Genomic DNA, 115,343 nt, shown 5'->3' with positions numbered 1-115,343 from the left:
TTGCCCAGGCCCACGATGAGCCAGGGGTCGGTGGCGTCGGACATCAGCGCTCGGTCTCCTCGGTGACGACTACGGCTTACGGCTTACGGCACAGGCAAACGGGGCGGCGGCTCCCGGAAGGGAACCACCACCCCGTCAGTCAAGCAGGTGGAACGCTGAGCGGTGAGGCTCAGGCCTCGGCGGACTCGCCCTCGGCGGCCTCGTCGGCGGACGGCTCCTCGGCCTGCGCGGCGACGACCTGGATCACGATGGCGTCCTCGTCACCGGCCAGCGTCGAACCCTTGGGCAGCGCGATGTCCTTGGCGACGATCGAGTCACCGGCGTCCAGGCCCGCGACGGAGACCGTCACGGACTCGGGGATGTGGGTGGCCTCGGCCTCGACCAGCAGGGTGTTCTGGACGAACTCCAGCAGGTTGGCGCCCGGCGCCAGGTCGCCCTCGGCGTGCACCGCGATCTCGACCTGGACCTTCTCGCCGCGCTTCACGGTCAGCAGGTCGACGTGCTCGATGGTGCCCTTGAGGGGGTGACGCTGCACGGCCTTCGGGATGACCAGCGCGTCCTTGCCGTCGATCTCCAGACCGATCAGCACGTTGGCCGTACGCAGCGCCAGCAGCAGCTCGTGGCCCGGCAGGGTGACGTGGACCGGCTCGGCGCCGTGGCCGTAGACGACCGCGGGAACGCGGTTGTCACGACGGACGCGGCGGGCGGCGCCCTTGCCGAACTCGGTACGGACCTCGGTGGCGAGCTTGATCTCGGCCATGGTGCACTCCTCGTCAGGTACGGAGAGCCGTCGGGGGTGACGGAACTCGAACGGTCACCCGGCCCACGACAGACCTGCTACGAAGAGCGCGTCGATAACGGACCGCCGTACACACGGGTACGGCCTCCCTCGCCGAGCAACTCGCTGAGTCTACCCGGCGGGGAGGCCGCACCCCAAAGTGGATCACCCGAGGATGATCGTCACTGCTGTCAGCCCTGCTCCTCGAAGAGGCTCGTCACCGAACCGTCCTCGAACACCTCACGCACCGCACGCGCGATCGTCGGCGCGATCGACAGCACCGTGATCTTGTCCAGCTCCAGCTCACCCGGGGTCGGCAGGGTGTCCGTGAAGACGAACTCGCTCACCTTCGAGTTCTTCAGCCGGTCCGCCGCCGGACCCGACAGCACCCCGTGCGTCGCCGTCACGATGACGTCCTCCGCGCCGTGCGCGAACAGGGCGTCGGCGGCGGCGCAGATCGTGCCACCGGTGTCGATCATGTCGTCGACCAGCACACAGACGCGGCCCTCGACGTTGCCGACGACCTCGTGGACGGAGACCTGGTTCGGCACGTCCTTGTCGCGGCGCTTGTGCACGATCGCCAGCGGCGCGTCCAGTCGGTCGCACCAGCGGTCGGCGACGCGCACGCGACCCGCGTCCGGCGACACGATCGTCAGCTTGGAACGGTCGACCTTCGCGCCCACGTAGTCCGCCAGGATCGGCAGCGCGAACAGGTGGTCCACCGGGCCGTCGAAGAAGCCCTGGATCTGGTCCGTGTGCAGATCGACGGTGAGGATCCGGTCCGCACCCGCCGTCTTCATCAGGTCCGCCACCAGACGGGCCGAGATCGGCTCACGGCCCTTGTGCTTCTTGTCCTGGCGGGCGTACCCGTAGAACGGCACGATCACCGTGATGGAGCGGGCCGAGGCGCGCTTCAGCGCGTCCAGCATGATCAGCTGCTCCATGATCCACTTGTTGATCGGAGCCGTGTGGCTCTGGATCAGGAAGCAGTCCGCGCCACGTGCCGACTCCTGGAACCGCACATAGATCTCACCGTTGGCGAAATCGAAAGCCTTCGTCGGCACGAGTCCGACTCCCAGCTGATGGGCGACCTCCTCGGCCAGCTCGGGGTGGGCGCGGCCGGAGAAGAGCATCAGTTTCTTCTCGCCGGTCGTCTTGATCCCGGTCACAGCACAGTCTCCTCAGACGTGTATCTGGCGCTGCACGCATAGGTCCCGATGTGCAACGAGCCAGCCGAAATGGGGTGAGCATCTATCACGGTACGCCGTCACCGGCGCACCTGTTTCCGGTCAGCTTTGGCCGTCGGTCTCCTGCCCGGACGCCTGAGCGGCCTGAGCGGCCGCGCTGCCCGGACGCTTCCGGGCCACCCAACCCTCGATATTCCGCTGCTGGCCCCGCGCCACGGCCAGCGAACCGGCGGGCACGTCCTTCGTGATGACCGACCCGGCGGCGGTGTAAACGCCGTCCCCCACCGTGACCGGTGCCACAAACATATTGTCGGAGCCGGTGCGGCAGTGGGAGCCGATCGTCGTGTGGTGCTTGGCGACGCCGTCGTAGTTCACGAAGACGCTCGCCGCACCGATGTTGGTGTGATCGCCGATCGTCGCGTCACCGACGTAACTCAGGTGCGGGACCTTCGTCCCTTCCCCGATCGTGGCGTTCTTCATCTCCACGTACGTACCGGCCTTGGCCTTCGTGCCCAGCCGGGTGCCCGGCCGCAGATAGGCGTACGGCCCCACGGACGCCCCGGGCCCGACCTCGGCCGAGAGCGTCACGGTGTTGTCGATCCGGGCCCCGGCGCCGACGAGGGTGTCCTCGATCCGCGAGTTCGGCCCCACCTCGGAGTCCTCCGCGAGATGCGTGGTCCCCAGCAGCTGCGTCCCCGGGTGCACGACCGCGTCCCGCTCGTACGTCACGGTCGCGTCGATCAACGTGGACGCCGGGTCGACGATCGTCACCCCGGCGAGCATCGCCCGCTCCAGCAGCCGCTCGTTCAGCAGCCGGCGCGCCTCGGCCAGCTGGAGCCGGTTGTTGATGCCGAGGATCTCGCGGTGGTCGCCCGCCACGGACGCCCCGACCCGGTGCCCGGCCTCGCGCAGGATGGAGAGCACGTCGGTGAGGTACTCCTCGCCCTGGCTGTTGTCGGTACGCACCTTGGCCAGCGCGTCGCCCAACAGCCGCCCGTCGAACGCGAACACCCCGGAGTTGATCTCCGAGATCGCCCGCTGCTCGTCGGTGGCGTCCTTGTGCTCGACGATCTCGGTGACCGCACCGGTGGCGGGGTCGCGCACGATGCGCCCGTAACCGGTGGAGTCCGGAACCTCGGCGGTGAGCACGGTGACCGCGTTGGCGTCGCCGGCGTGGGTGGCGGCGAGCGCGCCGAGCGTCGCGCCGGACAGCAGCGGGGTGTCGCCGCAGACGACGATCACGGTGCCCTCGACGGAGCCGCCGAGCTCTTCGAGCCCCATACGGACGGCGTGCCCGGTGCCGTTCTGCTCGGCCTGGAAGGCGGTGCGCACGGGGGCGTCGCCGGCGTTGAGATGCGCGGTGACCTGCTCACTGGCATGTCCGACGACCACGACGAGGTGCTGGGGGGCCAGCTCACGGGCGGCGGCGACGACATGTCCGACGAGCGAGCGCCCGGAGATCTCGTGCAGAACCTTGGGGGTCTTCGACTTCATGCGGGTGCCCTCACCCGCTGCGAGGACGACGACGGCTGCCGGGCTGGTTGCGCTCACGGATGTGCCCTTCGGCTTCGGGTGGTGGTCATCCGCAGGATACCGGGGGTGTTTCCGGTGGAAACGGGGGCGGGCCCCGACCGGTGTGGTCGGGGCCCGATGCGTGAGCTCCGCCGGCTGGATTCGAACCAGCGTCTCAAGGCTCCAAAGGCCTGCGGGATGCCGCTACCCCACGGCGGATCACGCCTCAACCCTACCGGGTCGATCACCGCTCATGAGCCGAGAGGTGGCACCTGCCGCGATCCCCGACCACCACCCTTCGACGCGGCGGTAGAGGGTCGCACCCTTGGCGACGCGGATGACCAAGCACCCTCGGTACGAATCGCCCACGTTCTTCCGGACCGTCTTCGGGTTGTGCTTCTTGAGCGTCGTCTTGTGGAGAGCGGAAACGTCGATGCCGACGAGGTCGGCCCAGTAGCTCTCGGCGGCCGGGACGTCGGCAGTTTCGTGGATCATCACCCGGTAGGAGAGACGGTCGCGGGATACGTCCAGCAGATCCAGCCAGGCCAGATAGACGGCTATGACATCCGGATCGCTGTTGATGAAAGTGACGTTCTCTCGCCGGTCGTAGGTCTTGTCCTTACTGCCCTCCGCCCAGTACAGGGCGATACCGGCAAAGAAGAGCTCACGGTCCGACATGGTCGCGGTCTCCTTCCGCGCGGCAGATTTCGTCCGCTGCCGTTCGGCGTCTCGGACCGCCAGTTCATGGTCCCAGCGCATGCGCCCCGCGAGGCGCGCCTGTTCGATGGCGCTACGGCTGCGCTCCGGCTTCGGCAGGTCCCGTACCCACAGGGAGATCGAACTCTTCGAGCACCCCAGCTCCACCTGGATCTGGTCGTAGGTCATGCCCCGGAGCCGAAGCTCGCGAGCCTTCTCCCGTACGTCGTCCTTGGCGTTCGGGCGCTTCGTCCACTCCGGTGCGGGCTCGCCTTGCAGGAGGCGGTTGAGGATGTCGTTGTTGTCGACGTGGAGCCGGTCGCGGATCTGGCGGCGGCTCAGCCCCTCCCTCCGCAGCGCCACCGCCCGCTCGCGTAAGCCCTCGAAGTCGGCGTACTTGCCTGTGGTCTCCGTCATACGCGGATCGTTGTCCGGAATCCGAACGTCCGGGTCGAAAGCGTGGTCGATTCGCTATTTCAGGCGATCGGCATGCGTTTCGTGCCTGTTCGAATGCGGAACGTGCTGTTGCCGGTCACCCGAAAATGAGATGCGTCCGCCCGTAGGCTGGATGCCATGACCGCAACGGGGGCAGACCGGGAAGCGGCGGGATCGACCACCCGCGGCTACTGGTGGTGGGAGCGGCGACGCAGTGTCGCCCTGGACGTGGGACTGGCGCTGGTTTCGGCGCTGGAGTGTGGCCTGGAGGGGGTGGAGTTCGCCCGGAACACCGGGATTCCGGTGCCGGTGGGCGTGGTGTTCGGGCTTCTTGCCGGTTCGGTGCTGCTGGTACGCCGGCGGTGGCCGATCGCCGTGGTGCTCGTGACGATCGCCATGACGCCCGCCGAGATGGGCTTCCTGATGGCCCTCGTGGGCCTCTACACCCTGGCCGCGTCCGAGGTGCCGCGCCGGATCACCGTCGTCCTGGCCGGGATGGCGCTGGTGGGGACGTTCATCGTCACCTACGTACGGCTGCGCCAGAGCGTCGCCGAGCAGGCCGACTTCGGGCCGGGGGACTGGTACGTCCCGCTGATGTCCGTCTTCATGGCGGTGGGGCTGACGGCCCCGTCCGTGCTGTTCGGCCTCTACATAGGGGCCAGGCGCCGCCTGATGGAGAGCCTGCGGGAGCGGGCCGATTCGCTGGAGCGGGAGCTGTCGCTGCTCGCGGACCGGGCCGAGGAGCGGGCCGAGTGGGCGCGTACGGAGGAGCGGACCCGGATCGCCCGGGAGATGCACGACGTGGTCGCCCACCGGGTGAGCCTGATGGTGGTCCACGCCGCCGCCCTCCAGGCGGTCGCGCCGAAGGACCCGGCGAAGGCGGTGCGCAACGCGGCGCTGGTCGGCGACATGGGCCGGCAGGCGCTCACGGAGCTGCGCGAGATGCTCGGGGTGCTGCGGACCGGGGACGCGCTGACGGCGCCGGCCGCGGCGGGTGCGGTTCCGCTGGCGTCGGTGAAGCAGGTGGCCGCGGCCGCAGCTGCCGCCGCCTCGGAGGACGGGCCCCGGCTGGACGAGCTGGAGGCGCTGGTCGCGCAGTCGCGGCAGGCGGGGATGACCGTCGAGATGTCGGTGGACGGTGCGGTGCGGCCGTATCCGCCGGAGGTCGAGCAGACGGCGTTCCGGGTGGTGCAGGAGGCGCTGACGAACGTGCACAAGCATGCGGCGGGCGCGAAGACGTGGGTGCGGCTGGCGCACCGGGACGCCGAGGTCGCGATGCAGGTGGAGAACGGGCCCTCGGACTCGGCGGCGGCGGATGCGGGGCTGCCGAGTGGGGGGAACGGGTTGGTGGGGATGCGGGAGCGGGTGCAGGGGCTGGGGGGCGTGTTCGTGTCCGGTCCTACGGACGCGGGGGGCTTCCGGGTCTCCGCGGTGCTCCCGGACGGCTCGGGCGGGGCCTGACCCCTTTCAGCCCGTCTCAGCCCGTCCGGCGTTTGAGGGCCAGCCCGTTTCAGCCCGTCCGGCGTTTGAGGACGGAACCCTGGTGGTGGGGTGGCAGCACCTTTTCCTGGCCGGGAAGCGATGGTGCCCGTTCGTCCCGAGCAACGGTTCCGTCCTCAAGCGCCGCACGGGCTGGAGGCACCCGGGGCTAGGGCGACGTCAGGCGGGACGGCTGGGTGCCCGTTACCAGCGTGGCCAGGGCCTCGTCGATGTCCTGGCCCAGGAACCAGTCCCCCGTGTGATCGATGCTGTACACCCGGCCCTCCGTATCGATCGCCAGCACCGCCTGCTCCTCCCCCTCCGCCCCCAGCGGACTGACCTCCGTCTCCAGGGCGCGGCCGAGGTCGCCCAGCGTCCGGGCCAGGTGCAGCCCGCTCAGCGGGTCGATCCGTACCGACGCGGGCGCGATCTGCCGGCCCGGCGCGGACGCCGTGATGTGGAGGCCGCCGAACTCCGCCCAGGCCTCCACCGCCGCCGGAAAGACCGCGTGCCGGTGGCCGGCCGGAGAGGCGTGGGAGCGCAGCGCGTCGGCCCATTCCTCCGCCTGGCGGATGTCCCAGCGCCCGGGCTGCCAGCCCGCCTCGCGCAGGGCGGCGTCGACGGCGACGGGGAAGCGGGTGGTGGAGGTGTTGTGCTGCTGACGGTCGTGCATCGGTGGGCGGTCAGCCCTTCTCGGCGGTGGTCGCGGCGCCGGTGGAGGTCAGGTCGACGGGGCGTACGCCGAAGTGGGACAGGAGTGCCGAGCAGGAGCGGCAGGGCGGTGCGTAGCTGCCGTGGAGCGGATCGCCGTCCTCGCGGATACGGCGGGCGGTGAGCCGTGAGTGCTTGAGCGCACGGCGCGCTTCCCCGTTGGTCAGGGGTTTTCGCTGGGCGCGTTTGGAGCGCCCGCTCTCGGCGGCGGTGAGCTGACGGGAGAGGAGTATCGCTTCGGGGCAGCGCCCGGTGAAGCGTTCGCGCTGGCCGCTGGTGAGGGTGTCGAGGAAGTCCTGGACGAGCGGGTGCAGCACCGGCGGCTGGTCCCCCTTGCCCGCGGTGCAGGTCAGCGTCTCGCCGCGTACGGACAGGGCGGCGGCCACCGCGGGAAGGATCCCGTCGCGGCGGTGGATCAGTCGTGGCGTACGGCTGGTCTCGGTGCTGCTCCAGGTGAGTCGCGGATCCCCTGATGTGACGGTTTGTGTCGAATGCATCGTGCTGACGTCCCTCCCTGCAATCCCCCGAGTTGCGGGGACAGCCTGCCAAATGTGCCAGGTGGTGGGGAAGCTGGGGCGGGGAAACGTGTCTGCGTGTCGCCCGAAGGTGCGAGACCGTCGCCTCACCGTCACGCGAATGTGACCGTTCGTGACGGAACCGGCGGGGCGGGACCCCCTGTTGCCCCACCGCTTAGGCTGTGCGGAACACCGGACGCAGCAGGGGGCATCAGCCATGACGACAGGTCGGCTCGGGCAGCAAGCCGCGCCACCGAACGCCGCCTATGCCGGGCAGGTCGTGAACTTCCCGGACCCGGTCCGGGCGGCCCGCCACCCCGCAGGGGTGCGGATGGACGGAAGCGGCCACCCGGTTCTTTCGCCGTACGCGCGCGCCGCCGCGGAGATCGCCGATCCGCCTCCGGGCTTCGGCATCGACGAGCTGCGCCTGACCGACTACGTGTCGGCGAACGCGGCGATGGCGGCGAGCGGTCACGACCTGTGGGACACGATTCCCGCGGTGGCGACCCCGCACGGCTGGACCTGGCACCACGTGCCGGGCGGCCGGCGGATGGAGCTGGTGCCGGTCGAGGTGAAGGCGCTGCTGCGTCATCACGGCGGTCTGGCGGGTACGGACGTGGACCAGAACCGGCGGGGCACCCGCCCGTTGCAGGAGACCCGTCCGGCGCACTTCCGGCTGCCCAAGGGCGCGGTCGCGGTGAGCGAGCAGCAGGTGCAGGGCGTCGAGGAGGACCTCGGCTACCGGCTGCCCGGCGCGTACCGCTCCTTCCTCAAGGCGGCCGGCGGTTCGGCCCCGGTGGGCGCCGCGCTCGACGCGGAGCTGGGGCTGCTGGTGGACCAGCCGTTCTTCACGGTGCGTGACGAGGCCGCGATGAACGACCTGGTGTACGTGAACAAGTGCCTGCGGGACCACTTCACCAAGGACTACCTGGGCGTCGCGTTCGTCCAGGGCGGGATTCTGGCGGTGAAGGTGCGCGGCCAGGACGTCGGTTCGGTGTGGTTCTGCCCGTACGACGATGCCCGGGACCAGGACGGCTGGAGTGTCCAGGAGCGTGTGGAGCGGCTGCTGCTGCCCTGCGGTACGGACTTCGACGCCTTCCTGCAGCGGCTGGCGGGCAATCCGCCGGAGCTGGAGACCGTGGCGAACCTGATGGTGGACGGCGGCTTCGCGCGCGCCGTCCCGGTGGAGGGGTGAGCGCGGTGGTGACTTTCGCGCAGGCGCAGGAGCGGGCGGACGAGTGGGTCAACGGTGACGTGCCCGCGTATCAGCACCGTGAGGTGCGGGTCCGTGAGTTCGAGCTGGGTTTCGTGGTCTGGGCCGAGGACCGGGCCGAGGGTCCCGTCTCGGACGGCGGCCGTCAGCGGCTGGTGATCGCCCGGGACAGCGGCGAGGCCACGTTGTGGCCGGGGCTGCCGGTGGGCGAGGTGATCCGGCGGTACGAGGAGGAGTACGGCGCTCCGGCCGGTGCGCCGGTCCCCGCCGCGGAGCCGCCGCAGCGGGTGGATCTGAACCAGACGTCGTTCCTGCTGACTCCGCCGGAGTGGCTCCAGGAGGCGGCGGACAAGCTGGGGATTCCGGATCACCGTGCGGAGCGGCGGGATGCGGGGCCGGAGTCGGAGTCGGCCCCGGCGTCGCATGCGGACTCGGGCGCGAACCCGGGCGTGGTCCCGGGGGCGAACCCGGGTGCGCGGGCCGCCGAGCCGTCTCCGGCCGTGGCCCCGGCCCCGTCGGCTTCGGGCGGGACTCCTGTTCCCGGTCCGGCCGCCGTGTCCCCGACGCCTCCGCCCCCCTCTCCTCCTTCCTCTCCCTCCGTTCCTTCCTCTCCTTCCGTCGGGGGCTCCGCCGCCTCGTGGCCCGCCGCCGGTGGTGGCGACGCCTACGAGCCCACGGCCTCCGACGGCGTGCCCGCCGGGGCGACCCCCTGGGCGGGTACGGACACCAACTCCGACTCCGACGACGCGGCCGTCCCGCTGCCCGCGACGGTGTTCGCGCCGCCGCTGTCGGGGACGGACGACGAGGAGGCCCCGCCGCCGGTCGTCCCGGCGGAGGCCCCCACCGCGCTGATGTCCGGGGGCAGCCAGCTGCCGCGTACGCAGGTGGCGCCCGCGCTCCGGCCGGAGCAGGGCGCCTCGGACGGGGCCGGTGACATCGCCGACGCGGCCACCAGCAAGGCCGTGGTGCCGCCGCGCGGAGCGCGTGGTGGCGGTCCGTCGACCCCGCCGCCGCCCGGTGCGCCCGGGATCCCCGGTATGCCGCCGGGGGCCACGCCGCCGCCTTCGGGTCCGGGTGCGCCCGGGGCCCCGGCGGGCGGGTACGTCCCGACTCAGCTCGTCTCCCAGCTCGGCCCGCCCGGGCCTCCCGCGCCTCCGGGTCCGCCCGGTGCTCCCGGCGCGACGCCGCCCCCGGGTTCCACTCCGCCTCCCGGACCGCCCGGTCCGCCGCCGGGCTCCACGCCGCCTCCGGGCGGTGGCGTGCACCACGCCGCGACGATGCTCGCCGACGGAAGCAGCATCGGCGCGGGTCTGCCGGGCCCGGGTGCGCCCAGGCCGCCGGGCCCGCCCGGCGCCCCCGGCGCCCCGCAGCCTCCCGGTCCGCCCGGTGCTCCGGGTGCTCCCGGTGCGCCGCAGCCGCCCGGCCCGCCGGGTCCGCCGCCCGGTGCCACGCCGCCTCCGGGTGGCGGGGTGCACCACGCGGAGACGATGTTCGCGAGTCCGGGTCAGGTCGGTCCTCCCGGCCCGCCCGGTCCGCCCGGTGCCCCGGGCGCTTCGCCGGTCGGCGCCCCCGGTCCCGTACCGCAGCCGCCGGGCCCGCCCGGTCCGCCGCCGGGTCCGCACACCCCGCCGCCCCCGGCGTACGGCTATCCGCAGCAGCCCACCGGTCAGCCGACCGTGGGCCCCGGCTACCAGGCCGTGCTGCGGTACCGGGCGCCGGACGGCAGCGAGCAGCAGCTGATCCGCCGCTCGGCGCCGGGCACCCCGCACCCCGAGTGGCAGATGCTGCACGAGCTGCGGGCGATGAACGTGCCGCCGCAGCAGGTCATCGAGCTCCACACCGAGCTGGAGTCCTGCGAGCTGCCGGGCGGCTACTGCGCCCGGATGATCCGGGAGACCTGGCCGCAGGTGCGGATCACCAGCGTCGCCCCGTACGGCACGGATCACGCCAGCCGGCAGCAGGGCATGCAGCATCTGCTGACGCACCAGGGCGAGCTGCACCAGGTCGCGGACGGCCCGGCGCGGCCCGCACCGGTGCGCGCGCCGCTGCCGCAGCTGCCGCCCGCGCCCGCGCTGCCGCCGGAGGCGGTGGCCGAGGAGTTGGCGCAGGCCTTCGGGCCGCAGGGCATCCTGCGGTTCGACCAGCGGGCGGTGTCCCGTCAGGGTGTGCCCGAGATCGTCGCGCAGACGCTGGTCTGGGCGGGGCTGCCCGCCGATTTCGGGCCGTTCTTCTGGGCGCAGCCGGGGCAGCCGGTGGTGCCGACGCTGGGTGAGCTGGCGGCGCAGCGTCAGGTGCAGGCCGCGCCGGACGCGGGGTCGTACCTGGTGATGGGCACGGACTTCGGCAAGGCGCTCTGCGTCCAGTACGGGACGGCGAACATCGTGGCCGTTCCGGTGGAGGCGGGGCCCGGCGGGCAGTCGGTGCCGCCGCAGTTCGTGAACACCGGGCTGCCGGAGTTCGTGCGGTCGATGGCGCTGCTGGGCCGGATGTGGCGGCTGAGGTTCGGGCTGAACCCGGAGCAGGCGGGCCGCTGGACCGTCGACTTCCAGGCACAGCTGGTGGCGCTGGACCCGGCGGCGCTGGCGTCGCCGGAGAGCTGGTGGTCGGTGCTGCTGGAGCAGATGTGGGACGGCCTGATCTGAGCCGTACGCGGTACTGAACGGCGCGGGTGTACGAGGCGCCCGGACCCGGAGAGGGTCCGGGCGCCTCGTCGTGCGCCGGGCCGCCCGGCCGATGGGCGCGGGCCGATGACCACCGGTTCGCCCGGGTCTGTGATGCCGGTCGCTTCCGGCCTGAATGCCGCTGATCGATTCCGACTTCCGGCACCAATTGCCGCATCCTTGACGTATCGCGGGGTGGCCCGCGGGTATCCGTGCGTCCGTGTGTCCGTAGGTCGTAGAGGGGCTTCAGGCTATGAGTGCTGGACCGGTGTCCGCGTCGTTCGACGTCGTCGGCGTGCGGGGGCGTGGTTACCGTCCGGAGCAGGTGGACCGTGCGGTGGCCGCCCGGACCGCCGAGCGGGACAGCGCGCTCGCGGAGGTCTCGCGGCTGACCGCGCTGGCGGAGGAGCTGGCGGGCGAGGCGGCCCGGCTGGCGGAGACCGCGGCGGCGCTGCCCGAGCCGGACTACGCGGAGCTGGGGGAGCGGGCCCAGCGGATTCTCGGGCTGGCGCGGGAGCAGGCCGCCGCGCTGCGGGCGGACGCGGAGACGGCGGGCCAGGAGCTGGCGGACACGGCCGACGCCGAGGGCCGGGCGGCCGGGGAGGCGGCCCGGGAGGCGGCGGACGCGGTGCGCGCGGCCGCCGTGGCGGCGGCGGAGGAGCGGGTCGCCGGGGCGGTCCGGGAGGCGGAGGGCATCCTCGCCGCGGCCCGCGAGGAGGCCGAGCAGGTGCGCGGGGCGGCCGAGGCGGCGATGGCGCAGACCCGGAGCCGTACGGCGAGCGTGCTGGCCCACCAGGACCAGGAGCACACGGAGCGGCAGCAGGCGGCGGAGGCCGACATCGCGGCGGCCGAGGCGGAGTCGGAAGCCCGGCACACGGCGCTGACCGAACGGGCGGAGGCCCTGCTCGCGGAGGCGGGCCGCGACCTCGCCGCCGTGCAGGAGGCGGCCCGGCACGGCCAGGAGGACGCGGAGGCGCGGGCGGCGGAGATCCTGTCGGAGGCCCGGGTCCGCGAGGAGCGGGTGGTCCGGGAGACGGAGCGGATCCTGCGCGAGCACGAGGAGGGCCGCGAGGAGGTCCAGGCGCACATGGCGCACGTACGCAGCTCGCTGGCGGCGCTGACCGGACGGGTGGCGGCGGGGCCGGACGGGCCGGACGACGAGAGCTGAGCGCTCCTGGGCCGGCCCGACCGAACCCGCGTCGGGCCGGTGTGCAACGGACGGCAACCCTTGACGAATACCTGTTCGCGAGAGCTGATTGGTCTGGCCAGTTATCCGTTCTCGTTTGCAGCCCAAGGGAGTGTTCATGTCGGTCCCAGCGCCGGACATTCTGTCACCCGAGTTCGAGAGAGACCCGTACGAGGCATATCGCCTCATGCGTCATGACACGCCGCTCCTGTGGCACGAAGCCACCCGGAGCTACGTCATATCGCGTTACGAGGACGTCGAGCGCGTCTTCAAGGACAAGGCGGGTGAGTTCACCACCGAGAACTACGACTGGCAGATCGAGCCCGTGCACGGGCGGACGATACTCCAGCTCAGCGGGCGTGAACACGCCGTGCGCCGGGCGCTGGTCGCGCCCGCCTTCCGGGGCAGCGAACTGCGCGACAAGTTCTTACCGGTCATCGAGCGCAATTCGCGCGAATTGATCGACGGGTTCCGCGCCTCCGGCTCCGTCGACCTGGTCGCCGACTACGCCACCCGCTTTCCCGTGAACGTCATTGCGGACATGCTCGGTCTCGACAAATCCGACCATGAGCGATTTCACGGCTGGTATACGGCCGTCATCGCTTTTCTCGGTAATCTCTCCGGCGACCAGGACGTGACGCGGGCGGGCGAACGTACCCGCGTCGAGTTCGCCGAGTACATGCTGCCGATCATCCGGAAGCGGCGTGAGGCGCCGGGCGACGACCTGTTGTCGGCGCTGTGCACGGCAGAGGTCGACGGGGTCCGGATGAGCGACGAGGACGTCAAGGCGTTCTGCAGTCTGCTGCTGGCGGCCGGCGGCGAGACCACCGACAAGGCCATCGCCGGTATCTTCGCCAACCTCCTCGCCCACCCGGAACAGTTGGCGGCGGTCCGCGCCGACCGGAGCCTGATAGCCCGCGCCTTCGCCGAGACGCTGCGCTACACACCGCCGGTGCACATGATCATGCGCCAGTCGGCGACGGACGTGGAGGTGAGCGGCGGCACGATACCGGCGGGCGCCACCGTGACCTGTCTGATCGGCTCCGCCAACCGGGACGAGGACCGCTACGGCAACCCGGACGTCTTCGACATCTTCCGTGAGGACCTGACCGCCACGAACGCCTTCTCGGCGGCGGCCGACCATCTGGCCTTCGCGCTCGGGCGGCACTTCTGCGTCGGCGCTCTGCTGGCCAAGGCCGAAGTCGAGGTCGGTGTCGACCAGTTGCTGGACGCCATGCCGGATCTGCGGCCCGCCGACGGCTTCGACCCGGTCGAGCACGGTGTCTTCACCCGCGGCCCGCAGAGCCTGCCGGTCCGCTTCACGCCGGTGTCCGGCTGACCGGAACCGTCGACCGTGGGCGGCCGGAGCCGTGAACTCCGGCCGCCCGCACCACGGTTGCCGCTGCCGGTAAAGCCGCCGCTTCCGCTACTGCGCCATCGGGCTGAACTGCACCGGCAGCGCCGACAGTCCGCGCATCCAGATCGACGGACGCCAGGAGAGCTCCGCCGACTCCACCGCCAGCATCAGGTCCGGCAGCTGTTCCAGCAGCGTCTCCACCGCCGTACGGGCCATCACATCGGCCAGCAGCGGTGCGGGGTAGGGGCAGCGGTGTTCGCCGCTGCTGAACGACAGATGGGCGGAGTTCTCGGCGCCGACGTACGACTCCGGCCAGATCTCCGGGTCGGTGTTGGCCGCGGCGATCCCCAGGACCAGGCAGTCGCCCGCCCGGATGTGCCGCCCGCCGAGCTGGGTGTCCCGTACGGCCCAGCGGCCGATGAAGTTCTGCGTCGGAGTGTCCAGCCACAGCACCTCGTTGAGCGCCTCGCCGACGCTGAGCCGGCCGCCGGAGACGTTCACCGCGAAGCGTTCGTCGGTCAGCAGCAGCCGCAGCGCGTTGCAGATCCAGTTCGCGGTGGGCTGCTGGGCCGCGGCGATCACCGAGATCAGGTCCTGGACGATCTCCTCGTCCGCGAGGCCCGCCGGGTGCGTCACCATCCGCGAGGTGACGTCGGGCCCGGGGTCCGCCCGCTTGTCCTTGACCAGTTGGCGCAGTCGCTCGCCGACCCGGCCGTACGCCGCGACCGGGTCGTCGCCCTCGTCCGCGTCGAGCGAGATCCGCAGGTCGTCCACCAACTGCTGGGTGTCCGCGCCCGAGACCGGCATGCCGCACATCTGGACCACGGCCCGCATCGGCAGCGCGTGGACGTAGTCGCTCATCAGCTCGGCACGGCCGCTGCCGGCGAACTCCGCGATGAGCTGGTCGGCGATGCGCCGGCAGTCGCGGGCCAGCTCGAACTGGTCGATGCCTTCCAGCGCTTCGGTGATGACCCCGGCTCTGCGCCGGTGCTCGTCGCCCTCGGTGAACAGTACCGACGGCTGGTAGCCGACGTACGGCAGCAGCGGCCAGTCCGGCGGAATGCTGTCCCACTGGTTCCAGCGGCGGGAGTCCCGGGCGAACAGCTCGTCGTGGGTGGTGACGTAGGACAGTTCGGCGTAGCCGAGCACCAGCCAGGCCGGAACGTCACCGTCGAGCAGGACCGGCGCCACCGCGCCGTGCTCCCGCCGCAGCGAGCGGTAGAGCTCGGTGGGCGTCTGCTGGTAGGAGGCGCCGGCGAGCCGCACCGCACCGGGGGCGACCGGGCAGCCGGTGCCGGCACCGGTGTCGAAGGAAGGGCTGGAGGTGCTCATGGTGTCGTCTCCCGGGCGATGGCCATCGTGCGCAGATGGTCGACGAGCGTGATCAGTACGTTCTTGCTGGACCGCCGGACCCGGGCGTCGCAGTCGATCATCGGGATGTGCTCGGGCAGCGCCAGGGCCTTGCGGATCTCGTCGAGCGAGTGGACGTGGTCGTCGTCGAAGCGGTTGACCGCCACCACGAACGGGGTGCCGTGGTGTTCCAGCCGGTCGATCGCGTACCACGAGTCGTCCATCCGCCGCGTGTCCACGAGGACCACCGCGCCGAGCGTGCCGGAGAACAGCCGGTCCCACAGGAACCAGAAGCGCTCCTGGCCCGGAGCGCCGAACAGGTACAGCACGATGCGCTCGTTGAGGCTGATGCGGCCGAAGTCGAAGGCGACCGTGGTGGTCGTCTTGGCGTCCACGCCGTCCGTCTCGTCGACGCCGACGCCCGCCTGCGTCATGACCTCTTCGGTGTTCAGCGGCCGGATCTCGCTCACCGAGCGGACGAGTGTGGTCTTGCCGACGCCGAACCCTCCGACGACGACTATCTTCAGGCCGGTTTCCGCGGCGTCGGCCAGCGGTGTGCGCTCGCCCGGCAGCTCAGAGCTTACGGAGGCCATGGAGCACCTCCTTCAGCAGTTCGGAGTCGGGCAGCGCGGTGCGCGAGGCGGCCGTACGCGGATGGCGGGCGGTGATACGGCCCATGGCGTGCAGATCGTCGAGCAGGATGCGCACCACGGTGACAGGCAGCGAGAGTTCGGCGGCGATCTCGACGACGGCGGTCGGGTGGCGGCACAGTTCGAGGATCCGCGCGTGCTCCGACTGCATTCCGGCGGTCGGCCGGGACTCGCTGACCACGAGGGTCACCAGGTCGAAGGAGTCCGCGGAGCGACTGCGCCCACCGGTGACGGTGTAGAGCCGGTCGGGGTCGCCGGTGTCGACGGGACGGCGGGTCATGACCCGCTCCCTCGCGCCTCGCCGCGTGGTGCGGCGCGCAGGTGTTCGCCGATCTGCTCGACCATCTGCGTCATCTGGTGGCCCACCACGGTGGGGTCGGCGTCCTCGGTGGCGACGACGGCGAGGTGCGCGCCCTCACCGGCCTCGACGATGAAGAGCAGGCCGCCGTGGAACTCCGTCATCGAGTGCCGTACGCCGCCGGATCCGTCACCGAACTCGATGGAGGCGCCCTGCGCGAGCGCCTGCATGCCCGAGCAGATCGCGGCCAGTTGGTCGGCCTGGTCGAGGGTGAGGTGCTCGGTCCAGCAGAGCTTGAGCCCGTCGCGGGACAGGGCCAGGGCGTGCCGCGTTCCGGGGGTCTGCTCCAGCAGCCTCTGCAGGAGCCAGGTGAGGCTGGTGTCTGTGGTCTGCATGATGAGTGACGGGTCCGTGGCGCCGGGGGAACCGGCCGGGGGCCCGTACCTCCAATCTCGGATGTTCGAGCGAGCTGGCGAGCGGATCGCGTCCGGGGGGCCGGACACCGTACGGAGGTGCGTTCCGGAACCCGGGTGACGGGTTCCGGGGCCCGGGTTACGGAGCGGAGGGCGGCGGTGAGGTCGGGCTGTCCGGTCCTCCTGATGCGCCCGGGGACTTCCGGCCGCGGTGGAACGCGCCGAACTGGTCGCCCGCGCTGCGGGGCGGCGAGGTCCGAGGGGTGTCGCCGCGCGGCACCGCCGGAGAGGAGGGCGCGGGCGCGCCGCGATGCCGGCCGCGTTCCCGGTCCGCCTCGGCCATGGTGCGGCCGGGCGTGCGTACGGGCAGGCCGCCGGGGGTGGAGCCGGTCGCCGCCGGCCGGGCGGCCCCGCGCTCGGACTCGGGCTCGCGCCGCGGCCGGACCACGAGGTGCTCGTCCGCCGGGGGGAGCGCGGGCGATGGCGCGGGAGGCGGGGCCGGTGACGGCGGTACGGCGGTGGGTGCGGCGTGCGCGGCGGGCGCGAAGGGTTCCGTGCCGGTCTCGGGCACGGCTCCCGGTACGGACCCGGGCACGGATCCCGGCACGGCGTCGGGCAGGGACGGCGTCACGGGCGCGGGAGCCGGTGCCGGGGCGGTGGCGGTTCCGGTGGCGGCGGGGGCAGGAGCCGGTGTCGCCGTCGCGGGCGTGGCGGCCGCGTGATGGCCCAGCGCCTGCTGGTTCTCGCGGGGTTCCTGCGCGATCAGATGCCTCGGCAGCAGGACGACGACACCGGTGCCGCCGCGCGAGGACGGCCGGTAGTTGACGCTGATCCGGTGCTTGAGCGCGAGCCGCCCCACGACCGCGAGGCCCAGGCGGGTGCCCTGGAGGGTCGCCAGGTCGGTCATCCGCCCGGCGACGGAGTCCGCCGCCCGCCGCATCGCCGCGTCGGCCATCTTCAGGCCGCTGTCCTCGATGGTGACAACGATGCCGGTGCCGCGTTCCTCGACGTAGACGTGCACCTCGTCGATGGGCGGTGAGAAGTTGGCGGCGTTGTCCATCAGTTCGGCGAGCAGGTGCATGACGCCTTCGGCGGCGAAGCCGGAGATGGAGACGCCGGAGGAGCAGTGCAGCCGTACGCGCTGATAGGCGGCGATCCGGCCGACCGCGCCGCGCAGGATGCTCTCCATGACGATCGGCTTGTTCCAGGCGCGGCTGGGCCGCCCGCCCATGAGCAGCGCCAGCCGGTCCGTCATCAGGCCGAGCTGCGAGGTGCTGTGGTCCAGCTTCAGCAGATCGCCGAACACCTCTTCGCCGTGACGTTCCTGCATGCCGCGCAGGTCAGCCAGCATGCTGACGGATTTCGCCTGGACGCGACTGAGCGCCTTGGCCGACGCGGTCGTGGCCGCGAGAGCACGGCGCTCGCCGAGCGCGAGCTCCCGGATCACGTCCTCGAACGGGCCGCGCAGGACCGGCTGTTCGGGCAGCTGGACCTCGGCCCGCACACCGGCGCCGGACTCGCCCTCACGGAGCCTGGCGGTGACGGTCGGCAGCGTCTCGCGGCCGAAGCGCTCGACCTCGGAGGTCAGGGCGTGCAGCTCCTCGCGGAGCTGCGCGGTCAACGCCTCGGCCTCCGCGCGGAATCGCGTGCTCTCGGTCCGCAGCGCGGTGGTCTGCCGCTCCTGCTCCTCGACCGTGGTCGCGAGGACGTGCAGCAGCTTCCGCTGGCGCGGGCTGCGCGGCAGCGGAACCTGGCCGAGGGCGTCGGCCGCCTTCCAGCCGCCGCGTACCAGTCTGATCAGCGCGGGCAGCGCGACGTCGGCGGTGTGCGCCGTGTCCGTTTCGAGGGCGGTCAGCGAGGCCTTGAGCCGCTCGGCCTCGGCCGTCTGCGTGGCGGCCGTGCGCAGCGTCCGCCGTGTGACCTGGTGGGCGACGGCGAGCGCGAGGGCCAGGACCACCCAGGCGGTGGTCACCACCACTGCCGCCCAGCCGCGCGCTTGCGAAGGAGCCAGCGGCACCGCCACGGCTCCGGCGACGGCGCTCACCGACAACACGGTCACAAGCGGTGCTATCGCCGCCTTCGGTGCGTTCGACTGCCGCCGCTGACTGGCTGGTACGGGTTTTGCCATGGATGCGGTCCCTCAGATCTACCGAGCAGAAGGTGTGCGGCCGCTCCGAGAAGGTGCAGATCACCTTGGTGATTCGGGGGAAAGCGGAACCAACCGTTTCCCGGCAAGGAGCGACCTCATCGTAGACATCCTGATGCACCGGATGATCCGGTGAGCGGCATAGTCCGTAGGCAGAGTGATTTTGTCGAGAAGCGACCGGTGGGCCAGTGATGTTGTGGTAATCGGGAAGCGGAATCCCGCGCTGGCAGGCGCCTTCACACTGCTCGCCGTCGGTCGGCGGTGCCGACTGTGGAGCGGAATGACCCGTGTGGAGGAATCTTTTTCAGTCAATCCGAAAAACCTCGTCACGCCATTCGCGTGCGCCGGGTGCCGCCTATTGATCCGGAATGGGGCCGGTAAAGGGGTGATGACACCAGTAAACAGGAAGACCTTGAAGCGGAACCGACACAGGGCGGTGCTTCAGTGAATCCGGCGCTGGAGAGGCGCTTCAGCGGACGACGGCTCCGGTGACGAACGCGGTCCAGGCGGCGGTGGTCAGGACCAGGGCCGGGCCGGTGGGGTTCTTGCTGTCACGGACGGGGACGAGGCCCGGGAATCCGTCGGCCACCTGCACGCAGTTGCCGCCCTCCTGGTTGCTGTAGCTGCTGCTGCGCCAGGCGGCGGCGGTCAGATCGGGACGGGACACTCGCTGCACGGTAATCGGCCTCCAGTACGGATCGAATCAAGGCGAGTGACATCAGCGGCGGCAGCGCCATCGCCCTGAGTTGATCGTAAGTCAGAACGAACCGTTCGACCTCGTCCGGTTCCTCGGTCAACCGGCCCTGGTGCGCACCTTCCGTGTAGGCGACCTCGGTGCCGTCCGGCATCACCAGCACGGTGAGCGAACCGCCCAACGAGCCGTGCGCGCCTTGACTGAACGGCAGCACCTGAATCGTGACGCCGGGCTCCTCGGCCATCCTCAGCAGCTTCTCCAACTGGCCGCGCATCACGGCGGATCCGCCGATCGGCCGGCGCAGCACGGCCTCGTCGAGGATGATCCACAGCTGCGGCCGGTCCGGGCCGGTGAGCCGCACCTGGCGGTCGAGCCGGGCCGCGACGCGTTCTTCCAGATGATCGGCGTCGCGCAGCGAGTGGCCCACGCTCAGCAGCGCACGCGCGTACTCCGGGGTCTGCAGCAGACCGGGCACGGCGTGCGAGGCGTACTCGCGAATCACCGCCGCACGGGCCGAGTACGCGATGAACGCCTGCGACCAGTCCGGGAACGCCTCCCGGTGCACATACGGCCACAGGTCGATCAGCAGGTCGTCCGCGACCAGCGCCCTGTCGATGGCACGGGCCAGCTCCAGGGTCGGTTTCGCGCCGGTCGCGCGCTCGATCTGGGCGATGCGGCTGCCGACCACATGCGTCAGCGAGCCCACTTCGGTCTGGGTGAGTCCGGCCGCCACGCGTAACTTGCGTACGCGCGATCCGAAGAGGGCGGCCATGGAGGACTGCGGGTCAATTGCTTTGGCCACGGCGATACTTCCGTTCCTTACGGACTGCAAGGTAAGGCGCTGTCACCTTCCGAGGCTAGGCCGCACTGCCGACTCTTGAGTACAGAACGTCACGGAACCCGCACGCGTGGGTGACGCGAGAGGAGTCGAGCGAACGGATGATCACCATGACCGGCAAGAGGGCGACCGAGGCGAAGAAGGCCGGTCGCAAGGACAAGGACGCGGCCCCGCCCCGTCCGCGCGGCTTCGGGCTGACCCCGAACGGATACGGGTGCCTGTCGCGGCAGTTCCCGTCGACGCCGCGAGGGGCCAGGCTCGCCCGCCGTACCGTGGTGCGGCAGTTGGGGGAGTGGGGGTTCGGGCCGATGAGCGACGCCTCGTGCTCGGTGGCGCTGGTGGTGGCGGAACTGGCCGCCAACGCGGTGTGCCACGGGCGGCTGCGCGGGCGGAACTTCCTTGTGTGGGTGGACTACGAACTGCCCGCGGCCCGCTTCCGTATCGAGGTCTCGGACGCCTTGCTCGGCCGTACGCCGGAGGCTCCGGCCCTGCCACCGGACGACCAGGAGTCAGGGCGCGGCCTGTTCCTGGTGGAGTGCCTGGCGACCCGGTGGGGATGGGAGCCCCGGAACCCGATCGGGAAGACGGTGTGGGCGGAGGTGGCGGCCGATCCGCCCGCCGATGCGGTCCGGGAACAGGTCTGATCACGGACAGCCGGCGGGCCGGGGCCGGGGCCGGCCGGTGACGGCGGTGACGGGCCGGGCTCAGGCGCTGTGCATGATCTGGATCAGGTTGCCGCAGGTGTCGTCCAGGACGGCGGTGGCGACGGGGCCCATGTCCAGCGGCTCCTGGGTGAAGCGGACGCCGAGCTTGCCGAGCCGGTCGAACTCCGCGTGGACGTCGTCCACGCGGAAGGAGGCGGCCGGGATGCCGTCGGCGAACAGGGCCGTCGTGTACGGCTTCACGGCGGGGTGCTTGTCGGGCTCCAGCAGAAGCTCGGTGCCGTCGGGGTCCTCCGGGGAGACAACGGTCAGCCAGCGGTTCTCGCCGCCGAGCGGTACGTCGTGCTTCTTCTCGAAGCCCAGCACATCCGTGTAGAAGCGCAGAGCCTCGTCCTGGTCGTGGACGAAGACGCTGGTCACGTGGATTCTCATGGGGTGTTCTCCGGTGCTTTCGGCCCGAGCCATCTGCTGACGATGTGCCCAGGCTATGCCCAGTTCCCGAGTTCGGCGTCGATACGGGGGTCCGTACGGACCCACACCTCGCCGGCCGCGGCGCCCGGCGGGTTGTCGACGTGCTCCAGCCCGAGGGTGCGGACCAGCGTCAGCAGTTCGGCGCGGGCCTCGGGGTCCTCGTCGAGGGTGTAGCCGTCGAAGAGAACGTAGTGCTCATCGGCCGGGTCGTTGAAGCCGGTGTCGGCCCAGATCTTGCAGAAGCGGTCCACCGTCTCCTGGTCGAGCTGGTCGAGCTGGTCGGTCTCGGTGGGCTTGTCGGGCCGGTCGTCGCCGGAAGACAGCGGTGTCATCGTCATCCTTGGTCCGTCGGGGTCGCGTGGCGGTCCATGATGTCCGCCCCCGCGGTGTCGGCGGCGGCCGGGGTCTCCGTGATGACCGGGAAGCGGCGCGGGGCGAGGGTGATCAGGGCGAGCAGGGCCAGGGCCGCGGCACCGGCGGCCCCGATGTAGACGTGGTCCACCGCCGCGTCGACCGCCCGGCGCAGATAGTCCGTCGCCGCCGCCGAGAGGCCGCCCGGGTCCTCCAGGGTGCGGGCCACCGCGTCCAGGTCGTCGGGCAGGCCGCTCACCGGGGCGTCCAGGAGGCGGGCGGCCAGGACGCCGTTGGCGACGGCCCCGAAGACCGCCGCGCCGATGCTCTGGCCGACCTGGCGGCAGAAGAGGACCGAGGCCGTCGTCGTACCGCGCTCCGCCCAGCCGACCGTCGACTGGACGCCCACGATCAGCGGCAGCTGGAACAGACCGAGGGCCGCGCCGAGCAGCAGCATCAGCAGGGCGGGGTGCCAGGGCGCGCCGGGGTAGGGGAGGAGCGGGAAGGCCAGCAGGATCAGCAGGGCACAGCTCATGCCGACGATCGCGGTGAGCCGGAAGCCGATGCGGTTGTAGACCCGGTCGGACAGGGCCGCCGACACGGGCCAGCTCAGCGTCATCACCGAGAGCACGAACCCGGCGGCTATCGGGCCGAGGCCCAGCACCGACTGGGCGTACGTGGGCAGGAAGACGGTCGGCGCGACCATCAGCAGCCCCATCGCGCCGAGCGCCAGGTTGACCGAGGCGATGGTGCGCCGCCGCCACACCCAGCCCGGGATGATCGGCTCCGCGGCCCGCCGCTCGATCACCACGGTCAGGGCCGCCAGCACCGCGCTGATCCCGAACAGGCCGAGCGAGGGCGCCGAGAGCCAGGGCCAGGCGACGCCGCCCTGCACGAGCGCCGTGAGCAGCAGGGCGCCGGTCGCGAAGACGGCGAGCGCGCCCGCCCAGTCGACCCGGGGCCGGGCGGCGGGGCGGGGTCGGGCCGGTTCGTGGAGGTGGCGGACGACCAGCCAGAGGGCGACCGCGCCGACCGGGAGGTTGATCAGGAAGATCCACCGCCAGTCCGCGTACCCGGCGAGCAGCCCGCCCACCACCGGCCCGGCCACCGCCGAGGTCGCCCACACCGTGGACAGCTTCGCCTGGATGCGCGGCCGTTCCTTGAGCGGATAGAGGTCGGCAGCGATCGTCTGGACCGTGCCCTGGAGTGCGCCGCCGCCGAGGCCCTGGACGATCCGGAAGGCGATGAGCGCGGCCATGTTCCAGGCGGCCGCGCAGAGGACCGAGCCGGCCAGGAACAGGATGATCCCGGCGATCAGGACCGGCTTGCGGCCGAAGGTGTCGGAGAGCTTCCCGTACAGGGGGAGGGTGACGGTGACGGCCAGCAGATAGCCGGAGAAGAGCCAGGAGAAGACGGTGAAGCCGCCGAGGTCGCCGACGATCTGCGGGACGGCGGTGGAGACGATGGTGCCGTCGATGGCGGCCAGCGCCATGCCGAGCATGAGCGCCGCCACGACGGGGCGACGGCCGCGGGGCGTGGTGAGGGCGGGCGCCGCGCCGCCCTCGCCGCCCGGGGCGGGGCCCGCGCTGTCACCCGCCTGCGACCCCGTATCGCCTGTGCCGCTCTTTCCGCCGCCGTCCGTGCCGCTCACCGGGTTTCCTTCCCTATGCACGTATCTCCCGGGGCACTGTCTCATCCGGGAGCCCCGGAGGGGGAGGGTCCACCGGAATGGCGCGGGGCGGGGGCGCGGGAAGGGCAGGGTGGGTAAGGGGTCGTCGGCGGACCCCTTCGCTCCGGTTCACCGGCCGGTCCGCCCGCGTCGCCGCCCGCCGCCCCGCCGGGCCGAACCGTGCCCCTGACCTCGCCTCCGCCTGGCGGACGAGACCCCTAGGGGGCGCCCCCTCAAAGGGGCCAGGGCCCGTTCCTCCCGCCGGAGGACGTGGCGGCAGGGGGCATTTCCTTAACCTCTTCTTACGTCGCCGCTACGGCCCACCGCAGGGGGGCGGGTGGGGAAAACCCCACCCGAAGACTGCGCTGAGCACCATCGCGCCGGACACCGTCCGGAACCCAGACTCGGAACGTAGCCGACGACGTCCAGTCATCGACCGACATAGGAGAAATACCGTGACAACGGCTGTGACCATTCCCAGGCACGGGGGCACTGGAGGGCGTACGGCCGTCGCGGCGCGAGCGCGGCAGGTCGTGAAGGCGTACGGCACCGGAGAGACCCGGGTCGTCGCGCTCGACCACGTCGACGTGGACATCGCCCGCGGGCAGTTCACGGCGATCATGGGCCCGTCCGGCTCCGGCAAGTCGACCCTGATGCACTGCCTGGCCGGGCTCGACACGGTGACGTCGGGCGAGATCTTCCTCGACGAGACCGAGATCACCAAGCTCAAGGACAAGAAGCTCACCCAGCTCCGGCGCGACCGGATCGGGTTCATCTTCCAGGCGTTCAACCTGCTCCCGACGCTCAACGCGATCGAGAACATCACGCTGCCGATGGACATCGCGGGCCGGAAGCCCGACGCCGGCTGGCTCCAGCAGGTCGTGGAGACCGTCGGCCTCGCCGAGCGCCTCAAGCACCGCCCGACCCAGCTCTCCGGCGGCCAGCAGCAGCGCGTCGCCGTCGCCCGGGCGCTCGCCGCCCGGCCGGAGATCATCTTCGGCGACGAGCCCACCGGAAACCTGGACTCCCGCGCCGGGGCCGAAGTCCTGTCGTTCCTCCGCAGGTCGGTCGACGAGCTGGGCCAGACCATCGTCATGGTCACCCACGACCCCGTCGCCGCCTCCTACGCGGACCGGGTGCTGTATCTCGCCGACGGTTCCATCGTCGACGAGATGCAGAACCCGACCGCGGAGCAGGTCCTCGACCGCATGAAGCACTTCGACGCACGTGGGCGGACGTCATGACCATCTGGAAGACCTCGCTGCGCAACTTCCTCGCGCACAAGGGCCGGATGGCTCTCTCCGCCGTGGCGGTGCTGCTGTCCGTGGCGTTCGTCTGCGGCACGCTCGTGTTCACCGACACGATGAACACCACGTTCGACAAGCTCTTCACCATCTCCTCGCCCGACGTCACCGTCAGCCCGAAGAGCGCGGCCGACGACGGCGAGCAGCCCGACAACGGCAAGCCCGCCTCGCTGCCCGCCTCCGCGATCCAGCAGGTCCAGAAGGCCGACGGGGTGGAGCGGGCCGAGGGGTCCGCCTTCTCCATGGCGGTCACCGTCGTCGACCGCGACAACAAGAACATGGGCTCCGACACCGGCGCCCCCACCATCGCGAGCAACTGGACCGAGAACGACCTGCGTTCGATGGAGATCACCTCCGGGCACGCACCCCGCGGTCCCACCGAGGTGATGGTCGACGCCGACACCGCGAAGAAGCACAAGCTCGCGATCGGCGACGAACTGCGCACCATCGCCGCCACCGGCGACCTCCGGGCGAAGATCAGCGGCATCGCGTCCTTCACCGTCACCAACCCGGGCGCGGCGGTCGTCTACCTCGACACCGCCACCGCGCAGAAGCACCTGCTGGGCGCACCCGACGTCTTCAACCAGATCCTGGTGACGGCCGGGAGCGGCGTCAGCGACGCCCAGCTCAAGAAGAACGTGGCCGCCGCCCTCGGCGACACCACCGCGTACAAGCTCCAGACCCAGCAGGAGGCCGCCGACGCCAACAAGAACGAGATGGGAGCCTTCCTGGACGTCATGAAGTACGCGATGCTCGGCTTCGCCGGAATCGCCCTCCTCGTCGGCATCTTCCTCATCGTCAACACCTTCTCGATGCTGGTCGCCCAGCGCACCCGCGAGATCGGCCTGATGCGGGCCATCGGCTCCAGCCGCAAGCAGGTCAACCGGTCCGTGCTGGTGGAGGCGGTCCTCCTCGGCATCGTCGGCTCCGTCCTCGGCGTCGCGGCCGGCGTCGGCCTCGCCGTCGGGCTGATGAAGCTGATGGGCGCCGTGGGCATGGAGCTGTCCACCCGGGACCTCACCGTCGCCTGGACGACCCCGGCGATCGGCCTGACGCTCGGCGTCATCGTCACCGTCCTCGCCGCGTACATCCCGGCCCGCCGGGCCGGCAAGGTCTCCCCGATGGCCGCCCTGCGCGATGCCGGAACCCCCGCCGACGGCCGGTCCGGCCGGGTCAGGGCCGGTATCGGCCTCGTCCTGACCGCGGCGGGCGGCGCGGCCCTGTGGACGACCACCCAGGCCGACAAGGCCACCGAGGGCTCGATGTTCCTCGCCCTCGGCGTGCTGCTGACCCTCATCGGCTTCATCGTGATCGGCCCGCTGCTGGCCGGTGTGGTGGTGCGCGGGCTGAGCGTCGTCGTCCTGCGGCTCTTCGGCCCGGTCGGCCGGCTGGCCGAGCGCAACGCCCTGCGCAACCCCCGGCGTACGGGAGCGACCGGCGCCGCCCTGATGATCGGGCTCGCCCTGGTGGCCTGCCTGTCCGTCGTCGGGTCCTCCATGGTCGCCTCGGCCACCGAGGAGCTCGACAAGTCGGTCGGCGCGGACTTCATCGTCCAGGACAGCGGCGCCGGACGGCCGATCGTGCCGCAGGCCGCCGAGGCCCTGAAGGCGGTGCCGGGCCTGGAGCACCTGACGTCCTACACCTTCGTCAAGGCGAAGATCACCACCCCGGACGGCACGACGGAGGACGACGGCATCACCGCCGCCGACCCGACCTATCAGCAGGACGTCCGCCGCACCGCGCTCTCCGGCGACCTCTCCAAGGCGTACGGCGAGAACGCCATGTCCGTCGGCGAGGACTACGCCGAGAAGCACGGGGTCAAGGTCGGCGACACCCTCACCGTCGCGTTCACGGCCGGCGAGACGGCGAAGCTGAAGGTCGCCGCCATCACCTCCGACGACACCAACATCGACCGCGGCGCGATGTACACCAACCTCACCACCGCCGCCTCCTACGTCCCCGCCGACAAGATGCCGCAGAACGTGGCGATGTTCGGCAAGGCGGAGGAGGGCAAGGAGAAGGAGGCGTACGCGGCCCTCAAGAGCGCCGTCGCCGAATACCCGGTCTACAAGGTGCAGAACCAGGCCGACTTCAAGGAAGACCTGAAGAACCAGATCGGCCAGCTGCTGAACATCGTCTACGGTCTGCTCGCCCTGGCGATCATCGTCGCGGTGCTCGGTGTGGTGAACACCCTCGCCCTCTCCGTGGTCGAGCGGACCCGCGAGATCGGCCTGATGCGCGCCATCGGGCTCTCCCGCCGCCAGCTGCGCCGCATGATCCGGCTGGAGTCCGTGGTCATCGCCCTCTTCGGGGCGCTGCTCGGACTCGGACTCGGGATGGGCTGGGGCACGGCGGCCCAGAAGCTGCTGGCGCTGGAGGGCCTGGAGGTCCTGGAGATCCCGTGGCCGACGATCCTCACGGTCTTCGCCTGCTCCGCCCTCGTCGGACTGTTCGCCGCTCTCGTCCCGGCCTTCCGGGCGGGCCGGATGAACGTCCTCAACGCCATCGCGACGGACGGGTGAGCACCCTCCCGCCCCATGACGGTGACCCGGCGGCGCCCCCGAGGGCGTCAACGTGGCCCGACGGCCGTGACCCTTCCGGTGTCACCGTAGGATGACCGGCAGGCCCCGGGACGTTCCTCCAAACGTCCCGGGGCCGACCTGTTCCCCGGCCTCGTCCCGGGCGCCGACGGCCCTTTCCTCGCCCCCCGTTCCCCGTCCCGGCCGGACGGTCATGGCGAACCGTGTCAACTTGCTGCACACGGCTTCCGGACCCCGTGCAGCAAGCTGACACCGCCGCCTCTCTCGTGGCGCGTTCCGCGCTGGCATCGTCGTCCGTGCCGGGAGGAACCCCGGCTCCGACGCCACCGTCGAAGGGGAAAACGTGTCCAGGTCCTCGCTCGCGCAGAAGCAGCGCCGTCCGGCCAGAGCAGCCGCCCTCGTCACCGGGATCGCCCTCGCCGCCCTCACCCTCTCCACCGGCACCGCATCGGCCACCACGCCCCCGGGCCACCCGCCCGTCGCCGACGGCCTCACCCGGCTGGTCTGTACGGAGTTGGCCGATGTCATCGGCCAACTGCCCCCTGATTCCGCGCCGGTTCGGGTGTGCAAGCTGGTCAACGGCTGGGACTAGAGGTGCCGAGCGTGATGCGGTTCCAGCTGCTGGGGCCGCTGGCCCTCGCGGACGGACCCGACACCGTCGTCCTCCAGCCCTCCAAGCCCGCGAACCTGCTCGCCGCACTCCTCCTGAACGCCAACTCCACGGTGTCCGCCGAGTACTTGCAGCGCGCGGTGTGGGGTGAGGAGCAGCCCGCCACCGCCCGCGCCGCCCTCCAGACCTGTGTCCTGCGGCTCCGTCGGCTGTTCGCCAAGCACGGCGTCACCGGCACCGCCATCGAAGCGGTGCCCGGCGGCTACCGGATCACCGCCGAACCGCCCACCCTGGACCTCCTCGGCTTCCGCGACCAGGTGCGCCGGGCCGCCGGGCTGGACCGCGACCCGGAGGCGGAGCTCCACGCGCTCAGGGACGCCCTCGCGCTCTGGCAGGGCGCGCTGCTCGCCAACGTACGGTCCGAGGTGCTGCACCGCGACGAGGTGCCCCGGCTCGCGGAGGAGCGGCTGCGCGCGGTCGAGCGGGTCTGCGATCTGCTGCTGGGGCTCGGGCGCTGCGGTGAGGCGCTCGTCGACCTGTGGACCGCTACGCGCGTATATCCGGGGCACGAACGCTTCCACGAACAGCTCATCGAGGCGCTCTACCGCACCGGACGCCAGTCCCAGGCCCTCGCCGAGTACCGCAGGGTCAAGGGCTTCCTGCTGGAGGAGCTGGGCGTGGACCCCTCGCCCTCGCTGCGCCGCCTCGAACTGTCCATCCTGCGAGGGGAGGACCTGGGCTCCGCCGGTCCCGACGCCTCCCGCGTGATCCGGGGCGAGACGGTTCCCCTCCCGGCCGCCGCCGCTGCGGCCCCGGCCTCGTCCGAGGCTGTTCCGGTCACGACCCCGGCCGCCGCCGTTCCGGCCGGTGGCGGGGCGCTCGCCCCGGCCGCCGTGTCCGGTGTCGGGCCCGTCCCGGCCGTGCCGCACTTCACCGGGCGGACCGCCGAGGCCGCCGCCCTGGCCGCCCGGCTCACCGAACCCGCCGCCGGCGGCCCCGATGACCACCGGCCGCTCACCGTCCTGGTGTCCGGCGCGCCCGGCATCGGCAAGTCGGCGCTCGCCCAGCACGTCGCCCGGCTCGTCCGGGACGCCTTCCCCGCCGGGCAGTTGCTCGTCCGCATGACCCGCGCGGACGGCGAACCCCGCACGGCCGACGAGGTGGCCGCCGAAGTGGCCCTCGCGCTGCGGGAGCCGGGCGAAGGGCGGGCCCTGCTGATCCTGGACGACGTGGTCGACGCCGACCAGGTGCGCCCGCTGCTCCCGCCGGTCTCCGCCGACGGGCCCGAGCCCGCCGTCGTGGTCACCAGCCGGATGGGGCTCGGCGGGCTCATCGCCACCCACGGCGGCTGGGTGCAGCGGCTGACCGCCTTCACCGCCGCCGAGTCGTACGCCCTGCTGCTCGCCACCCTGGGCGCCGAGCGGGTGGAGGCCGAACCCCGCGCGGCCCGTCAACTCGCTGTTCTGTGCGGGCACTTCCCGGCCGCCCTGCGCATCCTCACCGCCCGGCTGCTGACCCGGCCGGGGCTGCGGCTCGCCGACGCCGTCGACTGGCTGGGCGACGACCCGCTCGCCCGGCTCACCCTGACCGACTCCCCGGACCACTCGGTCACCGGCCTCTTCGACCGGGCGCTCGACCGCCTCGACCCCCGGCTGTCGGAGGCCTTCACCCACCTCGCCCAGGGCCCGCCGGAGCTGCTCGCCGACCGGGGCCCCGAGGACGAGGGCCCCGTACCCGAAGCCGTACGGGAGCAACTCGCCGACGCCGGACTGCTGGAGGACGGCCCGCCGGGCCCGTACCGCATCCACGACCTGCTCCGCGCCCACGTACGAAGAACCGCACGGATCCGCGACCGCCGCACAGAGAAGGTGTGACCCCCATGGCCGAGAGCGCCGCTCCCACAGCCCCTGCCACGCCCGCCGCACCCGCCGCGCCCCCATCGGCGGCCGCGGCGCCCGCGGCGGCCGCGTTCGACGCGCTCGCCGGCACCCGGCCGCGCATCCGCCGCGACGTGCTGTTCACCGAGACCCCCGGCGGGGTGCTGTTCCACAACGCCGACGGCGGCTTCCACCTCACCGGCCGCACCGCCTACCGCTTCGCCTCGCTCGTCGTCCCGCACCTCACCGGGCACCACCGGCTGGCCGACCTGTGCGCCGGATTCGGGCCCGCACAGCGGGCGATGGCCGCCGAACTGGTCAAGACGCTGTACGCGCGCGGCTTCGCCCGCGACATCCCCGAGGCCGAGGCGGCGGCGGAGGACGCCCTCGACCAGGAGACCGCCGAGCGGTTCGCCGCGCAGATCGCCTACGTCGACCACTACACCGACGACGCCCCCGCCCGCTTCGCCCGCTACCGCGCCACCCGCGTCGCCGTCCTCGGCGACGACGAGACGGCCCGCTGGTGCGCGCTGAGCCTGGTGCGCAACGGCTGCGCGAGCATCGCCGCCGACGGCACCGTGGCGGCCTCCGACGAGGTCACCGCCGAGGCCGCCGCCAACGGTGCGCGCGTCGGCACGCTCACCGCCGGTGCGGACGCGGGCTGGGCCGCCCTCGACGGCCACGACGTCGTCGTGGTCACCGGCGCGGGAGCCGGGGCGCGCACCCACCGGCTGCTGGCCGCCGGGGTGCCCGAGGGCGTGACCCTCATCCCCGTCTGGCTGTTCGGCCGCCGCCTGATCGTCGGCCCGCTCTCCACCGCGGGCTCCACCGGCTGCTGGTCCTGCGCCCTGCTGCGGCTGGGCGGCAACGTCGACGCGGGCGCGGCGGCGGAGTTGTGGAGCGAGGCGGCCGGGGCCGTACCGCACGACGGGGCCGCCCTGTCCGGGCCGGTCGCCGCCATGGCCGGCAACCTCGTCGGCTACGAGATCTTCCGCCTGACCACCGGCGCGCTGCCCGCCGAGACGGCCGGCCAGGTCCTCGTCCAGGACCTGGATTCGCTGGACGTGATGGCCGAACCCGTCCAGCCCCACCCCCGGTGCACCCGCTGCGACGGAGGCGTGGAGCACGCGGCCCTGCCCGGCCCGCTCGCGCTGCCCGTCACCGCGACCGTGGAGACCGCCCGCGACGCGGAGGGCCTGGTCGAGGAGCTCAACCGGATCAGCACGGCGCTGGTCCGCCCGTACACCGGGATCTTCCGCCGGTACGACGACGAGGAGCTGACCCAGACCCCGCTGAAGCTCAGCCGGGTCGAGGTGGCGCTCGGAGGCGGTGAGCGCCGCCGGATCGCCGCGTTCGACGTGCACCATCTGGCCGGGGCGCGGACCCGGGCGCTGCACGCGGCGGCCGAGGCGTACGTGGAGCACGTCGTGCCCCCGGCCTCTGCCCCGGCCCCGTCGCCGGAGGACGGTGCGCAGGAGCTGCGGACGCTCGGGCCCGACGCCCTGACGACCGGCGGCGGGGCCGGGGCCGTGCCCGCCGCCTGGGCGGTCGCCACCTCGCTGATCGGCAAGGACCCGGTGCGCGTACCGGCCGCCGCCCTGCGCCCGTTCGGGCCGCACAACGCCGACCGGGTCCACCTGGCGACCACGGCGGGCGCGGGGGCGGGCGGCAGCGCGGCGGAGGCGGCGGGCCGGGGGCTGCTGTCCGCGCTCGCCCACGACGCGCTGCTCCGCGCGGTACGGGGCGCCACCCGGGTGAGCCCGCTCGCGGTCGGCGGCGACGATCCGGAGCTGGTGTTCCTGCTGAAGTCCGCCGCCAACCTGGACATCGCCGTGGACCTCCTGGACCTGGGCGAGGCCGACCGCACCTCGGCGCACGTGGTGCTCGCCCGCGAGGCGAACGGCCCGTCCGCCGGAGCCCGTTGGGCGGTCGGGGCCGGGCTGTCGCGGCGTACGGCGGCCGCGTCCGCCCTGCGCGACCTGCTCGGCCAGGTGCAGCTCGCCGCCGAGGACCCGGCGGCGAGCGTCGACCTGGGCGACCCGCTGGTGGCCGACCTGGCCCCCGGGACGATCGCGGTGGGCGGGGAGTCGGTGGCGGCGGACGCGGCGGAGACCACGTTCGACGCGGTGCTGGAGGCGCTGCGGTCGGCGGGACGCGATGCGCTGTACGCGCCGACGACCCCGGCGGACCTGGACTCCGGCCCGATCGCCACGGCCCGGGTGCTGCTCACGGTGGACGGCGAGGGTGGCCCCGATGGCCGTTGAGACCCTGTCGGCCGCGCCGACCGCGCCGGTCGCCTCGACCGTCCCCGCCACGCGCTCCGCATCCGTGCTGGCCGAGTCCACCCGGCTGCTCGCGGCGCTCCTGCGCGACGGGCTCGCCCGGCACGGCGGAGAGGCGGCGGGTGCCGCCCCGGTGGACGTCCAACCCCTGGGCGTACGCGATGCGTTCGGGGTCGACGAGGCGACGGACCCCGCCGGTGCCGTCGCGGGCGACGAGGACGTGGCGGACCCCGCCCGCGCCGTCCCCGTGCGCTACTACGGGCGGCACGCCGTCGTCGGCCCGTTCCCCGTGCCGCCCGGCGCCGAGCAACGCCCGTGCGCCCGCTGCCTGGAGCGGCGCTGGCAGGGCGTGCGGTCCGTCGCGCTGCGCGAGGCGCTGGAGCTCGGTGCCGGGACCCGGGCCGCGGGCCCGAACCCGTACATCACCCCCTTCGCGGCCGAGGCCCTCGCCGGTGTCATCGCCGCCCGCGCGGCCGGCGGCGGACCGGACACCGGGGCCTTCCCCGCCGTCCATCTCGTCGACCTCCAGACCCTGGCCGTCCGCCACTACCCGCTCGTCCCCGACCCGGAGTGCCCCGGCTGCGGGCGGCCCGAGCCCGACAGCGACGCCTCGGCGGCCCTCACCCTGCGGCCCGCGCCCAAACTGCGGCCCGACGGCTTCCGGGTCCGGGACATCGGGACGTACGAACTGCCCGTCGCGCCCTACGCCAACCCCGTCTGCGGGTCGCTCGGGCCCTCCGTCGTCCAGGACGTCTCCTCCACGTCCACCTCCGCCACCATCGGCTGCTTCTCCATGCGTTCGGGGCCGTATCTGCGCGAGACGTTCTGGGGCGGGCACGCCGACACCTTCGCCGAGAGCCTGCGCATCGGGGTCCTGGAGGGCCTGGAGCGGTACGCGGGCATGCGGTCCCGCGCCAAACGCGCCCAGGTGCGGGCCAGTCTGCACGCCCTGCGCGCCGAGGGGCGGGCCGTCGTGGACCCGCGCGTCTGCGGCCTCTACTCCGACGAATTCCACCGCGCCAACCCCCGCGTCCTGCCCTTCACCCCGGACCGCGAGATCCCCTGGGTGCGCGGCTGGTCGCTGCGCGACGGACACACCGTCCTGGTCCCCGAGGTGCTCACGTACTACCACGCGCCGGGCCTGGAGAACCGGTTCGTGCAGGAGAGCTCCAACGGCTGTGCGTCCGGCGGTGCGTTGGAGGAGGCCGTCTTCTTCGGGCTGATGGAGGTCGTCGAGCGGGACGCGTTCCTGCTCTCCTGGTACGGGCGGGCCGCCCTGCCCGAGATCGACCCGCGCACCAGCCGCCGCCCCGCCACCCGGCAGATGGTGGACCGGCTGGAGATGTACGGCTACGAGGCACGGTTCTTCGACACCCGGATCACCTTCCCGATCCCCGTCGTCACCGGCGTCGCCGTCCGCCCCGACGGCGGGCCCGGCCGGATGTGCTTCGGTGCGGGGGCCGGGCTCGACCCGGAGGCGGCGCTCGCCGGGGCGCTCTGCGAGATCGCCACCGACGCCGTCAACCTCCAGGGCCGCACCGAGCGCGACGAGGAGCGGCTGCGCGCGATGACGCACGACTTCGCGAAGGTCGAGGCGCTGCACGACCACCCGCTGGCCTACGGGATCCCGGAGATGGGCGACCACGCGGACTTCCTGCTCGGCGCACCGGGAAGCGTCCGCCCGCCCCTCCGCTCCTTCGACGAGCTGTACGGGGACGGGCCCGGCGCGCGGCCGGTCCTTCCGGTCTCCGACGATCTCCGCGAGGACCTCACGCGCTGCGTGGACGCTGTCGCCGCCGCCGGGTTCGACGTGGTCGTCGTCGACCAGACCATGCCGGAACAGCGCGACCTGGGCCTGACCACGGTGAGCGTGATCGTGCCCGGACTGCTGCCGATCGACTTCGGCTGGACCCGTCAGCGGGCCCTGCGCCTGCCCCGGCTGCGCACCGCCCTGCGGGAGGCGGGCCTGCGGACGGCGGACCTCACCGACGCCGACCTGAACCCGGCCCCGCACCCGTTCCCATGACCGCGCCTCTGCCCGCCCCCGGCCCGCGCCCGCCGCGCCCTTCCTCCTCCCGCTCCCTCTTGCCGTGACCAAGGAGCTCGCCATGGGATACGCCCATGAATACGCCGCCGCGATCATGTATCGCGGCCGGGTCCCGATGGAACCCGTGGACTATGTGCCGAACTGGCAGGACGGCCCCCGCAAGGCCAAGTTCCACCCGGACACGGACGGCTTCCCGCTGCCGGACGCCCCCTACCCGCCCGGGGCGACGCTCGACCGGGGCCTGTTCCCCGAAGGCGGCCCCGGCCAGGGGGAGTTCGACCTGGGCACGCTCTCCGGCATGCTCCGTGACTCGTACGGGCTGACCGGCCGCCGCCTCGGCGTCCAGGCCAACACGGACCTGAACGCGCTGCCGTTCTACCCGCTGGCCAACTGGTCGCGCGGTTCCGCCTCCGGCGGCGGGCTGTACCCGGTCAGCATCCACTGGGTGTCCGGGCCGAGCGGCCCCGTACCGCCGGGCGTGCACTACTACTCCACCCGGCAGCACTCCATGCGGCGGCTGCTCACGGGCGACGTCTCCGGCCGGGTCCGCGACGCGCTGGGCGAGGGCGCGCCGGGGCCGGAGACCGATCAGTACCTGGTGCTGGGCATCAAGTACTGGCAGAACTCCTTCAAGTACAACAGCTTCTCCTTCCACGCCGTCTCCATGGACCTCGGGGCCTGCGTCCAGACCTGGCGGATGTGGGCGGCCGCCCGGGGGCTGGCCGTCGAGCCGGCCCTCTGGTTCGACGAGGAACAAATCGCGGAACTGCTCGGCGTCGACCCGAGAGAGGAGGGCATCTTCGCGGTCGTGCCGCTCAAGTGGGCCGGTGCTGACGTGGGTTCGGGCCGGTCGCCGGCCTCCGCCACCCCCGTGTCCGTCCGGCACAAGGACGTCGAGCGCTCCCGTACCGTCCTCACCTTCGACGCGCTGCTCCGCATGCAGGCCGCCACCTCCGCCGACGCCGCCGCCCGGCCCGCCCCCGGCGCCCTGGCCCCGGCCGCCGCCCACCCCGCCGACGAGCGGCTGCCGGAGGTCACGCTGCCGGCCGCCCGGCCGCTGGACGCCGACGTACGCACCGCCCTGCGCGCCCGCCGCTCCAGCTTCGGCCGGTTCGACGCCCGGAAGCCGGTCACCGCCGACCAGCTGGCCGCCTGCCTGGCGGCGGCCGCGGCCGGATCGCGGCTCGGCGGCGACACCGGTGACGTACGGCTGGCGAAGCTGTACGCGTTCGTCGGCCATGTGGAGGGCATCGAGCCCGGCTCGTACGCCTACGACCCCGAGGCGCGGAGTCTGCGGCGGGTGAAGGAGGGCAGGCCGGGGGAGTTCCTCCAGAAGAACTACTTCCTCGCCAACTACAACCTGGAGCAGACCGGAGCCGTGCTGGTGCCCACCGTCCGCACCACCGCCGTCCTCGACGCGGTCGGAGACCGGGGCTACCGGCTGGTCAACGCCACCATCGGGGCCGTCGCCCAGTCCGTCTACACCGCCGCGGCTGCCGTGGACCTCGGCTGCGGGGTCGCCCTCGGCTTCGACAACATCTCCTACATCGAGGAGCTGGGGCTCGAAGGGACCGGCGAGGCGCCCCTGCTGATCATGATGATCGGCAACGAACGCCCGGCCCCCGCCGACTTCCGCTACGAGATCGCCTGAGCGGGGGACGACGATGACCGACACCGCGAACACCGTGGGCCCGACGGACTCTGCTGATGGCCGGCCCGCGTTCATGCTGCGCGTCGCCGGGCTTCCGGTCGACGACGTGCAGACCCTGCGCTGCCCGGACAGCCGCCGCTGGGCCGACGAAGTCCTGGACACCACCGAGCAGTTGGCGCTGCTGGCCGAGAAGGTCGCGGACCAGCTGCACGGGCTGATCGGCGGCAGCGACGACGAACCGCTGCGCCGCGTCCTGCTGAAACTGCGCCGCGACGTCTTCAACAACCGGCTGCCGGACCCGGTGGCCGCCGAGCGCGCCCTCGCCCGGGTCCGTGACCTGGACCCGGCCGCCGCCCGGGCCCTCGCCGACTGGCTGACCGGCCGCCGGGCGCTCGACGAGCGGCGGAGCGCCGGGGCCGGACTGCTGGCCGCCGAGACCGGCCGCAGCCGCACCGAACTGGCCCGGATCGCCGGTCACGAGAGGCTGCGCAAGGGCCTGCTGCTCGCCTCGCCGACCCTGGACGCCCAACTCGACGGCTACCGGCGGAAGACGGACCGCGACGCCGGGGCGCGGCCGGACCGCAAGCAGCGCAAGATCGAACGCTCGCTGCTCTCCTACGTCTACCGGACCGCCTGCAAGACCAGCCCCTTCTCCACCTTCACCGGCGTCGCACCCGGGGTCTTCGGCGGTTCCGACGGGCTGCGCGTGCGGGTCGGCGAGGAGTGGCGGACGCAGGTCCGGCTGAACGTCGTGGCGCTGGGCCGGCTCGCCGACGCGGTGATCGCCGACCCGGTCCGCCGCGCCGATCTGCCGCTCGCCCTCGCCTCCGGCTGGGGGCGCGACGACGACCGGGTCCGCTACGTCCGGCGCTGGGTCACCACGGGCGACGAGGACGCGGCCGTGACCTTCGACGCGGTGAAGGACCGGCTGTTCTTCCTGCGCCGCAGCGGCACCCTGGAACGGTTGCTCGGCCTCTTCGAGGAGCGCGGCACCCTCCGCTACGGCGAGCTGGCGGCCTGGCTGGAGCAGGACCGGGGCGCGGCGCGCGAGGAGTGCGAGCAGTACCTCGGGGCGCTCCTGGACGTCGGCATGGTCCAGGTGCCGTGCCTGCGCACCGAGGTCCACGACACCGACCCGCTCCGCGCCTTCCAGGACGCGCTGCGCGGCCTGGACCGCCCCTGGGCCGACCGGCTCGCGGACCGGCTGGAGGAGCCCGCCGAGCGGGCCGCGCGCTTCGCCGACGCCGGGCCGGACGAGCGGCGGGCCCTGCTGGAGTCCGTACGGGCCGGGCTGCGGGCGGTCCAGGAGGAGGAGCTGGGGGCGGAGCGGGCGAAGGTCCCGCAGACGCTGCTGTACGAGGACGCGGCGGCGGGCTCCGGGGTGGGGCTGGATCCCGACGCCTGGCGGGAGCTGGCCGCAGGGCCGCTGGCGGCGGTGGAGCGGGTGCTGCCCGCCTTCGACCTCACCCTCCCGCAGCGGATCACCTTCCAGGGCTTCTTCCTCGCCCGGTACGGCCACGGCGGGCGCTGCGACGACCTGCTGAAGCTGGTCCACGACTTCCACGAGGACTTCTTCGACCAGTACATGACGTTCTCCGCCGGGCGCACCCCGTACGACGCCGACGGCGCCTACGTGCCCGAGGTCAACTGGCTCGGCCTGGCGAAGCTGCGCGCCCTCGACACCGCCCGCCGCACCTTCACCGACCGGATGGCCGCGCTGTGGCGGACGGCGGAGGCGGCGGAGCCGGGCGCGGCCGAAGTGCGGGTCGACGAGGACTTCCTGGACGCGATATCCGGTGAACTGGATGGCATCGCACCCGAGTTCGCACCGATGAGCCACCACGTCCAGATCGCCGACCGGCCCGGCGACCCGCTCGTCGTCCTCAACCGGTCCTACGGCGGGGTGTCGTTCTCGTTCACCCGGTTCACCCAGCTCTTCGACGGCCTCGACGAGCAGCTCCTCGCGGACACCGACGCCCTCGTGCCCGAAGGCGCGGTCCTCGCCGAGGTCACCGGCGGCCCGGTCACCAGCAACCTCAACCTGCACGGCCGGCTCACCCCGTACGAGATCGTCTGCCCGGGCGAACGCGGCACGCTGGAGCCGGAGTTCCGGATCGCGCTGGACGACCTCTATCTCGTGCACGACCCGGAGGCCGACCGGCTCGTCCTGCGCTCGGTCCGCCTGGACCGCGAGGTGATCCCCGTCTACCTCGGCTACCTCGTCCCGCTCGCCCTGCCCGAACTGCCCCGCACGCTGCTCCTCCTCTCGCCGACGTCGATGGCCCCGCTCAACGTGTGGGCGGGCGTCCCCGAGGGCGAGCCGCGCGGCGGGGTCACCGGGCGGCCCCGGGTACGGCACGGCTCGCTCGTCCTGAGCCGGCGCAGCTGGAGCGCCCCGGCCACCGTCCTGCCGCTGCACCGGCCCGGCGCCCCGGAGGACGGCTGGTTCCTGGACTGGCACGCCTTCCGGCGCACCCACGCCCTGCCCGACCGGGTCTTCGCGACCGTGTCGGACACCGGGGCCCGGGGCGCGACCGGGGCCAAACCGCAGTACCTCGACTTCGACAGCCCGCTGTCCCTGTCCGCCTTCGAAGCCCTGATCAAGTCGCCGGACGCCCGGGTGGTGTTCCGGGAGATGCTGCCGGACGAGGACGCGCTGTCCACCGTCTCCGGCCACGGCCGCCATGTCGCCGAACTGGCCGTGGAGACGGCCGTACCCGTCCGCAGGAGGACCGTATGACATCGCTCATGACCGGAACGGCCGGAGCCTGGCAGGCCACCCACGTCTTCTACGCCGCCAACCCCCGCCCCTTCCTCCTGAACTGCGTCCGCCCGCTGGTCGCGGAGCTGGAGGCGGACGGGCTGCTCGCCGGGTACTTCTTCATCAACTACTGGCTGGAGGGCCCCCACGTACGGCTGCGTCTGAAGCCGTCCTCGCCCGCCGCCGAACCGGAGGTGGCCCGCCGCGCCGAACAGGCCGTGGACGCGTTCCTCGCCGAGCGGCCGGCGCTGTACGAGGTCGACTCCGGGTTCCTCAACGACTTCTACAACACCCTCTTCGAGATCGAGTTCCCCGGCAGCGAGCGCGGCCACTACACCGACGAGCAGGGCCGGATGAACCTGCGCCCCAACAACTCCCGCCACCGCGAGCCGTACGAGCCGGAGTTCGGGAAGTACGGCGGGCCCGCCGGGATCGAGCTGGCCGAGTGGCACTTCCGGCACTCCAGCGATCTGGTGATCGACGCGCTGGCCACCAAGAACCTCCACCTGCGCACCGTCCTGCTGGGCACCGCCGCCCAGTTGATGATGGTGATGTCCTCGACCTTCCTGCCCGGCCGGGACGAGCTGACCGACTACCTGGACAGCTACTACGAGTTCTGGCACCGCGCCTTTCCCGGCACCGGCTTCATCGGCACCGACGAGTACGACCGCAACTACGCCCGCACGGCGGACGGGCTGCGGGACCGGTTCGCCCGGGTCCGGGCCGCCACGGCACCGCCCGGCAGCGCCCGCTCGCTGCCCGGTTCGCTGGCCGGCTGGGCCGAGCACTGCGCCGAACTCCGCGACCGGGCACGGAAACTGGCCGAGGACGGCGACCTGGTCTTCCGGTCCTGGGACGGCGAGCGGGACGAGCGGGTCACCGACCCGGCCGTGGCGCTGCCGCTGCTGCTGTCCCCGTACATGCACATGACCAACAACCGGCTGCACGTCACCATCCGCGACGAGGCCTACCTCAGCCACGTCCTGGGCCGGGTCCTCAAGGAGTCCGCATGAGCGCATCCGGGGCCGCCCCCGGCTCGCTCGCCTCCTACCGCCCCGCGCTGCGGCCGCGCGTCCTGATCGGCGACGCGCTGCTGGACGGGGCCGCGACCGTCCACCTGATCAAGGACGCCGAGACCGGCAACTCCTTCAAGGTCGGGGCCAAGGAGCACTTCCTCATCGCCCGCATGGACGGCGGGCGGAGCCTCGCGGAGATCGGCGAGGCGTACGCGGGGGAGTACGGGCGGCGGCTGGCGGACGCCCACTGGCAGCAGCTCCTGGCCCTGCTCGGAACGAAGGGCCTGCTGGCCGGGGCCCCCGCGCCGAAGAGCGCCCGGGTCCCCGACCCCGTACCGGAGAAGCGCACGCTCCTGCGCGGCACCCTCCCGCTGGTGGCCGACGCCGACGCCACCACCGCCCGGCTGCACCGGGCCGTCGGCTTTCTGCTCGCGCCCTGGGCGATGGTGCCGCTACTGGCGCTGATCCTCGCCATGGAAGTGGTGGTCCTCGCCCGGTCCGGCGAACTGCTGCTCGCGGTGCGGGAGTTGTTCGGCAATCCGGTCCTGCTGACCGGCACGGCGGTGCTGCTCTGGGTGAGCACCGCCCTCCATGAGCTGGCGCACGGCGTGGTGGCCCGGCACTACGGCGGGCGGGTCGCCGAGATCGGGCTGCGGTGGCGGCTGCCCGCCGTCATCATGTACTGCACGGTCGACGACTACCTCTATTTCGGCAGCCGCCGGCACCGCATCGCCACGGCCGCCGCCGGCGCGGTGATGAACCTGCTCTTCCTGCTCCCGTTCTTCGCGCTGTGGCTGTTCGCCCCGCTGGACAACGCCACGCACGAGGCGTTCGCCGCGCTGCTGCTGCTCGGCAGCGTCCAGGCGTTCGCCATGCTCGTACCGCTGCCGCCGCTCGACGGCTACCGGATCGCGGGCCAGCTCGCCGGGGCCACCGGCCTCGCCGCCTCGGCCGGCGCCTATGTCCGGCTCGCCCTGCGCCGCGCCCCGGAGGCGGCCGCCTACCCGCGCCGCGCCCGGATCGCCTACCCCGCCTATGTGTCGGTCACGGTGCTCGTTCTCGCTCTGATCGTCGCGGCGGTCGTCGCGGCCGCCCATCATCTGTTGACGGCCTGAAGTCCCGCCCCCAGGCCCGGCCCCATGACGTTGCCGGACCGTCCGCCGGGCCCGCCGTCGCCCTCGCCGACGTCCACAAGACGTACGGCGCGACCCGGGCCGTCGACGGGGTCTCGCTGACCGTCGCACGCGGGGAGTTCTTCGGGCTGCTCGGGCCCAACGGGGCGGGCAAGACCACGCTCGTCGAGATCATGGAGGGCCAGCGGCGCGCCGACTCCGGGACGGTGACGGTCCTGGGGGAGAGCCCCTGGCCGCGCAACACCGCCCTGCTGCCCCGGCTCGGCGTGCAGACCCAGTCCTCGTCGTTCTTCGTCCGGCTGACCGCCCGCGAACACCTGGTCACCATGGCGGCCCTCTACCGGTGCGACGCGGCCGCCGCCGAACGCGCGCTCGCCTCCGTCGGCCTCACCGAGCAGGGGAACACCCGGGTCGACGACCTCTCCGGCGGCCAGCGGCAGCGGCTCGCCATCGCCTCCGCCCTGGTCCACGACCCCGAGCTGATCTTCCTCGACGAGCCGACCGCCGCCCTCGACCCGCAGGCCCGCCGCTCGCTGTGGCAGGTCCTGCGCGACCTCAAGGGCCAGGGCCGCACCATCGTCTACACCACGCACCACCTGGACGAGGCCGAGGCGCTCTGCGACCGGGTCGCCATCATGGTCGCGGGCAAGGTCGCCGCACTGGACAGCCCCGGCCGGCTGATCGCCGCCTCCAGCCCGACCACCCGCCTCCTCGTCCCGGCCGACCGCCTCACCCCCGAACAGGCCCGCGCCATCCCGGACGTGGACCGGGTGACCGAGGAGGGCGGCTCGATCGTGCTGGAGACCCTCGCCGCGGGCAGGGTGCTGGCCGCCGTCGACGAGATCGCCGGACTCCAGGGCGTACAGACCAGGACGGCCAGCCTGGAGGACGTGTACCTGGAGCTGACCGGCGCGGAGGCCGGAGCCGGAACCGGAGCCGGAGCCGGAGCCGGGGCCGGGGCCGGTACGAGCACCGGCACCGGCACCGGCTCCGGGGCCCCGCAGCCGTAGTCCAGGCCGATCCGCCCTCCACCCCCCCCGTGCAGTGATCCAGCGATACGGAGACACCCGATGAGCGCCTACACCGCGCTGAGCCAGGCCGGATACCGGGCCTACACCCGCGACCGCACCACCCTCTTCTTCACCTTCGCCTTCCCGCTGATCTTCCTGGTCGTCTTCGGGCTGATCTTCCACGGCCAGACCGTCGAGGAGAGCGGCAAGCCCTACATCAACTACATCGCGCCCGGCGTGCTGTCCTGGGGCGTCGGCAACGCCGCCGTCTTCGGCGTCGGCTTCGTCCTCATGCAGTGGCGGCGCGACGACATCCTCCGGCTGATCCGGATGACGCCCACGCCCGTCTCCGCCGTCCTCGCCTCCCGCTACGTCCTGGCGCTCGGCATCGGAGCCGTCCAGGCGGTCCTCTTCGTGGCCGTCGCCCTGCTGCCCTCGTTCGGACTCCAGCTGGACGGCCGCTGGCCGCTCGCCCTGCCGGTGCTGGTCCTCGGAATCACCGCGTTCCTCGCGCTCGGCGTCATCGTCGGCAGCTACGCGAAGACGCCCGAGGCGGTCGCCGCCGTCGCCAACTGCCTGATGATTCCCATGGCGTTCCTGTCCGGCTCGTTCTTCCCGCTGGACGCCATGCCCGGCTGGATGCAGACCCTCTCCCGCGTCCTGCCGCTGCGCTATCTCAACGACGGGGTCTCCGGCGCGCTGACCGGTGGCGGCACCCTGAGCGACATCGGGGTCGCCTGCGCCGTCCTCGCCGGATTCGCCCTCGTCCTCGGCGCGGTGGCGCTGAAGACCTTCCGCTGGAGCGACAAGTCATGACGACGACGGCCACCGCATCCACCCCCCTGGACGTGGCGCGCACCCGCCTCCAGTCCGCGCTGACCGCCCGCCACACCCGTACGCCCGGGAACAGCCCGCTTCCCGCGCCGTACGTCGTCCCGCTCGGGGCCGCCGACGTCCTCGGCTTCGGCCGCCCGGACCCGTACGCCGACACCCGGCCGGCCGCCAACGTGCAGCTGACCTCGCGGGCCGTCCTCATCGGTCCCTGGGGCGGCGGGCCCGACGCCACCGCCTGCGGCCAGTGCCTCGCGATGCGCTGGCAGCGGCTGCGCAGCCGGTCCGAGCGCGAGGCCCTGGAGCTGGGGTACGAGCCGCACGGGGCCGTGCACTGGCCGGTGCTCACGGAGTACGCGGTGGACGCGGTGTGGGCGACGTACGGGGCGGTCGCCCGGGGAAGGACCACCGGTACCGACGCCACCCCGGCCGACCGGGCGCTGCCCCAGGTCACCCGCGTCGACCTGGTCACCCTCGCCACGGCCACCTTCCCGCTGCTGCCCGAACCGCTCTGCCCCGCCTGTGTGCAGGAGGTCCCGGACACCGCGGAGGCCGCCCGCATGGAGCTGGGCCCCACCCCCAAGCCGGACCCCGACGGCTACCGGCTCCGCACCCTCGACTCCTACCCGCTGCCGACCGCCGCGCTCGCCAACCCGGTGTGCGGCACGCTCGGTTCGGACATCTGGATCAACCCGACCTCCACCACCACCGCCCCGGTCGCCGGAACCCACTTCGTCCGCGGCTACGCGGGCCTCAACGACGTCACCTGGAGCGGTCAGGCCAACCGGTACGCCACCAGCCGCACCCTCGCCCACCTGGAGGGCCTGGAGCGGTACGCGGGCACCCACCGCCGACGCGGCACGACCCCGGTCGTCGACAGCTACGCGAACCTCTCCGGCCAGGCCCTGAACCCCGCCGACTGCGGCTTCTACACCCCGGAGACGTACGCCACCGACCCCCTGGTCAGCCCCTTCGACCCGGACCGGGCGATCCCCTGGGTCTGGGCCCACTCGCTGCGCGACGACGCCCCGGTCCTGGTCCCGGCCCGGCTCGCCCACTACAGCGCGGGCGTCGACGCCGACAACTTCGTCTTCGAGTGTTCCAACGGCTGTGCCACCGGCGGGAGTCCGGAGGAGGCGATCCTCTTCGGGCTCCTCGAACTCGTCGAGCGGGACGCCTTCCTCCTCGCCTGGTACGGCCGCGCCCGCCTCACCGCGATCGACCTCGCCTCGGCGACCACGCCCGCCGTCCGCTCGATGCTCGACCGGGCCGCGCTGCACGGCTACGACGTGCACGCCTTCGATACGCGGATGGACCTGGCGGTCCCCGTCGTCACCGCCCTCGCGGTGCGCCGGGACGGCGGCAACGGCACGCTCTCCTTCAGCGCGGCGGCCGGCTTCGACCCGGCGGATACGGTCGAGGCGGCCCTGTCCGAGGTCCTCACCTACATCCCGCACCTGCCCTACCAGGTCGCCGAGCGCCGGGCCGAACTGGAGGCGATGGAGCGGGACTTCACCAAGGTCCTGCACCTCAAGGACCACGCCCAGCTCTACGGGCTGCCGTCCATGGTGCGGCACGCCGCCGAGTACCTGGAACCGGCCGCCGTCCTCCCGCTGGACGAGACGTTCGCCGACTGGCAGCCGCTGCGCCCGCGCACCGGCGACCTGCTGGACGATCTGCGGCTGCTGCGCGACCGGCTGACGGGCGCCGGCTACGACGTCATCGCCGTCGACCAGACGACCCCCGAGCAGCACCGGATGGGCCTGCACACCGTCTCCACGATCGTCCCCGGACTGCTGCCGCTGGACTTCGGCTGGAGCAGACAGCGGGCGCTGACCATGCCCCGGCTGCGGACCGCGCTGCGGGCGGCGGGCCGGCGCGCCGACGAACTGCCGGAGGCGGAGATCAAGGCCGTCCCGCACCCGTTCCCGTGACCGGGCCCGCGCCACACGTGCGACAGCCCCCTCCGACCGACGGAGGGGGCCGACGTGCGAGCGGGCCTGGCGAACCGGTGTCAGGCGCTGCAGGAGGTGGTGCTGGTGGTGCTGGAGCAGGTCGACGTCGAGGAGCACGACGTGGAACCGGCGAGGACGACCTCCGACGCGTCGGAGTAGTCCGAGATCTCGAAGGTCTCCGACTCCAGCTCCAGGATCTCGTCGGCGAGGGTGGCGAGTTCGGTCTTGGGGGCCATGGTGATCTCCCTGGTCTCGTGGGGGCCGGCCGGCTGTTCCGATCCGGTGCCCGGGTGCTGGACCCATTGGAGGGGCGGCCGCTGTCACATCGGCCGCGTTTTCGCTGTCACATCGCTGGCACCTGCTGACAGGGCGACGGCGCGCCACGTGACAGCCGTACGGAGCAGGCTCGTTGAGCAGAGATGAGGTGCGCGGTGGTCACAGCGGCGGGAACGGCGAAGGACGCGGACGACGACGGGCACGCGACGGGAGCGGAGGCGGCGAGAGAGGCGGTGCGGGAGGACGGGAGGGCTCCGGGGGGCCGGCCGCCGGGAGGCGGGCCCCTGCCGCGCCCGCTGCTCCGGGCCGCCGTCGAGCTCTACCTCGACCTGCACGCCCACCCCGAACTCTCCGGCCACGAACACCGCACCGCCGACCGCCTCGCCGCCCGGCTGGCCGAGCACGGCTGTACGGTCACCCGTTCCGTGGGCGGCGGCCACGGACTCGTCGGGGTGCTGCGCAACGGGCCGGGACCCACCGTGCTGCTGCGCACCGAGCTGGACGCGCTGCCCGTCACCGAGGCCACCGGGCTGCCGTACGCCAGCACCACCCCCGGCGTCATGCACGCCTGCGGCCACGACCTGCACATCGCGGCGGTCGCCGGGGCGGTGGCGCACCTCGCCGCGACCCGGGACAGCTGGCGGGGCACGGTCCTCGTCGTCGGCCAGCCGGAGGAGGAGACGCTGCGCGGGGCCCGGTCCCTGCTGACGGAGGGCCGGCTGTACGAGCGGTTCGGCGTGCCCGACGCGGTGCTCGCCCAGCACGCCGCCCCGCTGCCCGCCGGAACCCTCGCCCATGTCCCGGCGGGCGGGCCGCCCCTGATGGCGGGGAGCCTCGCCGTCGAGGCGGTCCTGCACGGCCGGGGCGGTCACGCGGCGACCCCGCACCTCAACGTCGACCCGGTCCTGATGGCCGCCGCCACCGTGCTGCGGCTCCGTACGGTCGTGGCCGAGGCGACCGCGCCCGCCGAACAGGCCGTGCTCACGGTCGGCTCGGTGCGGGCCGGCGAGCGCGGCAACATCACCCCGGACCACGCCGAACTCTCGCTCACCGTGCGGGCGTTCACCGAGGAGGCGCTCGACCGGCTGGCGGCCGCCGCCGAACGCGTCGTCCGGGCCGAGGCCGCCGCGTCCGGAGCCCCGCGCACTCCTGAGTTCACCGTCACCGCCCGCTCGCCCGCCCTGCGCCCCGACCCGGCGCTGACCGCCCGGGTGCGCCGGGCCCACGAGGCGCTGCTCGGGCCCGGCCGGGTGCTGGACCTCGCCGGTTCAGCGGCCACGGAGGACTTCCCGCACTTCGCGTCGGGCGGACAGAGCGGACCGGGCGGAGACGCCGGGCCCGGAGCTTCGGCGGGCGCGGTCCCGGTCGCGTACTGGATGCTCGGGACCACCGGGGCCGGGCCCTGGCGGACCGCCCGCGCCGGAGGCACACCCGTACCGCCCAACCACGCCCCCGGCTTCGCCCCCGACGTCCGGGCCGCCCTGCCCGTCGGCATCGGGGCGCTGGCGGCGGCGGCCCGGCAGGTGCTGGACCCGGGGCCCGCCGGGTCCCCGGAGGCGGCGTCATGACGGCCGGGCGGGCAGGCGTCGCCGATGTCGTCCTCGTACGCCGCGACCGGGCGGCCCCGACCGGCTGGACCACCGTCGTCCGGCTGCTGGGCCTCCTCCCCGGCCACTGGTCCTGCCACCCCGAGGTGGACCAGGACCGGGTGGTCCTGCGGGTCGAGCTGGCCGGGGCGACGGACGCGTCGGCGGTGCGGCGCGCGGTCACCTGCGTCCTGGCGGACACGGCCCTGCGCGGCTGGACCGAGGAGCCGCAGGCGTAACCCACGGGGCCCAGGGGCCGCCCCGGCGGTCAGAACCCACCGGGCCCAGGGGTCACTCCGCAGGTGAGAACCCACGGGGCTCCGGGGTCACTCCGGAGGCCAGATCCCACGGAGCCCAGGGGCCGCCCCGGCGGGTCAGATCCAGCCGCGCTCGCGGGCCAGCAGCGCGGCCTGCGCCCGGCTGGCCGCGCCGAGCGTCTGCATCAGATCGGCGACATGCCGCCGATAGGTCCGCACCGACACCCCCAGCTCCCGCGCGCCCGCCTCGTCCTTGCCCACCGTGCACATCGACACCAGCACCCGCCGCTCGATGCCGGTGGGCCGGGGCGCGGCGGCGTCCTCCCCGCTCTCCGCGCCGTCGGCCGCCCGGGACAGATCGTCCGCCTGGTCCCAGATCCGTTCGAACAGGGAGATGATGTTGGAGACCAGGCCGCTGCGGTGGGCGAGGAGCGCGCCCCGCGAGGTGTCGCGCGGGTCCAGCGGGACGAGCGCCGCCCGGCGGTCGTAGACGAGCAGCCGCTCGGTGGTGTCCGCCGTCACCCGGATCGCCGCCCCGTGCTCGGCCAGCTCCCGCAGATAGGCGGCGGTCGGCGGATCCTGGAGGGCCACGCTGGAGACGACGTTGCGGATCCGCACCCCGCGCCGCAGACAGCGCAGGTCCAGCGGACGGGACCGGGCGATGTTCTCCGCCGACAGCCGGGTGTACGGCTCCACGGACAGGATCTCGTCGCGGGCGAAGAAGGCGAGGTCGTCGATCCGGTTACGGATCTGGGTCAGCCCCTCCAGCTGCTCGATGCCCTGCGGAGGGGGCGTACGGGCCCCCTGCTCCGCGCGTAGACCATCAATGACGTGCCGCGACCGGGTGACGCGCTGCAGCTCCTGATGGAGCGCGGCCAGCCGTACGTCCACCAGCCGGGCGAGCGCCACCTCGGGGTCCGCCGGGAAGATCCGCAGCTCCGCGTCCTCGGTGTGCAGCAGCCCCAGCTCCTGGAGCCGGGCGATCCGGGCGCGGGCGTCCTGGGGCCGCGAGTGCAGCAGGAGGTGGAGGTCGTCGGCGCGGGTGCCGGGGTTGCGCAGGAAGTGCCGGTAGATCTCTTCCTCGGCCTCCGGGACCCCGAAGACAGACATCTCGTTCTCGCCCACGTACGCCCCCGATGCCTGATGCCGTGGGGCCCGCACCGAGGGGGATCGCCCCGCGCCGCCCGCCCCGGCCGCTGCTCGCTCCGCCCGTGCTCGGTACTGCCTGTATGACGTTCTTGGAACACCTGTTGTGCAAGGGTCGGGCAAAGACTAGACGCTGGGATCACTCCTGTGAGGATCTCCGGCACAACTGTGTGCGATACGGAGATGAACGGTGCGCGACCGTCGACGAGCGGCGGGGTCGGCACGACGGGCGGCGGAGCGGCCCGTGGCATGAGCGGCGAAGCGGGCACGGCACGGGCGGCCGGTCCGCGGATCCGGGCGACAGCAGCCCGGCTGCCGGTTGCGGGCGCGGCTGTCACCCCCGGGTCGTAACCTGGAACCCCCGGCGCGTCCCACGTGTCGGGCCCTTCGCGTTGCCCCTGATCTGATCCCGGACGGAAACTTCATGAGTCTGCACGGTCTGCTGGATGTCGTCGTTACGGACCCGGCGCTCGCCGAGGCGGTGAAGGCCGCCGGGGACGGGCACCGGTCCCATGTCGACCTGGTGGGCCCGCCCGGCGCTCGGCCGTTCGCCGTGGCCGCGCTGGCCCGGCAGACCGGCCGGACCGTGCTGGCCGTCACCGCCACGGGCCGGGAGGCCGAGGATCTGGCCGCCGCCCTGCGCACGCTGCTGCCGCCGGACACGGTCGCGGAGTTCCCGTCCTGGGAGACCCTGCCGCACGAACGGCTCTCGCCCCGCTCGGACACCGTGGGCCGCCGCCTCGCCGTGCTGCGCCGCCTGGCGCATCCGCGTGCGGACGACCCGGAGACCGGCCCGGTGTCCGTCGTCGTCGCGCCGATCCGCTCCGTGCTCCAGCCGCAGGTCAAGGGGCTCGGCGAGCTGGAGCCGGTGAGCCTCGCGGGCGGGCAGAGCGCGGACCTGGGCGAGGTGGTGGACGCGCTGGCGGCCGCCGCGTACGCCCGGGTGGAACTGGTCGAGAAGCGCGGTGAGTTCGCCGTACGCGGTGGGATCCTGGACGTCTTCCCGCCGACCGAGGAGCACCCCCTTCGGGTGGAGTTCTGGGGCGACGAGGTCGAGGAGATCCGCTACTTCAAGATCGCCGACCAGCGGTCGCTGGAGGTCGCGGCGCACGGACTGTGGGCCCCGCCCTGCCGTGAGCTGCTGCTGACCGACCAGGTCCGCGAGCGGGCCGCCGTGCTCGCCGAGGAACACCCCGAGCTGGGCGAACTGCTCGGCAAGATCGCCGAGGGCATCGCGGTCGAGGGCATGGAGTCGCTGGCCCCGGTGCTGGTCGACGACATGGAGCTGCTGCTCGACGTGCTGCCGAAGGACGCGATGGCGATCGTCTGCGACCCGGAGCGGGTCCGCACCCGGGCGGCCGATCTGGTCGCCACCAGCCAGGAGTTCCTCCAGGCGTCGTGGGCGGCGAGCGCGGGCGGCGGCGAGGCCCCGATCGACGTGGGCGCGGCCTCGCTCTGGGGCATCGCGGACGTCCGGGACCGGGCCCGTGAGCTGGACATGATGTGGTGGTCGATCTCGCCGTTCGCGGCCGACGCCGCCGACCACGACGACGACACCCTCCAGCTCTCCATGCACGCGCCGGAGGCGTACCGGGGCGACACCGCCCGTGCGCTCGCCGACACCAAGGGCTGGCTGGCCGACGGCTGGCGCACGGTGTACGTCACGGAGGGCCAGGGGCTCGCCTCCCGTACGGTCGAGGTGCTGAGCGGCGAGGGCATCGCGGCCCGCCTCGACGCGGACCTCACCGAGATCGCCCCGTCCCTCGTCCACGTCTCCTGCGGAGCGATCGAGCAGGGTTTCGTCGACCCGGCGCTGAAGCTGGCGGTGCTCACCGAGACGGACCTGACCGGCCAGCGCACCGCCACCAAGGACCTGGGCCGGATGCCGGCCCGCCGCCGGAAGACGATCGACCCGCTGACGCTGGAGGTCGGCGACTACATCGTCCACGAGCAGCACGGGGTCGGCCGGTACGTGGAGATGGTGCAGCGCACGGTCCAGGGCGCGACCCGCGAGTATCTGCTCGTCGAGTACGCCCCGGCCAAGCGCGGCCAGCCCGGCGACCGCCTCTACATCCCGACCGACCAGCTGGAGCAGGTCACCAAGTACGTCGGCGGCGAGGCCCCGACGCTGCACCGGCTCGGCGGTGCGGACTGGACGAAGACGAAGCAGCGCGCGAAGAAGGCGGTCAAGGAGATCGCCGCCGACCTGATCAAGCTGTACTCCGCCCGGATGGCGGCCCCCGGCCACGCCTTCGGCGCGGACACCCCCTGGCAGCGCGAGCTGGAGGACGCGTTCCCGTACGCGGAGACGCCCGACCAGCTGTCCACGATCGCCGAGGTCAAGGAGGACATGGAGAAGACGGTCCCGATGGACCGGCTGATCTGCGGCGACGTCGGCTACGGCAAGACGGAGATCGCGGTCCGGGCGGCGTTCAAGGCGGTGCAGGACGGCAAGCAGGTGGCGGTCCTGGTCCCGACGACGCTCCTGGTCCAGCAGCACTACGGCACGTTCACCGAGCGCTACTCCCAATTCCCGGTCAACGTCCGCGCCCTGAGCCGCTTCCAGTCGGAATCGGAATCCAAAGCAACCCTCGAAGGCCTGAAGGACGGCTCGGTCGACCTGGTCATCGGCACCCACCGCCTGTTCTCCTCCGAGACGAAGTTCAAGGATCTCGGCCTGGTCATCGTGGACGAGGAGCAGCGGTTCGGCGTCGAGCACAAGGAGCAGCTGAAGAAGCTCCGCGCCAACGTGGACGTCCTCACCATGTCCGCCACCCCCATCCCCCGTACGCTCGAAATGGCGGTCACCGGCATCCGCGAGATGTCCACGATCACCACCCCGCCGGAGGAGCGCCACCCGGTGCTCACTTTCGTCGGCCCGTACGAGGAGAAGCAGATCGGCGCGGCGATCCGCCGTGAACTCCTGCGTGAGGGCCAGGTGTTCTACATCCACAACCGGGTCGAGTCCATCGACCGCGCCGCCGCCCGCCTCCGCGAGATCGTCCCCGAGGCGCGCATCGCCACGGCACACGGCCAGATGTCCGAAGCGGCCCTGGAACAGGTGGTGGTGGACTTCTGGGAGAAGAAGTTCGACGTCCTGGTCTCCACGACGATCGTCGAGTCCGGCATCGACATCTCCAACGCCAACACCCTGATCGTGGAGCGCGGCGACAACTTCGGCCTCTCCCAACTCCACCAGCTGCGCGGCCGGGTGGGCCGAGGCCGAGACCGGGGCTACGCCTACTTCTTGTATCCCCCCGAGAAGCCCCTGACGGAGACGGCTCACGAGCGCCTGGCGACGATCGCCCAGCACACGGAGATGGGTGCGGGCATGTACGTGGCGATGAAGGACCTGGAGATCCGCGGCGCGGGCAATCTGCTGGGCGGCGAGCAGTCCGGCCACATCGCGGGCGTCGGCTTCGACCTGTACGTCCGCATGGTCGGCGAGGCGGTCGCCGACTACCGGGCCCAGATGGAGGGCGGGGTCGAGGAGGAGCCGCCGCTGGAGGTCAAGATCGAGCTCCCGGTCGACGCGCACGTCCCGCACGACTACGCCCCCGGCGAGCGGCTGCGCCTCCAGGCGTACCGCGCCATCGCCTCGGCCTCCTCGGAGGACGACATCCGCGCGGTCCGCGAGGAGCTGACCGACCGCTACGGCCCGCTGCCCGAACCGGTCGAGAACCTCCTCCTGGTCGCCGGCCTGCGCATGCTGGCCCGCGCCTGCGGAGTCGGCGAGATCGTCCTCCAGGGCTCCAACATCCGCTTCGCCCCGGTGGAGTTGCGCGAGTCCCAGGAACTCCGCCTGAAGCGCCTGCACCCCAAGACGATCATCAAGCCGGCCGCCCACCAGATCCTGGTCCCGCGCCCGACGACGGGCAGGATCGGCGGCAAGCCGGTCATCGGCCGCGAACTGCTGGCGTGGACGGGCGAGTTCCTGACGACGATCCTGGGGTCGTAGCGCCCCGGAGTCTCGCGAACGATCGGGCCCCGCCGGGTTTGCTCACCCGGCGGGGCCCGAGGCGTTTCGGCTGGGCGGGGCTACGGCGCGGGGGGCCGCTTGAACGCGGCCCACACCGTCTTGCCCACGACGTGGCGGTCGATACCGAAGTCCGCCGCGAGTTCACCGACGAGGAACAGGCCGCGCCCTGAGCAACTGCTCTCGTCCGGGTGCTGAATCTCCGGCCGCCCGTCGCCGCTGTCGCGGACCGCCAGTCGTACGAGGTCATCCGTCAGGTCGAGCCGGACGGCGAACTCCCGTCCCGGCGGGACGCCGTGGAGCAGAGCGTTGGTCGCCAGCTCCGAAGCGCAGAGCTCTATGTCGTCGATCAGGTCCGTGAGCTGCCATTCCCTGAGGACATGGACGACGAAATCGCGTGAGGCACCGACGGATGTGCGCCGTCGGGGGAAGCGCCGTAACTGCGAAGAGGACACGGTGGTTCACCGCCTTGCTCGTGGGCCGTAACGAGGTGACCGTACTGCTATTCGCGAAAGGTGGCAAGGTGGCCTTTGGGGTGCTCGACGGAGTCGCCTACCGTGTGCACCGGCAAGGTCCGTCGTCGGCGAAGGAGGAGCCCATGGGCGAGGACGAAGTGATCAGCGCGTCCACTCACTACCTGGCGCCGACGGAGGGCGGAGGCGACGTCTGGAACGCCGAGGCGGCGTCGGCGGGGCGACGGGGCACGCAGAAGATCGTGAGTGCCGGTGAAGTCGCCGCACCGGAGCGCGTGGCGGGCCTGCTCGGGGTGGAACCCGGCGGACAGGTCGTCGGACGGCGGCGGATCATGTATCTCGACGGCGAACCGTGCGAGTTGACCGACACCTACTACCCCGTGGAGATCGCGCGGGGTACGGGGCTGGCCGGCACGGCGAAGATCCGAGGAGGGGCCGTCCGGCTGCTCGCCGAACTCGGATACGTCGGCGCCCGGGCGCGGGAGGACGTCGCAGCCCGCATGCCGTCCGAGAACGAGCGGGCGTCGCTGTCGCTGAAGGCAGACGAGCCGGTGCTCGAACTGACCCGGCTCACCCTGGACGCGGAGGGCCGGCCGATCCAGGCCGATGTGATGGTCATGCCTCCCCGGGGTCAGAGGCTGCGGTACGAGATCAGGATCGGATGACGGTGCACGGACCGGAGACGGAAGAGGCGGACAGCCGCCCGCTGCACGAGCGGATCGCGGCCGACCTGCGGGACGACATCATGTCCGGGAACCTCGCGCCGGGCGACAGCCTGCCCTCCACCGCGCAGCTGAAGGAGCGGTTCGGCGCTGCGAACGCCACCGTTCAGAAGGCTTTGCAACTCCTCAAGGGCGAACACCTCGTGGTCGGCCGGGCGGGTGCGTCGGTGACCGTACGCGAACACCGGCAGCGCACGATACGCCCCGCCGCGTACATGGCGCCGTCCCCGTCAGGAGAGCCCTACCGCTGGCTGACCGAGGCGGCGAACTCCGGCGCACGCGCCCGCAGCACGCTCTTGGACGTCGCTGAGGTCGAACCTCCGGCGGATGTCGCGGACGCGCTGGGGCTCCAGCCGGGCGGCACGGCAATCCTGCGCCATCAACTCCTGTCGATCGACGACGAGCCCGCCGAGCTCGTCGCGTCGTACTACCCGCTGGACATCGCCGAAGGCACCGCCATTACCGAACGCCGCCGCATCCCGGGAGGCACACCTACCCTCCTGGCCTCGTTCGGCTACCCGCCCAGACTCAGCGTCGACCGCGTCTCGGCGCGAGTCGCGACCCAGGAGCAGTACCGACTGCTCCGACTGCCGGGTGACCTGCCGGTCCTGCGCACGCTGCGGGTGGTGTTCAGCGACGACGACAGGCCCATCGAGGCCACAGTGATGGTCAAGGCGGGGCACTTGTACGAGGTGCAGTACGAGTTCGGGCCCGTTGACGACTGAGGTCACCCGGCCGAGGTCAGCGCCCCCGCGATCTCCTCGTGCAGCCCCAGCGGCAGCCGGATGCCCCACCGTTCTGCCGCCTCAGCCGCCAGCTCGCGGCTCCACCGCCAGCTGTTCGCCGCCGCCGTGCGGAGGGCCTCCGGGGTCAAGGGCCCGGTGGTCGTGGCGTACCGCTCGACGTCCGCGCCCGGCAGGTCCGCCTCCAGGGCGCGGCTCGGGGTGAGCCAGTGGGTGGTCGAGCCGCGCAGCAGGCGGCAGAGCTTGAGCTGGAGCGGGGCGATCACTGCGTGCAGCAGGTTGTGGGCGCGGGCGTGCTCGCCCCGGGTCTGTACGTGGGCCAGCATCAGGGTCCAGTTGGCCAGTTCGTCCGTGAGCTGCTGGGCGGTGGTCACCGGCTCCGGCGGGTTGAAGACGGCCAGTTCGCGGGCGGCGGCGGTCAGGTTGCCGGTGCGGTCCAGGAGTACGGCCGCCTCGGGGCGGGGGAGGTGGACCTGGTCGCGCCAGGTGGCGATTTCCGCGATGCCGGGGCCTGTGGGCTCGACGTGGAACTCGCCGCGCATCAGGTCGTCGAAGACCACGGCGAGGATGCCGTACATGTTGGTGTACGCCAGCTTCAGCGGGGCCAGCCGCTCCACGAACTCCCGCCCGTCGAAGGCGTCGACGTCCTCCTCGCGCACGTACACATACGCGTCCAGGTCCGAGTGGGCGTCGGCTTCGCCGAGCGTCCACGAGCCGTAGAGGAGGACGCCCTCCACGCGGGGGTCGGCCTCCGCTGTCGTGCGCAGCAGTTCGATGCGGCGGTCCAGCGGCAAGGCGTCGGCGGGCAGGGGTGTACGGGCAGGGCGGGGGCGTGCGTGCGGCATGGCCGGGTCTCCTGAGTGGCGTGGGTGCGTAGGCAGGCGAACGGGGCCCGGCGGTCGGCACCGGGCTGCTTCCGGTCCCGCTGCGGGACCTCGTTCGTCGCTCAGGAAACGCCCATGCGAGGCAGCCTAGGGGCTGCCACCGTCACCCGTCGCCGTGTTTTCCGGCGTGAAGATCAACGACGTGAGCGACCGGAACGCCTCCTCCGGGTCCCGGCCCTCCATCGCGTCCGACAGGTTGCCCGTGAGCAGCAGCGTCGCGAAGCCGTGGGCCAGGGACCAGGCGGCCACCCCGGCGAGCCGGTCGTCCTCGCCCCGGCCGGCCGGCGGGAGGTCCGACACGCCCGCGCGCAACGCGTCGGTCGCCCTGGCGCGGGCGGCCAGGAGGTCCGGGTCGTCGGTCCGGTAGAGGTCCGGCTGGAACATCACCTGGAAGTGTGCGGGGTGCGTCGCCGCGAACCGTACGTACGCCACGCCCCGCTCCCGGAGGTCCGGCGCTCCGGTCAGCGCGTCGGCGAACAGGGCGTACCCCTCGGCGGCCACGGCGGTCAGCAGGCCCGTGCGGTCCTTGAAGTGGTGTGCGGGCGCGGCGTGCGAGACGCCGGCCCGGCGGGCCAGATCGCGCAGGCTCAGGGCGGCGGGGCCCTCGGTGGTGATGACGTCGAGGGCGGCGGTCAGGATGGCGCGCCGCAGGTCGCCGTGGTGGTAGGTCCGTTCGCGCTCGCTGGTCATGGGCAGCACCCTACCCGGCATCTAGTCATTGACAAGTTCTGGAGGTGCGGGCCATGCTGGAGGCTCGATCTAGGCATTGACTAGATGAGTGATTCCCGCCCGGGAAGCCCGGGAGAGGTGGAGATCATGACCGGAGAGCCGGCTCGCGTGCGGCAGATGTGGCACCTCCTGGAGCCCCTGCACGCCGTCCTGTACTACGCCCCCGCAGCCTTCGAGGAGGCCGCCGCGCTCGGGTACGACACCACGGAGCGCTGGGCGAGCTACTTCGCCTGGCGCGCGGCCCCGCTGGGGGCGGCCGACGCGCGGGAGGTGGTGCGGACGTTCCACAGCTTCGCCCCGGCGATGGTGGGCGGATACGTTCCGGGCGGCTGGGCGACCGCCGCCCCGGACGTCGTCCTCGCTGCCCGGCTGCGGGCGGTCGACCGGGCCTACCGGGCGCTGTTCGGGGACCGGGTGGAGGGGGCGGAGTTCGCGGAGGCCGCCGCGCTGGCCCGCCGCGCGGCGGAGGCGGCGGGCCCTGGCGTCCCGGGTGGCCTTGGAGTCGCGAACGCCCCGGTGGCTTCCGGCGGCCTCGGTGCAGCCAAGGCCCCGGTGGCTCCCGGCAGCCTCGGTGCAGCCAAGGCCCCGGTGGCTCCCGGCGGCCTCGGGCCCGCCAACTCCGCCCTGCCCTGGCCCGACGCCCCGCACCTGGCGCTCTGGCACGCGGCGACCGTCCTGCGCGAACACCGGGGCGACGGGCACATCGCCGTCCTGGCCGAGGCGGGCCTCGACCCGGTCGAGGCGCTGGTCTCCTTCGCGGCGGTCGGCGCGGCGGCCCCCGAGGTGTTCGCGAGCCGGGGGTGGAGCGCGGCGGAGTGGGGTGCGGCCCGCCAGCGGCTCCGGGAGCGCGGGCTGCTGGCGGCGGACGGCACGGCCACGGACGCGGGGCGCGAACTGCGCACGAAGGTGGAGCTGCGCACCGACGAGGAGGCCGCCGCGCCGTGGCGAGCGTTGAGGGAGTCGGGGCGCGAGCGGCTGGCGCAGCTGCTGGGGGAGCCCTGGCTGGAGGTCATCGGCTCGGGGCTGCTGCCGTCCGAGAACACCCTCGGCATCGGGAAGGTGTGACCCGCGCAGAACCCGAGCAGAACCCGCGCGGAAGCAGAACCCGAGCAGAACCCGCGCGGAAAAGGAGAAGCCCCCGGGGCCGGGGCTGGAGCCCGGGGAGGGGGCTCAGGCGCGGCTCATCCGTGCTCGGGCTGCACGGCGATGGCGATCTTGCCGCGAGGGCGTCGGCGGCCCTCGCCGACGGTGCCGCCCTCCAGCAGCGCGTGCGCGTCCGCGATGTCGGCCAGCGGCAGCACCTCGCCGATCACCGGCCGGAGCTCGCCCCGCTCGACCAGCCGGCTCAGCGCGTCGAGCTTCGCCCGGCCGGGGCTGACGAAGAGGAAGTGGTAGGTCGCGTTCACGCCCCACGCGGCGAGCAGGTTCTGCGGCTCGGGGATGTCCACGATGGAGACCACGCGGCCCCGGTCGGCGAGGACCTCCGGGCTCCGGCTGAGGGTGTCCCGGCCCACCGTGTCCAGGACCACGTCCACCCTGCCCAGCTCCTGGACCCGCGGTACGTAGTCACCGGCCGAGAAGTCGATCACGGTGTCGGCTCCCAGCCCGGTGACGAACTCGTGGTCCTTCGCCCGCGCGGTGGTCACCACCTCGGCCCCCAGCGCGTGGGCGACCTGGATGGCGGCCGAGCCGACCCCGCCCGCTCCACCGTGCACCAGGACCCGCTCCCCGGCCTGCACCCCGGCTCGCTCGACCAGCGCCTCCCACACCGTCACGCCCACGAGCGCGAGGCCGGCGGCCTCCACGTGCGACAGCCCCTCGGGCTTGCGGGCGACCAGGGCCTGGTCGACCACGTGGAACTCGGCGTACGTCCCCTGCCCGGCGAACACCGGCGCCAGATACCAGACCTCGTCACCCGGCCGGAAGTCGTCCGCTCCGGGGCCGGTCCCGACCACCACGCCGGACACGTCGTTGCCGATCACCACGGGCAGCGCGACCTCGTCGCGGTAGTCGCCGCGCCGGGTCTGCAGATCCAGCGGGTTCACGGATGTGGCGTGCACACGCACCAGTACCTGGCCGGGGCCGGGAGCGGGTCTCGGCAGTTCTCGGGCGGCGAACGCGGTGTCCGCGTCGCCGAAGTGGACGAGTTCCATCGCACGCATCGAAGTCGACATGTGGCGAGGGTAGATCGTTATATCGCGAATTACCAATATGTTATTGCGTTACGATCACATCGTGTTCTCGGAGACGGAGTTGCTGGCTGTGTTCCGGGCCCTGTCCAACCCGGCCCGCCGGCAGATGCTGGAGTGGCTGAAGGAGCCGATGAGCTTCCCGGGCCAGGCCCCCGGCGATGTCGAGATCGGCGTCTGCGTGACCGACATCCAGCAGCGTGCCGGGCTGGGGCAGTCGACCACCTCGCAGTACCTCGCGATCCTGCGGCAGGCAGGGCTGGTGGTCGCCACGCGGCGGGGCAAGTGGACCTACTACCGCCGCGACGAGGCGAACATCGCCCGCCTCCTGGAGACCCTGCGCGACGTGTTCTAGCTCTCTCTTTCCGAACCTTCGCCGTCCCTCGCGGTCCCTCGCCACCCCTCGTTGTCCGGTTCGGTCACCGGGGGTCCACGCGGCGTGTCCGGCCGCCCATAGGATTCTCGGCGTCCGGTCTCCTCACCGTCAGGACGGCTCCCCGTGATAGCTCCCCGTACGCACCGCGCGGCCCTGCCCGCCATCGGCGCCCTCGTCGCGATCGCCCTGGCGGGCGGCTGCGGCCCCGACGACCTCGCGGCCGACGGCGGTGGCACGAACGGCGGCGCACAGTCCGCCGAGGGCTTCGGCGTGAGCCCGCTGGACAACCCGGACGGTACGAAGCCGGGCCTGGCCCCCCTCACCACCGAGGCGGACCGGGCCGCCGCCCGGAAGATCATCGAGAAGGTGGCCACCAAGGGGCGCGGCCCGAAGACCGGTTACGAGCGGAAGAAGTTCGGCTACGCCTGGAAGGACGGCATCGACGGCATCCCGCTCGCCCGCAACGGCTGCGACACCCGCAACGACCTTCTCGCCCGCGACGGCAAGGACATCGAGCACAAGTCGGGCTCCGACTGCATCGTCATGGCGATGACCCTCCAGGACCCCTACACCGGCGAGAGCATCGACTGGCGCAAGCAGCAGGCGACCAAGGTGCAGATCGACCATGTGATGCCGCTGTCCTACGACTGGCAGATGGGCGCGGCCCGTTGGAACGAGCAGAAGCGCGAGCAGATCGCCAACGACCCGCTCAACCTCATCCCGGTGGACGGCCCGGCCAACAACGCCAAGCGGGACTCCGGCCCCGCCTCCTGGCTGCCGCCGTACAAGCCGATCCGCTGCTCCTACGCGGTGCGGTTCGCCCAGGTCTCGCTGAAGTACGAACTCCCCGTCACGGCGGCCGACAAGCAGGCCATGCTCGCCCAGTGCGGCGGCTGAGCGGCCGCCGCCACGGCCGCCACCACGGCCGCCGCACCGGGGAGAGGGAGTGGGGTCTTTAGACCTTGCCGCCGCAGATGACGTCGTACGGGCGGCCGATCGCCATCATCAGCTGCATGGGCTCGGTGGTCGCCGCCGGGCACTCCTTCTTGTCCTTGACGAGTCCGAGGGCCTTGAAGTCCTCCGCCCCGGCCGAGGCGCAGGTGATCTCCTTGGCGGTCGCCGAGATGCAGTCGCCCTCGACGAGCTGACCGCCGCCGGCACCCGCGTCGCCCGGGTGGTCGTCGGACAGGTTGCGGCCGCAGACCGTGTGGGTCGGGATGCCGCCGCCCTTCTTGCCGTCGCCGGAGCCGAAGACCCGGGAGACCTGGATGATCAGGTCCGTGCCGGCCGGGCACTGGATCGAGTCGGGCATGAAGCTCGCGGGCTTGAGCTCCAGCGCCTTGAACGTCGCTCCCGACTCGTCGCAGTCGTAGGCCCGGTAGCCGTCCGGCTTGTTCTCCGGGTCCGGACCGCCGCAGTCGCCGATCTCCCAGGAGCCGCCCTTGCCGTCCGAGGCGGACGAGGAGGACGACGAGGACTTCGACGTCGACGAGTCGTCACCGAAGATCTTGGACGCCCCGTAGCCCAGGCCGAGGATCACCGCGAGCACCACGATGCTCTGCAGGCACCCGGCTGCTCTCCGGGGGCGGGTCGGTGTCGTACCGGGCTGGGTCATGGTTCTGCTCCTGATGGGTGGTGCACGGGGACGAAGTCACGGGTGGGGACGCGGCATGCACACTTCACGGTTCCGGCAGATTCCGGCTGGTTCCGGCCGGATCACTCCGGTCCGGCCGAGGCCTCGCCCAGGCTTCTGACCAGGAAGCGGGCCGGATCCGCGACCTCCTGCCGGACACCGTCGGCGTCGAGGTACGCGTACCGGTCCAGATAGCGGCAGCCGGTCTCCCGGTAGCCGATCCGCAGATAGAGCGCGGCCGCCCGGGGGTTGTCGTCGTCCACGCCCAGGCCGATGAGGTCATGGCCCGCCTCGCGGACCCGCTGCTCCACCGCCCGGATCAACGCCGTGCCGATGCCCCGGGAGCGCAGGTCCGGTGGCCAGATCCCGAGCCCGTTCAGCTCGGGGCAGCCGGGGAAGCGGGCCTGCACCTCGGGGGCCGCGCAGCCCTGCCACAGGATCTGTGCCGTTCCGACGGGTACGTCGTCGATCCAGGCGGTCAGAAAGGTGGTGAGCCCCTGCTCCTGCCGGTCGAACCGGTCCGCGTGCCGCCGGGTCCGGCCGGGCGAGGGCATGTGCCGCTCCAGGATGTCGAGGTCCGTCGGCAGGCAGGGACGGATCAGGACGGGGCCGGGGGAATCCGAGGAGGAGGCGGCGGAAGCGGAGGCGGAGGCGAGGGAGGGGGAGGCGAGGGAGGGGGAGGGGGAGTTGGGGGAATCGGTGGGGTCGGGCGGTGGTGTCGTCGTCATGGGGCGGGACGGTAGCGGGCGGCGGCGGCCTGCCGGGGCCGGCGTCCCACCGCGATGTGCGGCGGCCCGGGGTGCGCGATGGTCGTCCGGGGCGATATTCGCTGGTCGGAGCGGTGCGGTCCGCCTAGGGTCGCGCCCATGAAGCTGCACATCACCACCCTCGCCGAGCGCCCGGAGCTGGCCGCCGCCCTGGACCGGATGCCGGACACCTGGCCGGAGTTCGTGCTGGAGGACATCGTCGGCTGGGCGAACTTCGCCCGGATCGCGGTCGAGTTCCCCCAGTACGTCCTGGTCGCCACCGACCCCGAGGGCGTCGTGGTGGCCCGCGCCTACAGCGTGCCCTTCGTGCTGGACGCCCCCGGGCGTGGGGAACTGCCCGTCGGCGGCTGGGACCGGATGCTTCTGTGGGCGTTCGCGGACCTGCGGCGCGGGCGCACGCCCGACACGGTCGGCGCGATCGAGATCACGGTGGCCACCGGCCATCAGGGCAAGGGGATATCGGGCCGGATGCTCGCCGCGATGCGCGACAACGCGGCACGGCACGGCCTCCGGGAGGTCGTCGCCCCGGTGCGGCCGAGCGGCAAGCATCTGCGGCCCGGCCTGCCGATGGAGGAGTACGTCCGGCTGACCCGCCCCGAGGACGGGCTGCCCGAGGACCCGTGGCTGCGGGTCCACGTCCGGGCGGGCGGCACGGTGGACTCGGTCGCCACCGTGTCCATGACCGTGAGCGGTTCGCTCGCGCAGTGGCGGGAGTGGACCGGGCTGCCGTTCGACACGGACGGTCCGGTGGAGGTGCCGGGGGCGCTGGTCCCGGTGCACTGCGCGCTCGCGCACGGGTACGCGGTCTACGTCGAGCCCAACGTCTGGGTACGGCACCGGCTGTGACGGCGAACCCGGGCGAGAGGGAGCACACGGGGAAGCACACGGGGAAGCACACGAGAGAGCGGACGCGGACGGGCGGGAGGACGGTCTCCGCGCTGCTCGTCGTCGACATGCAGCAGGCCCTCGTCGCCATCGCCCACCGGGCGTCCGGCACCGTCGCGGCCATCGCCGGTCTCCAGGCGCGGGCCCGGGCGGCCGGCGCCCCGGTGGTGTTCGCGCAGCAGCGGGACGAGGAGCTGGAGCCCGGGACCGACGGCTGGCGGATCGTGCCCGAACTGGCCCCCGCCCACGGCGAGTCCGTCGTGCCCAAGGCGGCCCCGGACAGCTTCCTGGACACGGAGCTGGACGCGATCCTGCGGGCCGGGGGCGTCACCGAGGTCGTCGTCACCGGGTTCGCCACCGAGATCTGCGTCGAGTCCACCGCCCGGCAGGCGCTGAGCCGGGGGTACGACGTGGTCCTCGTCGCGGACGGGCACACCACCTCGGTCCGGCCGGACGGCTCCGGTCCGTACGCCGCACCGGAAGCGTCCGTCGCGCACCACAACGAGATCTACCGCAACCTCCGCTTCCCGGGCCGCCGGGTGCGCGTACTGCGGGCGGCCGAGGTGGACTTCGGCGGACGCGCCCCGGCCGGGTCCGGCCCCCGGGTGAACTGACGCACGACGGCCGGACACAACGGTTGGGCACAACGATGGGCACAACCGGGACGGCCGGTCGGCGGAGGTGTATACGCTCACCCCACACGTCCGCCATCCGCGCCCCAGGAGCAGCACATGCACGGCTACGGCCTCACGCCGCAGCAGCCGACGACACCCCGGCCCTCCCAGGCGACGCTCACCGCCGTGCGCGTGATCCTCGTGCTGGTGACCGTGCTGAGCTGCGGCCTGCTGGGCTGGGCGGCGATGCTGCGGCTCGCGATCGTCACCCGCAGGCCGCGCGACTGGATCCTGCTGGTGGTCGTGGCGCTCCTCAACGGCGGGCTGTTCGTCTTCATCATGGCCACCCCGGACGACCCCGACGACATGTCGGACGCGGCGGCGGTGGTCCTGTTCCTCTGGCTCGTCGGCGTGCTGGCCGGGGTCATCACGTATTACCTGTACGCGGAGATACGCCACTACAACTCCCTCGGCTCCACGCCCACGCCCACGCTCCCGTCCCCGTACGCCGCCACCGCGCCCGTGCACCCCGCGCCGCTCCCGTACCAGCAGCAGCACGTCGTCCAGCCGCGGCCGCAGCCCAACCCCTACACCGTGCCGACCCCGCCGCCCACGCCCACGCCCGCGCCCCAGCGCCTCGACCAGGTCCGCGCGGAGCTGGACGAACTGAGCGACTACCTCCGCAAGGAGAACAAGGAGCACAAGGAGGGCGAGGGCCGGTGAGCGGGCGGATCATCGCCGACCGGTACGAACTGGCGTCGATCCTCGGCCAGGGCGGCATGGGCCAGGTGTGGACGGCGTACGACCGCCGCCTGGACCGCCGCGTCGCCGTGAAGCTGCTCCGGCCCGACCGGGTCGCCGGGCCCACCGGCAGCGACGCGGCCGACGAACTGCGCCGCCGGTTCGTCCGCGAGTGCCGGGTCACCGCGCAGGTCGACCACCCCGGCCTGGTCACCGTGCACGACGCGGGCAGCGACGACGACGACCTCTACCTCGTCATGCAGTACGTCGAGGGCGCCGACCTCGCCGACCACCTGGCCGGGCGGTCCCCGTACCCCTGGCCGTGGGCCGTCGCGGTCGCCGCCCAGCTCTGCGCGGTCCTCAGCGCGGTGCACGCGGTGCCGATCGTCCACCGCGACCTCAAGCCCCGTAACGTCATGGTCCGGCCCGACGGCACCGTCACCGTCCTCGACCTCGGCGTCGCCTCCGTCCTCGACACGGACACCACCCGCCTCACGCACACCGGTTCACCCATCGGCTCCCCGGCCTACATGGCCCCCGAGCAGGCGATGGGCGGCGCGGTCGGCCCGCGCACCGACCTGTACGCCCTCGGGGTCGTCCTGCACGAACTCCTCAGCGGAGACGTGCCGTTCGCCGGTTCCACCGCGCTCGGCGTGCTCCACCGCCACCTGTACGAGCCCCCGGTCCCGGTCCGCCGCACCCGCCCCGAGATCCCCGTACCGCTCGAAGCCCTCGTGCTGCGGCTGCTCGCCAAGGACCCGGGCGACCGGCCGGCCTCCGCGCAGGAGGTGTACGAGGAGCTGGCCCCGCTGCTGCCCAAGCACGGGACGCCCGCCGCGCCGCTCGACCCGACCCGCCCGTTCCTGCGCCCGCACGCGCCCTGGCCGGACCGGGCCGCCACCCCCGCATCCGTGCCCGCCCCGGCCACCTTCGCCGCGCCGCCGCCCACGCTCGCCGCCCCGCCGTCCTTCACCCCGCCCCCGGCCGTCCTCGCGTCGCCCGCCCGGGCCACCCCCGTACCGCCGAGCACTCCGCCCCACGCCACCCCGCCGCCCGCCCGGCCGGATGTCGCGCGGGCCGTGGACGAGGTCAAGAAGCTGCTCGGCGAGGGCCGGATCACCCAGGCCGTCGACGTCCTCGGGGCCACCCTCCCGGCCGCCGCCGCCGAGCACGGCGAGCACTCACCGGTCGTCCGCATCCTGCGCAAGCAGTACGCCGCGACGCTGATGGACGACGGGCAGTACCGCCGCGCCCTGCCCGAACTGCGCCGTCTCGCCGGGGACCGCGCCGCCGAGGCGGGACCGGGCGACGCCCAGGCCCTCCAGTTCCGCTACGACGTGGCCCAGTGCCTCGAACAGCTCGGCGAGGCCGGGGCCGCGCTGGGCGAGTACCGCGCGGTCCTCCCGTTCTACGAGAACGCCTACGGGGCGGTCACCTCCGACCCCGGCCGCGCACTCGACATCCGGCACCGCATCGGACAGCTGCTCCTGGCGGTCGGCGACCACACCGCGGGCCGGGCCCAGCTCCAGGCCCTGCTGTACGACGCCGAGCGCAGCTACGGGCCGCACCACCCGCTGCCGATGGACCTGCGCCGCCTGCTCAGCCACCAGCGGGACGTCCGCGGCGGCTGACCACATCCCCAACTCCTCCGGAATCGTTGGTCGAATCAGTGGCACGCACCACATCCACTGCCTAACATCGATCACCGCAAGGCTTTGTGCACCCATGCACAAACTCTCCCCGGGAGGCTCCTTTGCACCGCCGTCGTCGCACCGCGCTCGCCGTCCTCGCCGCAACGCTCGTTGCCGCGCCGCTCCTTTCGGCCTGCGGCAACCAGGCCCACCCCGGTGCCGCGGCCGTCGTGGGCGGCGAACGGATCGAGGTCTCGGCGGTCCAGGCCAGTGCGGCGGACGTCCGCAGCGCCCAGGAGAGCTCCCCGCAGGCCGCCCAGCTGGTGAACAAGTCGGGCCAGCTCAACCGCGCCAAGCTGCACGGGCTGATCTTCGGCCGGATCCTCGACCGCGCCGCCGCGGACGCGGGGGTCACGGTCACCCGCAAGGAAGTCCAGGAGATGCGGCAGGCCAGCCTCGCCCAGCAGGGCGGCGAGGAGCAGTTCGAGGCGATGATGCTCCAGCAGCGCTGGGTCGCCCCGGACCAGATCGACGCCGACATGCGCCAGGAGGTCCAGCTCCCGAAGCTCGCCCGGGCGCTCGGCGCGGACCTCGGTACCCCCGCGGGTCAGCAGGCGGTCGGCGAGGCCCTCACCAAGGCGTCGAAGGCCCTGGACATCGACGTCAACCCGCGCTTCGGCACCTGGGACGACCAGAAGATGCAGCTCGGCGACTACAGCGCGCCCTGGATCACCCAGCGCACCGAGTTCGCCCCCGAGCAGCCGACGGACGCCTGACCGCCCCCACCGGGGCTGGGACCGGGGCCGGGGCCGGAGTCAGGATCGCTTCCGGAGGTAGGTTCGCAGGGTGAACGCCGAAGCCCCCGACACCTCCGTCGAGACCCCCGCCGACCCCGGACGCATCGTCCTGCTCACCGCCAGCCACCGGGTCGCGCCCGGCCTGCTGTCCTGGCCGGCCTGGCAGACCCTGCACGCCGCCGACCGGGTCCTGTGCGCGGATCCGGACCAGCCGCAACTGCCCTACCTGCGCGAGGCGGGCGTACGCGTCGAACACGCCGCGCCCACCGCGGACGAACTGGTCGCGGACTGCGCGGGCGGCCGGACGGTGGTCGTCCTGACCGGCGGCGAGGGCAACGCCCCCCTCACCGACGGCCTGGCCCGACTCGGGGGCTCGGGCCGGGTGGCGATGCCGGACCTGGAGCTGCTCCCCGGCTCGTACGACCTGCCGGGCGCCCGCCTCCTCGACCTGGTCCAGGTCATGGACCGGATCCGCCGCGTATGCCCCTGGACCTCGCAGAAGACGCACCGGGGCCTCGCCAAGTACGCCATCGAGGAGGCGTACGAACTGGTCGAGGCGATCGAGGACGGCGACCGGGACGAACTGCGCGAGGAACTGGGCGACGTCCTGCTCCAGGTCGTCTTCCACGCCCGCATCGCGGAGGAGGATCCCGACGAGCCCTTCGCCATCGACGACGTGGCGGGCGGCCTCGTCGAGAAGCTGATCCACCGCCACCCGCACGTCTTCGGCGACGAGACGGCGGAGACCCCCGAGGACGTCCACGCGCACTGGCTGCGCACGAAGGCGATCGAGAAGCAGCGCACGTCGGTCACCGAGGGCGTCCCCCTCGGCCAGCCCGGCCTGGCCCTCGCCGCGAAGCTGGCGAGCCGCGTCCGCACGGCGGGCCTCACGGTGCCCCTCCCGACGGGCGACACCATCGGCTACGACCTCCTCGCCCTGGCCGTCGCCGCCGAGGCGAACGGCACCGACCCGGAGGCCGCCCTGCGCGCGGCGGCCCGCGCGTACCGGGACGCGATCGTGGCGGCGGAGGGCGGGGCGGGTTAGTACGGTGACTCCAGGGGCTTGACGAGGGGCGGGGGTTGGGCGTGGCCGAGGACCGGGAAGCGCCGGACGGCACGGTGGCGGGCGTGGGCAACTCCGTCTCGGGCGGCGGATTCCACGCCCCGGTCGTCCAGACCGGGACCTTCAGCGGCGGCGTGCACACCTACTACGGGCCGCCCGCCCACTCCTCCCTGCCGCCGGTCCCGGAGTGGCCGCAGCTGGGCACGGCGGAGCCGATCGCCCTCGGGGTGCGGCGGACCCGACGCCTGCCCGGAGAGTCACCGCTGCCGCCGTACGTGGAACGGGACTGCGACCGGGCGCTGGGATCCCGGGTCCGCGAGGCGGTCAGCTCGGGCGGTCTGGTGGTGGTGACCGGGGCGCCGCTCTCCGGTAAGACCCGGACGGCGTGGGCCGCCCTGTTCAGCAATCTGTCGGGCACGACACGGATCTTCGCCCCGTCGCCCGGGGCGGATCTGCGGGGCCTGCCGGCACTGTTGCGCGAGCGGGGCGAGCAGGTCTGCGTCCTGTGGCTGGACGACCTGGAAGGCCATCTGGGGGAGCACGGGCTCACCACGGCCGTTCTCGCGGAGCTCGTCCGGCTGCGCGTGCCCGTGCTGGCCACGATGGACGACGGGGCGTACGACGCCCGTCGCTTCGGTACGGCGGACCGTGCGCGGGTACTGAGCGGGGCGGAACCGGTCGAGTTGCAGCGGGAGTGGAGCGAGAGCGAGCTGGGGCGCCTGGCCGCTTCGGACCAGGAGCCCCGCTTGCGGGCCGCTGCCGCACGGCACGGCGTACACACCGTGCCCGAGTACCTTGCCGTCGGCCCCGAACTCTTGGAGGAGTGGCGCCGGGCGCGTCGGCCGGACGCCCACCCGCGCGGCCACCTGCTGGTGCGGGCGGCGATCGACCTCGGCCGGTGCGGGGTCTCCCGTATCTCCGCGCGGGCGCTCCTCAACGCGCAGGAGCTGTATCCGGAGGAGGCCGCGGCGGCCGAGGCGGAGTCCTTCGAGGACGCGCTCGCCTGGGCCGCCGACATCCGGCACGGGGTGACCGGGCTCCTGTCCCTGGTACCCGGGGTGCGGCCGGCCGCATGGTCCGTCTTCGGATCGCTCGTCGCGGACGTGGAGGGACGGCCGGACGCCCCGCCCGTACCGACCGGCATGTGGAGCTTCGCGTTCGTCGTGGCACCCGACAAAGGTGAGCGCTGGGCGGTGAGATGGCGCGCACACGAGGAGCTGGTGCCCCTGGCCGACACCGACCCGGAGATCCCCGCGTTGCTCGGTCACATCAATGCCGTGATGGGCGACGTCGAAACCGCCATGCACTGGTTCCGCAGGGCGGCGGATGCCGGGCACGCCGAATCGGCGGCGGACATCGGCCAGCTGTTGATGGGGCGCGACCCGGAGGCGAGCCGGTACCTGGAGCAGGCCGCCGAGGCCGGCGTCGTACGGGCGCAGTACCAGCTGGGCATGCTGCTCGCCGGCCGAGCGCAGAGCTGGCTGACCCGGGCGGCGGAGGCCGGCCACACCACCGCGGGGCAGGCCCTCCCCGCACTGCGCACGGTCACCGACACCCCGCCCGATAACGTCAAGGCGTGAACGACACCCCCGCCTGCCCCCACAGCGCCACCCCCGAAAGCGGCCCCGAACTCTTCACCTGGGAGTTCGCCACCGACCCCTACCCCGCCTACGCCTGGCTCCGCGAGCACCGCCCCGTGCACCGCACCGCCCTGCCCAGCGGGGTCGAGGCCTGGCTCGTGACCCGGTACGGGGATGCCAGGCAGGCGCTCGCCGACGCGCGGCTCTCCAAGAATCCGGCCAACCACGCCGAGTCGCCGCACGCCAAGGGGAAGACGGGGATCCCGGGGGAGCGCAAGGCGGAGCTGATGACGCATCTGCTCAATATCGATCCGCCGGACCACACCCGGCTGCGCCGGCTCGTGTCCAAGGCGTTCACCCCGCGCCGGGTCGCGGAGTTCGCGCCCCGCGTGCAGGAGCTGACGGACCGGCTCATCGACGAGTTCATCGAGAAGGGGCAGGCCGACCTCATCCACGACCTCGCCTTTCCGCTCCCCATCTACGCCATCTGCGATCTGCTCGGCGTCCCGCGTGAGGACCAGGACGACTTCCGGGACTGGGCGGGCATGATGATCCGGCACGGTGGCGGGCCGCGGGGCGGGGTCGCGCGGTCGGTGAAGAAGATGCGCGGCTATCTCGCCGAACTCATCCACCGGAAGCGGGAGAACCCCGGCGACGACCTGATCTCCGGGCTGATCCGGGCCAGCGACCACGGCGAGCACCTCACGGAGAACGAGGCGGCCGCGATGGCGTTCATCCTTCTCTTCGCCGGGTTCGAGACGACCGTCAATCTGATCGGGAACGGGACCTACGCGCTGCTGCGCCATCCCGAGCAGCGGGCCGGGCTGGAAGCCTCGCTGGACGCCGGGGAGAGCGCGCTGCTGGCGACCGGGCTGGAGGAACTGCTCCGGTTCGACGGGCCGGTCGAGATGGCGACCTGGCGGTACGCCACCGAGGCGCTGACCCTGGGCGGCGAGGAGATCGCCGCCGGGGATCCCGTCCTGGTGGTGCTGGCGGCGGCCGACCGCGACCCGGAGCGGTTCGCGGATCCGGACACACTGGACCTTGCGCGGAGTGACAATCAGCACCTCGGATACGGGCACGGCATCCATTACTGCCTGGGGGCGCCGCTGGCCAGGCTGGAGGGGCAGACCGCGCTGGCCACGCTGTTGAGACGCCTCCCTGACCTGCGACTTGCGGGAGAACCTGACGATTTGCGCTGGCGCGGCGGGCTCATCATGCGTGGACTGCGTACGCTTCCGGTCGAGTTCGAGCCGGGCAGCCGCTCCGAAAAAAGTGACACGCTGTCAACTCTGTGACTTTCACGTGATCTGCGCTGCATCGACTTGTGACACACGTTCGAGTCCCGCTAGGTTCACGGTTCGACGCGTCGGTCGCACGTTGCCCATGCGTCACTTGTGCGCCGACGCAGGCACGAAATCCCGCTGCGCGGCGCTCAGGTCACTCGCTTGTCAGTCGCACGGAAGGCATACCCATGGGCTCCGCGAACGGCAGACACCGCCGCCCTCGCCAGGCACCCGCCATCGTCGTCGCCGCAGGTGTGACGGGATCGGCCATCGCCATCCCGCTGCTCGGCGCGAGCGGCGCGCACGCGGCCGAGGCCTCCACCTGGGACCGGGTCGCGGAGTGCGAGAGCGGCGGCATGTGGAGCGCCGACCTCGGCAACGGCTACTACGGCGGACTCCAGTTCTCGCAGGAGACCTGGTCGGCGTACGGCGGCACGGCGTTCGCGCCCCGCGCCGACCTTGCCAGCCGGTCGCAGCAGATCTCCGTCGCCGAGAAGGTCCTGGACGACCAGGGGCCCAAGGCGTGGCCCAGCTGTGCGGTGATCTCCGGCCTCGCGGTGGACGGCAGCCTGCCGGGCGTCGACCCGGGCACCTCGCCGGCTCCCGACCCGACGAGCACCCCGACCGACGAAGCGGACGCACCCGACGAAGCGGATGAATCCGGCAAGTCCGGCGAGGCCGACAAGTCCGGTAAGGGTGAGAAGAAGGACGAGAAGGAGAGCGACGGTACGGGGGAGGGGAGCGAGACCCCCGACTCCTCGGTGACGCCCACCACCCCGCCGTCCTCCGAGGCCCCCGACGCCACCGACCCCTCCGGCGCCCCCGACGCCTCGACCGGCGAGACCGGCACGGACGGCAAGGGCGGCAAGCACCGCGGCGCCCCCGCGCCCGAGGAGGCCGACGGCGGTCAGGACGACGGCCCTCGTGGGTCCGGCCGGCACGCCTCGCGCGGTGACGGCGACGCGCGCGACGGCGGCGCGGCGGGCGCCGGTGCGTACACGGTGCAGCCCGGCGACAACCTGTGGGCCATCGCCGACGCCCAGGAGCTGCCCGGCGGCTGGACCGGTCTGTACGAGACCAACAAGGACCTCCTGGGCTCCGACCCGGACCTGATCCTGCCCGGCCAGAGCCTGGACCTGGGTCTGGGTCAGGACGCGGAGCAGAGCGGGGAACAGGGCGCGGACCAGGGTGCGCCGGAAGGTGCCGAGGCGCCCGCCGCCAACTGATTCAATTCGGGCGAAAACGCCCGGGAAAATCAGGCAGTTCAGAGACCTATGTCCACTTTTGCGGAAGTGAGACATGGGTCTCTTTGCTTCAACTGGCGCGTCTCGCCCGGCCGGTCCGCGCGTATCGCCCCCGACCTGCGGAAATGCCCCATCAGTCGCGGTGAGTTCGAGTTGATTGCCCCCTATGTCCATCTTTGAATGTCGGGGTTGCCTGTGTTTACGGTCGGAGCCGCTCGCACCGCGGGCCCCGTCGACCGTCACGCCGAATCCTGCCGTCGGTCGAAGGGAACAGACGCGTAAAGCGCCGTAGGCAGGAGCGGGGGACCCAGGTAGGCCGCCGGGTCCGCACAGCCCCTCCGGGGGGTGTACGGGACCGGCTTGGGGTGAAGTCGCACGCAGCACCGTGCGACCGGGCAACTCATCAGCCCGAACCCGACAGCTCACCTCGTAGGCGTCGGTGAGGAGATTCGTTCCATGCTGCTGAACAGCAAGGGCAAGCACCGCCGCCCGTCCAAGGCCACCCGTATCGCTACCCTCGCGGGTGTCACCGGTGCCGCCGTCGCCGTCCCGCTGATGGGCGCGACCAACGCGTCCGCCGCCTCCGTCGAGACCTGGGACGCCGTCGCCCAGTGCGAGTCCGGCGGCAACTGGTCCATCAACACCGGCAACGGCTACTACGGCGGACTGCAGTTCTCGCAGTCCAGCTGGGCCGCCGCCGGTGGTACGCAGTACGCCGCGCGTGCCGACCTGGCCTCCAAGGACCAGCAGATCGCCACCGCCGAGAAGCTCCTCGACCTTCAGGGCCCGGGCGCCTGGGCCTGCGCCGGCGCCGGCGGCCTCACCAACGACGGTGTGGACCCGGGTGTGAACACCGGCTCCGGCCAGTCCGAGAGCAAGCCCGAGCAGGCGCAGCCCCAGCGCCAGGCCGAGCAGCCCACCACGCGCTCCGAGCAGCGCGAGGCCCCCAAGGCCGAGAGCAAGAAGACCGTCACCACCCCGACCGGCGAGAAGGTCAAGAAGGGTGACGGCGAGTACAAGGTCAAGGCCGGCGACACCCTGAGCAAGATCGCCGAGAAGGAGGGCGTCAAGGGCGGCTGGAGCAAGCTCTTCAAGCTCAACGACGACATCGTCGAGGACGCCGACCTGATTTTCCCGGGTCAGCAGCTCCACCTGAAGTAGACGCCGCATCTCCTCCCCGGAGGAGAAGCGTCCGGCGGCACTTCTCCTCGCACGGCTTCCCGGCCCGACGCGCTCATCCCCCAGCGCGCCGGGCCGGGTTCTTCGTGGGTGGAGGCCCGGGAGGGGTGCGGTTGCGTTCACCTCTTGTCGGCAACACGTGTTACCGCTCAGTAGATATCTAGAGTTTTGTCCCGTTACGCCGGTCCTTGGGTCCTTTTTCGTCCCAGGAGACGGGCGGTCGGCCGGTCGACGCGGCCGGGCCGGATAGGCTCGGGTCGCAAGGCCACAGTGACCCTGCACAACCAGTGTCAGATCCCAGAAGGAGATGCCTCGTGCCGTCCATCGACGTCGTCGTAGCCAGGGAAATCCTCGACTCCCGGGGCAACCCCACGGTCGAGGTCGAGGTTGGCCTCGACGACGGCAGCACGGGCCGTGCTGCTGTTCCGTCCGGCGCCTCCACCGGCGCGTTCGAGGCTGTAGAGCTTCGCGACGGTGACCCCAACCGCTACCAGGGCAAGGGCGTCGAGAAGGCCGTCCTCGCCGTCATCGAGCAGATCGGCCCGGAGCTCGTCGGGTACGACGCCACCGAGCAGCGCCTCATCGACCAGGCCATGTTCGACCTGGACGCCACCGAGAACAAGGCCTCGCTCGGCGCGAATGCCATCCTCGGCGTCTCGCTGGCCGTCGCGCACGCCGCATCCGAGGCGTCCGACCTGCCGCTCTTCCGCTACCTCGGCGGCCCGAACGCGCACCTGCTGCCCGTTCCGATGATGAACATCCTGAACGGCGGCTCGCACGCCGACTCCAACGTGGACATCCAGGAGTTCATGATCGCGCCGATCGGCGCCGAGTCCTTCTCCGAGGCCCTGCGCTGGGGCGCGGAGATCTACCACACGCTGAAGAAGGTCCTCAAGACCAAGGGCCTGTCCACCGGACTCGGCGACGAGGGCGGCTTCGCCCCGAACCTGGAGTCCAACCGCGCCGCCCTGGACCTCATCGTCGAGGCCATCAAGGAGGCCGGCTACGTCCCGGGCCGTGACGTGGCGCTCGCGCTCGACGTCGCCGCGTCCGAGTTCTACAAGGACGGCGTCTACGAGTTCGAGGGCAAGTCCCGCTCGGCCGCCGAGATGACCGAGTACTACGAGGAGCTCGTCTCCGCGTACCCGCTGGTCTCCATTGAGGACCCGCTGTACGAGGACGACTGGGCCGGCTGGAAGGTCATCACCGACCGCATCGGCTCCAAGGTCCAGATCGTCGGCGACGACCTCTTCGTCACCAACCCCGAGCGCCTGGCCCGCGGCATCGAGGAGGGCTCCGCCAACGCCCTGCTCGTGAAGGTCAACCAGATCGGTTCGCTGACCGAGACCCTGGACGCCGTCGAGCTGGCCCAGCGCAACGGCTTCAAGTGCATGATGTCGCACCGCTCCGGCGAGACCGAGGACGTCACCATCGCCGACCTCGCCGTCGCCGTGAACTGCGGCCAGATCAAGACCGGCGCCCCGGCCCGTTCGGACCGCGTCGCCAAGTACAACCAGCTGCTGCGCATCGAGGAGATCCTCGACGACGCCGCGGTGTACGCGGGCCGCTCCGCCTTCCCGCGCTTCAAGGGCTGACCCGTAGTCGCTGGCAGGTAGCCTCCGCCCGTCCCCGCACCCGGTCCCGTACCGTGTGCGGGGACGGACGTATGTGATGGGGAGGCGGGAGACATGGCCGGCAAGGACCGCGACCGGTTCTCCACCGCGACCAGGCTGCGCCTGCTCGGCGAGCAGACCGCGGCCCGCGTGTACCGATCCCAGAACCGCCGCCAGGCCCGCCGCTCCCGGCTCACCGGCCGGGCCGCGTTCCTGGCGCTGGTGGTCTGCTCCCTGGTGGTGGCGCTCGCCTACCCGATGCGGCAGTACGTCTCCCAGCGCGACGAGATCGCCGAGCAGGAGCGGCTCTCGCAGCAGGCGGAGCGGCGGACCGAGGAGCTGCGGGACGAGAAGGCGCGGCTCCAGGACGACGCGTACATCATGCGTCTGGCCCGCCAGCACCTGCACTACGTCCTGCCCGGGGAGACCGCCTACACCGTGGCCGACCCGGACGCGGCCGAGGACCGGCGCGGCGAGCCCGGCGCGAGCGACCGCCCGTGGCACGCGAACCTCTGGGACGGCGTGGACAGCGCCGACCGTGCCGACCGCGACTGACCGACCGAACCCGTACGTACCTCCGTACGTTCCTGTGTACGTCCACCTCTACGAGCTTCCGAGCAGAACCAAGGCAGGCATGGAAACGCCCCCTCCGCAGACCGAGTCCACCAAGCCCACCGACGCGGACATCGCCGCGTTCGAGCAGCAGCTCGGCCGCCCGCCGCGCGGTCTGCGCGCCATCGCGCACCGCTGCCCGTGCGGCAACCCGGACGTGGTGGAGACCCAGCCCCGTCTGGAGGACGGCACGCCGTTCCCGACGACGTACTACCTGACCTGCCCCCGGGCGGCCTCGGCGATCGGCACGCTGGAGGCCAACGGGGTCATGAAGGAGATGACGGCCCGTCTGGAGACCGACCCGGAGCTGGCCGACGCCTACCGGGCCGCGCACGAGGACTACATCACCCGCCGCGACGCCATCGAGGTCCTGGAGGGCTTCCCGAGCGCCGGCGGCATGCCGGACCGGGTGAAGTGCCTGCACGTCCTGGTCGGCCACTCGCTGGCAGCCGGCCCCGGGGTCAACCCGCTGGGCGACGAGGCCATCGCGATGCTGCCCGAGTGGTGGGCCAAGGGCCCGTGCGTCACGCCGTGCGCCGTGGACGCGGAAGGCCCGGACGCGTGACCCGGGTCGCCGCCGTCGACTGCGGTACGAACTCGATCCGGCTCCTCGTCGCCGACGTGGACCCCGCCACCGGCTCCTTCACCGAGCTGGACCGGCGGATGACGATCGTCCGGCTCGGCCAGGGCGTCGACCGGACCGGCCGGCTGGCCCCCGAGGCGCTGGAGCGGACGTTCGCGGCCTGCCGCGAGTACGCCGCCGCGATCGGGAGGCTGGGCGCGGAGCGGATCCGTTTCGTCGCCACCTCCGCCTCCCGCGACGCCGAGAACAGCGCGGAGTTCGTGGCCGGGGTCCGGGACATCCTGGGCGTCGAGCCCGAGGTGATCACCGGCGACCAGGAGGCGCAGCTCTCCTTCGACGGGGCCACCAAGGAGCTGGCGGGCAGCGACCATCTGGCGAAGCCGTATCTGGTCGTCGACATCGGCGGCGGCTCCACGGAGTTCGTCCTCGGCTCGGACCGGGTGGAAGCCGCCCGGTCCGTGGACATCGGCTGCGTACGGATGACGGAACGTCACCTCGTCGTGGACGGGGCCGTGATGGACCCGCCCAGCCATGAGCGGGCCGCCGCGATCCGCGCGGACATCGACGCCGCCCTCGACCTCGCCGAGCGGACCGTGCCGCTCACCGGGGCCGGCACCCTCGTCGGCCTCGCGGGCACCGTCACCACGGTCGCCGGGATCGCGCTGGAGCTGCCGGAGTACGACTCCGCGGCCATCCACCACTCCCGGATCTCCCGCGGCCAGGTCCGCGCGATCACCGAGCACCTGCTGCGCTCCACCCACGACGAGCGTGCCGCGATCCCCGTGATGCACCCCGGCCGGGTCGACGTGATCGGCGCCGGGGCGCTCGTCCTGCTCGCCGTGATGGAGCGGACGGGGGCCCACGAGGTCGTCGTCAGCGAGCACGACATCCTGGACGGCATCGCCTGGAGCGCCGCGTAGGCGACGGTCCGGACGGTGCGGGCGGGCAGCCCTCGGGCTGCCCGCTCAATCGCACCGTCACCTGCACCGTTGAGCCCGGATCCGCCCCTCTGGGCCGCCCGGGCGACCTCTCCGGGGACACGCCGCGAGAAACTTCGTGAAGTTCTTCACAAGGAATTGGGCCCTCTTGGTCGCGGTTCGGGCCCGTAGGGCCGGAACCGGCCGCGCCGGAGGCCGTGCGGAGGTGTCGCGTCCGTGTTCCGAGAGCGTTGCGCCCGCGTGAAGAGGGGCGGTGGTTCACCCGGTCCGCAGGGTCAAGGGCCAGCTCACAAGCGGTGAACAACGTTTCCCGCGGTGTCGTGGTTCCCTTTCGTACCCATGACCTGGGTCACGCGGGCGGCGAAGTGTAGCAGAGGGTCGGTCAATCCTTGTGAAGGGGCTCACGAGCACCCCCCTGGGGCGGGGTGGATACTCGATGGCATGAGCACCACGGAGCGTCCCAGGATCCTCGTTGTAGGCGGTGGGTACGTAGGCCTGTACGCAGCTCGTCGCATTCTGAAGAAGATGCGATACGGAGAGGCGACCGTCACGGTCGTCGACCCGCGGTCGTACATGACGTACCAGCCCTTCCTCCCCGAAGCTGCCGCCGGCAGCATCTCGCCTCGGCATGTCGTCGTCCCGCTGCGACGCGTGCTGCCCAAGGCTGAGGTTCTCACCGGTCGTGTCACGACCATCGATCAGGACCGCAAGGTCGCCACGGTCGCGCCGCTCGTCGGCGAGGCCTACGAGCTGCCCTTCGACTACCTGGTCATCGCGATGGGCGCGGTCTCCCGCACCTTCCCGATCCCCGGCCTCGCCGAGCAGGGCATCGGCATGAAGGGCATCGAGGAGTCCATCGGACTGCGCAACCACGTCCTGGAGCAGCTGGACAAGGCTGACTCCACGACCGACGAGGACGTCCGCCGCAAGGCGCTGACGTTCGTCTTCGTGGGCGGCGGCTTCGCCGGCGCGGAGACCATCGGCGAGGTCGAGGACATGGCCCGCGACGCGGCGAAGTACTACACCAACGTGAAGCGCGAGGACATGCGCTTCATCCTGGTCGACGCCGCCGACAAGATCCTTCCCGAGGTCGGCCCGAAGCTGGGCGCCTACGGCAAGGAGCACCTGGAGAGCCGCGGCGTGGAGATCTACCTCTCCACCTCGATGGACTCCTGCGTCGACGGCCACGTGGTCCTCAAGAACGGCCTGGAGGTCGACTCCAGCACCATCGTGTGGACCGCCGGTGTGAAGCCGAACCCGGCGCTGGCCCGCTTCGGCCTGCCGCTCGGCCCCCGCGGTCACGTGGACACCTCGGAGAAGCTCCAGGTGCAGGGCACCGACTACATCTGGGCCGCGGGCGACAACGCCCAGGTGCCGGACCTGGTCGGCCGCCGCGCCGGCAACCCGAACGCCTGGTGCCCGCCCAACGCCCAGCACGCGCTGCGTCAGGCGAAGGTCCTCGGCGACAACGTGATCTCCGGCATGCGGGGCTTCCCGCAGAAGGAGTACAGCCACGCCAACAAGGGTGCGGTCGCCGGTCTCGGCCTGCACAAGGGCGTCGCGATGATCGTCATGGGCAAGGTGAAGATCAAGCTCAAGGGCCGTCTCGCCTGGTACATGCACCGCGGCTACCACGGCATGGCCATGCCGACCTGGAACCGTAAGATCCGGATCTTCGCCGACTGGACGCTGGCGATGTTCCTCAAGCGCGAGGTCGTCTCGCTCGGCGCCATGGAGACGCCGCGCGAGGAGTTCTACGAGGCCGCCAAGCCGGCCCCGGCTCCGGCCGCCGCCAAGGCCGAGGGCGAGAAGGCCAAGGCCTCCTGACCCCTCGGTGACCCGCTCCGCGAGGAGCACCCCGTACGACGCCCGAAGGGGCCGTCCGCCATCCGTGGTGCGGACGGCCCCTTCGGCGTATCCGGTGATCCGCCCGGACCGGGACCGCGACCGGGGCGATGGCCCGTTCCCGCCCATGTGGATGGCGCATACACGCGTTTTGCCGATTCGTTGCCCGGTAGCGGGATGACGGAGTGTGCGAGGAGAGTTGACGCAGGTGTACCTCGCCGCCGCACCGGGGTGTCGCGACGGGGCTACGAGCATGTCCGTTGCCTGTGCTTGTTGTGCTTGTCGGGGAAACACCACGGAGGTGTGCGCCATGGCAGACGCCGCGTCGCGGCTGACCGCTCTTGCCGAGGAGTTGCTCTCGGAACCCCTGCCGGTCCGGATCCGGGCCTGGGACGGCAGCGAATCGGGGCCGCCCGGAGCCCCGGTCCTCGTGATCCGCCACCGCCGCGCCCTGCGGCGGATCCTGTGGAAGCCCGGCGAACTGGGCCTGGCCCGCGCCTGGGTGGCCGGGGAGATCGACGTCGACGGTGATCTGTACGAGGTCCTCGACCGGATCGCCGGGCTGCTCTGGGACCGGGGCGCCGACGCCAAGGACTCCGTCCACCCGGTCCGCGACCCCAAGGTCCGCGCCTTCGCCCGCGGCCTGCTCGACCTCGCGGGCCCCTGGCCGCCGCCCGCCCCGCCCGCGGAGGAGGTGCGCCGCCGCACCGGGCCGCTGCACACCAGACGCCGCGACAAGGAGGCCATCAGCCACCACTACGACGTCGGCAACGACTTCTACGCCCTGGTGCTCGGCCCCTCCATGGTCTACTCCTGCGCCTACTGGCAGGACGGCGGAACCCTGGAGGACGCCCAGCGCGACAAGCTCGACCTGGTCTGCCGCAAGCTCGCCCTGAAGGACGGCGACCGGCTCCTGGACGTCGGCTGCGGCTGGGGCTCGATGGCCATCCACGCCGCCCGCCACTACGGGGCCCACGTCACCGGCATCACCCTCTCCCAGGAACAGGCCGCCCACGCCCGCAAGCGCATCGCCGAGGAAGGTCTGACCGACCGCATCGAGATCCGGGTCCAGGACTACCGCGACGTCCGCGACGGGCCGTACGACGCGATCTCCTCGATCGGCATGGCCGAGCACGTCGGCTCGGTCCGCTACCGCGAGTACGCGGATGACCTCTACGCCCTCCTCAAGCCCGGCGGCCGCCTCCTGAACCACCAGATCGCCCGCCGCCCCGAGAAGGACGAGGACGCCTACCGCATCGACGCCTTCATCGACGCGTACGTCTTCCCGGACGGCGAACTGGCCCCGGTCGGCCGCACCCTGGCCACCCTGGAGGAGGCCGGCTTCGAGGCCCGGGACGTCGAGGCGCTGCGCGAGCACTACGCGCTGACCCTGCGCCGGTGGGTGGCCAACCTGGAACGCCACTGGGAGCGGGCGGTACGCGCCACCTCCCCGGGCCGGGCCAGGGTCTGGCGGCTGTACATGGCCGCCTCCGCGCTCTCCTTCGAGCACAACAAGATCGGCGTCAACCAGATCCTCGCGGTGCGCCCGCTGGACGGCGGCTCCTCCCGGCTGCCGCTGCGCACCCGCAGCTGGACGGAGCCCGCCGCGGACACGGACACGGTTACGGCCGTGGACCCGGACGCCTGACCCGTATCCGTACGGCAACGGGCGAGGGGCCGGTGCACCGCTTCCAGCGGTGCACCGGCCCCTCGTCGTGTCCCCTGCGTCCCGGCCCGGGACCCGTGACTACTCCGTCTTGATCGCCGTCAGCATGTTGAGCTTCGCGGCGCTGCGGGCGGGCCACAGCGAGGCGAGGACGCCCACCAGGCCGGCCAGGAGCAGGAAGATGCCGAGCCGGTCCCACGGGATGACCAGGGCGTAGCCGGGGATGTCGCCGGACAGGGTCCGGCCGATCGCCCAGCCGAGGAAGACGCCCAGGCCGACCCCGATCACCGCGCCGAAGACCGAGATGACGACGGCCTCCAGACGGATCATCCGCTTGACGCGGCCCCGGTCGAGACCGATCGCGCGGAGCATGCCGATCTCCTGCTGCCGCTCGAACACCGACATCGCGAGGGTGTTGACGACCCCGAGGACCGCGATCAGCAGGGCCATGGCGAGCAGCCCGTACATGATGTTCAGGGCGGTGTTGATGAAGCCGCCGAACATGTCACGGATGTCCTGCCGGTCCATGACGCTCATCGCCGGGTTGTCGCCGAGCGCGTCCACGATGGACTGCTCGTTGGCCTGGCTCGCGCCGCCGTCCGTCTTGATCCAGATCTCGCGGATCTCGGGGCGGGTGGACGCGCTGTGCTGGTCGGCCAGCTGCTTCGGGATCACGAAGGGCGAGAGGAACTCGTTCTCCTCGTAGGTCGCCCCGATCGTCAGCTCGCCCTTCTTCTCGTCGTCGAACTTCACCGGGAGGGTGTCGCCGGTCTTCCAGCCGTTCGACTTCGCGGTCTTGGAACCGACCGCGACCTGGCCGTCCTTGAGCGAGGCCAGCGAACCGGACTCGGTGGTCAGCGAGAAGACCTTCTCCACATCGCCCGGGGTGACGCCCGAGGCCGAGTGGTGCTCGCCGTCGACCTCGAACCAGGCGGCCTGCTGCGGGGAGAGCGCGGAGACGCCGTCGGCCTTCGACAGGGCGGTGAGCGCGGACTCGTCCAGCGAGTCGCCGCTGGCCATCGTGACCATGTAGTCGGCCTTGATGTTGTCCGTGGTCATCTTGTCGATGGCCTGGCCGAGCGTGACGCCGAGCACCGAGATACCGGTGACCAGGGTCAGCCCGATGGCCAGCGCGGAGGCGGTGGCTCCGGTGCGCCGCGGGTTGCGGACCGCGTTCTGCGAGGCCAGCTTCCCGGAGACGCCGAACACCTTCTTCAGCAGCGGCCGGACCAGCGCGATCACCGGGCGGGAGAGCAGCGGGATCAGGATGATGACGCCGATCAGGGCGAAGAACGCGCCCGCCGCGACCAACTGCCGGCCGGAGGTGCCGCCGCTCGCCGCGCCGCCGACGATGCCCGCCGAGCCGAGCAGGGCGATCACACCGCCGATCGAGTTCCGTACGACGAGGGACTTGACGGAGGCGGTGGCGTGGACGCTGCTCATCGCGGCGACCGGGGCGATCTTCGCGGCCCGGCGGGCGGGCAGCCAGGCGGCCAGCACGGTGATCAGGATGCCGACCGCGAAGGCGGAGATCACGGCCGTCGGCGAGACGACCAGCGGACCGGCCGGGATCTTGCCGCCCATGACGCCCATCGCGGAGCGCAGACCGGTGGCCAGGCCGAGACCGAGGGCGAAGCCGATGACGGAGGCGAGCGCGCCGACGAAGGCGGCCTCCAGCAGCACCGAGCGCTTCACCTGGCGGCGGGTGGCGCCGATGGCACGCATCAGGGCCAGCTCACGGGTCCGCTGGGCGACCAGCATGGTGAAGGTGTTGGCGATGAGGAAGATGCCGACGAACAGCGCGATGCCCGCGAAGGCCAGCAGCATGGTGTTGAGGCCGTTCAGCCCGGACTCGATGTCCTTCGCCTGCTGCTCGGCCAGCGCCTTGCCCGTCTGCGCGGTCGCGTCCTCGGGCAGCAGGGGGGTGATCTCGTCCAGCAGCTTCTGGTCGGAGACGTCGCCCGCCGCGGTGACCGTGGCGTCCTTGAAGACACCGGGCTTCAGGTAGAGCTGCTGGGCGGTCGCGGTGTCGAACAGCACGAGGCTGCCGCCCGCGTTGACCGCGCCGTCCTCGGTGGTGAAGATCCCGGCGAGGGTGTACTCCTTCACCGGCCCGTTGGTGGCGACCCGCACCGGGTCGCCGACGCGGTACTTGCCCTTCTCCGCGGTGTCCTTGTCGAGGGCGACCGCGCCGTTCTTCGCCGGGCCCGAGCCGTCGGTGAAGACGTACTGCGTGTCCTTGCCGTCCTTGCCGGGGGCGAAGTTCGCGCCGGTGTTGGACCAGCCGTTGCCGATCAGCTTGCCGTCCGGGTCGGCGACCCCGGCGAAGCCGGAGACCCGGCCGGTGGCGGAGGCGACGCCGTCCAGGCCCCGGATCTTCTCCAGGGTGGCCTCGTCGATGCCGGGGTTCTTCTCGTCGTCGCCGGCGTACGTCTCCACGGAGACGGCGACGTTGTCGTAGCTCTTGGCGGACTGGTTGCGGAAGGCGTTGCCGAGGGTGTCGGTGAAGACCAGGGTGCCGGAGACGAACGCTACGCCGAGCATGACGGCGAGCACGGTCATCAGCAGCCTGGCCTTGTGCGCGAGCACATTGCGCAGGGCGGTACGGAACATGTCTGTGTGTCCTGTGATGGGTTCCGGAAGGGGGTCGGGGACGCGGCGGGGCCTCGGGTGTGAGCCTCGGGCCCCAGGCGTCAGCTCGTGCGGCCCTTCGCGTCGAACGCCTTCATCCGGTCGAGGACCCGGTCGGCGGTCGGCTCGATCATCTGGTCGACGACCGCGCCGTCCGCGAGGAAGATGACCCGGTCCGCGTAGGAGGCGGCCACCGGGTCGTGCGTCACCATCACCACGGTCTGGCCCAGCTCGCGCACCGAGTTGCGCAGGAAGCCCAGGACCTCGGCGCCGGAGCGGGAGTCCAGGTTTCCGGTCGGCTCGTCACCGAAGATGATCTCGGGCCGCGCGGCCAGGGCGCGGGCCACGGCGACGCGCTGCTGCTGGCCGCCGGAGAGCTCGGTCGGGCGGTGCTTCAGCCGCTCCGAGAGACCGACCATGTCGATGACCTTCTGGAGCCACGCGGCGTCCGGCTTACGGCCCGCGATGTCCATCGGCAGCGTGATGTTCTCCAGCGCGGTGAGCGTCGGCAGCAGGTTGAACGCCTGGAAGATGAAGCCGATCTTGTCCCGGCGCAACTGCGTGAGCTGCTTGTCCTTGAGCGTGGACAGCTCGGTCTCGCCGATGCGCACCGAACCGCTGCTGAAGCTGTCGAGCCCGGCGACGCAGTGCATCAGCGTCGACTTGCCGGAGCCCGAGGGGCCCATGATCGCGGTGAACTCGCCCTGCGGGAAGTCCACGGTCACCCGGTCCAGGGCGACGACCTGCGTCTCGCCCTCGCCGTAGACCTTCGACAGCTCCGTGGCGCGGGCGGCCACCGTGGTGGCGCGGTGAACGGTGGGGGTGGTGGTCACAGGGACGCTCCTGGTTCGGTGATGCGGATGAGACGGGCCGTGCTGAGGCGGGCGCTGACGCCATGCCTCGGGGACTTACTCCATCCTTACGTCCCGATCGCGCCGGGTCGTCACTCCCGATGCCCGTTCCCGGGGCCCTCTTGAGTCGCATCGCAGGCGTGGTTCCGTCCTCCTCGGGTATGACACCGACCCTGACCGGAGTCGTGGCCGTCGCTCCACGGTCACCCGGTGTGAGCGCGTACGGACGGCTGTCGCGGAGCCTTCGCGGCGGCGGGCGGGCCCTTCCGGAGCAGCGCCGGACCCGGGCGGCGGGCCGCGCCGGACCCGAGGGTGGCGGACGCCCTGGCGCGGCCTGGCGCGGACCTGGCGCGTTGGGCCGTACGAGTGCGGCGACTTTCCGTCAATCCCGTGCGGTGCGCGGACCGCCCATGATCGGCCGCGGGCTTGTGGTCAGCCCGCCCCGATGTGCTGACGGACCCTCAAACGGTCAATAAAATAAGACAACATCGCGCCACTGTTCCGCTGATCGAGGGACGTCCCCGGATAGGGTCGGTAGCCAAACGCGGAGCCGCGCGGCACGCCCGGATGGTGGAACGTAGACACGGCGAGCTTAAACCTCGCTGCCCCTCGGGGGCGTGCCGGTTCGAGTCCGGCTCCGGGCACCACGCGCCGCACCGAGCGTGACCCGGCACAACGGTCCGCAGTCAGGTGTCCGCGGCCAGGTGTCCGCGTCCATGGCCCACGCGTGTCGCCGTGGGCACACCGTGGGAAGACGCCGCGGGCTGCCGGAAAGATCCTCCCCTGGCACTAGGGTGATTCTTTTGCCTACCCATTACTCTTGTGGCAAGGCCACGCAGTGTGGCCATGGAGGAGTGAGATGAGGAGCAGCAACCCGGTCTTCTCGCGACGGGGGTTCAGCCGCGACAACGGCCACGCGGGCTTCAACGCGCCGCCGCAGGCCGGGGCCACCGCGACGGGCACCAATCCCTACGCGCAGGGCACCGCCGCCAACCCGTACGCCACCAACCCCTACGCGCAGACGGACACGCACGGCGCCCCGCAGGCGCCCGCCCGTTCCGACGCGATGACCATCGACGGCGTCGTGACGCGTACGGCGATGACGCTCGGCACCGTGATCCTGGCCGCCGCGGCGGCCTGGTGGATCATGCCGGTCGACCAGGCGAACCTGGGCACCGCCTACGGCGTGGCCATCGGCGCCGCGATCATCGGCTTCGTGCTGTCGCTGGTCAACTCGTTCAAGCGCCGGCCCTCGCCCGCGCTGATCCTGACCTACGCGGCGTTCGAGGGTGTCTTCCTCGGCATCGTCAGCAACATCGTCAGCATGTACGTCGCCCCCGGCGCCGCGATGCAGGCGGTGATCGGCACCATGGCGGTCTTCGCCGGTGTGCTGATCGCCTACCGCACCGGACTGATCCGGGTCACGCGCCGCTTCTACGGCTTCGTGATGGCGGCCGCCATCGGCTTCATGCTGCTGATGATGGTCAACATGCTGTTCGCCGTGTTCGGCGGCGGTGACGGCCTCGGCTTCCGCAGCGGCGCGCTCGGCGTGGTCTTCGGCATCGTGGCCATCGTCATCGGCGCGTGCATCCTCGCCCTGAACTTCAAGCAGGTCGAGGACGGCATCGCGTACGGCGCTCCGCGCGAGGAGGAGTGGCTGGCGGCCTTCGGCCTCACCGTGACCCTGGTGTGGATCTACATCGAGATGCTGCGCCTGGTCGCGATCCTCAGCGGCGACGACTGACCGACCGCATCGCAGCACCCGTAGCACCGGAACGGCCCGCGGACCTCGTGTCCGCGGGCCGTTCCGCGTGCCACGCCCCTCCGCTCCCGCGTCCTGTGCCGTCCGCCCTCCGGTGCGACCGTGCGGGCGCGGCGCGTAGGGTCGGTCGGGTGCTCGATACGACGCCCCTGATCCTGGCCGTGGACCGTTTCGCCGACCGGCTGCGCTCGGCCCCGCAGAGCCGCCTCCAGCGCGGTGCGGCCGCCGAGGCGCTGGCCGCCGCCCGTGAACTCGCCGTACGGGCCCAGCGCCTGGAGGCTCCGGACGCGGAGCCGCGGGAGCTGCCGGACGCCGGAGTGTTCGCCGTGGGCGACCAGCTCGCCGTCGCCGGGCGGGACCTGGCCGTGGCACTGGAAACGGCCCCGTCCCAGGAGCTGGACGAGGCCGTGCGGTATGTCGGGGAAGCGGCGGCGCGGGCTTTCGCGTGAGCGGCGCGGGTGCGCGTACGAGCGGCCCGCGCCCGGCGGTCAGAACGAGGCGATGACGCGGTCGGCGAGGATGTACACGTTGTCCTCGCCGCAGGAGAAGGTCAGCGCGTAGGCGCCCGAGACGCCCGAGCCGCCCAGCAGCACCGGCTGCCGGCCCGCCCGCAGGGCGTCGGCGAGCCGCTCGGCGGTCTCGCGGTGGCCGGGGGTCATGCAGAGCGTGGTGCCGTCGGCGAAGACGTACACATCGAGCGTGCCCAGCGGGCCGGGCCGCACATCGGTCAGCTCGGTCGCGGTGTCCGCCAGCTCCTCCAGGCGGTTCACGGTGCGCTCGTGGTCGGTGACCACCGGTGTCTGCACGGGGACGAAGTCCGGGTGCGAGGGGTGGCGGCGGCGGGCGGCGGCCAGCTCGGGGGAGTCCTCGGGGAACTCCGCGGCCTCCGGGAGCCCGGTCGCCAGGTCCGTGTGCAGGTCCGCCGGAAGATCGGTCAGCTCGCCGGTCTCGTGCTCCGCGAGGGTCCGCTCGCTCAGCTCGACGAGCTCCTCCATCGCCTCGGCCGCCTCCAGGTCCATCGACTCCAGACCGGCGAAGTCGGCCTGCCGGGGCAGGTAGTACGGGGTGTCGTCGCCGAGGCCGGACAGCCCGCCCAGCAGGGAGGGGGCGTCGGCGGCGTCACGGGCCTCCTGGGCGGCCCAGAAGGCGCGCGCCTCGGCCAGCTCGCGCTCCCGCTCCTCGGCCAGCGCCTCGGCGACGGCCGCGCGTATCTCCTCGGCGGGGGTGGCCGTACTGCGACTCTGCGGTGGCACCGAGACGCCGAGGGCGTGGCTCGCCGCCAGCTCCGTGCGCAGCGCCGCGACCTGCTTGCGCAGCCCGTGAGCGGCGTGCAGTGCGGCGGCGCCGACGGCCGTGGCAGCGGCGGTGGTCAGCAACAGGGCAAATGACATGGCGCTCACTGACATACTCCCGGTCTCAATCGATACCCCCGACTTCCTACATCAGCTTGGCCTGTACCGGTACGTGCTGTCAGTGCATTACGTCACGAAATGGACAGGTCTTTCGGTCCGATGTTTAGCCCCAAAAGGCCGTGACCTGCAGAAACGACTCTCCCCCGGGACGCAGATCACATCCTGGGGGAGATTCGGTCACGGTCGGAGCTCGGTGGGGTTCGAAACCCCCGCCGCGCGGGACGCGAGAGGGCTCAGCTCAGCCGCTCGATCACCATCGCCATGCCCTGGCCGCCGCCCACGCACATCGTCTCCAGGCCCCACTGCTTGTCGTGGAACTGGAGGCTGTTGATCAGCGTGCCGGTGATGCGGGCGCCGGTCATGCCGAAGGGGTGGCCGACCGCGATCGCGCCGCCGTTGACGTTGACCTTGTCCAGCGGCAGGCCGAGGTCCCGGTAGGAGGGGATGACCTGGGCGGCGAACGCCTCGTTGATCTCGGCGAGGTCGATGTCGTCGATGGTCAGGCCGGCCCGCTTCAGTGCCTGCTTGCTGGCCTCGACCGGGCCGTAGCCCATGATCTCGGGGGAGAGGCCGGAGACGCCGGTGGAGACGATCCGGGCCAGCGGGGTCAGGCCCAGCTCGCGCGCCTTGGTGTCGGACATGATCACCAGGGCGGCGGCGCCGTCGTTGAGCGGGCAGCAGTTGGCCGCGGTGACCAGGCCGTCGGGGCGGAAGACCGGCTTCAGGCCCTGCACGCCCTCCAGCGTGACGCCCGCGCGGGGGCCGTCGTCCTTGGCGACGACCGTGCCGTCGGGCGTGGTGACCGGGGTGATCTCCCGCTCCCAGAAGCCGTTCTTCAGGGCTTCCTCGGCGAGGTTCTGCGACCGTACGCCGAACTCGTCCATGTCCTGGCGGGTGACGCCCTTGGTCCGGGCCAGGTTCTCCGCTGTCTGCCCCATCGCGATGTACGCGTCCGGCACGAGGCCGTCCTCGCGCGGGTCGTGCCAGCTCGCGCCGGACTCCTCTGCGCGGGCGGCGGTGCGGGCCTCGGCCTCGGCGAACAGCGGGTTGTGCGTGTCCGGCAGGCTGTCGGAGTTGCCCTTGGTGAAGCGGGACACCATCTCGACGCCGGCCGAGATGAAGACGTCGCCCTCGCCCGCCTTGATCGCGTGCAGCGCCATCCGGCTGGTCTGCAGCGAGGAGGAGCAGTAGCGGGTGACCGTACAGCCGGGAAGGTGGTCCATCCCCATCTGTACGGCGATGATGCGGCCCAGGTTGTTGCCCTGCTCGCCGCCGGGCAGACCGCAGCCCAGCATCAGGTCGTCGATGTCCTTCGGGTCCAGCTCGGGAACCTTGGCCAGCGCGGTCTGGATGATCGTGGCGGTCAGGTCGTCCGCGCGCAGGTCCTTGAGGGAACCCTTGAAGGCGCGGCCGATCGGCGAACGGGCGGCAGAGACGATCACGGCTTCGGGCATCACGCGGCTCCAAGGGGGCTGGAAGGCTGTGTGGACGGCAGAACTCCTCTGGAAGTTACCCGGACGTATCGCCGGGGTCACCCGGCAGGCCGTGTGATGCGGAACTCTTTTCTAAGCGCTTGCTCAGCACGGCCTGCCGTCGGACGCCACCCGTTACGCGTGCCCGTGGGCGGCGTCCGGGTGGGTGTGCGGGGTGGGCTCCGTGGAGGCGGGCAGACGCCGCCGCCTGCGGTGCTTGAGGAGGGCCCAGGGCGCCCGCGCCCCCGTGACCTCCGTACCGGCCTCCCGGGCCGCCTGGGAGGCCGCCTTCGCCACCGGGAGGATGTCCTCGCGCCGCGCCCCGTCCAGCCGGTCGGTCTCCGGCCACAGGCCCAGCACCGCGCACAGCGTGGGCAGCACCGCCATGGCCGCCGTGGCATAGCCCTCGGCGGAGGGGTGGTAGTTGTCCGGGCCGAACAGCTCGCGCGGGTTCGCCGCGAACTCCGGGCCCAGCAGGTCGCCCAGCGACACCGTGCGCCCGCCCTGCTCGACCACCCCGATCGTCTGCGCCGCCGCCAGCTGCCGGCTCACCCGCCGGGCCAGCCAGCGCAGCGGCTGGTAGACCGGCTCGATCGTGCCCAGGTCCGGGCAGGTCCCGACGACCACCTCCGCACCGGCCGTCCGCAGCCTGCGCACCGCCGTCGTCAGACAGCGCACCGACTGGGTCGCGGGCATCCGGTGGGTGACGTCGTTCGCCCCGATCATGATCACGCAGACGTCCGGGACCCGCGCCGGATCCGCCAGCAGCAGCGACACCTGCCGCTCCAGATCGTCCGATCTGGCCCCCGGCAGGGCCACGTTCCGCAGATCCACCGGCCGCTCGGAGACCGCCGCGAGCCCGGAGGCGAGCAGCGCCCCCGGGGTCTGCCCGGCCCGCCGCACCCCCTGCCCCGCGGCCGTCGAATCCCCGAGCATCCCGAGCCGCATCGGGTCGTTCGGCCCGGCGAACGCCACCCCGTACCGCCCGTCCGCACTCGGCGGAACCGGCGCGGTGCCGCCGCCCACCTGCCTCTTCGCGAGCTGGACCTCCGCCAGGAACACGCCCACGGCCGCCGCACCGATCAACCCGATGCTGCCACCGCCGTAAGCCGCGCCCGCCGCGATCCGCCGTGCCACCCTTGCTCTCGACACAGTCCGGTCCACCTCCTCCTCGCCGTACAGCCGTACACGTACCTACTTGCCCCGCTCGGGGCTCCGTGTACTCCTTCCCGTACGCACAGTGCGTCCCGTACGCATACTCTGGGCCGGACCATCTCGGAGATCCCGGAGTACACGGTGCAATTCCACGATTCGATGATCAGTCTTGTCGGCAACACCCCGCTGGTGAGGCTGCGCAACGTCACGGCAGGTATCCAGGCGACCGTCCTGGCCAAGGTCGAGTACTTCAACCCCGGCGGGTCGGTGAAGGACCGCATCGCGCTGCGCATGATCGAGGCGGCCGAGCAGAGCGGGGAGCTGAAGCCCGGCGGCACGATCGTCGAGCCGACCAGTGGCAACACGGGCGTCGGGCTCGCCATCGTCGCCCAGCAGAAGGGCTACAAGTGCATCTTCGTCTGCCCGGACAAGGTGTCCACGGACAAGATCAACGTGCTGCGCGCGTACGGCGCCGAGGTCGTCGTCTGCCCGACCGCCGTTGACCCCGAGCACCCGGACTCGTACTACAACGTCTCCGACCGGCTGGTCACCGAGACGCCGGGCGCCTGGAAGCCCGACCAGTACTCCAACCCGAACAACCCGCGCTCGCACTACGAGACCACCGGTCCCGAGCTGTGGGAGCAGACGGAGGGGAAGATCACCCACTTCGTCGCGGGCGTCGGCACCGGCGGCACGATCAGCGGCACCGGGCGCTACCTCAAGGAGATCAGCGACGGCGCGGTCCAGGTCATCGGCGCCGACCCGGAGGGCTCGGTCTACTCCGGCGGTTCCGGGCGGCCGTATCTGGTCGAGGGCGTCGGCGAGGACTTCTGGCCGAGCGCCTACGACCGCAACGTCACGGACGAGATCGTCGCGGTGTCCGACAAGGACTCCTTCCAGATGACCCGACGCCTCGCCAAGGAGGAGGGCCTGCTCGTCGGCGGCTCCTGCGGCATGGCGGTCGTCGGCGCCCTGGAGGTCGCCAAGCGGCTCGGCCCCGAGGACGTCGTCGTGGTGCTGCTCCCCGACAGCGGGCGCGGCTACCTGAGCAAGATCTTCAACGACGAGTGGATGGCCGACTACGGCTTCCTGGAGGACACCGGCACCTCCGCCAACGTCGGCGCGGTCCTGGACTTCAAGGAGGGCCCGATGCCCTCCCTCGTCCACATGCACCCGGAGGAGACGGTCGGCGAGGCCATCGAGGTGCTCCGCGAGTACGGCGTCTCCCAGATGCCGATCGTGAAGCCGGGCGCCGGCCACCCGGACGTGATGGCCGCCGAGGTCATCGGCTCCGTCGTGGAACGGCAGCTGCTGGACGCGCTGTTCACCCAGCGTGCCTCGCTGGCCGACCCGCTGGAGAAGCACATGTCGGCGCCGCTGCCGCAGGTCGGCTCCGGCGAACCGGTCGAGGACCTGATGGCCGTGCTCAGCGGCGCGGGCGGGGCCGACGCGGCGATCGTGCTCGTCGAGGGCAAGCCCAAGGGCGTCGTGAGCAGGCAGGACCTGCTGGCGTTCCTCGCCAAGGACGCGGGCACGGCGAAGGCCTGACGGTCCGGGGGTCGCCGGGGGAGCCCCCGGCGGTGCCCGGTGGCCGGGCTTCGCGAAAACGGTACGAGCGCGTCACGTCCGCGCAGCACCCGCTTAACACGGCTCCGGCACATTGGTGGGTGTCGGCAGGGAAACCCGCCGGCACCCAGAACGGCGACACCGGACTACGGAGCGGCTCCCGGACCTCCACCGTCGCCCGGACGCGAGCATCCGGCCCTGACCCGGACCGCGTCCCTCGCGGGGACCGCCGTCGTCCCGCCCCCCGGGCAACCGGGGGTGCGGCGGTCCCCGCGACATACTCCGCAGACGTCGGCGCGGCCGGACTCCCCCGTGGGTCCGGCCGCGCGGTCGTGTTCCGGGCCTGCCGGATCGGCCCGGACGGATCGGGGCCCGGACGGGCCCGGGTCAGCCCGGACGCGTCGCGGTCGGGCCCGGACGGATCGGGGCCCGTTGCGCGCGGCGGCTCAGTCCTTCCAGTCGGACCGGGCCCGCTCCTCCCGGCGGCGGAACAGCCCCCCGCCCCGCGCCGCCTGGAACGCGTTGACGCCCACGATGCCGAGCCAGGCCACCACCAGCCCCTCGATCCCGGCGTTCACGACGCCGATCGCGGACAGCGGGACAGCCAGGATCAACGAGACGATCCCCAGCGCGTACCGCTCCCCGAAGGTCTCCGGCTGCGCCGGACGCGCGCCTCGGGCGGTGGCCATCTGCTGCTCGGCGAGCTGGCGGCGGACCCTGCGGTCGAGCGTGGTGTCGAGACGCTGCTCGACCTTCTCCAGGAACGATTCGATGAGCACGGACTCGTACTCCGCGCCCAGCTCGCCGCGGGCCTGGAGGGTGGCGGCGAGCTCCTTCTGGATCTCGGGGTCACGGGCTTCCATACGGATGAGGGTACGGAGTCCGGGCCCCCGTGACAGTGGGGCTAGTCCCCGAGTTTCTTGGGGATAGCCCCACCAGAGCGGGGCCGATGGCCTGCGTGCGTGCTCAGCGCGCGATGCGGGCCTTCCGGGCCCGCGCGATGCGGGTCGGCTGGAATGCGTCGATACTCCCGGCTCCCTGGCCCGGGCGTTCGTCCCAGCCGTTGATGCGCGCCACCAGGCTGCGCAGACGCGAATCGTGCGGCGGGACATCGATCTGGAAGTGCGACTGCTTGAGCGGGGTCATCTCGCCTCCCCAGGCCACGACGCCCTGGCAGTCGGCAAGAATGTCCTGGACAACCGTGATCTGCGCTTCGCTCATCCCATTGCCGGCCGGAGCGCCCAGCGGATAGTGCGTCGACTTGATGGTGAGGGCGGTGCCGGACAGCTGATTGCTTTCCAGGTCGGCCTCCACCGTGCGGTCGGCGCTGTGTCCCGCCACATCCAGCGGGTCGAGCATCTCGACCTCGTAGCAGTAGCGGCGCACCACGTGGAGCAGCACGGTCGCGACGTCGCTGTCGGCCAGGTGGACGCTCAGCTTTCCGGCGCCCTCGACGCGGTAGCCGGGCGCTCTGTCCAGCACCGGCCACCCGTTGGCGCTCCGGCGAGCTGTCCATGCGGTGGGTTCGGCGGGTTCGGCGGGTTCCGGCCCTCGCCGCACGGCCGCGGCCGCGCTCGGGGCCCACAACATGCTTCCGGCGGCGACGGCCGTACCGATGGTGAGGACGCGGCGTCGAGTAGGGGGTGTGGTGTCGATGTCAGACATGAACTTTCTTCCTTCTCTGGAGGAATGTGCGCACGCCGAGGCAGACGGCCGTGCACAGAAAAGCAGCGGAAAGAACCGAGAGAACTATCACGGTGGGATTCACCCACGAGGGGACGAGATCCACGCTCGCGCTGCATTTCGCATGCAACGGAAAAAGCCCCTGCGATTCCATGTAGTGCGTGTCGTGCCACTTCTCGTCGAAGGGAAACCCGCTCCGTCGCTCGCACGACTCCCTGAGGTCGAGTCCGGCACGGGAGAAGCCGAGAATCCAGGCGGTGGCCGCGTTGAGAAACGCGATGACCCCCAGCGCCGCCATGGTGGGCGGCTGCATGAGTCCCGGCGTGCGCTGACGACGCCGTACCAGAAGGGCGATGACCGCGCTCAGGAGGACAGTGGGGATCCACAGCTGTACTGCCCCGACGAATGAGATTCCCATGGATGACTCTTCCCGCTACTCGGCACCGACTCGTGCCAGGATGGCATCCGCGAATCCCTGGGTGAAACTGTCCAGTTTGTCCGATCCGCCGGGTGTGTTGATGAGAACGCCGGGATACAGGGCGCCTTCGAGCGTGATGAAGTACCCGCGCGCCAGGTCGAAGAACGGCTCTTCCTTGGTCAGCACATTCCACGCGGCCTGCTTGCAGTTCTCCACGGATCCCCAGCGGTTCTGGAAATAGTCGGTGAATCGCTTGAGCGCGCTGCCGTTGTTGCTGTACCGCTGACGAACGGCCGTGGCGATGTCCTGACCACCGCGCACCGCACGTGCGATGAGGTAACCGTCCGCGTCTTCGATGAGGTCGGTGAACCCGAAGGACGACGACACTCCGGGCTTGGCGAGCTTGGCGTTGCAGAAGGCCTTTCCTGAGGCGTACTGCTCCTCGGAGTTGCGCCAGTCGGTGTAGAACGTCATGAAGTCACCGCCCCAGCCGGTGATGTCGCCCACGTTGACGCTCTTCTTGTTCTCCGGCTGCGCGACGACGTAGTGGCCGTCCGCAGTGGCCATCAGGTGCTCGGCACCGATCCGGTATCCGGACACCGGATCGGTGAACTCGTCGAGCACGGAGAGGCCCTTCTGCGAGGCGTACGAGACGAACCCGTGGTCGTAGTCCCCGATCAGGGACTGCCACTGGACACCGCCGTAGCTCTTGTGCCGCATGAACTCCATGACGAGCTTGGACGCGTCCCGGTCGGAGCCGTGTGACGCCTTGTAGTCCACCGCCGCATCGTAGAGGCGCGAGATGAGGCTGATGAAGTCGGAAGCCGGCGAGGCGTCCCGGTTGAGGGAGAAGGTCCCGGGGTCGGAATTCGGCCGCCAGGCGTCGCTGTCGAGGTCGATGGGGTCGCTGCCGCTGATCGGGATACGCGAGGTTTCCTTGATCTGGTTGAACGACCAGTTGGACGGGAGCGGAAAACCGAGGTTCCCGGAGAACCCCCAGGACATGCCGGAGACGAACGAGTACCGGGCGTATGTCCTGTTGGTGGCGTTGATGCACACGTTTCGTGAGCCGTAGACGCCGTGCACGTACTTCTTTCCCTTGCCGGCGAGGCCGGAGGCGACACCCTGGTAGTAGGGAATGATGTACTCGTCGATCTCCTCCTGAGTGGCGTCGTAATCGACGGCGAAGTAGATCACCGTCCCCCGGTTGAAACCGAAACCGTCAGCCTTCTCGTGTGCCATCAGGGCATGCTGATAGCCCTTCGGATAGCTGTAGTCGGTCGCGTCGCGCCCGTGTATCTGGAAGATCGGGAAGACACCCAGCTTGTTTCCGAGGATGGTCTCCAGCTCGCCGGGCAGGATCTCCTTCTCGTAGTTCGGGTCGGGGTTGTACAGGTAACGGCCCACGATGCGGTAGTCGTTGTCGTAGAGCCACTTGGCGCGGGGCGCGTCGATCACGAAGCGGGTGTCCGACGCGGTGACCTTGCGGTCGGGGTCTCCCATGGAGACCAGAAGCTGGGCCCAGGTCGTGTAGTCGCCCTTGCCCGATTCGCGGCCCGATTCGAAGAGGTAGGAGAACTCCTGGAAGAGCTTGACGTACTCGGTGGTCTTGGCGTCGTAGGTGGACTTGAAAGTGGTCCGGACTCCCGCGACACCGATAGGGACCGGCTCGTTGAAGACGCAGGCGGCGGTGAAGAGGCTGACGAGCGTGCCGGAGTCGCCCTCCTTCAGCGTGACGTTCCGCAACGCCGCCTGGGTGCCCGGCCCGAAGTTGCCGTTGGGGGCGGAGATGCCGAGCTCGTACTGGAGGGCGGTGAGCAGCGACTTCTGGACGTCGCGTGAGTAGATGCCGTCGCAGGGGCCGACGTTGAAGGCGCTCTTCGTCCAGTAGTTGCGGTTGAGCCACTGCTGGATGCCGCGGATCTTCTCGGTGCCGCCCGCCACGACGACGTACGCGTCCATGTTGAGGAGCGCCTTGGCTATCTTCGCGTCGATGACGCCTTCGCCGCCGATGCCCATGTTGCTGCGCAGCTTCTCGACGGCGTCACGGGTGACCCCCGTGAACCAGCCCTCGCTCTCCGGCTCCACGGCCCAGTAGCCCTTGCACCACAGGCCGTACTGAAGGATGGCGACGATGTTGCGGTTCTTGTCCCACTCGAAACCGATACCTCCGAGCGCGTCGAACTTGGTGGAGGTGGTGGGCCCGAACGACGCCACGACCGGGCTGATGCCGAGCTCGTGCTGAAGGGCCATGACCAGGGAGTTCATGGTCCCCCAGCCGGTATTGCCGTTCTCCGGGCAACGAACGTAACCGGACACGCTGCCGTACTTGGAGTTCACCCACTGCTGTGCTCTGAGAACTTGCTGGTCTGCCATGGTCGGTACCTCTCGTAGGGGTGCAGGGACGGGTCGACTGCCTCGTTCGGCCGTCGACGGGGATGGGTTCAGCGCCGCAGTGCCTCGACGGGCTGGATGCGGCTCGCGCGCCAGGACGGGTACAGCCCTGCCAGCAGGCCCGTGAGAAGCCCGATGGCGGGTGCGGAAGCGAGGGCCGTGAGGTCGATGACAGGCGTCCACTCGTTGTGGAGGCAGACGCCGACGACGACCAGCGTGCCGAGCGACGTTCCCGCCATCCCGCCGAACAGGCCGAGGGCCGCGGACTCGGTCAGGAACTGCCAGGTGATGTGTCGTGCGCGGGCACCCAGGGAGCGCCTGAGGCCGATCTCGCCCGTGCGTTCCATGACGGCGATGAGTGTGGTGTTGGCGATGCCGACCGCCCCGACGAAGAGGCAGACGATCGACAACAGGAGGAACAACTGCCCCAAGTCGCTGCCGACGTCATCCCGGAGGGCCTTCGGGGCCGGGGGCGGGATGGCGCGGAGGTACTCGGGATGGTCGGGGCGAAGAGCAACGGCAGCCTGGTCGGCGACCTGGGTGGCCGCTCCGAGACGCGTCGATATGAGCATCTTCGCGCGTTCGTCCCGCGGAGGCCCCCAGATCTTCTCCGCGGTCGTTCGGGGGACGATGATCGAAAGAAGCAGGTCCGGTTTGCGTTCGACGTCGTCGAAGACGCCGATCACCGTGAACGCGGTGTCGCCGATGAAGACCGCCGGCTGGGTGCGGAGCGTCGTGATGCCCAGGCGGGAGGCCGTCGCGGAACCGATCACCGCCACTGTCTGGTTGCGGGATTCGTGAAACCTGTCGTAGCCGCGGCCCTGGACGAAGTGGGGCCGGGCGGCCGACAGCACACCCGGGGAGGCCGCGACGACCGAGGTCCGGGAGACGGAACCGTTCGCCCCTTCGGCGGGAGTGGACCGAACCGACTCCCCGGGGGCGAGCCGGACCCTCCAATGGACACCGGCGGCCTCGACGCCGTTCACCCGGCCCATGGCGCTGTCCGCATCGTCGGGGAAGGCCAGCGGGACGCGGTCGGCGTCGTTGCCGCCCGTGTCCTCCACGGTGACCTCGGTCGCGGTCAGCCGATTGAACCGCGCGTCGATCTGCGAGGCGGCGGAACCGGTGAGACCGAGCACGGAGATGAACGCTCCGACTCCCAGTACGGTCCCCAACGAGGTCAGCACCGAGCGTGCGGGACGCTGGACGACGCCGGCCACCGCCTCCGACAGGAGGTCGCGTACGGCGAACCGTGAACGCTCCGGAACGGCTGCGCGGTCGGCGGCTCCCCTGCGGGCGTGGCGACGGCGTCGGCTCAGCACAGTGCTCCGCCTTCGACAGGTGCCGTTTCGAAGAGAACCCCGTCGCGGATGGTGAGGATCCGCTGCCCTCGGTCGGCGACCTGCTTGTCATGGGTGATGACCAGAATGGTCATCCCGTCGTGGTGCAGCTGATCGAGCAGACCGAGGATGGACGCCGCGGTCTCACTGTCGAGGTTGCCCGTCGGTTCGTCGCACAGCAGGAGCGACGGCTCGGACACCAGGGCCCGGGAGATGGCCACCCGCTGGCGCTCGCCACCGGAGAGCTGGGTGGGGAGAGCCTGGGCCCGGTGTGCCAGGCCGACGCGCGTGAGCACCTCCGCCGCCTTCCGGCGCCGTATCCGCCGAGGCTTCCGCTGATAGAGCATCGCCAGCTCGACGTTCTCCTGGGCCGTGCGGTGGGGCAGGAGATGGAACGACTGGAAGACGAAACCGATGTGCCTGCCGCGCAGGGCTGCTTTGCGGCTGTCGTTCGCCGAGGAGGTGTCCTCGCCCTGGAGCCGGTACGTGCCCTGAGTGGGGTCGTCGAGCAGGCCCAGCACGTTCAGCAGGGTCGACTTGCCCGAGCCCGACGGCCCGACGATGGTGACGAATTCGCCCTGCTCCACCCGCAGATCACAGGGGTGCAGCGCCGCGACCGGGGGCGGGCCGGGGTAGGTGAGGCCGAGGCCGTCCAGCTCGATGACAGGAGGGCGGCCGGTGGGCACGACGCTCATGAGCCGGTCACCGGCCGCCGCTCGTCCGTTCCGACGATGACGCGATCACCGACGGCGAGGCGCGAGCCCCCGGCCGGCGAGACCTCCACGTACCCGTCGGCGGCCATACCGGTGTTCACACGCGTGCGCACTTCTCTCCGCCCCCGCAGCACCGTCACCGTGGTGTGCCCGTCCTCGCCCGCGGATACCGCGGCCGTGGGAACGGCCAGGACGGGTTTCTTCGACGACGCGGCGGTGATGGTCAGCCGGACGTCCTCGCCCACCAGGTCAGCGGGCAGCGTCGTCGTCGGCTTGACCTTGATCGCGTAGGAGCCGTCGGCGGCCTGTTCGGAGCCCTTCTCCGGCTCGGTCGGCTTCGCGGCGACGTACTCGACCTCTCCAGCCGCGCGGGACCCCGTCACCTCGGAGGCGATGGAGACCTTCATCCCCGGTTTCACCAGACGCTTGAGGTCGGGCCTCACCGAGCCCTCGACGATCGGTTTTCCCGCCGAGATGGAGATCAGCTCGCCTCGTGCGTCGTCGCCCACCTCCGCGTGCGCCTGATCGACAAAGGCGGGTTCAGCGCGGACGTACACGATCTCCGCCATCGGGACCGTGACCGTCGGTGTCGCCGGCCGGGCCTCGTCGCCGACTCCGCGTTCCTCCGCCTCGTCCTTGCCGGCAGGGTTCTGCGGTGATGCGAGCGGGTCGGGCTGTCCCGGTACCGGGACGTGGCCGTGAGCCCGGTAGAAACGGGTGACTGCCGCCTCCGTCCCGGGCCCGAATGTCCCGGCACGATCGTTCCCCGACCCGTAGCCGAGTCCGGCGAGAGCCTGTTGCAGCTGGGAGACGTCCTGCCCGGTGCTGCCGGGCCCGAGGTCCCGGTAAGCGGGGACCTCTCCCCTGAGAACAAAGACGGGGCGCCCGGAGATCTCCAGGAGCAGCTGCCCCATGCGGAGCGGCCGGCCCGTCCGCACCGCTGCCTTCGTCACCACGGACCTGCCCGAGCTCTTCTCGCCCACTCCTTCGCCCGAGACGTCGATCCGTTGCGAGGCGGCGACCTTGCCTCGCGTGATGACGGTGTCGGAGAGAACCTTCTTCTGGACAGGGGCTGTCAGGACACTGGGGGCCGGCGGGCGCGTGTCCGCGGCCGCCTGGGCCGGAGACTTGACGAACGTGGCGGTGACCACCCCGGCCCCCGTCAGCACCGTTGAGCCGACTATGACGAGAACCAGGAACCGACGGCGGCGGTTCGGCCGGTCGCGGTGCCGTCGCGCGTCGGCGCGACCGTGCGGGCGGTGTTCTTCCACCGCTGTGTCACTCACGTGCCCGTGACGATCTCTGAGGCCGTCCGCACCGCGGAGTCGATCTTCTTCCGCTCCGCCGACAGGTCCTCGGCGTGGTCCTCGATAGCCTGCTTCTGCAGCCTCGACTCGGCTTGGAACCAGATCCGCGCCACATCGGTCCGCTTGCGGCAGGCGATATCGGAGGTGGCGGTGGCGATCTCCTGCGAACTCGGCTTATCACTGGCGAACTTGGGGTCATCGCTCGCGTTGAGAGGCTCCTTGTAGTCGTACCCGTCGCGCTTCATGCATGCCGACCAGTCCGCGAACGCCTGAACCACTTCGGCTTCTTGCTGCGATGTGACGAAGGCCGCGTTGGCAAGGTCGAGGGCGGTGCGAGCCTGTACCGCGTCCGCGTCTATCCGCTTGTTCGCCGCGCCGACACACCCGTCGGCGGGGACCTCTCTGCCATTCACCTTCTCGATACGGCCCTCCAGCGCACGTGCGTCCATGCTGTTTGCCGTCGAGCCGTCGACGGCGCCCTTCTCCACCGCTGCGTCGTAGGCTTCCTGCTCCGCGGCGTCCACCTTGTATCCGCGAGCTGCCGCCAAGCCCTCGTCATGGATTCCGTAACGCCAGTCGGTCAGCGTTTTCGGCCCGACCCTGGGGAGGTCGGGAGCAGGGGTCCACGCGAGCCCCAGCCCTTCCATGCAGTCGCTGATCAGAATCTTTTTCGCCTGTGCGAGCTGGCTCATTTCCTCAATCGTCGGCATGTATGCCTGAAGAGGGAGGGACCAACTTTCCGGGGATGCGGACCCGGACGAGGATTCCTTGATCTCGCTTTTAGGCGGAGAGGAACATCCGGAAAGCGTCAGAACCGCCACCGTCGCGGCAAGAGCGGCAGATGCGATCCCTGAAGGGCGAGGTGTGAAGCGGGGCGGCATGCGAGGTTTCCGTTTTCAGGTGATGGCGGGGTGTGAGGAAGGTGCCCGCCCAACGGTGCGGGCACCTGGCCTGTTCAGCTCTTCCAGTTGAACGAGGCGTTCTCGTTGTACGTGGCGTCGAGCTGGTTCACCGTGCCCCAGATGTAGTCGGCAGCGCCCTTGTACCCGCTGTTGTAGTACAGCACTCCGGTATAGCTGGAGTGGGAGTTCCGGGCGGACGCGGCGTTGTTCTTCACGTTCTGTCCGCTACCGCTGCTCCTGAACCCGCAGTACTTGAGCGGGCTGTTTCCCGTCCCATCCTGGACCGAGGCGAAGTCGTACACCGCATAACCGATGTTCCGGTAGTCGCCGCCGAGGTTCGAGTTGTAGAAGATGCGGAACTTGAACGTGTTGGACGAGTCGTAGTTGCAGCCGAACCAGTAGTTGTTGTAATCGCCACTGGCGGCCGAAGCCGGTGTCGCCATGCCGGCGCCGAGCGCTGCGGTCATAGCGACGACAGCAGCGGTCTTCTTCAGATTGTGCATGTGATTTTCCTTATGGGGTCGGACGCGTTTCGGCTTAATCGTTCCGAAACGGCGGGCCCAGTTTTAGGGTGAATTCATCCCCGGTCTGATGCGGGTGTCAGTACACACAAAGTCCAAAATATTTTCAAGACACATCCAGCCTGTCGGTGTTCTGTGAAAGTTTTGTAATCGTTACGACATGGGAGGGCAACCCCCCAGGGACAAAGAGGTGGATGTCCTCATTGCGGACAATGCGGGTGATCGGCAAAATGGGAGATGCGGTAGATCGCAGATGTACTGAGCTTTTGGGGTGTGAGGTTCCGTTGGGTGATCTATGGGCTCATTTGGGGTGCGCAGTCGGCCTCGGGTTTCGAGGGGTAACGATTCGGCATCCGCCTGTGATGGGTGGCCCGGCGCTCAGGTCTTCTCGTGGGGGCTCAGCTCTTGCATATGGACATACAGCAACCTTCCTGGCTGAATAGAATGATCGGCGCCGGTCGGGCGCGATCGACTCAGCAAGGGGACACCATGAGCGGGAGCAGCCCCGCCGCACGGTTGCAGCGGCTCTTCGAGGGCCACCGGCTCACACCCACCCAGCGGCGCATCGCGCACTGCATGGTCCGCCGGGCCGCCGACGCGCCGTTCCTCTCCAGCGTCGAGCTGGCCGAGCTGGCCGGGGTCAGCCAGCCCTCCGTCACCCGCTTCGCCGTGGCCCTCGGCTTCGACGGCTATCCGGCGCTGCGCAGGCATCTGCGCGAGGTCGCGCCCGCCGACGCGGAGCAGGAGGACGCGGGGGAGACGTACAACGAGTACCAACAGGCCGTCCGCGCCGAGATCGAGAACCTCCAGCACCTCTGTGCCGTGCTCGCCGACCCCGCGCCCGTGGAGCGGGCCGGCCGGCTGCTCGCCGCCTCCCGGCCCCTGCCGGTGCTCGGGCTGCGCGCCGCCTCCTCGCAGGCGCGCGGTTTCGGCTACTTCGCCGCCAAGGTGCACCCCGACGTCCGGGTGCTCGACGAGGGCGGCAGCATGCTGGCCGACCGGATCGACTCCGCCCGCCGGGCCGGGGCCACCGCCCTGATGTGCTTCGCGCTGCCGCGCCACCCCAAGGAGACCGTGGACGCGCTCGCGTACGCCCAGGATCAGGGGCTGACCGTGGTGACGGTCGCCGACTCGGCCTTCGCGCCCGTCGCCAAGCACAGCGATCTGCTGCTCCCGGCGGCGATCGGCTCCGGGCTCTCCTTCGACACCGTCTGTGCGCCGATGCTGCTCGGCCGGGTGCTGCTGGAGGCGATGTGCGACGGACTGCCCGACGCCCAGGCGCGGTTGGAGGAGTTCGACGTACGGGCGGCGGCACGCGGTCTGTTCGTGGAGTGACCGCTGCCGCGGATTCTCAGGCCACCTTCATCTGCGGCCGCTAATCTCCGCGCCCGGAACGGCCGGCACCAGGACCGGCGGACGGGGAGCGAGAGAAGGGGTACGGACGTGGGGCGCGGAGGACAGTCGCTGGCGAGAGTGGCCGTGACCGTACGGGCCGGGGCGGCGCCGTTGTGGTGGCCGGGCCTGGTGGCAGCGGCGGCGGGGGCGTTCGTTCCGGGGCTGACCGGGCGGCGGATCGGGCTGCTGGCCGGGGCGGCGCTCTTCATCGTCACCGCGGCCGTCGTGGCCCTGGCGCGCGGCAAGCGGTACGCGGAGCTGGCCCGGAGCGCCTCGCGCGCCGGGCGGAACGACTTCCTCCAGGACCGGGCCGTGACCGTACGGGTGTGGCGGCGCGGGCGCAGGTGGTGGCTGCTGGGGGCGTTCGTCGTCGCGGTGGCGTCCTCGTTCGCGCTGCCGGGGGCAGGCGGGCTGCTGCTCGCCGGTGCGGGGGCCGGGCTCTGGGCCAAGGCCGTACGCATCGGGCAGCGCGAGCGCCGCGAGGACGTCCTGTACTGGGTGCGCACCGACTGGACCGGACACGGGAGCCCGGCCGGCAAGCGGGTGAAGGCGTACCGGACGACGGGGCCGGAGGCGGGGGACGCCGCGCCGGGCGGGGCGCGGCGTCGCCGCCGGTGAGGAGCTGAGCGGGGCCGGGGAGGGACCTGGCGGGGTCAGACCTCCAGGTCCGCCTCGATCTTCTTCAGCTGGTGGCGGGCCATCGCCAGGTTCGCCCGGCTCGCGTCCAGCACCAGGTAGAGGAACAGACCGTTGCTGCCACGGGTCTTGAGCAGCCGGATCAGGTGGTACTGGGTGCCGAGCGTGATCAGGATGTCCTCGATCTCGTCCTTGATGCCCAGGTGCTCCATGGTGCGGAGCTTGGCGCGGACCACATCGGTGTTGCCCGCGGCGGCGACCTCCAGGTTGAAGTCCTTGCCGCCGCCCAGCGTTCCCAGGGCCATTCCGCTCGTGTAGTCGACGAGGGCGACACCCGTGGCGCCCTCGATCGAGCTCATCGCTTCCTTCAGTGACGCTTCGGTGTTCGCCATGGAGGCTCGTTTCCTTTCCCTGGCCGGTCGCGGTGACCGGGTCCGTTTCTGTGCCGACCGCTGGGCCGGCTTCCGTGCGGGCTGGTGCTCGGGCTTCTGCGTGATGGCTGAGTCCCGGTGGTTGTGGCGGTACGGGTGGGGGGAATCGGGCGACCGCTGCGCGAAGGTGCGTTACGTGGGGCGTTGCGGCAGGGCGCGGCCGGGGGCGGTGGCGGGGCGCGGGGGTGCGGCGCGGGCGGCGGTGGCGGGGCGCTCGACGCGTTCCAGCGCGGCGTCGACGAGTTCGCCGATCCGGGCGCCCGCGCGGCGGCCCTCCAGATGGAGCCGGCCGACGTTGATGCGGTCCTCGGCCAGCAGGGTCAGGACGGCGGAGGAGCCCGCGGCGTAGGTGGCGATGTAGCCGTCGCCGCCGCGGACGAGCAGTTCGCGGAAGCCGCCCCGGCCGGTGGCATCGGTCATCCGGATGGAGACGCCGAGGGCGGCGGCGGTGAGGGCGGCGACGCCCTCCGCCTCGACGCCCGGGGTGTCGTGGGCCAGGACCAGACCGTCGGTGGAGGCGGCCAGCGCCCCGGAGAGCAGCGGGACCCGGGCCCGTAACCGCTGGAGCTCGTCGAGGACTTCACGCACTTCGGCCTCGGGCACCATCAGCTGTCTCCTCCCGGCACGCTGTCTGAGCGCGCGTATCACAGGGCCTCCAATGCGTCTCGGAGCCGGCGCAGCAGGGCGATATCGGGGTCGGCCGTCACCTCGGGAAGCGTGATCCGGCCGGAAGGGGCAGTGGCCGGCAGGGGCTGGGAGCGGACCGCCTCCACCAGGCCGGCCGCCGCCAGTCGTCGCAGGTCGACCAGGATGTGGAACGCGGAGCGGCCCAGCGCCAGCGCGATGTCCGAGGCCGTACGGACCCCGTCGGCCAGCTCCAGGATCCGGCGCTGCCGGGCCGGGACCGGGGCGTCGGACGGGTGCGCCGCACTCCGCAGCAGCGGGGCGCCGTCGCAGGCCGGATCGGGCCAGATCCGGTCCAGGAACTCCCGTCTGCGCAGCGTCTCGCGCTCCACGGCGGCCACCGGGACGGGCCGCACCGGACCGATCCAGTGCGCCACCCCGTAACGGAAGCGGGCGGGTGTCCCGGTCGGCGCGAGGGCGAAGAACGCGGCGTCGTACAGCGCGCCCAGATGGCACAACTCCAGTGCGCCGCCCGGCACATGGCCGCTGTCGACGAGATAGCGGCCGACCCGGCGGCCCGCCCCGGCCTGTGCCACGGCGTCCCACCAGCCCTCGTGCCGCAGGGTTCCGCCGGTGGTGAGCAGGACGTCGATGCCGGGGGTGGCGGGGCTCTCGGCGTGGACCACCTGGCCGTCGGCGAGGTAGAGCGTGCCGCGGTCGCGCATCAGGGCGCCGGTGGCCCGCTCGTCGGCGAGCCGCCGGAGCATCGGCGAGAGCACCGCGAGCCGGTCGGTGGCGGGGGCGTCGGGGTCGGCGGCTATCGCGCTCATGCCAGCACCAGCCGCTCGGCCAGCTCGCCCAGCCGCAGCCGGGCGAGCGCGAGATTGCCCTCGGAGCGGTCCAGCCACAGATGGAGGAAGACGCTGCTGTCGAAAGCCGTCTCGACGAACCGGAGCATGTGGTAGCCGTCGTGGGTGGTGACGATGACGTCCTCGACGGGGGTGTTCGGCGCGTCCGCCGGCCGCCCGCCCTCCGCTTCCGCGGCGAGGTGGGCGAAGGCGGGCTGCTCGGCGGTCATACGGGCGACCTCCGCCGTCTCGGCGGCGGTCGCCTCGTGGTCGCCGTTGGGGGACTCCCCGATGGTGCCGAGGGCGAGACCGCTCGTCCAGTCGACCACCGAGGCGCCCCGGGCGCCGGGCAGCCTCATGACTTCGAGCAGGCACTCGTCGATTCCGGGCACGCGGATCTCCCCTCCCGACGTGGCGTACGGCTGTAACGCAGAGGCTACGCAACGTGCTCACGGCTGGTGGAGGTTCTGGCATTTTCCTTTGGTACATGCGTCCGACGGTGTAAAGGGTCGGCCGGAATGCGGTGGTGGGGGCGGCGGGTGGCGGCCCGTCAGGCGTCCGGGGCGGCCGACTTCTCGCGGGCCGTCATCACCGCCCTGTTGAGCGCCCACAGCCCGATGCCGATCAGCAGCAGGATTCCGGCCCGTACGTACACGTCGGAGCCCCGGTCGGCGAGCGGGCTCGCCAGGATCAGCGAGGTGAGCGCGCCGAGCACCGGAAGCGCCGTGGGCGTACGGAAGTGGCGGTGGTCCACCCGGTCCTTGCGCAGGACCAGCACGGCGATGTTGACCACGGCGAAGACGCAGAGCAGCAGGAACGAGGTGGTGTCGCCGAGCCCCTCGATCTCGCCGGTGGAGACCAGGCCGATCGCCAGGACGGAGACGAAGACGATCCCGACCCAGGGGGTGCGCCGGCCCGCCAGCACCTTGCCCATCGCGGGCGGCAGGATGCGTTCGTTGGCCATGCCGTAGCAGAGCCGCGAGGCCATCATGATGTTGATCAGCGCCGAGTTGGTGACGGCGAACAGGGCGATCAGCGCGAAGAGTTTCGGCGGGAAATCGACGCCGCCGGCCTTCACCACCTCCAGCAGCGGTCCGCTGGAGCCCGCCAGGGTGCGGGAGTCGACCAGGAGTGAGGAGACCAGGGCGACCAGGACGTAGATGGTTCCGGTGATGCCCACGCCGATGAAGATGGCGCGGGGGAAGTTGCGGGCCGGGTTCTTGGTCTCCTCCGCCATGTTGACCGAGTCCTCGAAGCCCACGAACGCGAAGAAGCCCAGCGCGGTGGCGCCGAGCACCCCGGTGAGCAGGGCGTACCCGGTGCCGCCGGTCTCGATCTGGGTCAGCCGCGAGGGCTCGCCCTCGCCGCCGAGCACGGCGTACGCGCCGATCGCGAGGATCACCGCGAGTCCGGTGACCTCCACCAGCGTCAGGACCACGTTCGCCTTCACCGACTCGGCGACCCCGCGCAGATTGATCGCGGCCAGGGCGAGGACGAACAGGATCGCGATCAGGGTCGGCGGCACCGCGTCGGTGAACTCGCCCAGGTAGTCGCCGCTGAACGCCCGTGCCGCCGCGCTCGCCGAGGAGAGGCCCGAGCACATGACCATGAAGGCGACGACGAAGGTCAGGAAGGGGACCTTGAACGCCTTCTGGGTGTAGAGCGCGGCCCCGGCCGCCTTCGGGTACTTGCCGACCAGCTCCACGTACGAGGCCGCCGTCAGCAGGGCGACGACGAAGCCGATCGCGAAGGGCAGCCAGAGCGCGCCGCCGACCTTGCCCGCCACATCGCCGGTGGTGGCGTAGATGCCGGTGCCCAGGATGTCGCCGACGACGAAGAGGATCAGCAGTTTGGGGCCGAGCGCGCGCTTGAGGGGCGGCGAGCCTCCGGGGCTCTCGGGATCGCCGGTCGTGGGGGTGCCGGGTGTACTCATCGCTGCCTCCGGGACGGCCGCCGGGTGGTCGGGAACACGCCTTCCCTGACGCGGCGCGGAGCGCACCTGTTGACTACGACTATTCAGAGCAGCAGGATGTGAATAGATTTTCACCGTCGCGAGGAGGCACCGCCATGTCAGGACCCCGCCCCGTTCGGGCACCGCGCGGCAGCGCACTGACCGCCCTGGGATGGCAGCAGGAAGCCGCCCTGCGGATGCTGCAGAACAACCTCGACCCCGAGGTCGCCGAGCACCCCGACAAGCTCGTCGTCTACGGCGGCACCGGCAAGGCGGCCCGCGACTGGCGCTCCTTCGACGCGATGGTCCGCACCCTCCAGACGCTGAAGCAGGACGAGACGATGCTCGTCCAGTCCGGGCGGCCGGTCGGCGTCATGCAGACCCACGAGTGGGCGCCGCGCGTCCTCATCGCCAACTCCAACCTGGTCGGCGACTGGGCCAACTGGGAGGAGTTCCGCCGCCTGGAGCAGCTGGGCCTGACCATGTACGGCCAGATGACTGCCGGGTCCTGGATCTACATCGGCACCCAGGGCATCCTCCAGGGCACCTACGAGACCTTCGCCGCCGTCGCCGCGAAGAAGTTCGGCGGAACCCTGGCCGGGACGATCACCCTGACCGCCGGGCTCGGCGGCATGGGCGGCGCCCAGCCGCTCGCCGTCACCATGAACGACGGCGTCGCCATCTGCATCGACGTCGACCCGCGCGCCATCGACCGCCGCATCGAGCACCGCTACCTGGACGTGAAGGCCGACAACCTGGAGCACGCCCTCCAGCTCGCCGTCGAGGCCCGCGACGCCCGCCGCCCGCTCTCCATCGGCCTCCTCGGCAACGCGGCCGAGCTGCTGCCCCGGATGCTCGCCGAGAGCGCGCCGATCGACATCGTCACCGACCAGACCAGCGCCCACGACCCGCTGGCCTACCTGCCGCTCGGCGTCGACTTCGACGACATGGCCACCCTCGCCGCCGAGAAGCCCGCCGACTTCACCCAGCGCGCCCGCGAGTCGATGGCCCGCCACGTCGAGGCCATGGTCGGCTTCATGGACGCCGGCGCCGAGGTCTTCGACTACGGCAACTCCATCCGCGGCGAGGCCCAGCTCGCCGGCTACGACCGCGCCTTCGACTTCCCCGGCTTCGTCCCTGCCTACATCCGCCCCCTCTTCTGCGAGGGCAAGGGCCCCTTCCGCTGGGCGGCCCTCTCCGGCGAGGCCTCCGACATCCACAAGACCGACAAGGCGATGCTGGAGCTCTTCCCGGAGAACGAGTCGCTGCACCGCTGGATCAAGATGGCCGGCGAACGCGTCCACTTCCAGGGCCTGCCCGCCCGCATCTGCTGGCTCGGCTACGGCGAGCGCGACAAGGCCGGCGAGCGCTTCAACGACATGGTCGCCGGCGGTGAACTCGCCGCCCCGCTGGCCATCGGCCGCGACCACCTCGACTGCGGCTCCGTCGCCTCCCCGTACCGCGAGACCGAGGCCATGCTCGACGGCTCCGACGCCATCGCCGACTGGCCGCTGCTCAACGCCATGGTCAACGTCGCCTCCGGCGCCTCCTGGGTCTCCCTCCACCACGGCGGCGGCGTCGGCATGGGCCGCTCCATCCACGCCGGACAGGTCTCCGTCGCGGACGGCACGAAGCTCGCGGGCGAGAAGATCCGCCGTGTGCTGACGAACGACCCCGGCATGGGCGTCATCCGCCACGTGGACGCCGGCTACGACATCGCCGAGACCGTCGCCGCCGACCAGGGCGTACGCGTGCCCATGACGGAGGGCAACTGATGCCCACGGGCACCCCCTGGTCCACGCCCGGCACGTCGCGGCAGTGGCGTGCGGGTGACTCCTTCCTCTCGATGTGGCGGGAGCTGGCTCCCGTCGGACGGCACGCCGACAGCGGCGGCTACCGGCGTTACGCCTGGTCGGAGGCGGACCTCGACTGCCGGGCCTGGTTCCGCGCGCAGGCCGAGGCGCGCGGGCTCACCCCGGAGACCGACCGCAACGGCAACCAGTGGGCCTGGCTCGGCGACCCCCTGGCCGGGGACGCCGTCGTCACCGGCTCGCACCTGGACTCCGTCCCGGACGGCGGCGCCTTCGACGGCCCGCTCGGCGTGGTCTCCTCCTTCGCCGCGCTCGACGAACTCCACCGCAGGGGAGTGGAGTTCACCCGGCCGCTGGCCGTCACCAACTTCGGTGACGAGGAGGGCGCCCGCTTCGGCCTCGCCTGCGTCGGGTCCCGGCTCGCCGCCGGACAGCTGACCGTCGCCGACGCCCACCGGCTGCGCGACGGGGACGGCATCACCCTGCCCGCCGCCATGGAGAAGGCCGGACACGACCCCGGGGCCATCGGCCCCGACCCGGAACGGCTCGCCCGGATCGGCGCGTTCGTCGAACTCCACGTCGAGCAGGGCCGCGCCCTCGACCTGACCGGCGACCCCGTCGGCATCGCCTCCGCCATCTGGCCGCACGGCCGCTGGCGGTTCGACTTCCGGGGCGAGGCCAACCACGCGGGCACCACCCGCCTCGTCGACCGCCGCGACCCGATGCTCACGTACGCCGAGACCGTCCTCGCCGCCCGCCGCGAGGCCGAACTGACCGGCGCGCTCGCCACCTTCGGCAAGATCGCGGTCGAGCCCAACGGCGTCAACGCCATCCCCTCCCTCGTACGCGGCTGGCTCGACTCCCGCGCCGCCGACCAGGCCACCCTGGACGCCGTCGTCACCGGCATCGAGCGCGCCGCCCGCCAGTACGCCGAGCGGGCCGGGATCGACCTCGACGTCGTGCGCGAATCGTTCACGCCCGTCGTGGAGTTCGAGCACGCCCTGCGCGACGAGCTCGGCAGGATCCTCGCGGGGACCGGCGACACGGGGCGGCCCGTGCCCGTCCTCGGCACCGGCGCCGGCCACGATGCGGGTATTTTGTCCGCCTCGGTGCCCACCGCCATGCTCTTCGTACGGAACCCCACCGGCATCTCGCACTCACCCGCCGAGCACGCCGCCGAGGACGACTGCACGGCCGGGGTGGAGGCACTCGCCGACGTACTGGAAGGTCTCGCGTGCAGCTGACACACCGGACGACGGGCGCACCCGTCACCGCGACGTACTGGATGGACCACGCCTGGCTCGGCACCCACGTCGAGCCGGGCGTCACCCTGGACGTCGCGGGCGGCCGCATCGCCGGGATCAGGACCGGCGTCGAGGCACCGCCGCACGGCGCGACCGTGCTGCGCGGCCTGACCATCCCCGGCCTCGCCAACACCCACTCCCACGCCTTCCACCGGGCCCTGCGCGCCACCGTCCAGGTCGGCTCGGGCACCTTCTGGACCTGGCGCGAGCTGATGTACCGCACGGCGGCCAAGCTCACCCCGGACACCTACTTCGACCTGGCCCGCGCCACGTACGCCGAGATGGCCCTGGCCGGCATCACCTCCGTCGGCGAATTCCACTATCTGCACCACGCCCCCGGCGGCACCCCCTACGCCAACCCGAACGCCATGGGCGAGGCGCTGATCGCGGCCGCCGCCGAGGCCGGCATCCGGATCACCCTGCTGGACACCGCCTATCTCGCCGCCGGGTTCGGCGAGAAGCCCAACCGGCACCAGCTGCGCTTCTCCGACACCACCGCCGAGGCCTGGGCGGAGCGCGCCTCCCTCCTCAAGGGCGACGACCACACCCTGATCGGCGCGGCCGTCCACTCCGTCCGCGCGGTCCCGGCGGACCAACTGGCCACCGTGGCGCGGTGGGCCGAGGAGCGGGACGCGCCCCTGCACGTCCACCTCTCCGAGCAGACGGCGGAGAACGACGCCTGCCGGGCCGCCCACGGCCGCACCCCCACCCGGCTGCTCGCCGACCACGGAGTCCTCGGCCCGCGCACCACCGGCATCCACAACACGCATCTGACGGAGGAGGACATCGCGCTGCTCGGCTCGTCCACCACCGGCACCTGCATGTGCCCCACCACCGAACGCGACCTGGCCGACGGCATCGGCCCCGCCGCCGCCCTCCAGAAGGCGGGCTCGCCGCTCTCGCTGGGCAGCGACAGCCACGCCGTGATCGACCTCTTCGAAGAGGCGCGCGCGATGGAGCTCAACGAGCGGCTGCGCACCCACGTCCGGGGCCACTGGACGGCGGCCGCCCTGCTCCGGGCCGCCTCCGCCGACGGGCACGCCGCACTCGGCCGCCCCGACGCGGGCGTGCTGGAACCGGGCGCCCCCGCCGACCTGACGACGATCGCCCTGGACTCCGTCAGAACGGCCGGACCGGTGCCCCGACTGGCAGCGGAGACCGCCGTATTCGCCGCCTCCGCCGCTGATGTGCGGCACACGGTCGTGGCAGGGCGGCACATCGTCCGGGACGGCCGTCACACCCGGATCGAGGACGTGCCGCGGGCGCTGGCGACAGCGATCGCCGCCCTGCACGGCTGAGCGCCGGACGTGACCGCCCCGCACCACCGACCCCGGACCCCGCGGCCCGGATCCGCCCCGCTGATCCGGCCCTCCCGGAACGCAAGGAGAACACTCTCCAGATGACGACCACCGCCGTCACCCACATCGCCAGCCTGGTCACCAATGACCCCTCCCTCGGCAACGGGACCCCCCTGGGCCTGATCCAGGACGCGGCCGTCGTCATCGACGGCGACCGCATCGTCTGGACCGGTGAATCCAGCAAAGCACCCGCCACTGACAACGTCCTCGACGCGGCGGGCCGCGCGGTGGTCCCGGGCTTCGTCGACTCCCACTCCCACCTGGTCTTCGCGGGCGACCGCACCCAGGAGTTCAACGCCCGGATGTCCGGGCAGCCCTACCGCGCGGGCGGCATCCGCACCACCGTCGCCGCCACCCGGGCCGCCTCCGACGAGGAGCTCTCCGCCAACGTCGCCCGCTACCTCGCCGAGGCCCTGCGCCAGGGCACCACCACCTTCGAGACCAAGTCCGGCTACGGCCTCACCGTCGAGGACGAGGCCCGCGCCCTGCGCGTCGCGGGCCGCCACACCGACGAGGTCACCTACCTCGGCGCCCACATCGTGTCCCCCGACTACGCCGACGACCCCGCCGGATACGTCGATCTGGTCACCGGCCCGATGCTGGAGGCCTGCGCCCCGCACGCCCGCTGGATCGACGTGTTCTGCGAGCAGGGCGCCTTCGACGGCGACCAGGCCCGCGCCATCCTCACGGCGGGCCGCGCCAAGGGGCTGCACCCCCGTATCCACGCCAACCAGCTCAGTCACGGCCCCGGTGTCCAGCTCGCCGTCGAGCTCGACGCCGCGTCGGCCGACCACTGCACCCACCTCACCGACGCGGACGTCGACGCGCTCGGCCAGGGCGACACGGTCGCCACGCTGCTCCCGGGCGCGGAGTTCTCCACCCGTGCCACCTGGCCCGATGCCCGCCGCCTCCTCGACGCCGGGGCCACCGTCGCGCTCTCCACGGACTGCAACCCCGGCTCGTCGTTCACCTCGTCCATGCCGTTCTGCATCGCGCTGGCCGTACGCGACATGGGGATGACCCCGGACGAGGCGATCTGGTCCGCGACAGCGGGCGGGGCCGCCGCCCTGCGCCGTACCGACATCGGCCGCATCACCCCCGGCGCCCGCGCCGACCTGGTCCTCCTCGACGCCCCGAGCCACGTCCACCTCGCCTACCGCCCGGGCGTCCCGCTGGTCGGCGCGGTCTGGCGGAGCGGACAGCGGGTGGTGTGACGGCCGGTCCGGACGGCGGCCCCGGAACACCGCCGCACCGCACACGCGGAAGGACCCGCTCCCGATGTCCGGGGCGGGTCCTTCCGCGGTGCTCGGCGGCCCGTGGAACCCCGAGGAGGGGCAGCGGGCCGGGCCGGGGTCATTCCTCCAGGGTCAGACCCTTGCGGAGCTTGGTCAGCGTCCGGGACAGCAGCCGGGACACGTGCATCTGCGAGATGTTCAGCTCCTCGCCGATCTCCGACTGCGTCATGTTGCTGACGAAGCGGAGCGAGAGGATCATCCGGTCCCGGGCGGGCAGCGCGGCGATCAGCGGCTTCAGCGACTCGACGTACTCGATGCCTTCGAGGCCGTGGTCCTCGTAGCCGATGCGGTCCGCGAGGGCGCCCTCGCCGTCGTCCTCCTCGGGCTTGGCGTCCAGCGAGCTCGCGGTGTACGCGTTGCTCGCGGACATGCCCTCGACGACCTCGTCCGGCGTGATGCCGAGGCGCTCGGACAGCTCCGCCACGGTGGGCGCGCGGTCCAGCTGCTGGGAGAGCTCGTCGCCCGCCTTCGCCAGGTCGAGCCGCAGCTCCTGGAGCCGGCGCGGCACGCGCACGGACCAGCTGGTGTCACGGAAGAAACGCTTGATCTCACCGACGATCGTCGGCATCGCGAACGTGGGGAACTCCACACCGCGGCTCAGCTCGAACCGGTCGATCGCCTTGATCAGGCCGATGGTGCCGACCTGGACGATGTCCTCCATCGGCTCGCTGCGGGAGCGGAACCGGGAGGCGGCGAACTTGACGAGCGCGAGGTTGAGCTCGACGAGGGTGTTGCGTACGTAGCTGTACTCGTGCGTGCCCTCTTCGAGGGACTCCAGCCGCTCGAAGAGCGTCTTCGACAGGGCCCTGGCGTCCAGAGCGCCCACTTCGGCGTAGGGCGGGATCTCGGGAAGTCCTTCGAGTCCCTCGCCGGCCGCGCCGGAGAAGTCTGAGGTGGTGCCGGTGGTGCCGGTGGTGCTGGTGGTGCTGGTGCGCGGGCCGGGAACGGCGCTCGCGGCGGGGGAGTCGGAATTGGTCGGTCCCTGAGGACATGCCGACGACGCGTTGTGGGTACGCGCTTCGTCGAGCCGGGGTGACATGGTTCTCCTCCATCGTTCTCGGCATATGGCTGCCGATGCCCATACGTGTTCCTGCGGTGAAGCGGCGCCTCCAAAGCCGGTCGTGTTTCGGGTGTCCCTCTACCCATACCCGGTCCTGGCCAGCAGTGACAAGCGCCAATTACTGCTATATGTCCGGTTTGTTGAGTTCTCCGACTACCGCGTGGCCAACGGAACGCGTACTGTTTTACGCACGTCGGCGGCAGCTACGCATACAGCCGCACAGGCAGTGACGCGCACAGTGACGAACGGCGAAGAGGGACAGGCATGGACCGCGGGACGGTCGGCAGTGCGAACCGGGGTCGGCTTCAGGTCGAGGCCCGGACCGAGGGGCGCAGCGAGGTCGTGACGCCGGTGGGTGAGCTCGATCACCACACCGCCGATCTGCTGCGCGAGCCCCTGGAGAGTGCGATCGAGCAGGGGCGGTCGCGCCTGGTGGTGGACTGCTCCCGCCTGGATTTCTGCGATTCCACCGGACTGAACGTGCTGCTCGGCGCCCGCCTCAAGGCGGAGGCGGCCGGAGGAGGGGTTCATCTGGCCGGAATGCTGCCCGTCGTGGCGAGGGTGTTCGAGATCACCGGCGCGGAGGCGGTCTTCACCGTCCACGCCACGCTCGAAGAGGCCCTGGCCACCTGACCCGGCACGAGCGCGCGGCCGCGGACGTCCCCGATGTCGGCTGTGTCACGCGATCGTGTGTCCCAAGTGGGTGTTGTTGCGAAACAGCAGGGCAGGAGACACCCCGGCGGTGCCCCGCGAGGGCTCCGGCACACTCGGTAACTGATCACTATCTGTTCAACGGCGACATGGCGACATGGCGAATCGGTGAGGTGAAGCGCTGATGAGCACCACCCGGCAGCATCCGCCGGGCGACCTCGGTCGCGAGCCGGACGAAGCGGGCGCAGCCTCGCCCGTCCCGGCCGAGCGGCAGTGGCGCACGCTCTCACTCGGGCAGGCCAGCGGCATTGTTCCGACGGCCCGTGACTTCGCCCGGCAGGCGCTGCACGACTGGGGCTGGCTTCCGGCGTCCAGCGCGGACCGCCGGGCCGCCGCCGAGGACGTCCTGCTGGTCGTCTCCGAGCTGGTGACCAACGCCTGTCTGCACGCGGAGGGCCCCGAGGAACTCCGGATCGGCCGCACCGCCAAGGTGCTGCGGGTGGAGGTCGTCGACCGGGGGGCCGGGCAGCCCGCACCCCGTACGCCGCACCGCGCCGGCCGGCCCGGCGGGCACGGCATGTTCATCGTGCAGCGCCTCTGCCTCGACTGGGGCGTCCTGCGCACACCGGACGCCCCGGGCAAGACCGTCTGGGCGGAGCTCGCCGCGCCCGCCTAGCCGCATCCCTCACCTCCGCACCACTGAAGAGCGCGCCGGATCGGCGCGCTCTTTGTCTTCCCTCCATCAGGCCCCGGGCGTACCTTGAGCGCCCAATCTGATGTGCCGTCAGTAATGCGTGCCCGTACGGACCGTGGCGCGCGGCGGCGTCCGGCATGAGGGGAACACGAGGTGTCGAACCAGAAGCGGACCACTCTCGCGCTGGCGGCTGCGCTGGCGGGCTCGATCGTGGTGGCGGGCGCGCCCGCCGCGTATGCCGAGGTCGTGGACGTCAACTACCAGTGCGTGACGCCCATCGGGCCCAAGGGGGCGGTCTCGCCCATCGATATCAAGGGCGTGAAGAGCGGCGACGGCTACAAACTCACGATGTCCTTCCAGAAGGGCGTCTCCTCCAGCCCGGTCGAGCTGGGCAAGGGCGCCATGAACCCGAGCGCCGTGATCGAGCTGGGCGGCGCGGAGGCGGGAAAGGTCCAGGTCTCCGGCCCGGCGAACGCCGAGGCGATTCCGGCCAACACCCCCATCAAGATCAGTGATCTGTCGGGGACGTACACCCCGAAGAAGAGCGGCAAGGTCACCTTCACCGCCGGGGTCCTCACCATCAAGGCGCTCGGTACGACCACCACGTGTACGCCCAAGAACAGCCCGGGCCCCTCCCTCGAACTCGACGTCCAGGGGGCGGGCGGCTCATCGGACGGCGGCTCCACGGGCGGTTCCACCGGAGGTTCCACGGGCGGTTCCACCGGTGGCAGTTCGGGAGGCTCCACGGGCGGTGGCGAGCTGCCCCGCACCGGTCCGCTGGACTCGGCGGCGGCGCTCGGCACGCTCGGCGGGACCGTGCTGCTGACCGGGGCGGCCGGGGTGCTCTGGCTGACCCGGCGAGGACAGCGCTCCGCAGGCTGATCACGTCCGTACGGCCTGTATGCGGCGTACGGCCCGCACGGAGGGCCCGTACGGCAGCGCATGCGGCGCACGCGTACGGCAGCGCCATCGCCGCCGGAAGGCAGAGGAGAGCCGCCCCATGTCGCCACCCACCCCGCGCCTCCGCCGGGCGCTGCTCGTCCTCACGGCGGTGCTCGCCGCGCTGCTGTGCGCGCTCGCCTCGACCCCGGCCGCCGCTGACGACGGTCCGGCGGACTGGACGGCCCGGCCCGCAGGCGGCAGCGGCGACCGGGACGCCAGGCCGTACGTCTATCTGGAGGGCACCCCCGGCACGGTCCTCCAGGACCGGCTCGCGGTGACCAACTCCGGCCGCGCCCCGCTGACCGTCCGGCTGCGGGGCGACGGCCGGGCCGGGGCCTGGATCCGGTTCGCCGCGGACGCGGTCACCGTGCCGGCCCGGACCCGTGCGGAGGTGCCGCTCGCCCTCACGGTGCCGCCCGACGCGGTGCCGGGCGACGCCTCCGGGGAGGTCGTGGCGGTCGACGGGGGCGAGGAGAGCCGCGTACCGGTCCGGGTCCGGATCGGCGGTCCGACGCTGGCGGCGCTCACCGTCGAGGACGTCGGGATATCCGGCGAGACCCTTCGGTACGCCCTGGTCAACCGGGGCAACGCGCTGCTGAGGCCCCGTCTGGCGGTGCGCGTCGACGGGGTGTTCGGCACGCTGCTGGACCGCCCGGAACGGCCCCTTCCGCTGGAGCTGGCCCCCGGCCGGCGGGTGGAGCTGACCGAGCCCTGGCCCGACGCCCCGGCCCTGGACGCGGTCACCGTACGGCTCCGGGTCACCGCGCCGGGCGGCGCCCGGGACGAGGCGGAGGCTTCGGCGACGTACCTCCCGGTGCTTCCGGCCGTCGGCGGCGGGCTGCTGGTGCTCGGCGTCCTGGCCCTGCTCGGCTCCGGCGCGTACCGACGGCGGCGACGCACCGGGCGCGGCGCCCCGGAGCCGCCGGACACGGAGGCCGAAGCAGAGACGAAAGCAGAAGCAGAAGCAGAAACAGATACGAGGCCCTTGGCGAAGGCGGGAGCGGAAAAGTGACGCAGCAGCCCGGCCCCCGAGCCCTCCGGCGCCCCGCGCCGCCCGTCCTCCTGCTCCTGGCCGCCCTCCTGGCGCTCCTGCCCGCCCTGGTCACCCTGACAACGCCGCCCGCCCGGGCGGCCGACGGCGACCCCACCGTCAGCCTGTCCAAGAAGGAGGCGGGCAAGGGCGGCGAGATCACCGTCAGCGGCAGCGGCTGGCGCGCCGAGGCGCTGCTGATGCTGCTGATCTGTGGGCAGTCCACCCCGGAGCGTGGCGTGATCGGCGGCACCAACTCCTGTGCCAACGCCGACGGCCGCGCCGTCACGACCGACAAGAAGGGCGCCTTCAGCAAGAAGCTGCCGGTCGCCGAACCGCCGAAGCCGTGCCCCTGCGTGGTGCACATCGCCACCGTGACGGGTGAACAGTCGCTGGCCGACGCGGTGTTCACCGTGGCGGGCCATCCCACGGCGGAGCTGCCGCGGCAGACCGGCGGCGGGAAGCTCGCGGTGCTGGCCACCACCCGGCTGGAGGGCGACAGTTCCCTGCTCACCTGGTTCGGAGCCCCGCCCGCGCGCCGACTCGTCTTCACCGTCGGCAATCTCGGGTCCGCCCCCGTCGAGGATCCTGTCTTCGAGATCGGCATCGCGCACGGCGTCTACGCCCCTCAGTGGGAGGAACGCCAGTGGCGCGGCACGGTCGCGCCCGGCGGCAAGGCGCAGATCAAGCTGCCGGTCGAACTGTCGGCGGGCGCGCACGGCGACTACCAGGTGTCCCTGCGGTACGGGAAGAAGGTGCTGGCCGAGCAGCCGTGGGGGGTCGGCCGGCCCTGGGGCGTCACGCTCTTCTGGGTGCTGCTCTGCCTGGTCGTCCCGGCGGCCGTCTTCCGTATCGGCATGGCGA

General features: G+C 71.9%; 102 protein-coding genes, 2 tRNA genes and 1 riboswitch (2 of these 105 cut by a window edge). Of the genes, 58 read left to right on the top strand and 46 right to left on the bottom strand.

What is annotated here, in order from left to right:
• The 6 genes from pth to KV381_RS13960 all read right to left on the bottom strand — a co-directional run.
• Window positions 1–44 carry the start of an aminoacyl-tRNA hydrolase gene (pth, locus tag KV381_RS13985; protein ID WP_030086280.1) on the bottom strand. 550 nt of this gene lie to the left of the window's left edge, so the window shows 44 of its 594 coding nt (coding positions 1–44); its start codon is at window positions 42–44; its stop codon lies beyond the left edge, outside the window.
• A 125-nt stretch (window positions 45–169) separates the two neighbouring features.
• Window positions 170–760, bottom strand: coding sequence for a 50S ribosomal protein L25/general stress protein Ctc (locus tag KV381_RS13980; RefSeq protein ID WP_030086279.1), 591 nt, complete (start codon window positions 758–760; stop codon window positions 170–172).
• Between the two features lie 209 nt (window positions 761–969).
• A complete protein-coding gene (locus KV381_RS13975; RefSeq protein WP_006125162.1) occupies window positions 970–1,947 on the bottom strand; it encodes a ribose-phosphate diphosphokinase in 978 nt (325 codons plus the stop codon).
• A 120-nt stretch (window positions 1,948–2,067) separates the two neighbouring features.
• Window positions 2,068–3,516 carry a bifunctional UDP-N-acetylglucosamine diphosphorylase/glucosamine-1-phosphate N-acetyltransferase GlmU gene (glmU, locus tag KV381_RS13970; protein ID WP_086779488.1) on the bottom strand — a complete coding sequence of 483 codons (1,449 nt, stop codon included), beginning with the start codon at window positions 3,514–3,516 and terminating at the stop codon, window positions 2,068–2,070.
• A gap of 108 nt (window positions 3,517–3,624) precedes the next feature.
• Window positions 3,625–3,696: transfer RNA gene (locus KV381_RS13965), tRNA-Gln, on the bottom strand.
• Window positions 3,697–4,590: a hypothetical protein gene (locus KV381_RS13960; protein ID WP_218785309.1), complete on the bottom strand. Its 894-nt coding sequence runs from the start codon at window positions 4,588–4,590 to the stop codon at window positions 3,697–3,699. It abuts the tRNA gene before it with no gap.
• Window positions 4,591–4,746: 156 nt separating this feature from the next.
• Between KV381_RS13960 and KV381_RS13955 the strand changes: the two genes are divergently transcribed.
• The gene (locus KV381_RS13955) at window positions 4,747–6,069 is read left to right on the top strand and encodes a sensor histidine kinase (protein WP_218785308.1); all 1,323 of its coding nucleotides are present in this window, start codon (window positions 4,747–4,749) and stop codon (window positions 6,067–6,069) included.
• 187 nt (window positions 6,070–6,256) lie between these two features.
• Here the strand turns inward: KV381_RS13955 and KV381_RS13950 are convergent, their stop codons facing one another.
• On the bottom strand, window positions 6,257–6,760 hold the full coding sequence (locus KV381_RS13950) for an SUKH-3 domain-containing protein (RefSeq protein WP_030086271.1): 504 nt from the start codon (window positions 6,758–6,760) through the stop codon (window positions 6,257–6,259).
• Between the two features lie 10 nt (window positions 6,761–6,770).
• Window positions 6,771–7,295: a YwqJ-related putative deaminase gene (locus KV381_RS13945; RefSeq protein WP_030086269.1), complete on the bottom strand. Its 525-nt coding sequence runs from the start codon at window positions 7,293–7,295 to the stop codon at window positions 6,771–6,773.
• Window positions 7,296–7,530: 235 nt separating this feature from the next.
• Between KV381_RS13945 and KV381_RS13940 the strand changes: the two genes are divergently transcribed.
• The 4 genes from KV381_RS13940 (at window position 7,531) to KV381_RS13925 (ending at window position 13,711) form a co-directional block, all read left to right on the top strand.
• The gene (locus KV381_RS13940) at window positions 7,531–8,508 is read left to right on the top strand and encodes an SMI1/KNR4 family protein (protein WP_030633156.1); all 978 of its coding nucleotides are present in this window, start codon (window positions 7,531–7,533) and stop codon (window positions 8,506–8,508) included.
• A 5-nt stretch (window positions 8,509–8,513) separates the two neighbouring features.
• The gene (locus KV381_RS13935; protein WP_218785307.1) at window positions 8,514–11,168 is read left to right on the top strand and encodes an SUKH-4 family immunity protein; all 2,655 of its coding nucleotides are present in this window, start codon (window positions 8,514–8,516) and stop codon (window positions 11,166–11,168) included.
• Window positions 11,169–11,439: 271 nt separating this feature from the next.
• Window positions 11,440–12,354, top strand: a complete 915-nt coding sequence (locus tag KV381_RS13930) for a cellulose-binding protein (RefSeq protein WP_218785306.1) — start codon at window positions 11,440–11,442, stop codon at window positions 12,352–12,354.
• A gap of 205 nt (window positions 12,355–12,559) precedes the next feature.
• Window positions 12,560–13,711 carry a cytochrome P450 gene (locus KV381_RS13925; protein WP_030633151.1) on the top strand — a complete coding sequence of 384 codons (1,152 nt, stop codon included), beginning with the start codon at window positions 12,560–12,562 and terminating at the stop codon, window positions 13,709–13,711.
• 87 nt (window positions 13,712–13,798) lie between these two features.
• On the opposite strand, the gene KV381_RS13920 is transcribed toward KV381_RS13925, so the two are convergent.
• The 7 genes from KV381_RS13920 to KV381_RS13890 all read right to left on the bottom strand — a co-directional run bounded on the left by KV381_RS13920 (window position 13,799) and on the right by KV381_RS13890 (window position 20,052).
• Entirely contained in the window at window positions 13,799–15,061 is a 1,263-nt protein-coding gene (locus KV381_RS13920; RefSeq protein ID WP_030086260.1) for a cytochrome P450, read from the bottom strand.
• Window positions 15,058–15,672: an ATP/GTP-binding protein gene (locus KV381_RS13915; RefSeq protein WP_030086258.1), complete on the bottom strand. Its 615-nt coding sequence runs from the start codon at window positions 15,670–15,672 to the stop codon at window positions 15,058–15,060. The genes KV381_RS13920 and KV381_RS13915 overlap by 4 nt, the downstream gene beginning before the upstream one ends.
• Window positions 15,653–16,009, bottom strand: a complete 357-nt coding sequence (locus tag KV381_RS13910; RefSeq protein ID WP_030086365.1) for a DUF742 domain-containing protein — start codon at window positions 16,007–16,009, stop codon at window positions 15,653–15,655. Before KV381_RS13910 ends, KV381_RS13915 begins: the two co-directional genes overlap by 20 nt.
• Window positions 16,006–16,422: a roadblock/LC7 domain-containing protein gene (locus KV381_RS13905; RefSeq protein WP_030086256.1), complete on the bottom strand. Its 417-nt coding sequence runs from the start codon at window positions 16,420–16,422 to the stop codon at window positions 16,006–16,008. The genes KV381_RS13910 and KV381_RS13905 overlap by 4 nt, the downstream gene beginning before the upstream one ends.
• Window positions 16,423–16,579: 157 nt before the next feature.
• Window positions 16,580–18,568 carry an ATP-binding protein gene (locus KV381_RS13900; RefSeq protein ID WP_218785305.1) on the bottom strand — a complete coding sequence of 663 codons (1,989 nt, stop codon included), beginning with the start codon at window positions 18,566–18,568 and terminating at the stop codon, window positions 16,580–16,582.
• Between the two features lie 487 nt (window positions 18,569–19,055).
• Entirely contained in the window at window positions 19,056–19,175 is a 120-nt protein-coding gene (locus KV381_RS13895) for a DUF397 domain-containing protein (RefSeq protein WP_158688325.1), read from the bottom strand.
• Window positions 19,138–20,052: a helix-turn-helix transcriptional regulator gene (locus KV381_RS13890; protein ID WP_098026598.1), complete on the bottom strand. Its 915-nt coding sequence runs from the start codon at window positions 20,050–20,052 to the stop codon at window positions 19,138–19,140. The genes KV381_RS13895 and KV381_RS13890 overlap by 38 nt, the downstream gene beginning before the upstream one ends.
• 167 nt (window positions 20,053–20,219) lie before the next feature.
• Between KV381_RS13890 and KV381_RS13885 the strand changes: the two genes are divergently transcribed.
• A complete protein-coding gene (locus tag KV381_RS13885) occupies window positions 20,220–20,762 on the top strand; it encodes an ATP-binding protein (RefSeq protein WP_218785304.1) in 543 nt (180 codons plus the stop codon).
• A 60-nt stretch (window positions 20,763–20,822) separates the two neighbouring features.
• Here KV381_RS13885 and KV381_RS13880 read toward each other — a convergent pair whose 3' ends face one another.
• From KV381_RS13880 to KV381_RS13870, 3 genes are read right to left on the bottom strand one after another with little or no spacing between them, the layout of a single operon-like run.
• Entirely contained in the window at window positions 20,823–21,212 is a 390-nt protein-coding gene (locus tag KV381_RS13880; RefSeq protein WP_030633142.1) for a VOC family protein, read from the bottom strand.
• 53 nt (window positions 21,213–21,265) lie between these two features.
• Window positions 21,266–21,583: a hypothetical protein gene (locus KV381_RS13875; protein ID WP_218785303.1), complete on the bottom strand. Its 318-nt coding sequence runs from the start codon at window positions 21,581–21,583 to the stop codon at window positions 21,266–21,268.
• Between the two features lie 2 nt (window positions 21,584–21,585).
• Complete coding sequence (locus KV381_RS13870; RefSeq protein ID WP_218785302.1) at window positions 21,586–23,253, bottom strand: MFS transporter; 1,668 nt, start codon at window positions 23,251–23,253, stop codon at window positions 21,586–21,588.
• Between the two features lie 473 nt (window positions 23,254–23,726).
• Here KV381_RS13870 and KV381_RS13865 point away from each other — a divergent pair, with 473 nt between their 5' ends.
• The 13 genes from KV381_RS13865 to KV381_RS13805 all read left to right on the top strand — a co-directional run bounded on the left by KV381_RS13865 (window position 23,727) and on the right by KV381_RS13805 (window position 44,267).
• Window positions 23,727–24,515 carry an ABC transporter ATP-binding protein gene (locus KV381_RS13865; RefSeq protein WP_030633136.1) on the top strand — a complete coding sequence of 263 codons (789 nt, stop codon included), beginning with the start codon at window positions 23,727–23,729 and terminating at the stop codon, window positions 24,513–24,515.
• Window positions 24,512–27,097: an ABC transporter permease gene (locus tag KV381_RS13860; RefSeq protein ID WP_098026595.1), complete on the top strand. Its 2,586-nt coding sequence runs from the start codon at window positions 24,512–24,514 to the stop codon at window positions 27,095–27,097. Before KV381_RS13865 ends, KV381_RS13860 begins: the two co-directional genes overlap by 4 nt.
• A gap of 361 nt (window positions 27,098–27,458) precedes the next feature.
• Window positions 27,459–27,707 carry a hypothetical protein gene (locus KV381_RS13855; protein WP_218785301.1) on the top strand — a complete coding sequence of 83 codons (249 nt, stop codon included), beginning with the start codon at window positions 27,459–27,461 and terminating at the stop codon, window positions 27,705–27,707.
• A gap of 14 nt (window positions 27,708–27,721) precedes the next feature.
• Window positions 27,722–29,599 carry a BTAD domain-containing putative transcriptional regulator gene (locus KV381_RS13850; RefSeq protein WP_218787215.1) on the top strand — a complete coding sequence of 626 codons (1,878 nt, stop codon included), beginning with the start codon at window positions 27,722–27,724 and terminating at the stop codon, window positions 29,597–29,599.
• 5 nt (window positions 29,600–29,604) lie between these two features.
• Window positions 29,605–31,866, top strand: a complete 2,262-nt coding sequence (locus KV381_RS13845) for a TOMM precursor leader peptide-binding protein (protein ID WP_218785300.1) — start codon at window positions 29,605–29,607, stop codon at window positions 31,864–31,866.
• Window positions 31,856–33,910, top strand: coding sequence for a TOMM precursor leader peptide-binding protein (locus KV381_RS13840; protein WP_218785299.1), 2,055 nt, complete (start codon window positions 31,856–31,858; stop codon window positions 33,908–33,910). The genes KV381_RS13845 and KV381_RS13840 overlap by 11 nt, the downstream gene beginning before the upstream one ends.
• Before the next feature lie 82 nt (window positions 33,911–33,992).
• Window positions 33,993–35,582, top strand: a complete 1,590-nt coding sequence (locus KV381_RS13835; RefSeq protein ID WP_218785298.1) for a SagB family peptide dehydrogenase — start codon at window positions 33,993–33,995, stop codon at window positions 35,580–35,582.
• A 13-nt stretch (window positions 35,583–35,595) separates the two neighbouring features.
• Complete coding sequence (locus tag KV381_RS13830) at window positions 35,596–38,322, top strand: lantibiotic dehydratase (RefSeq protein ID WP_218785297.1); 2,727 nt, start codon at window positions 35,596–35,598, stop codon at window positions 38,320–38,322.
• On the top strand, window positions 38,319–39,356 hold the full coding sequence (locus KV381_RS13825) for a lantibiotic dehydratase C-terminal domain-containing protein (RefSeq protein WP_030086229.1): 1,038 nt from the start codon (window positions 38,319–38,321) through the stop codon (window positions 39,354–39,356). The genes KV381_RS13830 and KV381_RS13825 overlap by 4 nt, the downstream gene beginning before the upstream one ends.
• The gene (locus KV381_RS13820; RefSeq protein ID WP_218785296.1) at window positions 39,353–40,474 is read left to right on the top strand and encodes a site-2 protease family protein; all 1,122 of its coding nucleotides are present in this window, start codon (window positions 39,353–39,355) and stop codon (window positions 40,472–40,474) included. Before KV381_RS13825 ends, KV381_RS13820 begins: the two co-directional genes overlap by 4 nt.
• On the top strand, window positions 40,471–41,502 hold the full coding sequence (locus KV381_RS13815) for an ABC transporter ATP-binding protein (RefSeq protein ID WP_256995233.1): 1,032 nt from the start codon (window positions 40,471–40,473) through the stop codon (window positions 41,500–41,502). Before KV381_RS13820 ends, KV381_RS13815 begins: the two co-directional genes overlap by 4 nt.
• A gap of 60 nt (window positions 41,503–41,562) precedes the next feature.
• Entirely contained in the window at window positions 41,563–42,318 is a 756-nt protein-coding gene (locus KV381_RS13810; protein ID WP_030086226.1) for an ABC transporter permease, read from the top strand.
• Window positions 42,315–44,267 (top strand): TOMM precursor leader peptide-binding protein, encoded by a 1,953-nt coding sequence (locus KV381_RS13805; protein ID WP_218785295.1) that lies wholly within the window; start codon window positions 42,315–42,317, stop codon window positions 44,265–44,267. Before KV381_RS13810 ends, KV381_RS13805 begins: the two co-directional genes overlap by 4 nt.
• Window positions 44,268–44,347: 80 nt before the next feature.
• On the opposite strand, the gene KV381_RS13800 is transcribed toward KV381_RS13805, so the two are convergent.
• On the bottom strand, window positions 44,348–44,524 hold the full coding sequence (locus KV381_RS13800; protein WP_003968635.1) for a thiazolylpeptide-type bacteriocin: 177 nt from the start codon (window positions 44,522–44,524) through the stop codon (window positions 44,348–44,350).
• 195 nt (window positions 44,525–44,719) lie between these two features.
• Here KV381_RS13800 and KV381_RS13795 point away from each other — a divergent pair, with 195 nt between their 5' ends.
• Window positions 44,720–46,132, top strand: a complete 1,413-nt coding sequence (locus KV381_RS13795; protein ID WP_373461027.1) for an amidohydrolase — start codon at window positions 44,720–44,722, stop codon at window positions 46,130–46,132.
• Window positions 46,129–46,389 (top strand): hypothetical protein, encoded by a 261-nt coding sequence (locus KV381_RS13790; protein WP_030086220.1) that lies wholly within the window; start codon window positions 46,129–46,131, stop codon window positions 46,387–46,389. The genes KV381_RS13795 and KV381_RS13790 overlap by 4 nt, the downstream gene beginning before the upstream one ends.
• 135 nt (window positions 46,390–46,524) lie before the next feature.
• Here the strand turns inward: KV381_RS13790 and KV381_RS13785 are convergent, their stop codons facing one another.
• Complete coding sequence (locus tag KV381_RS13785) at window positions 46,525–47,532, bottom strand: helix-turn-helix transcriptional regulator (RefSeq protein WP_078846061.1); 1,008 nt, start codon at window positions 47,530–47,532, stop codon at window positions 46,525–46,527.
• Window positions 47,533–47,977: 445 nt separating this feature from the next.
• On the opposite strand from KV381_RS13785, the gene mfd reads away from it, so the two are divergent.
• Complete coding sequence (mfd, locus tag KV381_RS13780; protein ID WP_030086216.1) at window positions 47,978–51,511, top strand: transcription-repair coupling factor; 3,534 nt, start codon at window positions 47,978–47,980, stop codon at window positions 51,509–51,511.
• Between the two features lie 80 nt (window positions 51,512–51,591).
• Here mfd and KV381_RS13775 read toward each other — a convergent pair whose 3' ends face one another.
• Entirely contained in the window at window positions 51,592–51,984 is a 393-nt protein-coding gene (locus KV381_RS13775; RefSeq protein ID WP_030632824.1) for an ATP-binding protein, read from the bottom strand.
• A 143-nt stretch (window positions 51,985–52,127) separates the two neighbouring features.
• On the opposite strand from KV381_RS13775, the gene KV381_RS13770 reads away from it, so the two are divergent.
• Both KV381_RS13770 and KV381_RS13765 read left to right on the top strand, forming a co-directional pair.
• Entirely contained in the window at window positions 52,128–52,667 is a 540-nt protein-coding gene (locus KV381_RS13770; RefSeq protein ID WP_030632827.1) for a GntR family transcriptional regulator, read from the top strand.
• A complete protein-coding gene (locus KV381_RS13765) occupies window positions 52,664–53,449 on the top strand; it encodes a GntR family transcriptional regulator (protein ID WP_030632830.1) in 786 nt (261 codons plus the stop codon). The genes KV381_RS13770 and KV381_RS13765 overlap by 4 nt, the downstream gene beginning before the upstream one ends.
• 2 nt (window positions 53,450–53,451) lie before the next feature.
• Here KV381_RS13765 and KV381_RS13760 read toward each other — a convergent pair whose 3' ends face one another.
• Both KV381_RS13760 and KV381_RS13755 read right to left on the bottom strand, forming a co-directional pair.
• Window positions 53,452–54,312: a nucleotidyltransferase domain-containing protein gene (locus tag KV381_RS13760; protein WP_050505037.1), complete on the bottom strand. Its 861-nt coding sequence runs from the start codon at window positions 54,310–54,312 to the stop codon at window positions 53,452–53,454.
• 126 nt (window positions 54,313–54,438) lie between these two features.
• The gene (locus KV381_RS13755; protein WP_218785293.1) at window positions 54,439–55,041 is read right to left on the bottom strand and encodes a TetR/AcrR family transcriptional regulator; all 603 of its coding nucleotides are present in this window, start codon (window positions 55,039–55,041) and stop codon (window positions 54,439–54,441) included.
• 126 nt (window positions 55,042–55,167) lie between these two features.
• Here KV381_RS13755 and KV381_RS13750 point away from each other — a divergent pair, with 126 nt between their 5' ends.
• Window positions 55,168–56,145: a hypothetical protein gene (locus KV381_RS13750; protein WP_256995063.1), complete on the top strand. Its 978-nt coding sequence runs from the start codon at window positions 55,168–55,170 to the stop codon at window positions 56,143–56,145.
• Between the two features lie 116 nt (window positions 56,146–56,261).
• Here KV381_RS13750 and KV381_RS13745 read toward each other — a convergent pair whose 3' ends face one another.
• Complete coding sequence (locus KV381_RS13745) at window positions 56,262–57,254, bottom strand: zinc-binding dehydrogenase (protein WP_218785291.1); 993 nt, start codon at window positions 57,252–57,254, stop codon at window positions 56,262–56,264.
• A 61-nt stretch (window positions 57,255–57,315) separates the two neighbouring features.
• Here KV381_RS13745 and KV381_RS13740 point away from each other — a divergent pair, with 61 nt between their 5' ends.
• On the top strand, window positions 57,316–57,624 hold the full coding sequence (locus tag KV381_RS13740) for a helix-turn-helix transcriptional regulator (RefSeq protein ID WP_030086205.1): 309 nt from the start codon (window positions 57,316–57,318) through the stop codon (window positions 57,622–57,624).
• Window positions 57,625–57,768: 144 nt separating this feature from the next.
• Window positions 57,769–58,542, top strand: coding sequence for an HNH endonuclease family protein (locus KV381_RS13735; protein WP_218785290.1), 774 nt, complete (start codon window positions 57,769–57,771; stop codon window positions 58,540–58,542).
• 58 nt (window positions 58,543–58,600) lie between these two features.
• Here KV381_RS13735 and KV381_RS13730 read toward each other — a convergent pair whose 3' ends face one another.
• Window positions 58,601–59,260: a hypothetical protein gene (locus tag KV381_RS13730; protein ID WP_218785289.1), complete on the bottom strand. Its 660-nt coding sequence runs from the start codon at window positions 59,258–59,260 to the stop codon at window positions 58,601–58,603.
• 101 nt (window positions 59,261–59,361) lie between these two features.
• Window positions 59,362–60,006: a GNAT family N-acetyltransferase gene (locus KV381_RS13725; RefSeq protein WP_218785288.1), complete on the bottom strand. Its 645-nt coding sequence runs from the start codon at window positions 60,004–60,006 to the stop codon at window positions 59,362–59,364.
• 138 nt (window positions 60,007–60,144) lie between these two features.
• Here KV381_RS13725 and KV381_RS13720 point away from each other — a divergent pair, with 138 nt between their 5' ends.
• From KV381_RS13720 to KV381_RS13645, 16 genes are all read left to right on the top strand, one after another.
• Window positions 60,145–60,891, top strand: a complete 747-nt coding sequence (locus tag KV381_RS13720; protein ID WP_030086192.1) for an N-acetyltransferase — start codon at window positions 60,145–60,147, stop codon at window positions 60,889–60,891.
• A 92-nt stretch (window positions 60,892–60,983) separates the two neighbouring features.
• Complete coding sequence (locus KV381_RS13715) at window positions 60,984–61,544, top strand: isochorismatase family protein (protein WP_256995232.1); 561 nt, start codon at window positions 60,984–60,986, stop codon at window positions 61,542–61,544.
• A 117-nt stretch (window positions 61,545–61,661) separates the two neighbouring features.
• Window positions 61,662–62,267, top strand: coding sequence for a hypothetical protein (locus KV381_RS13710; RefSeq protein ID WP_193463049.1), 606 nt, complete (start codon window positions 61,662–61,664; stop codon window positions 62,265–62,267).
• Entirely contained in the window at window positions 62,264–63,916 is a 1,653-nt protein-coding gene (locus KV381_RS13705; RefSeq protein WP_218785287.1) for a serine/threonine-protein kinase, read from the top strand. Before KV381_RS13710 ends, KV381_RS13705 begins: the two co-directional genes overlap by 4 nt.
• A gap of 122 nt (window positions 63,917–64,038) precedes the next feature.
• Window positions 64,039–64,692 (top strand): SurA N-terminal domain-containing protein, encoded by a 654-nt coding sequence (locus KV381_RS13700; protein WP_086779866.1) that lies wholly within the window; start codon window positions 64,039–64,041, stop codon window positions 64,690–64,692.
• Window positions 64,693–64,762: 70 nt separating this feature from the next.
• Window positions 64,763–65,758 carry a nucleoside triphosphate pyrophosphohydrolase gene (locus tag KV381_RS13695; RefSeq protein WP_218785286.1) on the top strand — a complete coding sequence of 332 codons (996 nt, stop codon included), beginning with the start codon at window positions 64,763–64,765 and terminating at the stop codon, window positions 65,756–65,758.
• A gap of 41 nt (window positions 65,759–65,799) precedes the next feature.
• Window positions 65,800–67,356 carry a tetratricopeptide repeat protein gene (locus tag KV381_RS13690; RefSeq protein WP_218785285.1) on the top strand — a complete coding sequence of 519 codons (1,557 nt, stop codon included), beginning with the start codon at window positions 65,800–65,802 and terminating at the stop codon, window positions 67,354–67,356.
• A complete protein-coding gene (locus KV381_RS13685) occupies window positions 67,353–68,654 on the top strand; it encodes a cytochrome P450 (RefSeq protein ID WP_218785284.1) in 1,302 nt (433 codons plus the stop codon). The genes KV381_RS13690 and KV381_RS13685 overlap by 4 nt, the downstream gene beginning before the upstream one ends.
• A gap of 176 nt (window positions 68,655–68,830) precedes the next feature.
• Window positions 68,831–69,868 carry a transglycosylase family protein gene (locus KV381_RS13680; protein ID WP_030086175.1) on the top strand — a complete coding sequence of 346 codons (1,038 nt, stop codon included), beginning with the start codon at window positions 68,831–68,833 and terminating at the stop codon, window positions 69,866–69,868.
• 292 nt (window positions 69,869–70,160) lie between these two features.
• Window positions 70,161–70,337: riboswitch (cyclic di-AMP (ydaO/yuaA leader) on the top strand.
• A gap of 5 nt (window positions 70,338–70,342) precedes the next feature.
• On the top strand, window positions 70,343–71,047 hold the full coding sequence (locus tag KV381_RS13675; RefSeq protein ID WP_030086173.1) for a transglycosylase family protein: 705 nt from the start codon (window positions 70,343–70,345) through the stop codon (window positions 71,045–71,047).
• A gap of 332 nt (window positions 71,048–71,379) precedes the next feature.
• The gene (eno, locus tag KV381_RS13670; protein ID WP_030086171.1) at window positions 71,380–72,660 is read left to right on the top strand and encodes a phosphopyruvate hydratase; all 1,281 of its coding nucleotides are present in this window, start codon (window positions 71,380–71,382) and stop codon (window positions 72,658–72,660) included.
• A 93-nt stretch (window positions 72,661–72,753) separates the two neighbouring features.
• Entirely contained in the window at window positions 72,754–73,233 is a 480-nt protein-coding gene (locus tag KV381_RS13665) for a septum formation initiator family protein (RefSeq protein WP_030086169.1), read from the top strand.
• Window positions 73,234–73,312: 79 nt separating this feature from the next.
• Entirely contained in the window at window positions 73,313–73,855 is a 543-nt protein-coding gene (locus KV381_RS13660; protein WP_030086167.1) for a DUF501 domain-containing protein, read from the top strand.
• Window positions 73,852–74,793 (top strand): Ppx/GppA phosphatase family protein, encoded by a 942-nt coding sequence (locus KV381_RS13655; RefSeq protein ID WP_030086165.1) that lies wholly within the window; start codon window positions 73,852–73,854, stop codon window positions 74,791–74,793. The genes KV381_RS13660 and KV381_RS13655 overlap by 4 nt, the downstream gene beginning before the upstream one ends.
• Before the next feature lie 459 nt (window positions 74,794–75,252).
• On the top strand, window positions 75,253–76,638 hold the full coding sequence (locus KV381_RS13650; RefSeq protein WP_030632879.1) for an NAD(P)/FAD-dependent oxidoreductase: 1,386 nt from the start codon (window positions 75,253–75,255) through the stop codon (window positions 76,636–76,638).
• Between the two features lie 328 nt (window positions 76,639–76,966).
• On the top strand, window positions 76,967–78,304 hold the full coding sequence (locus KV381_RS13645) for a cyclopropane-fatty-acyl-phospholipid synthase family protein (protein WP_086777813.1): 1,338 nt from the start codon (window positions 76,967–76,969) through the stop codon (window positions 78,302–78,304).
• 99 nt (window positions 78,305–78,403) lie between these two features.
• Here KV381_RS13645 and KV381_RS13640 read toward each other — a convergent pair whose 3' ends face one another.
• Together KV381_RS13640 and KV381_RS13635 are read right to left on the bottom strand one after the other, a co-directional pair.
• Window positions 78,404–80,935 carry an ABC transporter permease gene (locus KV381_RS13640; RefSeq protein ID WP_030086159.1) on the bottom strand — a complete coding sequence of 844 codons (2,532 nt, stop codon included), beginning with the start codon at window positions 80,933–80,935 and terminating at the stop codon, window positions 78,404–78,406.
• 80 nt (window positions 80,936–81,015) lie between these two features.
• Window positions 81,016–81,786, bottom strand: a complete 771-nt coding sequence (locus KV381_RS13635; RefSeq protein WP_030632882.1) for an ABC transporter ATP-binding protein — start codon at window positions 81,784–81,786, stop codon at window positions 81,016–81,018.
• 579 nt (window positions 81,787–82,365) lie between these two features.
• On the opposite strand from KV381_RS13635, the gene KV381_RS13630 reads away from it, so the two are divergent.
• The 3 genes from KV381_RS13630 to KV381_RS13620 all read left to right on the top strand — a co-directional run bounded on the left by KV381_RS13630 (window position 82,366) and on the right by KV381_RS13620 (window position 84,015).
• Window positions 82,366–82,451, top strand: a tRNA-Leu gene (locus tag KV381_RS13630).
• Window positions 82,452–82,663: 212 nt separating this feature from the next.
• Window positions 82,664–83,548, top strand: coding sequence for a Bax inhibitor-1/YccA family protein (locus tag KV381_RS13625; RefSeq protein ID WP_030086152.1), 885 nt, complete (start codon window positions 82,664–82,666; stop codon window positions 83,546–83,548).
• A gap of 149 nt (window positions 83,549–83,697) precedes the next feature.
• Entirely contained in the window at window positions 83,698–84,015 is a 318-nt protein-coding gene (locus tag KV381_RS13620; protein ID WP_030086148.1) for a hypothetical protein, read from the top strand.
• A gap of 39 nt (window positions 84,016–84,054) precedes the next feature.
• Here KV381_RS13620 and KV381_RS13615 read toward each other — a convergent pair whose 3' ends face one another.
• The 3 genes from KV381_RS13615 to KV381_RS13605 form a co-directional block, all read right to left on the bottom strand.
• Complete coding sequence (locus KV381_RS13615) at window positions 84,055–84,942, bottom strand: hypothetical protein (protein WP_098024958.1); 888 nt, start codon at window positions 84,940–84,942, stop codon at window positions 84,055–84,057.
• 269 nt (window positions 84,943–85,211) lie between these two features.
• Window positions 85,212–86,432, bottom strand: coding sequence for an acetyl-CoA C-acetyltransferase (locus tag KV381_RS13610; protein ID WP_030086143.1), 1,221 nt, complete (start codon window positions 86,430–86,432; stop codon window positions 85,212–85,214).
• Between the two features lie 153 nt (window positions 86,433–86,585).
• Entirely contained in the window at window positions 86,586–87,587 is a 1,002-nt protein-coding gene (locus KV381_RS13605) for an SGNH/GDSL hydrolase family protein (protein WP_030086142.1), read from the bottom strand.
• A gap of 159 nt (window positions 87,588–87,746) precedes the next feature.
• Between KV381_RS13605 and KV381_RS13600 the strand changes: the two genes are divergently transcribed.
• Window positions 87,747–89,153 (top strand): cystathionine beta-synthase, encoded by a 1,407-nt coding sequence (locus KV381_RS13600; protein ID WP_030632887.1) that lies wholly within the window; start codon window positions 87,747–87,749, stop codon window positions 89,151–89,153.
• 464 nt (window positions 89,154–89,617) lie between these two features.
• On the opposite strand, the gene KV381_RS13595 is transcribed toward KV381_RS13600, so the two are convergent.
• The 9 genes from KV381_RS13595 to KV381_RS13560 all read right to left on the bottom strand — a co-directional run bounded on the left by KV381_RS13595 (window position 89,618) and on the right by KV381_RS13560 (window position 98,395).
• Window positions 89,618–90,034, bottom strand: a complete 417-nt coding sequence (locus KV381_RS13595) for a hypothetical protein (RefSeq protein WP_030086137.1) — start codon at window positions 90,032–90,034, stop codon at window positions 89,618–89,620.
• 103 nt (window positions 90,035–90,137) lie between these two features.
• Complete coding sequence (locus KV381_RS13590) at window positions 90,138–90,836, bottom strand: hypothetical protein (RefSeq protein WP_030086135.1); 699 nt, start codon at window positions 90,834–90,836, stop codon at window positions 90,138–90,140.
• A complete protein-coding gene (locus KV381_RS13585) occupies window positions 90,829–91,272 on the bottom strand; it encodes a hypothetical protein (protein WP_030086133.1) in 444 nt (147 codons plus the stop codon). Before KV381_RS13585 ends, KV381_RS13590 begins: the two co-directional genes overlap by 8 nt.
• Before the next feature lie 15 nt (window positions 91,273–91,287).
• Complete coding sequence (locus tag KV381_RS13580; protein WP_193463043.1) at window positions 91,288–93,648, bottom strand: glycoside hydrolase domain-containing protein; 2,361 nt, start codon at window positions 93,646–93,648, stop codon at window positions 91,288–91,290.
• Between the two features lie 68 nt (window positions 93,649–93,716).
• Window positions 93,717–94,988, bottom strand: a complete 1,272-nt coding sequence (locus tag KV381_RS13575; RefSeq protein ID WP_193463042.1) for an ABC transporter permease — start codon at window positions 94,986–94,988, stop codon at window positions 93,717–93,719.
• A complete protein-coding gene (locus KV381_RS13570; protein WP_006125092.1) occupies window positions 94,982–95,701 on the bottom strand; it encodes an ABC transporter ATP-binding protein in 720 nt (239 codons plus the stop codon). The genes KV381_RS13575 and KV381_RS13570 overlap by 7 nt, the downstream gene beginning before the upstream one ends.
• The gene (locus tag KV381_RS13565; protein WP_256995062.1) at window positions 95,698–97,005 is read right to left on the bottom strand and encodes a peptidoglycan-binding domain-containing protein; all 1,308 of its coding nucleotides are present in this window, start codon (window positions 97,003–97,005) and stop codon (window positions 95,698–95,700) included. Before KV381_RS13565 ends, KV381_RS13570 begins: the two co-directional genes overlap by 4 nt.
• On the bottom strand, window positions 97,002–97,718 hold the full coding sequence (locus tag KV381_RS36460; RefSeq protein WP_063751861.1) for a hypothetical protein: 717 nt from the start codon (window positions 97,716–97,718) through the stop codon (window positions 97,002–97,004). The genes KV381_RS13565 and KV381_RS36460 overlap by 4 nt, the downstream gene beginning before the upstream one ends.
• Before the next feature lie 263 nt (window positions 97,719–97,981).
• Window positions 97,982–98,395 carry a hypothetical protein gene (locus tag KV381_RS13560; RefSeq protein WP_230543585.1) on the bottom strand — a complete coding sequence of 138 codons (414 nt, stop codon included), beginning with the start codon at window positions 98,393–98,395 and terminating at the stop codon, window positions 97,982–97,984.
• A gap of 543 nt (window positions 98,396–98,938) precedes the next feature.
• Between KV381_RS13560 and KV381_RS13555 the strand changes: the two genes are divergently transcribed.
• Window positions 98,939–99,784 (top strand): MurR/RpiR family transcriptional regulator, encoded by an 846-nt coding sequence (locus KV381_RS13555; RefSeq protein WP_030632889.1) that lies wholly within the window; start codon window positions 98,939–98,941, stop codon window positions 99,782–99,784.
• A gap of 138 nt (window positions 99,785–99,922) precedes the next feature.
• Entirely contained in the window at window positions 99,923–100,462 is a 540-nt protein-coding gene (locus tag KV381_RS13550) for a hypothetical protein (RefSeq protein WP_030632891.1), read from the top strand.
• A 35-nt stretch (window positions 100,463–100,497) separates the two neighbouring features.
• Here KV381_RS13550 and KV381_RS13545 read toward each other — a convergent pair whose 3' ends face one another.
• The 5 genes from KV381_RS13545 to KV381_RS13525 all read right to left on the bottom strand — a co-directional run bounded on the left by KV381_RS13545 (window position 100,498) and on the right by KV381_RS13525 (window position 104,316).
• Window positions 100,498–100,872 (bottom strand): hypothetical protein, encoded by a 375-nt coding sequence (locus KV381_RS13545; RefSeq protein ID WP_218785283.1) that lies wholly within the window; start codon window positions 100,870–100,872, stop codon window positions 100,498–100,500.
• Between the two features lie 171 nt (window positions 100,873–101,043).
• Window positions 101,044–101,517, bottom strand: a complete 474-nt coding sequence (locus KV381_RS13540) for a roadblock/LC7 domain-containing protein (RefSeq protein ID WP_030086115.1) — start codon at window positions 101,515–101,517, stop codon at window positions 101,044–101,046.
• Window positions 101,518–101,555: 38 nt separating this feature from the next.
• Complete coding sequence (locus tag KV381_RS13535) at window positions 101,556–102,365, bottom strand: helix-turn-helix domain-containing protein (protein ID WP_030632893.1); 810 nt, start codon at window positions 102,363–102,365, stop codon at window positions 101,556–101,558.
• A complete protein-coding gene (locus KV381_RS13530) occupies window positions 102,362–102,775 on the bottom strand; it encodes a hypothetical protein (protein WP_030632896.1) in 414 nt (137 codons plus the stop codon). The genes KV381_RS13535 and KV381_RS13530 overlap by 4 nt, the downstream gene beginning before the upstream one ends.
• 158 nt (window positions 102,776–102,933) lie before the next feature.
• Entirely contained in the window at window positions 102,934–104,316 is a 1,383-nt protein-coding gene (locus KV381_RS13525; RefSeq protein ID WP_030632897.1) for an APC family permease, read from the bottom strand.
• Between the two features lie 134 nt (window positions 104,317–104,450).
• On the opposite strand from KV381_RS13525, the gene hutU reads away from it, so the two are divergent.
• From hutU to hutI, 4 genes are all read left to right on the top strand, one after another.
• Entirely contained in the window at window positions 104,451–106,109 is a 1,659-nt protein-coding gene (hutU, locus tag KV381_RS13520) for a urocanate hydratase (protein ID WP_030086108.1), read from the top strand.
• On the top strand, window positions 106,109–107,389 hold the full coding sequence (locus tag KV381_RS13515) for an allantoate amidohydrolase (protein WP_218785282.1): 1,281 nt from the start codon (window positions 106,109–106,111) through the stop codon (window positions 107,387–107,389). The genes hutU and KV381_RS13515 overlap by 1 nt, the downstream gene beginning before the upstream one ends.
• Window positions 107,380–108,747, top strand: coding sequence for a formimidoylglutamate deiminase (locus KV381_RS13510; RefSeq protein ID WP_086779361.1), 1,368 nt, complete (start codon window positions 107,380–107,382; stop codon window positions 108,745–108,747). The genes KV381_RS13515 and KV381_RS13510 overlap by 10 nt, the downstream gene beginning before the upstream one ends.
• Before the next feature lie 101 nt (window positions 108,748–108,848).
• Window positions 108,849–110,021: an imidazolonepropionase gene (gene hutI / locus KV381_RS13505; RefSeq protein WP_218785281.1), complete on the top strand. Its 1,173-nt coding sequence runs from the start codon at window positions 108,849–108,851 to the stop codon at window positions 110,019–110,021.
• Between the two features lie 139 nt (window positions 110,022–110,160).
• Here the strand turns inward: hutI and KV381_RS13500 are convergent, their stop codons facing one another.
• A complete protein-coding gene (locus tag KV381_RS13500; protein WP_103537760.1) occupies window positions 110,161–111,141 on the bottom strand; it encodes an RNA polymerase sigma factor SigF in 981 nt (326 codons plus the stop codon).
• Window positions 111,142–111,426: 285 nt separating this feature from the next.
• Here KV381_RS13500 and KV381_RS13495 point away from each other — a divergent pair, with 285 nt between their 5' ends.
• The 5 genes from KV381_RS13495 to KV381_RS13475 all read left to right on the top strand — a co-directional run.
• On the top strand, window positions 111,427–111,795 hold the full coding sequence (locus KV381_RS13495; protein WP_030086096.1) for an STAS domain-containing protein: 369 nt from the start codon (window positions 111,427–111,429) through the stop codon (window positions 111,793–111,795).
• 202 nt (window positions 111,796–111,997) lie between these two features.
• A complete protein-coding gene (locus KV381_RS13490) occupies window positions 111,998–112,489 on the top strand; it encodes an ATP-binding protein (RefSeq protein WP_030086094.1) in 492 nt (163 codons plus the stop codon).
• A gap of 171 nt (window positions 112,490–112,660) precedes the next feature.
• Complete coding sequence (locus tag KV381_RS13485; RefSeq protein ID WP_030086091.1) at window positions 112,661–113,389, top strand: hypothetical protein; 729 nt, start codon at window positions 112,661–112,663, stop codon at window positions 113,387–113,389.
• Between the two features lie 118 nt (window positions 113,390–113,507).
• Window positions 113,508–114,461: a hypothetical protein gene (locus KV381_RS13480; protein ID WP_030086089.1), complete on the top strand. Its 954-nt coding sequence runs from the start codon at window positions 113,508–113,510 to the stop codon at window positions 114,459–114,461.
• A protein-coding gene (locus tag KV381_RS13475) for a hypothetical protein (protein ID WP_218785280.1) crosses the window boundary here: on the top strand, window positions 114,458–115,343 show its 5' portion. Its footprint extends 179 nt past the window's final position; the window shows 886 of its 1,065 coding nt (coding positions 1–886); its start codon is at window positions 114,458–114,460; its stop codon lies off the right edge, out of view. The genes KV381_RS13480 and KV381_RS13475 overlap by 4 nt, the downstream gene beginning before the upstream one ends.

The sequence above is a fragment of the Streptomyces sp. WY228 genome (assembly GCF_019287315.1).
In the GTDB taxonomy this organism is placed as follows: Bacteria; Actinomycetota; Actinomycetes; order Streptomycetales; family Streptomycetaceae; genus Streptomyces; species Streptomyces caviscabies.
This window is presented reverse-complemented; position numbering and strand designations above follow the sequence as displayed.

Coding starts and splice junctions, on each gene's coding strand:
- KV381_RS13980 (WP_030086279.1), bottom strand. CDS start 760: ATGGCCGAGATCAAGCTCGCCACCGAGGTCCGTACCGAGTTCGGCAAG.
- KV381_RS13960 (WP_218785309.1), bottom strand. CDS start 4,590: ATGACGGAGACCACAGGCAAGTACGCCGACTTCGAGGGCTTACGCGAG.
- KV381_RS13955 (WP_218785308.1), top strand. CDS start 4,747: ATGACCGCAACGGGGGCAGACCGGGAAGCGGCGGGATCGACCACCCGC.
- KV381_RS13950 (WP_030086271.1), bottom strand. CDS start 6,760: ATGCACGACCGTCAGCAGCACAACACCTCCACCACCCGCTTCCCCGTC.
- KV381_RS13945 (WP_030086269.1), bottom strand. CDS start 7,295: ATGCATTCGACACAAACCGTCACATCAGGGGATCCGCGACTCACCTGG.
- KV381_RS13940 (WP_030633156.1), top strand. CDS start 7,531: ATGACGACAGGTCGGCTCGGGCAGCAAGCCGCGCCACCGAACGCCGCC.
- KV381_RS13930 (WP_218785306.1), top strand. CDS start 11,440: ATGAGTGCTGGACCGGTGTCCGCGTCGTTCGACGTCGTCGGCGTGCGG.
- KV381_RS13925 (WP_030633151.1), top strand. CDS start 12,560: ATGCGTCATGACACGCCGCTCCTGTGGCACGAAGCCACCCGGAGCTAC.
- KV381_RS13920 (WP_030086260.1), bottom strand. CDS start 15,061: ATGAGCACCTCCAGCCCTTCCTTCGACACCGGTGCCGGCACCGGCTGC.
- KV381_RS13915 (WP_030086258.1), bottom strand. CDS start 15,672: ATGGCCTCCGTAAGCTCTGAGCTGCCGGGCGAGCGCACACCGCTGGCC.
- KV381_RS13910 (WP_030086365.1), bottom strand. CDS start 16,009: ATGACCCGCCGTCCCGTCGACACCGGCGACCCCGACCGGCTCTACACC.
- KV381_RS13905 (WP_030086256.1), bottom strand. CDS start 16,422: ATGCAGACCACAGACACCAGCCTCACCTGGCTCCTGCAGAGGCTGCTG.
- KV381_RS13900 (WP_218785305.1), bottom strand. CDS start 18,568: ATGGCAAAACCCGTACCAGCCAGTCAGCGGCGGCAGTCGAACGCACCG.
- KV381_RS13890 (WP_098026598.1), bottom strand. CDS start 20,052: ATGGCCGCCCTCTTCGGATCGCGCGTACGCAAGTTACGCGTGGCGGCC.
- KV381_RS13885 (WP_218785304.1), top strand. CDS start 20,220: ATGATCACCATGACCGGCAAGAGGGCGACCGAGGCGAAGAAGGCCGGT.
- KV381_RS13880 (WP_030633142.1), bottom strand. CDS start 21,212: ATGAGAATCCACGTGACCAGCGTCTTCGTCCACGACCAGGACGAGGCT.
- KV381_RS13875 (WP_218785303.1), bottom strand. CDS start 21,583: ATGACACCGCTGTCTTCCGGCGACGACCGGCCCGACAAGCCCACCGAG.
- KV381_RS13860 (WP_098026595.1), top strand. CDS start 24,512: ATGACCATCTGGAAGACCTCGCTGCGCAACTTCCTCGCGCACAAGGGC.
- KV381_RS13850 (WP_218787215.1), top strand. CDS start 27,722: ATGCGGTTCCAGCTGCTGGGGCCGCTGGCCCTCGCGGACGGACCCGAC.
- KV381_RS13845 (WP_218785300.1), top strand. CDS start 29,605: ATGGCCGAGAGCGCCGCTCCCACAGCCCCTGCCACGCCCGCCGCACCC.
- KV381_RS13840 (WP_218785299.1), top strand. CDS start 31,856: ATGGCCGTTGAGACCCTGTCGGCCGCGCCGACCGCGCCGGTCGCCTCG.
- KV381_RS13835 (WP_218785298.1), top strand. CDS start 33,993: ATGGGATACGCCCATGAATACGCCGCCGCGATCATGTATCGCGGCCGG.
- KV381_RS13830 (WP_218785297.1), top strand. CDS start 35,596: ATGACCGACACCGCGAACACCGTGGGCCCGACGGACTCTGCTGATGGC.
- KV381_RS13825 (WP_030086229.1), top strand. CDS start 38,319: ATGACATCGCTCATGACCGGAACGGCCGGAGCCTGGCAGGCCACCCAC.
- KV381_RS13820 (WP_218785296.1), top strand. CDS start 39,353: ATGAGCGCATCCGGGGCCGCCCCCGGCTCGCTCGCCTCCTACCGCCCC.
- KV381_RS13810 (WP_030086226.1), top strand. CDS start 41,563: ATGAGCGCCTACACCGCGCTGAGCCAGGCCGGATACCGGGCCTACACC.
- KV381_RS13805 (WP_218785295.1), top strand. CDS start 42,315: ATGACGACGACGGCCACCGCATCCACCCCCCTGGACGTGGCGCGCACC.
- KV381_RS13800 (WP_003968635.1), bottom strand. CDS start 44,524: ATGGCCCCCAAGACCGAACTCGCCACCCTCGCCGACGAGATCCTGGAG.
- KV381_RS13790 (WP_030086220.1), top strand. CDS start 46,129: ATGACGGCCGGGCGGGCAGGCGTCGCCGATGTCGTCCTCGTACGCCGC.
- mfd (WP_030086216.1), top strand. CDS start 47,978: ATGAGTCTGCACGGTCTGCTGGATGTCGTCGTTACGGACCCGGCGCTC.
- KV381_RS13770 (WP_030632827.1), top strand. CDS start 52,128: ATGGGCGAGGACGAAGTGATCAGCGCGTCCACTCACTACCTGGCGCCG.
- KV381_RS13765 (WP_030632830.1), top strand. CDS start 52,664: ATGACGGTGCACGGACCGGAGACGGAAGAGGCGGACAGCCGCCCGCTG.
- KV381_RS13760 (WP_050505037.1), bottom strand. CDS start 54,312: ATGCCGCACGCACGCCCCCGCCCTGCCCGTACACCCCTGCCCGCCGAC.
- KV381_RS13755 (WP_218785293.1), bottom strand. CDS start 55,041: ATGACCAGCGAGCGCGAACGGACCTACCACCACGGCGACCTGCGGCGC.
- KV381_RS13750 (WP_256995063.1), top strand. CDS start 55,168: ATGACCGGAGAGCCGGCTCGCGTGCGGCAGATGTGGCACCTCCTGGAG.
- KV381_RS13745 (WP_218785291.1), bottom strand. CDS start 57,254: ATGTCGACTTCGATGCGTGCGATGGAACTCGTCCACTTCGGCGACGCG.
- KV381_RS13730 (WP_218785289.1), bottom strand. CDS start 59,260: ATGACCCAGCCCGGTACGACACCGACCCGCCCCCGGAGAGCAGCCGGG.
- KV381_RS13725 (WP_218785288.1), bottom strand. CDS start 60,006: ATGACGACGACACCACCGCCCGACCCCACCGATTCCCCCAACTCCCCC.
- KV381_RS13720 (WP_030086192.1), top strand. CDS start 60,145: ATGAAGCTGCACATCACCACCCTCGCCGAGCGCCCGGAGCTGGCCGCC.
- KV381_RS13710 (WP_193463049.1), top strand. CDS start 61,662: ATGCACGGCTACGGCCTCACGCCGCAGCAGCCGACGACACCCCGGCCC.
- KV381_RS13680 (WP_030086175.1), top strand. CDS start 68,831: ATGGGCTCCGCGAACGGCAGACACCGCCGCCCTCGCCAGGCACCCGCC.
- KV381_RS13675 (WP_030086173.1), top strand. CDS start 70,343: ATGCTGCTGAACAGCAAGGGCAAGCACCGCCGCCCGTCCAAGGCCACC.
- KV381_RS13665 (WP_030086169.1), top strand. CDS start 72,754: ATGGCCGGCAAGGACCGCGACCGGTTCTCCACCGCGACCAGGCTGCGC.
- KV381_RS13660 (WP_030086167.1), top strand. CDS start 73,313: ATGGAAACGCCCCCTCCGCAGACCGAGTCCACCAAGCCCACCGACGCG.
- KV381_RS13650 (WP_030632879.1), top strand. CDS start 75,253: ATGAGCACCACGGAGCGTCCCAGGATCCTCGTTGTAGGCGGTGGGTAC.
- KV381_RS13645 (WP_086777813.1), top strand. CDS start 76,967: ATGGCAGACGCCGCGTCGCGGCTGACCGCTCTTGCCGAGGAGTTGCTC.
- KV381_RS13640 (WP_030086159.1), bottom strand. CDS start 80,935: ATGTTCCGTACCGCCCTGCGCAATGTGCTCGCGCACAAGGCCAGGCTG.
- KV381_RS13625 (WP_030086152.1), top strand. CDS start 82,664: ATGAGGAGCAGCAACCCGGTCTTCTCGCGACGGGGGTTCAGCCGCGAC.
- KV381_RS13610 (WP_030086143.1), bottom strand. CDS start 86,432: ATGCCCGAAGCCGTGATCGTCTCTGCCGCCCGTTCGCCGATCGGCCGC.
- KV381_RS13595 (WP_030086137.1), bottom strand. CDS start 90,034: ATGGAAGCCCGTGACCCCGAGATCCAGAAGGAGCTCGCCGCCACCCTC.
- KV381_RS13590 (WP_030086135.1), bottom strand. CDS start 90,836: ATGTCTGACATCGACACCACACCCCCTACTCGACGCCGCGTCCTCACC.
- KV381_RS13585 (WP_030086133.1), bottom strand. CDS start 91,272: ATGGGAATCTCATTCGTCGGGGCAGTACAGCTGTGGATCCCCACTGTC.
- KV381_RS13580 (WP_193463043.1), bottom strand. CDS start 93,648: ATGGCAGACCAGCAAGTTCTCAGAGCACAGCAGTGGGTGAACTCCAAG.
- KV381_RS13570 (WP_006125092.1), bottom strand. CDS start 95,701: ATGAGCGTCGTGCCCACCGGCCGCCCTCCTGTCATCGAGCTGGACGGC.
- KV381_RS36460 (WP_063751861.1), bottom strand. CDS start 97,718: ATGAGCCAGCTCGCACAGGCGAAAAAGATTCTGATCAGCGACTGCATG.
- KV381_RS13560 (WP_230543585.1), bottom strand. CDS start 98,395: ATGACCGCAGCGCTCGGCGCCGGCATGGCGACACCGGCTTCGGCCGCC.
- KV381_RS13555 (WP_030632889.1), top strand. CDS start 98,939: ATGAGCGGGAGCAGCCCCGCCGCACGGTTGCAGCGGCTCTTCGAGGGC.
- KV381_RS13545 (WP_218785283.1), bottom strand. CDS start 100,872: ATGGCGAACACCGAAGCGTCACTGAAGGAAGCGATGAGCTCGATCGAG.
- KV381_RS13540 (WP_030086115.1), bottom strand. CDS start 101,517: ATGGTGCCCGAGGCCGAAGTGCGTGAAGTCCTCGACGAGCTCCAGCGG.
- KV381_RS13535 (WP_030632893.1), bottom strand. CDS start 102,365: ATGAGCGCGATAGCCGCCGACCCCGACGCCCCCGCCACCGACCGGCTC.
- KV381_RS13525 (WP_030632897.1), bottom strand. CDS start 104,316: ATGAGTACACCCGGCACCCCCACGACCGGCGATCCCGAGAGCCCCGGA.
- hutU (WP_030086108.1), top strand. CDS start 104,451: ATGTCAGGACCCCGCCCCGTTCGGGCACCGCGCGGCAGCGCACTGACC.
- KV381_RS13515 (WP_218785282.1), top strand. CDS start 106,109: ATGCCCACGGGCACCCCCTGGTCCACGCCCGGCACGTCGCGGCAGTGG.
- hutI (WP_218785281.1), top strand. CDS start 108,849: ATGACGACCACCGCCGTCACCCACATCGCCAGCCTGGTCACCAATGAC.
- KV381_RS13500 (WP_103537760.1), bottom strand. CDS start 111,141: ATGTCACCCCGGCTCGACGAAGCGCGTACCCACAACGCGTCGTCGGCA.
- KV381_RS13495 (WP_030086096.1), top strand. CDS start 111,427: ATGGACCGCGGGACGGTCGGCAGTGCGAACCGGGGTCGGCTTCAGGTC.
- KV381_RS13490 (WP_030086094.1), top strand. CDS start 111,998: ATGAGCACCACCCGGCAGCATCCGCCGGGCGACCTCGGTCGCGAGCCG.
- KV381_RS13480 (WP_030086089.1), top strand. CDS start 113,508: ATGTCGCCACCCACCCCGCGCCTCCGCCGGGCGCTGCTCGTCCTCACG.